This is a genomic window from Streptomyces yerevanensis (assembly GCF_000716805.1).
Taxonomy (GTDB): Bacteria; Actinomycetota; Actinomycetes; order Streptomycetales; family Streptomycetaceae; genus Streptomyces; species Streptomyces flaveus.
In genome coordinates this window covers 113,018-224,435 of record NZ_JNWJ01000011.1, presented here as the reverse complement: position 1 = coordinate 224,435, position 111,418 = coordinate 113,018, and the positions used below count along the sequence as shown (strand labels likewise).

Sequence of the window (111,418 nt, the reverse complement as noted above, 5' to 3'; positions counted from 1 at the left end):
CCCCGGAACTCCTCTACGGATCACCGGCCGACCCGTGGGTGGCCGGGTTCGTCGGCGAGGCGGTGTGGCTGCCCGGTGTGATGGACGGCGACCAGGCTCGCACCCCTCTGGGCACCGTAGGACTCACACGGCTCGAAGGCGGTGCGCCGACCGGCCCGACGCGCGTACTGCTGCGGCCCGAACAGATCACGCTCGCCTCGCCAGGGACGGCAGGCGCGGTCGCCGCGACCGTGGTACGGCGCGACTTCTACGGCCACGACGCGGTGCTCGCCCTGCGCCTGAGCGACGGCACGCTGGTGGCCGCGCGGGTCTTCGACCCGGCCGCCCGGCCGCCCGCCGTCGGGGACGAGGTCGCCCTGCGCGTCCGCGGCACCGCCCGTTCCTTCCCGGCCGGCGGACGACCGGGCGACCGCGCCCGGCCATCCAGCACGGACGGGTAGCTCGGATCCGTCTTCCGCGACCCGGCGGAAGGCCCTACGAGCCGGTCGAGCCAGTACACGAAGGGGCAGCGGCAGTTGAGGTGGCCGGGGGTGTGCCGGTCAGGTGCGGGGTGAGATGTCCAGGAACCGGTGGAGGGAGGCGGTCATGCCGGCGACGAAGGTGTCACGGGTCGGGTCGTCGACATGGTCCAGGGACAGGTAGGGGTTGAGGTCTTCCAGCTCGACCAGGAGGAGGTCGCCCTCCTGGGTGCGGCAGGCGTCCACGCGCTGGATACCGTGATCGAGGGTGTTCCAGTCGATGAAGCGGCGGGCGAAACCGAGATCGGCTTCCGTGGGCCGGTAGGGCTCGAGGACCCAACGACGGTCGGGGTCGGGGGCGTGGAGGGCGTACTGGAAGGCGTCGTCGACGTAGTAGAACGACACCTCGTAGCGGAAGTCGATGCGGGGCTGGACCAGAATGTCGCCATAGGTGAGGCCGTCCAGCTGCTCCCGGGAGACGAAGCTGAGGCCTATGGAGTCCGCCCCTGCCTTCGGCTTGACCACGTACTGGCCGGTCTCGGGCAGCGCGCCGAGGTTCTGGGGCCGGTCGATGGTGGGGATGACCGGGTATCCGGCTGCCGTCAGGTCCAGCAGGTACTGTTTGCCGGCCATGTCGGCCCGGCCGGACAGCGGGTTGTAGACCCGGGTGCCGCGCGCCGCGGCCTGGTTCCGGAAGGCGTCGTACTCCTTCTGGTAGTGCAGCACAGGGCCGCTGTTGCGGACCACGACCCCGTCGAAGGCGTCCATGAGAGCGGCGGCATCCAGCGGGTGGCACAAAGCGACGTCGAAGTCGTTCCGCAGCCGCGACGACAGGAAGATGTCCTCGTCGCAGTAGCGCCGCCCCCTGGCCTGGTAGGCGAGATCGGTCACGAACAAAACGCTGAGGCGGCCGGGCACGGGGCAACTCCTGGGTCGGTGGCCACCAACCTACCCACGCCGCCGAGCACCGCCCCGCGCCGGGCCCGCCTCCACCGGCGAGATCGCCTTGCCGTACTTCGTGACTTCGTGCCGGGCGGGCTCTGAGATGTGCTGATGATGCGTCACCTACGGAGTACGGTCCGCAATTCGTCATGGCCCAATCGAAATTAGATAGATATATTTGGCTAACTGTTTCGCGATAGTATCTGGCGTCGTCGAGCGGACCGTAGGCGGCCCGTCACTCAGAGCAGCGCTGGGGAACTTCCGTGGCAGTGCATGCACGTGCGTCGAAAAAGCAAGGCCCTCCGGAGAGAGGCTCTTCGGAGAGAGGAGCCAGGCGGCAGCCGTCACTTCGCACGGCCCTGCTCATCCTGGCGCTGGTGCCCAGCGTGACTCTGGTCGCCCTGTGGGCGACGACCTCCGTGCAGCTGTACACGGAGTGGCAGCAGCAGCGGCAGCGCAACGAGGCGTCCACCGAGGCCGCGCGGCCCATCATGGCCGCGTTCTTCAGCCTCCAGGAGGAACGGCGGCTCAGCGGTGCGGCGCTGGGCGACTCCCGGTCGTACAAGGCGGAGTTGCAGAAGCAGCGCGGCCGAACCGACGCGGCCGTCAAAACCGTCCAGGCGCTCCCCGGCAGTGAATGGGACGCCCCGGACGACATCCGCCGCAACGTCGTCCGGGTGGGCAGGGACCTGGACAAACTGGCCGACTACCGGAACGCCGTCGACCGGCGGACCGCCTCCCAGCAGCAGACGTTCGACGACTACACCGGACTCATCGCCACCGACCTCAAGCTGTTCACCGTACTGAGCAATGTCGGCATCGCGGACATCGACTACCTCGCCCGGCCGGCCATCGACTCGGTCTGGGGCATGGAGATGATCTCGCGCGAGAGCGCGATCATCACCCGCGGCACCGTCACCGGGCGCCTCTCCGCCGGCGAACGCGAGCAGTTGGCCGAGTGGATCGGCTCCGAACGCTTCATCTACGACAACAAGGTCGAGGCCCTTGTCCCCAGCGACCAGGCGACGCGGTACCGGAAGCTGATGGCCGGCAGTGCGTGGAAAGCGAAGACCGACGCCGAACACGACGTGGTGCGCCGCTCCTCGTCCGGGTCGAACGCCTTCTCCGCCGAACTGGGCAAGACCTGGAGCAGCAGCGTCGAACAGGTCATGGGCCCGCTCCAGGAGCTCAACGGCGCCTACTCGGCCACTCTCACGGCGGCCACGGACCGGGAGCTCGACTCCATGGTGACGAAGCTGGTCCTCACCAGCGCGATGGGCGCGGGGGCGGTGGTCGTGGTCATCGTGGTCAGCGCACTGCTCACCCGAATGCTGCGCCGCCGGATCTTCGCCCTCCGGCAGGCAGCCCTCGACCTGCAGACCCGGATGCCGGACGTGGTCGAGCGCATGCGGAGGGGGGAGGCCGTCGACGCGGACGCCGAACTCCCGCAGATCCAGCACGGTCACGACGAACTCGGCCAACTGGGCCAGGCGCTCAACCTCGCGCGGCACAGTGCGCTGGACACCACCATGGCGCAGGTGGGGCAGTTCCGCGGATTCGAGAAACTCCTCCAGCGCATCGCCCGCCGCACCCAGCTGCTCATCGGGCTCCAGATGAAGAAGCTCAGTGAGCTGGAGCGCCGGCACGAGGACCCGGAGGTCCTGGAGGGCCTCTTCGACCTGGACCATCTCACCGCCCGGCTGCGGCGGTACGAGGAGAACCTGGTGATCCTCGGCGGCGGCCAGCCGCAGCGGCGCTGGCGCAAACCCGTGCTGCTCCTTGATGTGCTCCGCTCCGCACAGAGCGAGGTCCAGGACTACCGCCGGATCCAGATCGAGGTCGAGGGCCGCGTCTGGCTCTCCGAACGAGCGGTCGGACTGGTGGTGCATGTGCTGGCCGAACTCATGGAGAACGCGGTGACGTTCTCGAGGCCGCCGACCCCCGTCGAGGTGTACGCCGCCCGGGTGGGGCGCGGCCTCGCGGTGGAGATCGAAGACCGCGGCGTGGGCATGGACCCCGAGCAGTACGACGAGGCGAACCGGCTGATGGCTGAACCTCCCCGGCTGGACGTCCTGTCGCGTGCCGACGACGTCAGGCTCGGCCTCTATGTCGTGTCCCGACTGGCCCAGTCGCTCGGCATCAAGGTGGAGCTGCGGCCCTCGTCGTTCGGCGGCACCCGGGTGGTCGCCCTGATCCCCGACCATTTCGTCGTCGAGGATCCTTCGGCTCCTTCGGGTCCCGAGGGATTCGAAGGATTCGAGGGTCCTGAGCCCGTGTCGACGACGGTCGCCACCCCGGAATGGCCCACCGCGGATCCGGTCACGACGGCCGGGCCGGGCCCGGCCCACGGCACGGCGCCGGTGGTCAACGTGTTCACCCCGCTTTCCCGCGCCGGGGCCGGGTCCGCGGTTCACCACGGTGACACGTCCACCGGGCAGCGGTCGCACACCGGCCTGCCGCCGGTGCACCACACCCCGACGGAGCAGCCGCTGCCCAAACGGGTGCGCATGGCCAGCCTCGTCGACGAGCTGCGGGACCCCCATGCGAATGTGCGGGCGCACCCGGCCGCCGCGCAGGCACCGGAGCGACCGGCCGCTCCGGCCCGTTCCGGGGCGACGATCGGCGCCTTCCAGCGCCAGTCCCGCAAGGCCCGGGACGACGCCCACCACACCGACGCCGTGTTCAGCAGCGCCGGAGCACACGGCGGCGCGGACCCGGGCGCCGTGGAGCGCGGCACCGGGGAACGCGACCGCACCGAAGCCCTCCCGTATCGCAGACGGACCCCGACGGAAGACTGACCATGACACAGCGAACGACCGCCACCCTTCAGGACCTCGACTGGTTGCTGGACGGCCTGGTCGAACAGGTGCCCGGCACCCAGCACGCCATCGTGCTGTCCGACGACGGGCTGGTGGTCAGCCAGTCCCGCACCATCGCCCGACGGGACGCGGAGCGCCTCGCCGCCGTGGCCACCGGCCAGCAGAGTCTGGCCCGAGGCGCCGGGAGCCTGTTCGGCGGTGGTCCGGTGCTCCAGGTGATCGTCGAGATGAGCGATCTCTGGCTGTTCATATCCGCCGCAGGCAGGGGTACCCACCTGGCTGTCGTCGCCTCCCAGGAGGTGGACGCCGAGCTCATGGCCGTGGCCATGCACACCCTGATGCAGCAGGTGGGCCAGCGTCTGGGCGCCGAGGCCCGCGTCGGTGCGCCACCCGTCGAGGGCGGTGTACGTGAGTGAGTCACTGGATGGACGACATGGAGGCCGAGGACGCCGACGACGCCGAATCACTGTTCGTCAGGCCATACACCATCACCCAGGGCCGGACGGCTCCGGCGCGCGACGACCTCACCCTCATCACCATCGTGACGACCGTCGAACCGGCGCCGGGCCGGGCCGGCACCCGTGGTCTGCAGCCCGAGCACCGCTCGATACTCCAGCAGTGCCTACGGCCTGCGGCGGTGGCGGAGGTCGCCGCCGAACTGAATCTGCCCGTGGCCGTGACGAAGATCCTGATCGACGATCTGGTCGGACTCGGCAGGGTGACAACCCGACCACCGATCGCCATGGCGGTAGGAAGCGAATCGAACATGACACTTCTGCGGGCGGTGAGGGATGGTCTTCGTAGAATCTGACCCGGTCGGCGGCGCGCGCGCAGTCACGTCGCCCGCGGCGGTCAAGATCCTCGTGGCAGGTGGCTTCGGCGTGGGCAAGACGACGCTCGTCGCGGCGGTGAGTGAGGTGACTCCGCTGCGTACGGAGGAGTACATGACCGTCGCGAGTGTGGGCGTCGACGACGTCGGAGGCATCGAGGACAAGACCACCACCACCGTGGCCATGGACTTCGGCCGCATCACGGTGAACAGCCAACTGGTGGTCTACCTCTTCGGCACGCCCGGCCAGGAGCGCTTCTGGTTCATGTGGAACGACCTGGTGCAGGGCGCGCTCGGCGCGGTCGTCCTGGCCGACACCCGGCGACTGGAGTCCAGCTTCGCGTCCATCGACTTCTTCGAGAGCCGCGGCATCCCGTTCGTGGTCGGCGTCAACTGCTTCCACGGCCGGATGGACCGGGACGAGCGAGAGGTTCGTGAAGCGCTGGACCTGGGTCCCGAAGTGCCCCTGGTGATGGGGGACATGAGGCAGAAGTCGGTCGGCCGCGATCTGCTGGTGTCCCTTGTCGAATACCTGATTGCGACCGGCCGATAGCCCAGTTGTCCATCCGGTGTCATGGTCCTCGCCGGTGTTCGAGCAGTGTTCGAGAGCCGTGTCCTGCGCTGCGGGTCGTCCTGCGCTTCCCCGTGTGACGCACGGTGGCGTCGACGAACTGCCGTCCACAGCCGATGTGTTGCTGTGTCACGGCTGTGTGACCACGCTGTTCTGAAGCGAGGACAGGCGTGACCTGTGGGACCTGGGGGTCCTCATAGTGATCACAGAGCGGGAAACGGCGAAAACGCCGCCGGCTCCCTGCTACCGCCGCCCTTGGAAGGAACCTCCCGTGAAGAACCGCCACCTGCGCAAGGCTGTCCTCGCCACCGCCGCGATCACCGCCGGACTGCTGATGACGGCGTGCCAGAACGGCACCGATGACAGCTCGTCCGGCGCGAGCCAGTCGGACACGGCAAGCCCGGTGGCGGCCGCGGAGAAGGCGTCGGACTCCAAGAACTCCAAGAACTCCAAGGGCGTCAGCGGCTCGTTCAAGAACGGCGAGGTCACCTACCTCGCCCCGGGCAAGTACATCGTGTCCGTACCGGGCAAGGACGACCAGCAGTTCTGGGTCGCCGACGACACCGAGGTCTACGGCTCCGGCACGATATGCGGCGAGGCGGGGTCCAAGGTGGACGCGCCGTGCACGCTGGATCAGCTCGAGGCGGCCACCAAGAAGGGCGCCGTGAGCGCCGACGTGGAGATGAAGGACGGTATCGCGGCCCTGGTGACCGAGCGGCGTGCCCCTCAGCAGGACACCGGCTCCGGCTCCGGCTCCGGCGGTGGTTCCGGCTCCGGCTCCGGCTCCGGCGAGACCGTCGTCGAGGGCATCAACGAGGGCAAGGGCGTCAACGGCACCTGGTTCGGCAACGTCTCCTACCTGGCGCCGGGCAAGTACACCGTCTCCGACATGAAGGGCGTCGAGCAGCAGTTCCTCCTCGCCGAGGACACCAAGATCATGGGCTACGACGACATCTGCGACGCCGTGAACACCGGGCCGGGCGGCGAGGGCGGCACCGAGTGCACCGAGGCCGAACTGGAGACGGCCGCCAAGAAAGGCTTCTCCGCCGAGGTCGTGATCAGCAACGGCATCGCGACCACCATCCGCGACGACCACTGAGCCGCACCCCAGGGCGAGCGCCGTCGTGTGTGACGGGGTCTCAGCCGGTCGTGCCGGGCGGCGTGGGCCGGGCCCGGGGCTCGGCCTCCGTGGGGACGTTCCCGGTGTTGCCGAGGTCGAGTCCGCAGGTGTCGGACCTCGATGCCCCGTCCTGGCCCGTCAGCTCCACCACGGCCTTGCCGTCGCCGCCCTGGCTGTAGGCGATCGTGCAGGTCAGCTGACGTAGAGCGGTGCTGTCCAGTCCCTCCAGGGCGAGAGGCAGGCGGGCCGTGACCCTGCCGCCCGAGGAGCGCTCGACCGCGACCGTGCCGCCGGCGCGGACGGCGGGCAGGGAGGTGCTCAGGCCGGCGGCCCGGTCCTTCTCCCGCGGACCGGCGAGCAGCGACCGGACGACCTTCTCCGTCGGCACCGGTCCCTCCGTGACGCCGGAGTCCTCCACATCGCCCGAGACGAGGTATTCGGTCCCGAAGACCGCGTCCGAGGGCCTGGTCGGGCGGACCACGGGACTCAGCCCTCCGTCGGAGGAACGGAAGAAGATCAGCATGTCGTAGTCAGGGTTCACGAAGGCCTGGATGCTGGCGGGACCGCCCGCCTCTATGACGTCGGTCCCCCGGATACCGCAGCCTCCGAGCAGCGGTACGGCGGCCGCGACGGCCACAGCGAAGGCGACGGCCGGCACACGTCGGCGGCTCCGCGCACGCCTCATCCGCCGGCCTCCTCCGTGTGAAGCGGTATCTCGACGGTGAAGACGGCACCGCCCTCGGGGCGGTTCCCCGCGCGGATCGTTCCGCCGTGCAGCTTCACGTTCTCCAGGGTGATCGCCAGTCCCAGGCCGCTGCCCGCCGAACGGGTGCGGGCCGCGTCGGCCTTGTAGAAGCGGTCGAAGATGTGCGGGAGCACAGCGGGCTGAATGCCGGGTCCGCTGTCCGCGACCTCGGTGATCAGCACGGCCGTGCCCGGGGAGTGTGCCTCGGCGCCCAGGTGTTCGGTGCGCAGGCTTACCGTGACCGGCGCGCCGCCGTGCCGCAGGGCGTTGCCGACGAGGTTGGCGATCACGACGTCGAAGCGGCGCGGGTCGAGCCGGGCCCGGATGCCGTCGGGGAGTTCGACGCGAACCCGGTCGTCGGTCCAGTGCCGGTTGTCCAGGGTTTTACGGATGGCCTCGGCGACGTCGACCTCGTCGGCGTTCAGCTCGGCCGCGCGGGCGTCGAAGCGGGATATCTCCATCAGGTCCTCGACGAGCACGGCGAGCTTTCCGGTCTCCGCGCTGACCAGCCGGACCGCCCGGGCGGTGTCGGCGTCCAGGCCGTCCGCGTCCTCGTCGAGGACCTCGGTGACGGCGAGCATTCCGGCGAGCGGGGTGCGCAGTTCGTGCGAGACGTCGGAGGCGAAGCGGCGGGCGCGTTCCTCGGCCTCGCGCAACTCCCGTACGGTGCGTTCGAGTTGACCCGCGGACTCGTTGAAGGTGCGCGCCAGGTCCGCCAGTTCGTCGCTGCCGCGCACCGGAATCCGGGTGTCGAGTCTGCCGCTGCCCATGCTCAGGGCCGCCTGGCGCAGTTTCCGCACCGGGCGCAGCACACTGCGCGCGGCGATCAGGCCGGGTATCAGCGCGACGGCGAGGCCGGGCAGGGCGCCGTCCCGGCCGGCCATGAGGAGGGCGTCGACGTTGACCTGCTCATCGGTCATCCGCATGACCGCGTACAGGACGAGTCCGCTGGGCAGCACGCTGTCCGGCCCTGCCTTGAAGACCGTGGGCATGGCGATGGTCAGGTAGGGAACGCCGTCCTTGACGACCCGCTCGAAGCTGCCGTGGGGGTTGGCCCGCGCGGCGCGGCGCAGTTCGGGGGTGATGACGGTGGAGACGGGGTTCTCGCCCGAGGAGGCGCGGATCGAACCGTACTCGGCGAACACCACCCAGGGGTGGGGCTTGCCCTTGCGGGCGATGTCTTGCAGGACCTCCTCCAGGCCTTCCCTCTCCAGGGGCAGGAAGAAGCCCGTCTGCTGAACGTGGTCACGGAACGATGTGACCGCCGTGTCCTGGGCGGTCTGCAGCAGCGCGCTGCGGGCCTCCCGGTAGGTCAGCGCGGCCGTCGTACCCGCGCTGACGGCGGCGACCACCAGAAACGCGAGCAACAGCCGCGTACGCAGCCCGAACACCCTGACCCGCGACCGCTGTTCGCCGCTGGTCACAGCGGCCCGAAGCGGTAGCCGAAGCCCCGCAGTGTCTGGACGTAGCGGGGGCTGCCGACCTCGTCCTCGATCTTGCCGCGCAGACGTGCGACGCATGCGTCGACCAGTCGGGCGTCGGCGGTGAAGCTGTGCTCCCAGACGTGCTCCAGCAGTTGCTGCCTGCTGAACACCTGCTCGGGGGCGGCGGCGAGGTGCAGCAGGAGCTTGAGCTCCGAGGGAGCGAGCGCGAGCGGCCGGCCGGCTTTGGTGACGGTCAGTCCGGCCCGGTCGATGGTGAGTTCGCCGTAGACCTCGATGGCCGGGCGGCCCGGGCCGCTGTCGTCCAGGCGGCGCAGTACGGCACGGATCCGGGCCTCGATCACCTCGGGGCGGGCGGGTTTGACGATGTAGTCGTCGGCACCGGCTTCCAGGCCGATGACCACGTCGAAGTCGTCGCCGCGCGCGGTGAGCATGATGATCGGCAGCTGGCTGTGCTCGCGGACCTGCCGGCAGACCTGTACGCCGTTCATTCCGGGCAGCATCAGGTCAAGGAGCAGCAGATCGGGGCGGAATTCGACCAGCGCGGCGAGGCCGGCCTCGCCGGTCGCGGCCGCCCGTACCTCGTGGCCGCGGCGGCGCAGACCGAGTTCGACCCCCTCGCGTACGGAAGGGTCGTCCTCGATGAGGAGCACGCGGGGCATGGGCAGTTCTCCCTCGGTGATGGTCAGTTCCGGGTCCGTCTGCGGCGTACGCCGGAGAGCAGCGCGTCGAGTTCGGCGAGCCGCAGGGGACGGGCGAGCAGGGCGAAGACGAGGACGACGACGATCGCCCCGGCAGTTGCGGCGACCAGGGCCCCCGCCCTTACCGCGCCCAGGACCGCGAGGTGGCCCAGCGCGGTGGCCGGGACGGCGGCGAGCACCAGCCGCGCGTGAGCGCCGACGGCGGACGAGCGCAGAGGGCGCACGACAGCGAGCCGACGGCTCAGCACCAGGCCGGTCATCGCCCAGCCCGCGCACAGCGCCAGTGAGTACCCCGCCGCCATGCCCGTCACGGCCCAGCGAGCCGGCAGCAGGTGTGCGGCGGCCAGGGACAGTCCCGCGTTGAGGGCGACGATCACGAGGTTGAGCAGGAACGGCGTACGGGTGTCGGAGAGCGCGTAGAAGGCGCGGGACAGGACGTACTGGCCCGACAGGGCGACGAGTCCCGGCGCGAAGGCCATCAGGATCCCGGCCATGGCGGCCGTGTCGGCGGCGCTGGTCCTGCCGTACCCGAAGACGAGGGCCATCACCGGCTGGGCGAGGGCGAACAGCGCGCAGGCGGCGGGTACGACGGCGGATGCGCTGACGCGCAGGGCGTGGGAGACGTCGCGCCGTACGGCGGCGGTGTCCCCGTCGGCGGCGGCCGCGCTCATCCGGGGCATCAGCGCGGTCACCACGGAGACCGTGATGATGCCGTGCGGTACGACCCACAGGGCATAGGCGTTGTTGTACGCGCCGTATCCGGGGCCGCCGTCGAGGCCCGCGGTCGTGGCAAGGCGGGTGGTGACCCAGTAGGCGGCCTGGTTGGCCAGGACCAGCAGCACCAGCCAGCCGGCCGAGCGCAGGGGGCGGGTCAGTCCGCTGCCGCGCCAGTCGAAACGGGGCCGCCAGCGGAAGCGGGCCGCGCGCAACGCGGGGACGAGGGCGAGTGCCTGGACGGCGATTCCGGCGGTCGTGCCCCAGCCGAGCACGGCGGTCTCGGTCGCGGTGAGCGTGTTCCCCGCGGTGCGTGTGTCCCCGCCGCCCAGGGACAGGGCCAGGTACAGGCCGAAGACGGTGATGACGACGACGTTGTTCAGGACCGGCGCCCACATCATCGCGCCGAACCGGCCCCGTGCGTTGAGTACCTGTCCGAGCAGCGTGAACAGTCCGAGGAAGAAGATCTGGGGCAGGCAGTAGCGGGCGAACGCGGTGGTCATGGCCGCCTGTTGACCGGTGTAGTCGGTGTACGCGTCGACGATCGCGGGCGCCGCCCACACCGCGGTCGCGGTGATCGCCAGCAGGGCGACGACGCAGACGGTGACGAGCCGGTCGGTGTACGCGACGCCCCCGTCGTCGTGCTGCTTGGCGGCCTTGACCAGCTCCGGCACGAAGACGGCGTTCAGCGCGCCGCCGAGGAGCAGCATGTAGACGATGGTGGGCAGGGCGTTGCCGACCGCGTAGCCGTCGGCGACCGGCCCGATGGTGCCCAGCGCCGCCGCGACCACGGCGGACCGGGCGAAGCCGGTGGCCCGGGCGACGATGGATCCGGCGGCCATGACGGCACTGCCGCGTGCGGCGGAGGCCGCCTTCGTCGCTTCCGCGCTGTCTATGCCGGATGGCGCCGTCTGCTTCGCCGGCGTCGTCTGCTTCATCGGCGGTTCAGGTACGCCTGGAAGGCGCGGTGAAGCGCGTGGTTGGCGCTGCCGCCCAATGCCCTCTCCCATTCCCCCAACGTCTCGACGACCTGTCCTCCGGTGCCGAGCTTCCACCGCAGCAGTCCGTACGTACGTTCCTCAGGATCGAGAGTGGAGGGTACCCCGCGCATGTCGTAGACGTCGGCGCCGAGGGCGTGGGCGTCCTGCAACATCCGCCACTGCAGGGCGTTGGAGGGCCGGACCTCACGGCGGTGATCGGCCGAGGCACCGGTCTGGTACCAGGCCCGGCGGCCCACCGTGATCATCGTGTGGGCGGCCAGGATCTCTCCTCGGTGACGGGCGAGGTACAGCTTCATCCGGCCCGGTTCCTCGGCGTTGAGCGCCGCGTACTGACGCTCGTAGTAGGCGAGCGAGCGGCCGAGGCGGAAACCGTCGCGTCGTTCGGTGATGCCCAGCAGCCGGTAGAACTCGGGGAGTTGTGCCGCACCGCCCACCACCACCTCCACACCCTCCTTCTGGGCTCGGCGCACATTGCGTCGCCACTCCTGGTTGAGCCCGGACCACAGGTCCTCGGTGGTGCGTCCGGCGAGCGGGACGTGGAAGACGTGCCGGGGCTGGGCGTCCCCGTCCCCGTTCTCTCCGGTCCCGTCACCACCGCAGCGGCGCCAGCCGCAGGCCCGCAGCCGCTCGGCGACGGCGGTGCCGAGCGGGTCGACCTCACTGGCGAGGACGTCGCCCAGGCGTCGGCCCGGGCCGGTGAGCGGCTTGAGCAGGGCGGCGTCCCAGCGCCGGTAGACGGGCGACGGGCCGATGCGTACGGCGAAGGCGCCCGCGCGGCGCAGGTGTTCAAGGAGCGGACCGAGCCAGCCGTCGACGTCGGGGTCGTTCCAGTCGGCGACGGGCCCTTCGGGAAGGTAGGCGAAGTACTTGCGGGTGCCGGGGAACTGACGCAGCAGCACTAGGGCCACGCCCGTCAGCGCGCCTGCCTCCGGATCCGGTCCCCAGCCGAGCAGTTGGGCGCGCCATCCCTCCTTGACGTCGGCCCAGGACGGGCACTGCAGGAAACCGGCGCCGAGGGCCACCCCGTCGGGGGACGCGAGGAAGGCGCGGTACGTCTCCGCGGTGATGGTGCGCAGGGCCACGCCCCGGTTCCGTGCTTGGGGCGTGCGGCTGGGCGGAACGAGCAGCGCTGACACAGCTGAGCCTCTCCTTCTCCCCGGACCTGTGACGGGGACACACAGGAGGTTCACAGCGGTCCATGACCGCTCCGCGCGGCGAATGTGACCGGACCATGACCGTTCCTCACCAGTCGCCGTCACATTGCTCCACAGCGGCTGACCTCGGGTTTTCCGGCTCTACAGTCACGACATCGCCGACTCACCCACCTCGTTGCCGCCTTTCCCGGAGGTCTCGTTGTCCCGCATCCGCGTACTCGCCCATGCCCGCGTCCGGGCCGCCGTCGTGGCCTCCGCCATGGTTGCCCTGCTGGCACCGCTCGCCGCCTGCTCGTCGAGCTCCTCCCCCGGCGCCTCCTCCGGCGCCCCGGACACCAAGGTGACGCCGGGCGCCGACGACCGCCCTGTCACGGTCACCGTCACGCCCACGGGAGAACGGGCCCGCGCGGGCGAGCCCGTGAAGGTCACCGCCGCGGGCGGCAGGCTCACCTCGGTGACCGTCACCGACGCCGAGGGCGACAGGCTCGCCGGCAAGGTCGCCGCCGACGGCCGGTCGTGGGTCTCCGACCGCAAGGCCGTACCCGGCGCGGCGTACGCGGTGACGGCGGCGACCCGGACCGAGGGCGGAACCGCCAAGAGCACCAAGGCCGCCTTCACGACGGCTCCGGCGGACAAGGTCAACAAGGTCGACTGGCGACCGGGCGCCGACGCCACCGGCGACACCACCGTCGGCATCGCCCAGCCGATCTCCCTGGTCTTCGACCATCCCGTCAGGAACCGGGCCGAGGTCGAGAAGCAGCTCAGGATCACCACCTCGAACGGCACCGAGGGCTCCTGGGGCTGGATACGCGACTGGTCGGGCAGGGACAGGGTGGACTGGCGGCCCAGGACGTACTTCAAGCCCGGAACCAAGGTCACGCTGAACGCCGAGCTGAACGGCACCGACTCGGGCGCGGACGGCGGCTGGTTCGTACGCGACTACACGACCACCTTCACCATCGGCGCCCAGCAGATCGTCAAGGTCGACCTCGACCGCCATCAACTCACCCTCGTACGCGACGGCGAGACGGTCCGGCGCATACCGGTCTCCGGCGGCACGCCCGGCGGTGACAAGCGCTCCTGGCGCGGAACCGCCGTACTCATGGCCAAGGAGGGCACGATCAACATGAACTCCGAGACGGTGGGCCTGGGCGACGCCTACGACAAGATGGTCGACTCCTCGATGCGGCTGACCTGGTCGGGCATGTACGCGCACGCCGCCCCGTGGAACGCCCGCTACTTCGGCAACACCAACCACAGTTCCGGATGCATAGGAATGAGCGACGCGAACGCGGCCTGGTTCTACGGGCAGGTGCGGCCGGGCGACCCGTTCGAGATCACCGGCAAGGACACCAAGGGCGTGGTCGCACCCGGCAACGGCTTCGGCGCGTGGAACCTCTCGTGGACCGAGTGGCAGCGGAAGAGCGCGCTGCGCTGAGAAGCGGTCCGGGCACCTCCATACCGCCGCCACCAGTCTCGGTGACACACCCATCCACGTACCTGCGTATATAATCGATGGCACCAATGATATCCCTGGAGGTGCAGTCGATGAGTCGAACCGTGATCGACCTCGACGATCAGCTGGTCGCCGACGTGGCCAAGGCGCTCGGCACCAGCACCAAGAAGGAAACCGTCAACACCGCCCTGCGCGAAGTGCTCGAGAACCGGCGCCGGGCACTGGCACTCACACGCCTGCGTGCGGCGGCGGAAGAGGGCGCCTTCGACCTGGACCTCTTCGAGGACAAGGGGAACTACCGCCGGTGAACGCCGCGCAGTTCCTGATCGACACCAGCGCGCTCGCCCGCCTCATGCGCGGAGACGCCGAGCAGTACGGATGGGACCAGGCGGCAGCAGCCGGGCTCATCGCCACCTGCCCCATCACCGAGCTGGAGTTCTTCTACAGCGCCCGCTCCGCCGCCGACCGCACCCAAGGCATCGAGGACATACGCCTGCTCTTCGGCTGGGTGCCGGTCGACGACCGCGCCTACGACCGCGCCTGGCAGGTCCAGGAGGTCCTCACCCAGCGCGGACAGCACCGCAGCGCCGGGCCGGTCGACCTCGTGGTGGCCGCCACAGCCGAGTTGCAGGGGCTCACCCTCCTGCACCGCGACCGGGACTTCGAGTGCATCGCCGCCGTCACCGGCCAGGCACTCCAGTGGTACGGACCGGAAGCCGGCAAATGAACCAGGGCCGAGCGTCGGCCGCTCCGGGAAAGCACGACAGCCGATCCCGCAGCCGCCGTGCACCGAGCCGGAGCGTCTGTGCACTCGCGAAGGCTCCGTAGCTGGACATCCGTACCAGCCGAGCCAAGCGCACCGAGGCAGCTACAGCCCTGTCTTGCTGAGGTAGTTCCGCCGTGCAGGGCCGAGGCGCTGTGCAGCTATGTCCACTCGGAACCCCCCCCGGAGGAGCCTGAGCCCGCTCCCCACCGCCCCGGAATGGTGGCTCGAGCCAGTGCGCGATGTCCGCATCCCGGTCGGCGGCCCCGGCCGGAAACCGCTACATGAACCTCACGGGCCCGCGCTACCGTGTGGAGCTGCTGCCAGGAGGAAACATTGCCCAGAGATCACATGATTGCCGCTGCGGATCGCCTCGACAGTGTGACCTCCGGTACGCAGAGCGAGACCGAGTACTGGCTCATCTCCGACGCGCATGCCATCACGCACCTCGTGTGCTGCCGTGACGTCCCCTGGCAGACAACGTTCTGCGGCATCAGCGGCCCGGACAGCCTCAACCCAGCGGCTGAGGTGCTCTGCACCATGTGTCTCGAAGAGATCGAGACGATGTCTCCCGGGTGCGTGTCAGCCCCGGAGAAAACGTGTCCTGTCGACAACCGCAGGTGCCCGGACGAGCACGAGGTTGCCCTACGCATGGCCAGAGAGACTGGCCCCACTTCCTGACCGGCCGGTAAACCGTGTCACGGGGCGGCCAAGTGCCCGTCCGACCACACCCTGAGGGAACGATGAACACCCGTACGACCGCAGCGACCGCGGTACTCACCGCCGCCCTGCTGCTCACTGCCTGCAGCGGCCCGCCCCACACCGCCGCAACGAGCGCGTCTCGGTCTCCCGGTTCGGGGTCTCCCAGTTCGGGGTCTCCCAGTGCGGGTTCGGCGGGCGGATCCAAGACCGGCGAGGAAGCCCGCAATGGCGGCACGGTCGTCAAGATCAACAAAGTGCATGAGGTCGACGGGATCTTCATGGAGGGAGGCACCAAGAGCGCCGGTGCCGAAGCGAAGTATGTGGCCCTGGAGGCCGTCGTCCTCAACGGAACGAAGTCCGGTATGGACCTCACGTGCTCGCCGCTCATCGTCAGCAGCCTGATCGACGACCAGGGCCGCCGTTACGACGCCATCGACGGCCTGGACAAGATCCCGGGGAACCCGGAGTGCGACGAGCGGCTTCAGCCCGGCTCCAAGGACCAGATGGTGTTCGCCTACCGGGTGCCGGAGAGCGCGAAAATCAAGGCTTGGGAGTTTTCCGAGTCCGACCGGGAACCGTCCACCATCGACCTCAGCGGAATCACCCCGACGTAAGGGTGCTCCGCGGGGTTCGGTGCCGGAGTCTCCAACGGCACAACGGCCTGATCGACCCGGGCGGCCAGGTCCGGGAACCGAATGGCGTTTTCGTGGCTGCGGAAGGGACGGCAAGCCAGGACTTACCGCGTAAGACGCAACGTCTTACGCTGGCTGCATGGCTGACACCATCACCATCCGCAGCGACCCGGAGACCGAGCACGCCCTGGATGTTCTGACCCGTGACGGCAGCTCGCGCTCGGCGGCCATCCGCCAAGCCGTACTCGAAGCCGCACTGCGCAAGGAGCGGGCCGCCGCGATGCGTCGCGCTGTTCTTCGGATGCCGCTCGGCGAACCGGACGGCATCGACATCGCCGCGGAGATCGCCCGCAGCCGCGAGGACGAGCGCTGATGATCTATCTCGACTCGGCCGCCATCGTGAAACTCGTCCACGCCGAGGCCGAGTCACAGGCGTTGCGCGACTGGCTCGACGAACGGGCGGAGACCGGATGGACGAGTTCGGTTCTGGCAGAGATCGAGTCATCCCGGGCCCTGGCACGCTACGCCCCAGAAGCTGTCGCCCGACTCCACCCAGTCCTCGACCTGATCGAGTTGGTGGAACTGGACGCCGGCATTCGCATTCTGGCCCAGACCGTGAAACCGGCGACTGTACGGAGCCTGGACGCCATTCACCTGGCAACGGCTCTCCGCATCCGCTCCCAGCTCACCTCATTCGTCACGTACGACAAACGACTGGCCGATGCCGCCCAGGCAGCCGGACTGACCGTCGACGTGCCCGCCTGAGACATCTCTCCGCCCCGGGATCTCCCGGCTCGCTTCTGCCGGACGTGCCCTGACGGATCGCGTGACACCACCGCGTTCTACGACGGCGACCACCACGGCTGCACCTGCTACTGCCCCTTGACGACTGAACCGGCTCGCAGACGTGCCACAGGGCGCGGCCCGGCCGAAACCGACCCGGACCGCGCCCCGTCGCTCAGAACCGGATCAGGACCGGATCCGATCAGGCCGCGCCACGCGGTTCACCGGTACGTCCCCGTGCCCAGCAGGTCGGGCAGCGGGTTGACGAGACCGCCGGTCGGCGACTGCCGCTGGGCGGAGGACCCGGTCGGCCAGACCGCGGGGCAGTGGGTGCCCTTGCGGGGGGTCTTCAGCGTGAGGAGGTACGTGTCGATGGCGTCACGCGCGCACGGGCTCAGCCAGTAGTCGCCGTGGCCGACTCCGTCGTACGTGAGGAACACGGCCTCGCGGCCGATCTGCCGGGCCGCGTTGGAGCCCCAGGAGTACGGGGTGGCCACGTCGTAGCGGCTGTTGGTCACCAGGATCGGCGGGGTGCCGTCGACACGGAGCCGGTGCGGCGGGTTGGTCACCTCGGCCGGCCAGTCCTGGCAGCCGGTCAGGTCGGTCCAGGCGAGGGAGCTGAGACGGGTGACGGGGGCCAGGCGGGCGAGGTTGCGCTCGTAGCGGGCCAGGACGGCGTACGAGGGTACGTCGAAGTCGTAGTCCTGGCACATCACCGGGAAGTAGGCGAACTCCGTCGGCTCGCCGCGCTGCCTGAGGGACCGGGGCGCCTCGGCCTCGGGGGCGTCCAGGTAGGCGAGCACCTCGGCGAACTCCAACCAGGTGGCCGGGTCGTACATGTAGCTGAAAGCGAGACTCTGCAGGTCCTGAGGGGTGTAGGTGTACGGCGGGTCGCCCGGCAGGACGATCTCACCCGCGTCGGCGCGCTTGTAGAGCGACTCGAACAGGGCGCGGGCGTCATGGTCGTGGAGCGCACAGGACGGAGTACGGGCGCACCAGTCGGCGAACTGGCCGTACGACTCCTCCATCGCGATGGTCTCGGTCTTCTGGTAGTTCCACTGGTCCAGGCTGTGGTCCATGTTCGAGTCGAGCGTCATCGCGCGGACGCGGTGCGGGTAGCGCTCGGCGTACTGCTGGCCGATCCCGGTGCCGTAGGAGACGCCGTAGTAGCTGATCCGCTGCTCGCCGAGGCCGGCGCGGATCGCGTCCATGTCGCGGACGACGCTCATGGTGTCCATGTTGTCGACGAGCGGTCCAGTGAGGTCGCGGCAGTTCCCGCCGAGCGCGCGGTTGGCCGCACGTAGGGCGGCGAAGGAGGAGGTGCTGTCGGGGTAGAGCAACGCGCCCTGGTCGGCCACCAGGTCCTCGTCGCACTTCACCGGGTTGCTGCGGCCGACGCCGCGCGGGTCGAAGCCCACGATGTCGAACCGCTCCAGCAGTTCGGGGGAGAAGCTGTCGGGGGCGCTGAACGCGAAGTCCACCCCTGAGCCGCCCGGGCCACCGGGGTTGACCAGCAGGGAGCCGATGCGCCGGGCGGGGTCGGTGGCCAGGTGGCGATTGATGGCCAGGTCGATGGTGGCGCCGTTCGGCCGCTTCCAGTTCACGGGCACCTTGATGGTGGCGCACTCGAAGGTGCCCTGGCCGGAGGGTGATTCACAGGGTTCCCAGGCTATTCGCCCGGGCGACGGGGTCTTGGCCGGCTCGGCCGCGGGGGCGGCGACGGCGGTCCCGGCGAGCAACTGGCCGAACAGCGCGGTGACCAGGGCTCCGACAGCGAGTCTCCCGCGCGTTTTCGCGCGCGGGAGCAGTGGGGGGTTGGACGGCACGGATGTTCCTCCATGAATCAGGAGTTCACAGACGGATCAAAGCCTGGATCCAACGCCCTTGTGAATCAAGCAAAATGACGATTAATCAGATACTGGCCGGGCTCAACGCTTCGGCGACGGACCCGGGATGTTCCAAGTCCGGCTACGCTGCCGCGCTGCCCTGGTCTCCGCTCGCCGGCATACGCGCTGTTGAGTCACCACGCCCTTCTACGCCGGCCCGTACTGCCTGCGCACCTCGGCCAGTTGATGCCCACGAGCTTCCGCCAGAAGGCGGCCCGGTCCGGCTTCCGCCGGCAGGCAGCGCGATCCGGCTTCCACCTCGGCAGGATCCACGCCCGCCGCGTACAGCTCCTGCTCCAGGGACTCCCAGTCCTGCGGGGCCTCTTGGGCAATCGCGAGCGGGAACGATCCTTGCGCGCGGGAGCTCGGCCAATGGGTATGTTGACATAGGTTTCTCGTCATAGGTAGCTTGGCGGCGTGTCCGGTATCAGCGAGGCTCGCCAGAGCCAGAGCATCGACCACGTGGCCGCGGGCCTCGTGGCGTGCCTGCCCGCGCTGAACCGGTACGTCGAACGGGGCGTCGCAGGCCAACTGCCCTACCCCAAGCCCCCCGAGCGACAGCTGGCGCTCCTTCGGTACGTCGCCGAACACGACGGCGCCACCGTCCACAAGGCGGCCCGCGCACTGCTGATGAAGCCGAACAACGTCAGCGCCCTGGTCACCCGCCTCACCGAAGCGGGCCTGCTCGAGCGGCACCAGGACGACACCGACAAGCGTGTCGCGCACCTGCGCGTCACCACCAAGGCCCGTCAGCGCATCGGCGAGGCCGAGGACGTCGCGGCGCGGCAGCTCGTGTCCGCGCTGCGTACCCTCACCGACGGCGACCTCGACGCCCTGGGCTCGGCGCTCGGCGCCCTCGAGGCTCTCACCCGGCGGCTGCGCGACCGCGCCGCCTGACCGGCCCCAACTCCCCGTACGCTCACCGCTCTTGCCGCTGCCGCGGCGGGGGCCGCGTGTGCTGCCCCGCCACTCCCCCACCCCCCACACACGTCCACGCGCTCCCATCTGCGCGCCGTACGTCCTGAGGACACCTCTTTTCCATGCCTGTCACCGCTGTCTCCACAGCGCCCACCCCTGTATCCGCCGATCCCCAACCTCGCGGTCTTCGCGCCAACCCGTGGCTGACGCTGATCGCCGTCGCGTTCGGCCTGTTCATGGTCGGCCTCGACGGCTCCGTCGTCTCGATCGCCAACGCCGAGATCGCCCGCGACCTGAACGCCACCACCGCGGAACTGCAGTGGGTCACCAACTCCTACCTGCTCGCCCTCGCCGCCGCCCTCATCCTCGGCGGCAAGCTCGGCGACCGCTTCGGGCGCCGCACCCTCTACCTCGTCGGCGTCGTCGGATTCACTATCGCTTCCGTCGCGATCGGCCTCGTCGGCTCGGTCGAGGGCGTCATCGCCTTCCGCGCCGTACAAGGTCTCTTCGGCGCGATGCTCATGCCCAACACCCTCGCACTGCTGCGCGCCGTGTTCCCTCCGAAGAAGTTCGGCATGGCGGTCGGCATCTGGGCGATGATCTCGTCCGTCTCCACCGCGCTCGGCCCGATCGTCGGCGGACTGCTCGTCGAGCACGTCAACTGGGAGTCCGTCTTCTACATCAACGCCCCCATCGGCGTCATCGCCCTCGTCTTCGGCCTCGTGGTGCTGCCGCAGTCCAGGAACGAGGCCGCCGCGAGCGAGAAGTTCGACGTGCCCGGCGTCGTGCTGCTCGCGGGCGGACTGCTCGCCGTCGTCTTCGGCGTCGTCAAGGGCGAGACGTGGGGCTGGACTTCGGCCGGCACGCTCGGCGCGATCCTCGGAGGGCTGGTCGTCCTGGTCCTCTTCGGCTGGTACGAGACCCGCGTCGCGCACCCTCTGCTGCCCATGCGCCTGTTCCGCAACCCGGCCCTGACCATCGGTACGGTCGTCACCGCGCTGAACTTCTTCATCCTGCTCGGCGTGATCTTCTTCGTGATGCTGTACCTGCAGAACGTACGCGGCTTCACGCCCGTCGAGGCCGGTGTGCGCACCCTGCCGCTCAGCCTCGTCTCCATGCTGGCCTCGCCGCTCGGCGCGAAGCTCACCGAGAAGTTCGGCCCGCGTCTGACCATGCCGCTGGGGATGGTGCTGCAGGCCGGCGCCGCGTTCGCGATGCTCGCGTGGAGCGCCGACTCCTCGTACGCCACCATGTGGCCGCCGTTCGCCGCGCTCGGCCTCGGCGTCGGCATGGTGATGGCCGCGTCGTCCGACGCGATCGTCGGCAACGCCCCCGTCGAGGACGGCGGCGTCGCGGGTGGCCTGCAGGCCACCTCGCTGCAGATCGGCGGCGCGCTCGGCACATCGGTGCTCGTCTCGATCATCAGCAGCCGCGTCGGCTCCACGCTCACCGACTCGCTGACCGACGCGGGCGTGCCCGGCTCGGTCGCCGCTCGTCTCGAGGAGGCGAAGGACGCGGTCGCGATGGGCGTCGCCCCGGTCACCGACACGATGCCCGCACAGCTCAGGGCGGCCGTGACGGAGGGCAGCCAGACCGCCTTCATGAACGGCGTCCACACGGCCGTCCTCGTCACCGGCATCCTCGCCCTCGTCGGCGCCGCCCTCGCGGCGCTCGGTCTTCGCCGCCGCAGTGACGACGAGAAGGTGCCGGACCCGGTCGCCTCCTCGGACACACGGGCCGCCGACACCCCGGACCAGCCGCTGCCCGCTGCCGTCCCGGCGGCGACCGCGAGCGTCCCGGCCGAGGTCCCGTCCGTCGGCGGCACACCGGTCGGCGGCCACGTCCGCGGCGCCGAGTCCGCGCCCGTGCCGCGGGCCGCCGTCACGCTGGTCTCGCTGGGCGGGCGGCAGTTGGGCCGTGCGGTGGCCGGGCCGGACGGCTCGTACCAGGTGGACGTGCCTGGCGTCGGCAGTTATGTGCTCATCGCGTCCGCCGACGGCTACCAGCCGCAGGCGTCCACGGTCGTGGTCGCCGGCGAGCCGGTCTCGTACGACATCCTGCTCTCCGGCACCAGCAGCCTGCTCGGCACGGTCAGGTCGGCCGACACCAAGGAGCCGGTCGTCGGCGCCCTGATGGTCGCGGCCGACGTGCGCGGCGAGGTGATCGCCACCGGACTCACCGGCGCGGACGGCGCCTTCACCTTCGCCGAGCTTGTGCCCGGCCAGGTGACCCTCGCGGTGACCGCGGTCGGGTACCGGCCCGTCGCGCTGCCCGTCGAGGTCGCCGCGCAGGGCGTCACCAGGAGCGAGGTCGAGCTGTCCTCCGGCTCGCGGGTGCAGGGCGTGGTCACGGCCGCGGGCCGGCCGCTGAACGACGCGCGGGTCACGCTCGTCGACGCGGCAGGCAACGTGGTGGCCACGGCGACCACCGGCGAGGACGGCGGCTACGCCTTCACCGACCTGGACGGCGGCGAGTACTCGGTCATGGCGACCGGCTACCCGCCGCGGGCCACCCACCTGACCGTGCACGGCTCCGGCGTGGACGGCCACGACATCGAGCTCTCCCACCAGGGCGAGTGACAGAAACCGGGCCGGGCGCGCCTGGAGCGGAGGTGCGCCCGGCCCGGTCGGGAAGACCCTGGACCTGGTAGGCGGAGACCGACCCAGGTCGGTGCCGGATGAAGCGGTCGGGGCGGGCCAGGGGGGATCGGCCCGCCCCGACCAGCGGGGCACAGGGGGTTGGACCGCAGTGCGGTCCGTGCCCCGCGTCCGTGGGGCTCGCACGGTCATACGGCGAGCGTCTCCTTCGGCGGGACTTCCATCCCCACCTGTGAGACAGTATGTATCGAAGAAGGGTTATGAGTCAACACGTCTCACAGATCGCCCCGAGAGAAAGATGTATCCCGATGCCCCGGACCAACGACGACCCTCGCGCCCTCCGCAGCCGCGCCGCCGCCCTGACCGCCGCCACCGAACTCCTCGTCGAAGGCGGCCCCGAAAACGTCACCCACGCCACCGTCGCCCGACGAGCCGGAATCGGACGCGCCACCGTCTACCGGCACTGGCCCGACCAGCAGACCCTCCTCATCGACGCACTCGCCAACGACGTCCGCCCCCTGCTCACCTTCGACGACAGCCCCGTCCGCGACCAACTGATGACCCAGATGGAACAGATGACCCATCGGTTCAACCAACCGGCCGCCGTGACGGTCCTCATCACGATCATTCAGCAGGCCGAGCGGGACAAGGACGCACGGCGCATCCGTGAGGAGATCTTCGGCCAGGCCGACGAACACTTCGCCCGCGCACTCGCCGCCGCCGTCGAACGCGGTGAACTCCGCCCCGGCGTTCAGGAGCACGCCACAGATCTCATCGCCCGCATCGTCGGCCCCCTGCTCTTCCAGCGCTTCCTGCTCGGCGAACGGCTCGACAAGGACACCGTCGCAGACGAGGTCGACACCGCACTCGCCCCCTGGCTGCCGAACACGTGACAGACCAACACGGAGCAGCGGACCGGACCCGCGCCGCTCGCAGCGGCACGGGTTTGCGCGGAGCGGCTGCACCGGTTGCTCCCGTGACTCCATAGGTGCCGGCCCTGTACTGGTACGCCGCCGGCGCCCGGGTCAGGCCGTCGACTTCAGCGAGAAGATCCAGCTGCCGTTGGACAGGTCGAAGGACGTGATGCCCGACTTCTCGAAGGCGAGGCCCTTTCCGAGGGCGTAGACCTCGTCCTCGGTGAAGAGCGGGACGTAGGGGACCTGGTCGGCGACCTGGGTGAGGATCGTCCGGGTGGCGGTCCAGCGGGTGGCGTCGGGGCCCGCGGTGGTGATGACCTGTTGGGCCTTCTCGACGTCGGGGGTGGTCCAGTTGGCGATGTTGATCTTCTGGGGGCCGATGTTGGCCTTGCCGACGAGTTTGCCGAGCAGGGGCGCCGGGTCGGGATAGCTCGCTCCGAAGCCGAAGGGGAGCGTGATGCCGGTCAGTTCGTGCTTGAAGAACTTGGCGTACCACTGGTTCGCGGTGACGGGCTTCGGGGTGATCTTCACGCCGAGTGGCTTCAGGTTCCGCTGGAGGTTCAGGACGGTGAGTTCCTGCCAGGGGTAGTCCTTGACGTACTCGATGGTCGTCGAGAAGCCCTGCGGGTGCGCCGACTTCGCGAGTTCGGCCTTGGCCTCGGCCTCGCTGAGCTCGTACGAGGGGAGGTCGCCCAGGAAGTCCTCCGCCGCCCGCTGCGAGCCGGCCACGCCGGCCAGTTCCCCGTGCGACATGACGTGGAGGTCCGGTCGCTCGTCTCCGACCGGGGGTGACGGGACGGCCGGCTGGGACGGGTGAGGGCGGGGCCGGGGCGTGGGCCCGCGAGAACCCCGGCTCGCCTGCGGACGAACCGCGCCCATCTCCGCCGCCGGGAACCGGAGTTCATGCTCATCCACTTCGAGCCGAAGAAGCCGGAAGCTTCTCAGAACCAGCCCTTCTCAGACCCAGCCGGCGACGGGCACGGAGCGGTTGGTCAGGTGCGTGATCCGGCCGTCGGCGTTGACGGTGGCGTGCTCGATGCCGCTCTGGCCGATCAGGCGGCCGTCGGCCGTGCGGGCGGCCTGGACCCAGGGGACCTCCAGCCTGCCGTCGTCGAGCTCCGTGACGGTCCAGACGTACTTGCTGTCGGCCACGCCCTCGGCGATGTGACCGTACATCTCCATGATCGCGGGCAGACCGGTCACCGGTTCCATGCCCTCGACGAGCTGGACGGTGGCGTCCGGCGCGAAGATCGACTCGAGCTCCTTCAGGGCCTCGGGCTCGTGCGACGCACGCTCGAAGGTCCTGATGTAGCGGTCCATGACGGTGTCGTTCGTGGGGGTTGTCGCGGTCGTCTCGTTCATGGCACTGCCTCCGTTGTTTCTCAAGCCGTTTCTCAACTCGAACCGGAGCGCTCCGGTTCCTGACTGTGTTTTGTTCCGGGGTAGGTGACGATCAGGGCGAGCACGGCGTCGCGTCGCTCGCGCAACAGCCGCAGACCTTCCTCGGCGGCTGCGCGGACCTCGGCGGGGCCGGCTTCTTCGGGGCCGAGCAGGGCCGTCACTGCGGCGGCCATGACCTTGTCGGGATCGTCGACCGTGACGCTGTTCGGGGTCTGTGGCCGGGTGACGGCGCCCAGGAAGCCGGTCATGAGCGCTTGGAGGGCGTAGGCCTGTTCATCGAGGGGCCAGTCGGTTCGTACGAGCCGGTGCTCGCGCCACACCGGCAGCACCGTGTACATCAGCGCGGCGGGGCCCAGTGTGCCGAGCAGTTCCACGCTGCGCGGATGCTGGGCGAGGGCGCCCAGCAGGTCGTCGTCACCGGTCTGCATCGCGCGTACGACCGGGTAGCTCAGGGCGTTGCGGGCGACCTGCGGGCAGAGCCGCCCAGGGCGGCAGGCGTCCGGGTCGGCGTCCAGCCTTTGGATCTCGCCCTCCAGGAACGTCAGGAAGTCCCTGGCGAACAGCCCGAACAGGAGGTCTTGCTTGGTGCCCCAGTACAGGTACGCCGTGCCCTTGCCGACGTGCGCCTTCTCCGCGATCTCGGCCACCGTCAGACCTTTGACGCCGCGTTTGAGAACCAGTTCCCTCGCCGCGGCGAGAATCCGGGCCGCCGTGGCGGAGTCCTGTTCAGCCAGTGCTGCCATCGTCGTTTCCTTAGCCTGTACCGAGCGGGCCCGCGGGCGCGGAGCCGGCCTCATGCTAGGGCGAGGTCACGGTCCTTGAGCCGGCCTGCCTTGTCGCTGGTCTGCATCTGCTTCAGCAGGTGCGAGGCCCCCGGGATCCGCATCCCCAGGTTCATGGCCTTGCGCACAGCGAGCTCCTTGCTGTTGGCGGGCACGAAGAACGTGCGCTGCTGGATGCCGTTCTGCTGGAACACGTCCACGTGCGGGCGCAGGGTCTGTTCCCATACGGCCAGGGCGCGGCGCACGTCGGTGGGGTTGCGGTCCAGCATGGTGCCGAGGAGGTCCGCCCCGGTGATCCCCATCGAGACACCCATGCCGGCGTAGAGGCTGACGCACCAGGCCGAGTCGCCGACGAGTACGACCCGGCCGCGATGCCAGGTGTCCATCCGTGTCTGCTCGACCGAGTCGAACAACAGGTCCTCGGCGGTGTCCACCGCGTCGAGCACCTCGCCCAGCACGCGGCCGGTGGGCTCGGGACCGAACGCCTTGCGTACGCGCTGGGCCGGCGGCTCCTTGAACTCGGCGTCCACGTCGTCGGTGTGGTAGTTGAGCAGCACCGTCTGCAGACCACCGCTGAAGGGGAAGATCCACAGCGACCGGTTGGCCTCCATCAGGGTGGCGCCGTCGTCCGGATGGAGTTCGCTGAGCGGGCCGGGAAGCTGGTAGGCGACTGCCATGTAGTTCAGCCGGTGCAGGTACTTCTCGTGCGGTCCGAACACCAGGGACCGCACGGTGGAGCGCAGCCCGTCCGCCCCGACCACCAGATCGAACCGCTCCGTGACCGAGGTGTCGTCCGCGGTGTTCGTCAGCGTGACGTCCACGCCGTCGGCGTCCTGCGCGATGTGGGTCGGCACGGTCGAGTAACGGATCTCGACATCGTCGGGGAGCGCCTCGAAGGCGGCCTCCTCTACGTTGCCGCGCACCGTCATCCAGGGACTGCCGGGCAGGTCGCCATAGGCGAGGGCACCGGGCCGCCGGTTCCCCGCGCGGTCGAACTCGTACTGGGCACTGCCGACCGGGGTGCGGTCGCTCAGGTTGTCGAGGATGCCCAGGCGCCTGGCCGGGGGCCGGCCGCCACCGAACAGTGCGATGAAGTACCCGCCCGTGCGGCGGTCCGGGGCCCGCTCGATGACGACTGGCGTCCATCCGATCTGCCGCAGCCTTAAGGCAGTTGAGAGTCCGCTGATGCCGAGCCCGACCACGAGGGCCCGGCGTTCCTTGCTGTTCCGTATCTCCATGTCTTCCAGATTAGAGGGACTGACCAGATTCGTCATTTGGTCAGTAGATGAAGTGGGTCACATGGGAAAGGAGGGGTGAGAGGGGCCGGGCAGGGCGAGACAGTGGTAGAGGTCCCGAGACCGTGAGGCCTTTCCAACCTGGTTGAGTTCAGGCCGAGTTGGCGGGAGGCCGCCTGTGGGAACAGGTGAAGCTCCTGCTGGCTGGGGTGCAGACGAGTACTGGTTGCGCCCGGCCAACACACATCGACAAGATCGCGACTTCTCCGCCGTACGAGGAGGCCGGCGCCGCACACGGCGGCGTACAGCACCGCGGCCAGGACGAGGTCGAGTCCGTTGCGGTCACTGAGCCCGTGCAGGCTGATGCCCTGCAGGAGCTGCCAGGCGGCGAGCGCCACCACGCACAACACGGCGGTGGTGGCGTCGCGCTCGGTCGCCACGGTGAACAGGGCCGGCGCGACACCCGCGGTGATGTCTCACGGGCTCGACCTGCTCGTCAAACCAGTTCGAGTTGCGGTTCCGGTTGCTGCGCTGGTGCTGCGGCCTTCAGTTCCCACAGTTTGGTGGTCCGCACATAGCCGTAGATCACTGAGGCCATCGCCAGAATGAGAAGTGGTCCAAACACCCACGGATGTTCGGCCATCTCCATCGGCAGATAGCGATATGACACCAAGAGCGCAGCGAAGACCGCTGCCCCGTAAGTGACCAGCTGGATTCCTGGCCGGTCCCAGCCGCGGTCGAGCGAGCGCAGCGCTGCCTCGATCGTGAACACGAACACCACGCCGGCAACGAGATCCACGCCGTAGTGGTAGCCGAATCCCAGCGTTGCGCCGAGCGTAGCAACCAGCCAAAACGTTCCTGCTAATCGCAGAATCCGTGGGCCCTTGCGGGAATGAATGAAGATCGCGGTAGCCCATGCCGTGTGCAGGCTGGGCACGCAGTTGCGGGGCGTGATCTCGTCGTACGGCATCGGGTGCGGGGTGTTGATCGGCGGTGGCGTGTCCGGCCACAGGCTGGCCACCGCCCAGTGCTCGCCGCCTGTGCCGAAGGCGCCGGAACCGTAGGCGAAGATCGGTCCGACCACCGGGAAGATCATGTATATGCCCGGCCCGAGGAGGCCGATGACCAGAAAGGTGCGCACCAGATGATGGCGCGGGAAGCGGCGCTCGACTGCCACGTTGCGCAGCTGGTACAGCGCGACGACGACCGCGGCCACCGCAAGCTGAATGTAGACGTAGTCGAGAACATGGGCGCCGATCGGGCCGGTGGCCCTGACAATCCGGCCCACCAGCCACGACGGGTTGCCCAGCGCGTGATCGGCGGTTGCCAGGTACTGGTCGAGCACCACCGGGCGGGTCTTCGACGTGATGAGTAACCAGGTATCGCCTGTCTTGCGGCCGGCCACCAGCAGCAGGCCCAGCCCGACACCCTTCAGCAGCAGGACACGTTCCCGGCCGGTGCGGCGCGTGATGGCGATGACCGCATGGCCCAAAATCACCCATAACGCGCCGTTGCCGAAGGGATGGCCGTCGGTCATCTTGGCGTCGACCGCCCACCGCACCAGCAAGAAGGCGACATCGATACCGATCGCGGCACCAGCCGCGATGAACCGTTGCCGCCAGGTGAGCACCACCATCATCAACGCCATACCGGCGTACAACAGCGGCCCCGATTTGGGGGCGAATATCACCTCTTGCGCCTGATTGGTGATCGGCCCCGGCATGCCGTAGCGACGCGCGGCAATCTCCAGCGCGACGAGGAATCCGAGGGCCGCCACACCCACCGTGGCCCACAGCATCGCCCGCGGCTGACGCCACGCAGCGAACATAATTCTGCACTTTATTCGCGAAAACACCCGCGACTTTACGGATAACAATTATTCAACCGGTTTATTGGATTCCAGGGCATTCGCCGCGAGTTCGATCACGTTGTTGGAGCGGGTGGGTTTCGCCGGCCTCAATTCGTCAGGAGGGTTCGATCGCTGGTCGGTCCGGCGGTTTGCTCGTAACGTCCTTGGCCGGTGCAGGACGGGCCGTGACGTGACGCCGCGGCTGCGCCGGGTTAGAGGGGCCCGGAGACTGCGAGGTTGCTTCCTTCCTGATTTTTGTCAGGGCCGCAGCGTCCTGTGCCTGCTTCTGTGCTTCCTGGCGTGTCCACGGCGATGGTGCCCGGCCACTCAACCGTGGAGCTGCCGGTCGACGACCGGTACGTGGCCCGCTGAACGCCAGGCCCGCGCGACTCGGTGCCCGGACGCAGTGCGGCCGGGCACCGAGGATGCACACGCATCCGGCGTATACGGATCCCGGCGTGGGCGCGACGACCACCCCGGGACGTGCCGTGGCGGAGACCGAGTCGGTCAGGCTTTGGTCGGCAGTTCAGCCGGGACGGGGGCCTGTTCGTGATCGGCGTCGCGGTCGCCACCGCCCGGCCGGCCTCTGAGCCCTCTTCTCAGGGTTGGCGTCAACTACCGAGCGAAGTACGGCAGTTGACGGGGCTGATGCCGTACCGTGCCTTGAACGCCCGGGAGAAGTGTGACGGGTCCTTGAAGCCGACGCGCAGGGCGATGTCGGCGATCGTCGGGGCGTCCTGGCCGGGCGGCCTCAGCAGCATGGTGCGGGCCCGGTCGAGTCGCCGGTCGTAGAGCCAGGTCCGGGGCGTGGTTCCCGCTTCCTGGAAGAGCTGGTGGAGATAGCGCAGGGAGAAACCGAGGGCGTGACCGGCGGCGAGCAGGGTGAGTCCGGGATCGTGCAGCCGTTCGTCGAGGTACTCCTTGGCACGTCTCAGGTCACGGCGGTGAACGGCCGAACCCGCTGCGCCGGCGCTGTCGGCGTGGGCGTCGTACACAGCGGCGAGCAGGTCCAGGACGTTCGCCGTGACCGAGCGGGCCAGCCCTTCGTCGAGAGCGCGGCCCTCTTCGGCGAGCGCGCGCAGGACGGGGCTGACGAACGCGCCCGGGCCGCTCGTGGCCCAGAACGGCACTGCTGTGATCCGTTCGGCCGCCGCACACCGGGAGGTGAGCATCCCGCGCGGTATCTGCAGGACCACCGAGCGGAAGCGCTCCTCGAACCGGAAGACGTACGGCCTGGCGCTGTCGACCAGCGTGAAGTCACCCGGCCCCATCGCGCCCGAACGGTCGTCCTGCCGCACGGTCCCCGACCCCTCGCAGATCAGCGTGAGGAAGAAGTCCTCCCCCTCCGCCCGGCGGACAAGTGCGGGGGTACGGGCGGCCTCGTGCGGGTCGGCGCTCACCGTGCTGAGTCGCAGCCCGCCCGTCTCCCGGGCCACCGCCCTCGCGTCGAAGCCGACCGTTCGCGCGGCGGTGGCCGGTGCGGGCACCCCCGCCGCGAGCATCGCGACGAACGCCGTACGGGTGACCTCGTTCCAGTAATCCCACTGGTCACCCCCGTCGAGACCGACCGTGGAGAAGCTCCGCTCGGCCGTGGCCGTGCGCTCCGGTACCGGAGACCGCGCGCTCCCAGTCATGTCGCTCATCATCAGGTTTCCTTAGCGTTACGCCACGGCTCAGAGCATGGCACGGCACTGAGCGGGACGAAACAGGCCGCATCGCAAAGGACTGCCCCATGCTGACCACCATCTACTCGCAGGAGCGAGGCGGACTCCGCTTCGATGTCTTCGCCGGCTCCGAGCCCGCCCTGTCGCCCAACTGCGTCCTCATCAGCGGCGAGCGGGACGCGATCCTGATCGACGTCCAGTTCGTCCGCGACGAGGCGCGCGAACTGGCCGAACGCGTCCGCGACACCGGCAGGAACCTCAAGGCCGCGTACATCACGCACGCCCACCCCGACCACTACGGCGGCATGGCCGAGATCCAGGCCGCCTTCCCCGACACCCCGATCTTTGCCAGGCAGGGAGTCATCGACGGGATCCTGGAGTGGCCGGCCAAGCGCCTGCACTGGCAGGAGGCCTACGGGGACCAGATCCCGGACGAGATGCCGGTTCCCCGACCGCTGACCGGAGAGCGCGGCTCCCTCGAAGGACACGAGGTGGTCTTCGTGGACCTGCCGGTCGCGGAGACGGTCCACGCCACCGCCTTCCACGTGCCCGGATCGGGGGCTCTGATCGCCGGGGACCTGCTCAACCACCACTCGCACTGCTACATGGCGGACACCAACAACCCCGGCTCCTGGCTGACCGCCCTGGACCTGGTGCAGGCACTGGGCGAACTCACGATCGTCGTCCCTGGCCACGGCCCGGTGGGCGGAACGGAGGTCATCGACGACACCAGGACCTGGCTGCAGGACTACCAGGAGGTCGCGAAGCCCCGGGTGCCCGTCGCCGACATCGCCCGGGAGATGGGCCGTCGGCACCCGGACCGGGCTCTGCCCATGCTGCTCTGGCTCACCCGTGGGCCCTCGTTCGGCCTGGTCGGCCCGAAGGAACTGGGCGTGCCACCGGAGGTCTTCGGGGGCTGAGCCGGAGGCCCTGCCGGGCAGAAACGGGGGCGAGCCTCCGACCTGAATGCTCGGGGCCCCGGCGGCCAACAGATCTCCTCGGACTCCGCCGCACGGCCCGTTGGCAGAAACGCTGGGGTCCGGGCGAGCCAATATCTGTTGCCACGAAATGAGAAATAGACGCCACGCTCGATGAAGGTTCCTTGCTCGGCAGGTGGAGCAGAGTTATCCAGCGCATACGGTCGATCGCACCGTGCTACTGTCGACTCCAGTTGCAGTTGTGGTTCCCGAACACTTGGGAGCGTCCTCACCGGTTTCATATACCGGTAGAGCTCCTTACATAACCGGTTGTTTTCCGGCGGGGTGATCATCACGGCGACGCGGAGTCCACACAGTGTGGACTCCGAGCACCGTCCCAAAGGAGATTCAACATGGCTGCCGGCACCGTGAAGTGGTTCAACGCGGAAAAGGGCTTCGGCTTCATCGAGCAGGACGGCGGCGGCGCCGACGTCTTCGCCCACTACTCGAACATCGCCGCTCAGGGCTTCCGTGAGCTGACGGAGGGCCAGAAGGTGACCTTCGACATCGCGCAGGGCCAGAAGGGCCCGACGGCCGAGAACATCGTTCCCGCCTGACGCTGACACGTACTTCGCAGCTGGGGCCCGCACCTTGGGGTGCGGGCCCCAGCTGATCGGTTTTCAGGGCGCGGGCTCTCCGTCAGGCCGCTCCTCGCAGTTTCAGCCGCAGGCTGATCCAGGGGCAGGTTCCCCTTGATCCCCGGCTGCCGGGATCTCACCATTTTCGTGAGAGACAAATCCCACACGCATTCCCTGCACATTCCCTTCGGGATCAAATTCGATCCCGCATTTTCTTCGGCTCGTTCTCGCGATTCTCTGCGCTGCTCATTTGCTGCGGGAATTCCTTGATACGTGCCACATCAAGGAAGGTCCCGCATGAACCGCACGCGTACAAACGATCGCTTCGTCCGTACTCGCACCGGAAGTTCTCCCTCCAAAAGGGGCGGCAGCCGTTACGGAGCCGGAACTGGAGCCGCGGTCTCCGGCCGTTCCGGTGCTCCGCGCCGTCCCGAAGGTCACGGACGCCGACAGGCCGCGCCTCAGGGCGAGTTCGCACTGCCGAAGACGATCACCCCCGCGCTCGATGCCGTCGAGACGTTCGCCGATCTCGCCATGCCGGCGCAGTTGCTGGCCGCACTCGGCCACGAAGGCGTGACCGCACCGTTCCCGATCCAGGCGGCGACCCTGCCGAACTCCCTCGCGGGTCGCGACGTACTCGGCCGTGGCCGCACCGGTTCGGGCAAGACCCTCGCCTTCGGCCTCGCGCTTCTCGCCCGTACGGCCGGTCAGCGCGCCGAGCCCCGGCAGCCGCTGGCCCTCGTCCTCGTACCCACCCGCGAGCTCGCCCAACAGGTCACCGACGCGCTCACTCCGTACGCCCGCGCTGTGCGGCTGCGGCTGACCACCGTGGTCGGCGGGATGTCGATCGGCAGGCAGGCCGGGGCACTGCGCGGCGGTGCGGAGGTCGTCGTCGCCACGCCGGGCCGGCTCAAGGACCTCATCGACCGCGGCGACTGCCGACTCGACCGCGTCGCCATCACCGTCCTGGACGAGGCCGACCAGATGACCGACATGGGCTTCATGCCCCAGGTCACCGCGCTGCTCGACCAGGTGCGTCCCGAGGGCCAGCGGATGCTCTTCTCGGCCACCCTGGACCGTAACGTCGATCTGCTGGTCCGCCGCTATCTGCACGACCCGGTGGTCCACTCCGTCGACCCGTCCGCGGGGGCGGTCGCCACCATGGAGCACCACGTACTCCACGTACACGGCGCGGACAAGCACCGGACAACCACCGAGATCGCGGCACGCGAGGGCCGGGTGCTCATGTTCCTGGACACCAAGCACGCGGTGGACCGGCTGACCGAGCATCTGCTGAACAGCGGCGTCCGTGCCGGTGCCCTGCACGGTGGCAAGTCCCAGCCGCAGCGCACACGGACCCTGGCCCAGTTCAAGACCGGGCATGTGACGGTACTGGTGGCGACCAACGTCGCGGCGCGCGGAATCCACGTCGACAACCTCGATCTGGTCGTGAACGTCGATCCGCCCAGCGACCACAAGGACTATCTGCACCGTGGCGGCCGCACGGCACGCGCGGGCGAGTCCGGCAGCGTCGTCACTCTGGTGACCCCCAACCAGCGCCGCGACATGAGCCGGCTGATGGCCGCCGCCCGCATCACCCCCCAAACCACCCAAGTGCGCTCGGGCGAAGCGGAGTTGAGCCGCATCACAGGCGCTCAGGCCCCCTCGGGCGTCCCGGTCGTCATCACCGCGCCGGCCGCGGAACGCCCTCGGCGCGGCGCCTCTTCCTCGTCCCGGGGCCGCCGCGGCCGCAGCGGCCAGGGCCGGTCCGCCGGCCAGGCGGCACGCCGCACGGCACAGCGGCCGTCCGCCTCCAACCCGGCGGCCTGAAACCCTCGCGGGCACAAAGCCCACCCGACTTCCTTCCCTGTGAGGCATCATGCGCTGTGTCATCGCCCGGTTCCCGTTCGACCTCTTCAAGCACGAAGTACTGGCCTCCATGAAGGGCGTCAAGCCCGAGCCCATCACGGGTGAGTCCGTGCTCATCGGCCGCCGCCACTACCCCGTCAAGCAAGTGGGCGAAGTCATCACACGGCAGGACCGCCGTGACTTCACCAGCGGTGAGGTCACCCGTGCCATGAGCCGCCTCGGTTTCACCTGCCGCGGCGGCGAGGAGAGCGCAGCACCCACCGCGCCCGTCCTCACCCCGCTGCAGACCGCGTCAGCCCTGCTCGGCAGGCCCACGGACTGAAACCATGAGAACCGGCGGAAGCCGGCACCACAGCATCGATGAGGGCCCTGCCGACACACGTCGGCAGGGCCCTCATCGCGTGGCGCCCTACGGTTCGGAGTAACTGAAGTCGCCCACGGTCCAGGCACTGACGTCGCTGATCGCGACTCGGTACATTCCACCCGTCTCGGGGATCCCGACACTGCCCTGCAGGATCCGGGCGAGATGGAAGTGCAGATGCGTGGGCGGCTCGCCGCGCTCGGGTCGGTCCTCTGTCCGGTCGGCTGTGAAGACACCGGAGAACCGGCCGAGACGGTCCGAGTCCTTCAGCACCTCCGACACTCGCTCCCTCCACACGGCTTCGGGAGCCAGTCGGCCGGTGATGACAGCTCCGCCGACCACCACAGTCAGCGACATCTGATTGCTTTGCGCGGACTCCACCATGGTGGCGATGTCCACGAGCAGGTCGTCAGGTTTCGACATGAGAGCCGATTTTATGCAGCGGTCGGTCCGCTGTGCTCGTTTCCTGTACGTGACTGCCGGCGCCGACATGAGGCCGGTGAACCGGCGCGGTGAGAGACCGGCGCGCCGGAGCCCATGGTCCACCGTGTCCGCGCTGTCGGCTGCCGCAAAATACCTGCGCCTCAAGGGCGCCGAAATCTACTCTCGCCAGAGTAGACATTTGCCGGTGATCTAGCTAAGGTTCCTTTCGTAGACACGGTCAAGGAAGCCCGGCAGACACGAACTGCCGGGCAGTAGTACACGAAGTTCGCAGGTCAGAGTGACTGTGGAGTTCCGGAGCCAGGTTGTTCGCAGGACGGTGACGGGGCTGACAGTCGCACTGGGTGGCTCGCAGGTCGAGGGGCCGCCGACAGCAACACCAGTAGTGCATCAGCAGTTCAGAGGAAGCACGAAGGGAGCAGACGCCATCAGGATCGCCCGGCCCAAGAACATTCGGCCGGGTACCGCAAGACCCCGGATTGGAAGGTGGTCCCCGGTCACGTATCCACGGTCCCCGCACTCCCGCCCCTCTTCCGGGCCGGATAGCGGAAACAGCAGGTCGGCACAGCAGTAGAGCCGACAGATGGTGTACAAACCCTTCGGGGCCCTGGTGCCATATGGCACCAGGGCCCCTCGACGCGTCGTACAACGAGGTGTAAATGACAGCAGATACTCCGCTCAGCGGTCGTCTGGACGACGACGACTACCCCGCATACACGATGGGCCGGGCCGCCGAAATGCTCGGCACCACCCCCGGCTTCCTCCGGGCCCTCGGTGAGGCCCGTCTGATCACTCCGCTCCGCTCGGAGGGCGGGCACCGACGGTACTCCCGCTACCAACTGCGGATCGCCGCTCGCGCCCGCGAACTCGTCGACAAGGGGACCCCGATCGAGGCGGCCTGCCGCATCGTCATCCTTGAGGACCAGCTCGAAGAAGCGCAGCGCATCAACGCCGAGTACCGCCGCGCCGCGAAGGAAGAGTCCGACGGTTCCAACTGAGTGCGCCTGCGCGGGCCTGTGGGCGCGAATCGAGTCGTCGACGTACATGCCCTGCCGTGAGCGGTCGAGGGCGTTCGGCGAGCGTGCAGACGGTCGCGTCGTCAGAGAGCCTTGAGCTGGTCGATGCGGACGGTGCCGCCGGTGGTGACGGACTCGATGGCGGCGAGGGCGATGGACAGGGCGGCTCGGGCGTCCTCGCCGGTGGCCGTGGGGGTGCGGCCGGTGCGGACACTGTCGGTGAAGTCGGCGAGTTCGGCCACGTAGGCGTCGTGGAAGAGGTGCTGGTCGTAGGTGACGCACTCGGCGTTGGCGCCGTCGGGGCCGTATGCGGTCAGGTGGGTGCGGCGGAGGTCGCCCATCGTGAGCATGCCGGCCGAGCCGAGGACTTCGGCGCGTACGTCGTAGCCGTAGACGGCCTGGAAGCTGGCTTCGGCGGTGGCGAGGGCGCCGTTGTCGAAACGGACGGTGACGACGGCGGTGTCGAGCAGGCCGTGGTCCTTGAAGTCGGGGCGGATCAAGGCGTCCGCCAACGCGGAGACCTCGACGGGTTCGGCGCCGGGGTTGAGGTGGCGCAGGATGTCGAAGTCGTGGATGAGGGTCTCCAGGAAGATCGTCCACGGGGGTATACGGGCCGGGTCGGCCAGTTTCGGGTCGCGGGTGAGCGAGCGCAGCAGCTGGGGTGTGCCGATGGTGCCGGCGGTGATCTTCTCGTGGGCGGCCCTGAAGCCCGGGTCGTAGCGACGGTTGAAGCCCACCTGGAATGGCACGCCGGCATCGGCGGCGGCCTTGATAGCGCGGTCGGCCTCGGCGAGGGTGACCGCCATGGGTTTCTCGCAGTAGACCGCCTTGCCCGCCCTGGCCGCCGCCTCGACGAGGTCGGCGTGGGTGCGGGCCGGGGTGGCGATCACCACCGCGTCGATGTGCGGGTCGGCGAGGAGGTCGCCGATGTCCGTGTGGGCGGCGGTGCAGCCGAGGCGGTCGCCAAGGCTCTGCGCGGTGCCCGGGGCGGGGTCGGCGATGGCGGCGAGCCGGACGCCCGGGAGGCGGTGGGCGAGGGTCTCGGCGTGGAAGGCGCCCATGCGTCCGGCGCCGATGAGGCCGACGGCGAGAGGCTGTTGGGTGGGCATGGGGATGGTCATGGGGTGCTCCGTACGTCATGGTCGGAGGGCCGCCGGGATCGCCGGATCCTGACGGTCAGAAGCCGCGGGATCGTTGGATCCCGGCGAGCAGGCAGAGGGCAGAGGGCTTCAGAGGGTGAAGGCGGAGCGGAAGTGCTCCAGGGCGAGTTCGCTGTCGCCGGAGGCCCACGCCTCCATCGCGACCGTGCCCTCGTAGCCGAGTTCTTTGAGGGTGCGGGCGACGGCGGGGTAGTTGATCTCGCCGGTTCCAGGTTCGCAGCGGCCGGGGACGTCGGCGACCTGGATCTCGCCGATCAGGCCCAGGACGTGGGCCTTGCGGACCAGCTCGATCAGGTTCCCCTCGCCGATCTGGGCGTGGTAGAGGTCCAGGTTCATCCGGAGCCCGGGCCGGTTCACCGCCTGGACCAGGGCCAGGGTGTCGGCGGCCGTTGCGAACGGCACGCCGGGGTGGTCGACGGCCGTGTTGAGGTTCTCCAGGGTGAAGGTGACTCCGGCACTCTCGCCCAGCTCGGCGAGGCGGGTGAGTGTGCGGCGGGCGGCGATCCACATCTCGCCGGTGGCCGCACCGGTCACCGGCGCCACCGGCAGGCCCTTGTCATCCAGGCCGGTGCCGTGCAGGTTCAGCCGGGGACAGCCCAGTTGCTCGGCCGCCCGGAGTGACTCCTCAGCGGTGCGCAGGAGTTCGGCCGCACCCTCCTCGTCGGTCAGACTGCCCCGGATGTACCCGGTCATGGACGAGAACTCGGCCGGAGTCCGCGCCAGGGCGTCGAGATCGTGCCGGGTCCAGTCCCAGATCTCGACCTGGAAACCGGCGTCATGGATGCGCCGTGCCCGTTCGTCGACCGGCAGATCCAGGAAGACCATCTCGGCACAGACCGCCAGTGTGTACATCGCCACCCGCCCTTTCTCCGCGTACGGTTTGGATCTAGAACGTTCTAGTAACTAGAACGTTCTAGATCTGCCTGTGAGCAGAAGTACGCCAGTCGCCACGCAGACCTGTCAAGACTTCGGTAGCCGACGAATGCTAGAACGTTCTATAGTCGGCTTCCGAGGAAGCGACTCCGACCAGGGAGGACAGGTGCCAGGAACCCCGGCGGTCCCCGCCGGAAAGCGACCGACGCTCGCGGACGTGGCGGCGCGGGCGGGCGTGTCCACGGCCCTGGTCTCCATCGTGATGCGCGACGCGAAGGGCGCGAGCGCGGCCACCCGCGAGCGCGTCCTTCAGGCCGCACGGGAGATCGGTTACCGTCCGGACGCCCGGGCGCGGCTGCTGCGCAGCCAGCGTTCCCGGCTGCTCGGGGTGCAGTTCGGCCTCCAGCATCCGTTCCACACCGACCTGGTGGAGGGCCTCTACGCGGCGGCCGAACCGGCCGGCTACCAGATCGCGCTGAGCGCCGTGGCCGCCGGGCGCGGCGAGCAGCGCGCCGTCGAGTCGCTGCTCGCCGACCGCTGCGAGGCGCTGATCCTGCTCGGCCCGCAGGCCCCGGCCGCGCGGCTGGCGGAGCTGGCCGGGCAACTGCCGGTCGTCTCCGTGGCCCGCCGGCTGCGGCCGTCCGTCCCCGGCCTGGAGGTCGTACGGACCGCCGACGACGAGGGTGCCCGGCAGGCGGTGGACCACCTCGTCGCTCTGGGCCACCGCGACATCGTCCACATCGACGGCGGCCGGGCACCGGGCGCGGCCGACCGGCGCCGCGGCTACCGCACCGCCATGAACCGCCACAGCCTGACCGAACACATCCGCATCCTCCCCGGCGGGCTCACCGAGGAGGACGGCGCCGACGCCGCCCGCGTCCTGTCGGCCGACCGCCCGCACCCCACCGCCGTGATGGCCTTCAACGACCGCTGCGCGACCGGCGTACTCGACGTCTTCCTCCGAGCCGGCATCGCGGTCCCCGACGACATCTCCGTCGTCGGCTTCGACGACAGCCACCTGGCCCGACTGGCCCACATCGACCTCACCACCGTCGGACAGGACATCCCCCGCCTCGCCCACCTCGCCGTCAGCCGGGCCGTCGCACGCCTGGAGGGCGACAAGAGCCCCGCCGGGGAAGACGTCATCACCCCCCGCCTCGTCGTCCGGAGCACGACCGCCCCACCCCCGCTCTGAGCTTCTTCTTGTCCACGGTGTACATGAGGAGGTACATCCGCTGCGGCAGGGTCATGTGCATGGGTTTCTCTCCCCTTGCGATGGCCAAACGAGTCCCGCCGAGCCGACGCGGTCCGGCCGGGGCAAGGCACTTCGTGTCATCGTTCCCCGGCCGACTGCTGGATGGCCTTCAGCGTCTGGCCCGCTCCGTCCTCGGTCGCCATGTGGTGCGCGGCGGTCGCGGCGGCTCGTGTGTATGTCTGCTGCTTCACGACGCGGTCGAGTGCGTCGGCAAGCCGTTCGGCGGTGAGAGACCGGAAAGGGATCGGGTCGGTGGCGGCGCCGATCGAGGCGAGCCGCCCTGCCCAGAACGGCTGGTCCGCGGTCACCGGCACGGTCACCGTGGGAACTCCGGCGCGCAGCGCGGCCGCCGAGCTGCCCGCCCCGGCGTGGTGGACCACCGCAGCCAGCCGCGGGAACAGCAGGGCATGCGGTACGTCCCCGATGGTGAGGACGTCGTCGCCGTCGGCCGCGAGCCCGGCGCTGCCCGCCTGGAGGATGCCACGCAGCCCGGCGCGCCGCAGGGCTCGTACGGCGATCTCGCTCAGCCGTTCCCCGTCTCCGACCGCCATGCTTCCGAAGCCCACGAGGACGGGACGGGGCCCGGCCGCGAGGAAGTCCTCCAGGTCCGGGGGCAGCCGATCGGCGGCATCGACGTGAGGCCACCAGGTTCCGACGACCTCCAGCCCGGGGCGCCAGTCGGTGGGGCGTGGCACCAGGGCCGTACTGAAGCCGTACAGGACGGGCCAGTTCGCCCGTTCCTGCCGGCCGCGCATCGCGGACGCGGAGAGCGGAGGTAGCTGGAGGCGATGGCGCAGCTCCCGGGCCGCCTGCTCGTAGACGCGGTCGGCCATGCGGAGCGCGAAGCGGCCGACCGCACGGTTGCCGGGGCCGCTCAGCGAACGTGAGCCCGTGACGACGGGCGGGAAGTCGCGGGTCGGTGCGGAGGGCTGGAGGTACACGCCGAGGCTCGGTATGCCCGTGGCCTCGGTGAGATGCCAGCCGAGCGGTGCCGTGGTGGTCGACAGCAGGAGCAGATCCGTACCGTCCGCCACCGCGTCGGCGAACCCCTGGCCCAGTTCGTTGATGAACGCGGCAGCGGTGCGCATCAGGTCACGTCTGCCCCTGACGCCCCCGGGAGCTCGCGTGTCGGCAGGGAGAGTGCGGAATTCCAGCCCGGCCTCGCGCACGAGGGGCGCGAAGGCGTCCGTGGTGGCCAGGGCGACGTCGTAGCCGGCGCGGCGCAGTTCGGCGCCCAGGCCCGTGTAGGGCGCGACGTCGCCGCGCGATCCGGCCGTGGCGATCAGGATTCTCATCGGTCTTCTCGGTCTTCCTGGGGGTCGGTACCGGAACCAGCGCGACGGAAAGCGTTGGCGTGGACCGCCTCGCGCAGGTAGGCGGCGAGGCCCGGACGTTGCTGCGACGGCGGTACGACGAGGGCGAAGGCGCGCGGATCGGTGACGAAGTCGTCCGCGATACGTCGGTGCATGTCCGGCGGACAAGGGGTGAACCAGCGGGTGAGGTGCCGCCGGTGTTCCTCGGCGATGTCCATGGCCCGCTCGCCATCGCTCGGTTTCCCGTCGTCGAAGGCCACGAGCAGCGCCGCGCGCCAAGTGGCCGCCTCGCCCATGAGGCGCCGCCAGTCTTCCTTTGTGTGGGCGGCCGCGCGCCCGATCGCCTCCTGATGCGCGTCCGAATGCCCCCACTTCAACCGGGCCTCAGTGGCGTAGCTGAGGTCGAAGGCGATCTCACCGAATACGTCGAAGCGTTCGGCGGGAGTCAGCGACACCCCCGTCCGCTGGACCTCGATGGCCCGTTCCGCCACCTCGGCCAGCCGCTGCAGCCTGGCGATCTCCTCCCTCAACTGCCGCTGCCGGGCTCGTAGATGCTCCAGAGCATTCGCCTGGGGATCCTTGAGGATGGCGGCGATCTCGTCGAGAGAGAAACCCAGTTCCCGGTAGAAGAGGATCTGCTGGAGCCGGGCCAGGTCGGCGTCGCTGTAGAGGCGGTAGCCGACGTGGCTGCGTGCGCTGGGTGAGAGCAGCCCCGCCTTGTCGTAGTGATGAAGCGTACGCACGGTCACCCCGGCGAGCGACGAGACCTGACCCACGGAGTAGCCCATGCACCTGCCCTTTCGTCATGCCCCAGCCTCAAGCCTGACGTAAGGAGAGGGTCAACTGGCTCGCGGGCATTGCCACAGTCAGGTGGCGTCCACAGATGTGGTGTTGTGGAGGCGGGCGCAGCGGTGGACCCCAGGAGGTGCTGGTCCCACGGCGCGAGCACTTCGACCCGCCGTGTTCACACATCGCTCGCTTGAGCGCCTGAAGGACATACTCCCCCTCACTGTTCACGCTTTTTGCGGGATAGGTGTCGTGGGCCTGTGATGCGTGTACGTCCTGAGGTCGCCCATGCTTCCCGGCCTGCCGGTTTTGTTGTGGTTAGCGGTGTAGGCAGAGTGCGGGCCGCGGGGCAGCATGGACCACCGGCAGCCAAGGGGGCACGCCGGGCGCCGACGGAAGTGAGCGCGAGCGATGGGATTAGGCCGAGAGCTCGGCAAGGACGCGGACAGTTCCGCGACCATCGACAGTTTGTTGTTCAACGCGCCTTCCGTACCGCTGAGTGTCGCGGGCGGCATGCACGGCCAGGGAGCGGAGCAGACAGAGACGACACGGCTGTTGAGTGCGGCGGCCTACCTGCGACCTGACTCCACAGCGGAGTTCCGCACGTGACAGAAGAAAGAACGGACCAAGTTCAAGAAGAAACTGACGCCCGAGTTCGTGCGGAAGTGGCTGGACAAGAAACAGAAAGCGCAGAAGGACGCCGACGCGGACGAGGTGCCCGAGAAACCACAGCCGAAAGTGATCATCGGACACGGCTATGTTCGCTGAGTACACAACCGCGTCGCCTCCGGCCGCCCTGTGCCGTCGTTCGGTTTCGAACTCACGCCGGTCATCGAGCGCTGCGCCGCCGCCGAGGATCTGCTGTATCTCCGGCGGGCCGTGACAACCCTGGCCGTACTGGCCGGACTCGCAAGTCTGCTCACCACAGCCACCGAGCTGGCCCCGGTCGTAGCGGTCGCGGGCTTATGGGCCGCCTTCTATCTTGATCGGCTCCTCGCCCACCGCCGCCTCGTGCGGATGACCGGAGATTCCATCGACACGGGCACCCGGGTACGCGGCATCACCCGGAAGAGCCGTCGCGCTCTGGAAGCCGTCAGGCAGCTCAAGTTCGGGACGGTGATTCCGTACATCACCGAGATCCGCGCGGGCAGCCCCAGATACCACTTCGTCGGAGCAGGGAAAGTCTGGTACGAGGCCCCGATCGGCATCGACGTCCTGCCTGCCCGGCCAGAGCCCGAGAACGACGACAGACCTGACTCTGCCATCCCGGGCCCCCGCGCCGATGCTCTCTTCCCCCCGACCGGGCCGGAGCCGGTCGGCGTCAAGCGGTTCACCCCGGACGAGCTGCTCGCGCATGTCGTGCGCGACCTCAAGCGCGGTACCGCGCCCAGCCCCGACTTCCACCCGGACAGCCGGCTCGAGGCGTACGGAGTCGCCGCGATCTCCGCGGAGCGCTGGAAGGGCATCACTCCTGAGCAGTGGACGTCAGGGACAACCTGTCGGGCGGCGGAAGTGCCTCAGGCGATGTCGTGGACGTTGTGCTCGGTCAGGTCGGATGCGTGCCGGGCGACAGCGCGGTAGTCGGCATCGTCGTGGAGGACCGCCAGGCCGTGGTGGGCCGCGGTGGCGGCGATGACGAGGTCCACCGCCGAGGCACTGCGATGCTGCCCAGCGTGGGCCATACGGTGTTGCACCGCGCTGATCCAGCGTGCGGAGTTCTTCGGCACCGACACGTCGGGGTAGAGATCGGTGAACATCTCCGCGATCTCGTCGTACTCGCGTCCGTTCCGGGCGCTGTGGAGAAACTCGGTGCGTTGCACGTAGCAGGATGCGATGGCCCCGACGTCGATCGCGTCGTACCAGGCCGATTGCAGTTACGGCTCGCGGAGCAGGCGGACCAGGCCGGATGTGTCGAGCAGGTAGATCACCGGCTGTGCTTCTCCGCCCGGTGCAGGCGCTCGGCGTCCTCGACGGCACCCCACCCACGCGCACGCTCGAAGTGACGGCTGATGCGCGCCGCACGCTCCTGCTGCTCGGCGTAGAAGTGCAGAGCGAGATTGACCGCCTCCTTCTTGGTCCTGACCTTGGACAGAGCCATGACGCGTTCCAGAGCATCGTCGTCGATGTCGATCTGGGTCACAGACACACCGCACCTCCTGCACAACGTTGGTGATGTACGTAGAAGAAACGTCACCCACATCCGCGGGGCCACGCCTGAGTGTCAGCTCCGGTATGTGCCGTCGCGACGGACACTCCCGAGCAGCTCACGACCGCCTCAGAGGGAAGGTACCTGCGCCATCAAAGCCACGGAGCCCGCCCAAGCGCCGTCGCTCCCCAGGCCGAGAGCGCGAATTCCGTTCTCGTCACCCACTCCACGGTCAAGGCCCAGGTCATCGACCTGGGCCTTGGCCGGTGCGTCACCACTTCAGGGCGTCGGCCATGGTCGACTGCCAGTACGAGACTCGGATCGAGTCGTCGACGTACACGCCCTTCGCGGGGAGTGACGGGCGGGCGGCGCTCTCGCTCTGGTCGAGGTAGACCGCGAGGGACTTGGCCGTGTAGCCGCTCGAGCCGCTGCCGTCCGCGGACGTGAGAAGGACGCTCGCATAGCCCGACTCGCCAGGGGCCAGCGTGACCACCGCCTGCGGCTTGGAGTCCTCGAAGGGCGGCGGGACGGACTGGGCCTCGTCGAATCGGACGGCCGGGTAGCCGGTGAGGTCGTGGCCGGTGAGGTCACAGTTCTTCGAGCCGGTGTTGGTGACGGTGAGGAGGAGGTGGTTCAGGGGGCGGGAGACTTCCGTGGCGGTCATCCGCGTGGTGGCGCTGGAGCAGGGGGTGGAGGTGGACACCGAGTCGTCCTTCGAGCCCGTGGAGCCCGAGGCGCCCGTGGAACCCGAGGCGCCCGTGGAACCCGACGAGCTCTTGGAACCCGTCGTGCCGCTTGAGCCGGCCGCGCCCCCTGCCGAGCCTTCGGAGGCCGAGCCCTCCTGGTCGGTCTCGCCCGCCCCGGTGGAGGTTCCCCCGCCCGTCTTGGCCGAAGGCGTGGTGGAGGCCGTGGACGCGGATCCTGTCGACGCCCCCTCGTCCTGGGTGCCCTCTCCGTTGTTGCAGGCCGTCAGTGTCAGCGTGGCGGCCGTGAGCGCGGCGGCGACGAGCATGCGGGTGCGGCTGGCGCGTATGGACATGTGAATCCCCCTTGTGTGGAACGGGCGTTGGCAGGGGCCGCTCGACCGGGTGCCGGGAGCGGCGTGTTTGGATGGCTGAAGCTTGTGCGGTGATCCGTCCCGGGCGCCACGACTGCCGGGCCATCCGGGACGCTGGAACGCTCGCGATAGCTCCGACCTGGGGGAACGACCTCCCCCTGGAATGGCGGTCCGGGACATGAGGAGAGGGAGGAACGGTGGCGGGGGACGAGTTATCCGAGTTCTCGGAGCTGTTGGGCCGGTTGAAGGAGCGGTCCGGGCTCAGTTACGGGGTGCTCGGGAAGCGGCTGCACACGAGTGCGTCCACGCTTCACCGGTACGTCAACGGGGATGCCGTACCGACGGATTACGCGCCTGTGGAACGGTTCGCGCGGGTGTGCAAGGCGACGCCCGAGGAACTGGTGGAGCTGCATCGGCGATGGGTTCTCGCGGACGCCCGTCGGCGGCAGAAGGCGAGCGGGGCCCCCGCGGAGGAGGAACCGCAGGCCCGGACAGCGACGGAGGCCGGGACCGGGGCGGAGGCCGGGACCGAGGCGGACGTCAAGACCGGGGCGGCTGAGGCCGAAGCCACGGCCGAGGCCACCCCCGAGGTCGAGCGGTGGCCCCTGACGGAGGCTCCCGTGGCGCGGCGGCGGCGTACCGTCGCCCTCGCCGGGGCCGCCGCCTTCGTAGCGACCGCGCTCGTGGTGAATCTTGTGCCCGACAAGGGCGATGACGGCCAGGGCAGGACGGGGGCCGTGGATGCCGCCTCCCCGTCCGCCGACCGAAGTCCCGGCGCCTCCAAGCCGTCCGACGCGAAGGGCAGGTCGCCCTCGCCGTCCGCCTCGCGCAGCGGCAGTCCTACGGTTTCCCCGTCCGCCTCCGCCTCCCGGAGCGGTGGCGCCGGGGCCGAGGACGGGGCTGGGGCCGGGGCGGGCCAGGGCGGCGGTGCCGAGGACGGGGCCACCGCGCCCTCCGTCGTCGTCGACCCGTACGAGTGGGAAGGGCCGTGCAGCCAGCACTACCTGGTCGACAAGGAGCCCGAGCAGGTGGTTCCGCCGCCGAGTGAGTCGGAGGCCCGCGGGTGGGTCAACGCGCTCGGCGCCGTCGCCGGCGGGCAGCAGATGCTCGAGCTGACCGTGCAGGGCACCGGGAGCGCCACCGTCGTGCTGGACGAACTGCATGTGCGGGTGGTGGAGAAGAGCGCGCCGCTCGACTGGAACGACTTCGCGATGGGCGTCGGGTGCGGTGGCAACGTGGACACGAAGGCGTTCAAGGTGGACCTCGATGCCGGGCGGCCCGCGGTCTCCCCCAAGGCCGGTCAGCGCGACTTCCCGTACAAGGTGAGCCAGTCCGATCCCGAAGTCTTCTACGTCTTCGCGGACGCACGGGCGCACAACGTGAGCTGGTACCTGGAGCTGGACTGGTCCAGCGGCGACAAGCAGGGCACCGTACGCCTCGACGACAACGGCAACCCTTTCCGTACGAGCGGGAACGTGGGACGGCCCGCGTACAACTACCAGCTCAGCAGCTCCGAGTGGGCGCGGGACGAGTGGGACCCCAACATTCCCGGCTGAGCGGGCAGCGGGCAGCGGGCAGCGGGCAGCGGGCAGCGGGCAGCGGGCAGCGGGCAGCGGATGATGGCCGGTATGCGCATCCGTATCGACGCCGTCGACCTGCCCGGCCGCACCGCCCGCCCTGCCCCCGCCGACGACGGCACCGTCCCCACGTACGCCAACCTCCATGTCGCCGTGCAACGCCGTGACCGTCCGGCCGAACTCCTCGACCCACAGCCCGGCGACGCCGCGTCCGCGACGTGGACCCTGGAGTGCACCGCGACCGTCTCGCCGACCGGCGTCGACGTGACAGGCCCGTACGTGCAGGACCGTCTGGGCCGCCGGTTCATCTACCTGTCGTGGGGCACGGTCGACGACTCGGGCCGGTTCACCATGTTCCGCCGGGCCAAGCTCATGCTCGACGTCATCCCCGCGGACATACTCGCCGCCGCCGCACATGACGGCCTGCTGGTCGGACGCCTCGGCCTGACCGACCACGGCGGCAACCCCCTGTACGCACGAGTCGAGCCCCCGCACATCACCTGGACCGCCGAACCCGTCAGCTGAGTTCCGGGTGTCCTGCCGGGTGTCCTGAAGAGGGCGGCCTCCCGCCTCCTGGCGGGCGTGAGCACGCCGACGACCGCAATCGCCCCTGGTCAACGCAGGTTGATCACCCTGTAAAAAAGTTGCTTGACTTAAGTAACGTGAATATGGTTACCTAACTCAAGCAATCGAACTGCCGCTTCTCCCGAATCCTCCCGAAAAGGAAACTCCCATGAAGGCTCTGCTCTCCTCCCGCCCCGCCCTGTGGTTCTTGTTCCTCTTCAACCTCAGCGTCGCCGCAGTCGCACCCTTCGCCGTCGACGGCACACAGGGCCTCCTGACCGGCGTCGGCATGGGCGTCGTCTCCCTCGGCGCGGGCGTCGGCCTCCTGCGGAGTCGTACGCAGCGAGCCTGAACGCCTCTCCTTTCACTCCGCGCTCTGGTCGGGCGGGGCCTGACCAACCGGCAGATCGCGAGGGAACTCCAGGTGAGCGAGCAGACCGTCGAGAACAACCTCACCCAGGTGTTCGCGAAGACGGGCTGCCGCTCACGGCTGGACCTGGCTCTGGCCGTGATGGAGGGCCGCCCGGCCGTGGTCCTCCCCTCATCAACTTCTGTACCTCTACGGGGAGTTCACCGCACAGGTCACCGCGGAGCTCTGCCCTGCTCCGGTGACGTGCGGCTCTCCGCACAACCAGTTGTCCCTCTCTCACACCTCGGGGCTCCTCGCCCCCAGAAAGGAAGACCATGAAGGACCGGGCCAAGGCTGAGGACCTGCTCGTCGCGTCGGATCTGCAGGTGCAGAGCTCCGAGACCGCGTGGAAGCACGTCAGGGCCGAGTACGTCGACGTCATCGACGACATCCTGGCGACGCTGGCGCCGAGCGGCCCCTACGCGTACACCGTCAGCCCCTCGGTCGAGGAGGGCAAGGAACTCCCGACCCAGCGCATCGTCACCACCTTCGACGAGATCGCCGCGTCCTACCGCGGCATGCACCGGTTCGCCGCCGTGGTGGCGATCCGCCCCGTCGCGGAGATCAACGGCTCCTGGTACACCTTCGTCAGTGGCCTCGGGCGCGGGCGCCTCAAGACGACCGGTGAGGAGAGCGAGCGGCCGGTCGTCGTGATCTTCCCGACGATGGGCTCCGAGGGCATCACCGGTGAGCTGTTCTGGGGCAGGACCCAGCAGGGCAGCATGCCGGGAGACCCGGCCGACGGGGTGCTGGCCAGCCGGTACGCCGTGGCGGGACTGCACGAGACCCTGCTCGACGCGTACCGCAAGGGCGACATCGACGCGATCGTCAAGAGGGCTCATCCCGAGATCCAGGGCGGCGTGCGTGACTACGTGTCGCATTCCGGGACCCTGCCCGCGATGCACACCAAGGACGACCTGCGAGCCAACCTCGAGGCCTTCTACGCCGCGTACTCCGTCCGCTCGATCGAGGTCGTCCACCAGCACTTCGACGACTGGTTCTTCTTCCACGAGCTGCGGTGGACGGTCGAGGCCCGGCAGGGCGCGAACGCCGGACACAGCTTCCGCTACCACACCGCCGAGTACGCCGAGGTGTCGGCCGCCGGACTCGTCGTCGCCCACATCGGCCACGGCACGGACCAGATCAAGCTCGGCTGAATCAGCGTCCGGGTCAGCATCCGGACCGTAGTGACGTAGTGACCACCCCTGCGTAACCACCCCTGAGACCCGGGGGCGCCTTGAGCGGAGGCGCCCCCGCCGCGCCGAAACCCGTGGGGACGGGGAACGGCGCTCCCTTCGGGCCCGGCGGCCGGGACAACTCCCCCTGCACGCTCGGGCGTTCCCGTCGCCGGGCCCGATGTCGGAACTTCAGAACTTCAGAACTTCGGAAAGAGAGTCTCCTCATGGCCACGATGAAGTCCGTCCAGACCGGTGGCGTCGGCAAGATCGACGTGATGGACGTCGAGCGTCCCGTGCCGGGACCGAAGGACGTTCTGGTGAAGGTCCGCGCCTGCGGGATCTGCGGCACCGACATCACCTTCCTGCACATGGGCGGCATGCCGGCCCGCGCACATGCGGGCGGCGAGCTGATCCCCGTGGCCCTGGGACACGAGCCGGCCGGCGAGATCGTCGAAGTGGGCGCCGAGGTCGCCGACTTGACGGTGGGCGACCGCGTGGTCGTCAACCCGCAGGACGCGCCGACCGGGATCATCGGCTGCGGCGGGAAGTTCGGCGGCATGAGTGAGTACCTGCTCATCGAGAACGCCGTCGTGGGCAAGAGCGTCGCGGTGTTCCCCGACACCGTGCCCTTCGACGTCGCCGCGCTGAACGAGCCGATGGCGGTCGCCCGGCACTGCGTCAACCGTTCCGAGGCGGGGCCGGCCGACAAGGTCGTGGTGTTCGGTGCCGGGCCCATCGGCCTGGGCGCCACCATCTGGCTGAAGCTGCGCGGCGTCGAGCACGTCGTCGTCGCCGACGTGATCCCGTCGCGTCTGGAGAAGGCACTGGCGGTCGGCGCCGACGCGGTCATCGACTCGGCGAAGGAGAACGTGACGGAGCGTCTGACCGAACTGCACGGTCAGGCCGCCAACGCGCTCGGTCAGCCCCGCGCCGGCACCGACATCTACATCGACGCCGCCGGTGCGCCCGCCGTGTTCCAGGCCGCCGTCGACTCCGCGAAGTGGAAGGCCAAGCTGGTCATGGTCGCCGTACAGAAGAAGGGGTCGGACATCGACCTCGGCGACATGCTCCGCAGCGAACTGACCCTCGTCGCCTCGCAGGGCTACCCCACGGAGATCTTCGAGGTGACCCCGGAGATCGTGGAGCACCACGAGCGCTTCGCCAAGCTGATCAGCCACCGCGTCCCGTTCGCCGAGGCGGGCCACGCCTTCGAGCTCACGCTGACGCCGGGTGCCGCGGAGAAGGTCGTCGTCACCTTCGACGAGTAGCCGCGGAGGGTGGGGAGTTCTGGGTTCGTGTCGTCGGCTGCGGGGCCCGGCGACGCGAACCCTGGTCGGTCGGGTCACCGACTTCAGCCGGCGTACTTGTTCAACCAGATTATTTGCTTAACTCAACCAATAATATTATGTTTGAGTAAGTCAAGCAACCCACTTGCTCTCTTCGACGGAGGCCGTCTCATGCCCGACACCCCTGCCCGATTCTCCGACGCCGGGCATTCCTCCCCCACTGCCCGAAAGGCGTGGGAAGTACCCCCATCGCAGAGGTCGAACGCCGTGGTGGCGGTTCTGGCCTTCGCCGGCATCGTCGTCGCGCTGATGCAGACCCTCATCATCCCGATCGTCCCCGAGCTGCCCCGGCTCCTGGACGCCTCGGCGTCGAACACCGCCTGGGCGGTCACCGCCACCCTGCTGGCCGCCGCCGTCGCCACCCCCGTGGTCGGCCGGCTCGGTGACATGTACGGCAAGCGCCGCATGCTGCTGGTCAGCATCGTCCTCCTGATCGCCGGCTCGGTCGTGGCCGCGCTGAGCGACTCCGTGATCCCGATGATCGCCGGACGCGCCCTGCAGGGCCTGGCGGCCGGTGTCATCCCGCTCGGCATCAGCATCATGCGCGACGTACTGCCCGCCGAACGGCTCGCCGGCTCGACCGCGCTGATGAGCGCCTCGCTGGGAGTGGGCGGTGCCCTCGGCCTGCCCTCCGCCGCCTTCATCGCCGACAACTTCGACTGGCACATCCTGTTCTGGACCTCGGCCGCCCTCGGCGCCGTCGCCCTCGCGCTCGTCCTGGTCCTCGTACCCGAGTCGAAGGTCCGTACCGGTGGACGCTTCGACTTCATCGGCTCCTTCGGCATGGCGACCGGCCTGGTCTCCCTGCTGCTGGCCATCTCCAAGGGCGGCGACTGGGGCTGGACCAGCGCCACCACCCTGGGTCTGCTCGCCTTCGCGGTCGTCGTCCTGCTGGTGTGGGGCTGGTACGAGCTGCGCACCGCGCAGCCGCTGGTGGACCTGCGCACCACCGCCCGCCGTCAGGTGCTGTTCACGAACCTCGCCTCGGTGGCGTTCGGCTTCTCGATGTTCGCGATGTCACTGGTCCTGCCGCAGGTGCTCCAACTGCCCGAGGCCACCGGCTACGGCCTCGGCAAGTCGATGCTCATGGTCGGCCTGGTCCTGGCACCGCAGGGCCTGGTGATGATGGTCATGTCCGCCGTGTCGGCGAGCGTCACCAAGGCCAAGGGCCCGAAAACGACCCTGATGCTCGGCGCCGTCATCGTCGCCGCCGGCTACAGCCTGAGCCTCGTGATGATGTCCGAGATCTGGCAGATCGTCCTGATCGCCTGCGTCATCGGCGCCGGTGTCGGCTTCGCCTACGGCGCCATGCCCGCCCTCATCATGGGCGCCGTCCCGCCCTCCGAGACCGCCGCCGCCAACAGCCTCAACACCCTGATGCGCTCCATCGGAACCTCGGTCGCCAGCGCCATCGCCGGCGTCATCCTCGCCCAGATGACCACCGACTTCGGCGGCTTCCCCCTCCCCTCCGAGAACGGCTTCAAGGTGGTCATGGCCATCGGCGCGGGCGCGGCCGTACTCGCCTTCTTCGTCGCCTCCTTCATCCCGCGCCAGGGCACCACCGCCCAGGAGGCACCGGCCACCGAGGGCCCGACGAACGCCGCGGAGGTCGCCGAGGTGAAGGTCTGAGCCACCGCGGACACCGACTCCAGGCGGTCGCCCCTCGCACTCGCGGGGGCGACCGCCTGGCTGTTCCCCACGTTCCGCACCGTTCCCGGGGATCAGTTGTGCGCCGCCCGAGAGCTGGGCGGCTCGTGCGGTTCGCGGCGCTGGGAAACCGTCACGGACACCGCGGCCAGTGCGGCGACCGCCACGCCGGTGGCAGGCACCGGGACATCGGTGAAGGTGAGGGCGAGGACCACTACCGCGGTGCCCGGGATCAACAGCGCGTGCACGGCCAGGGCGTGGTGCGGGCGGATGTGCAGCAGGTAGAGGACGAGCAGGAAGACCGCTACCGGCACCGTGACCGCCGCACCGGCGGCGGCGTCCGAGATCTCCGAGTGGTGCGTGACATGGTCGACGTTCACCGCCAGGCCCGCGCCGACCGCGGCCGCCGAGCCGAAGACCAGGTAGTGACCGTAACCCCAGGGGAACGCGGCCCGGTCGGAGGTCAGGAAGAGGGCGGCGGGCTTGGCGAAGTACAGCCACCACATCGACAGGACGATGAGCAGGCCGCCCGCCGCCACGGCGTAGAGGCCGGCGGGCGCCTCCCGCGCGTCCAGGGCCTGCTGCACGGCCGTGGTCGCCGCCAGTACCGACTCGCCCAGGACGATCAGCGTGAACAGCCCGAACCGCTCGGCGATGTGATGCGGATGCCAGGGCGTCCGCCCTGCCGCCTCGGCCCAGACCGGGACGGCGAGGTCGAAGAGTGCCAGAACGGCGAAGAGCGGCATGCGCGAGTCGTCCGGCAGGAAGAGCCAGCCGATCCAGGCGCACTGGACCACGACGAGACCGGCGGCGTAGCGCACAGCGGTCGCCCGGGCTTCCGGGTGGGCCCGGGCCGCCCGCAGCCACAGCGCGACCAGGCCCAGGCGCATGACCGTGTACCCGACGACCGGAATGGTGAAGTCGTGGTCCGCGAAGGCCCGCGGCACGCCGGAAGCAAGGACGAGAACCCCGGCGATCTGAACGAAGACCGCCAGCCGGTACGGCACGTCATCGATGTCGTACGCCGATGCGAACCAGGTGAAGCCCATCCAGGCCCACCAGATGGCGAAGAAGACGGCGAAATAGCTGGGGACCCCCGTCGAAGCGTGGTCCTCGCTCACCGCATGGTGGAGCTGCGCGGCGACCTGCGCGACGGCGACGACGAAGCACAGGTCGAACAGCAGCTCAAGGGGGGTGGCCGCGCGGTGTGACTCGGCGGGGTCGCGCGCCCTCATCGTGCGGAACCACGGTCTGAGAAACGGGGCTTGTTCGCTCACGCCTCATTCTGCGATACGAGGGGGGCCGCCGCCCTGTGGTTTCCGGCCTGCGCGGCAGGGTTGTCGGCCTCCGCCCTCACCCGGAAACCGCACGGGGGACACGGCCACTCACGTGCGAGCACGTTGACCAGGGGGAACGCCCCGAGGGGGCTGATGCCGCGACCGGTGTTCAGTTCGTCCCTCGTTGCCGCCGCCACGCCTCGTAATGGTCCAGGACGGTCTGCCCGATCGGGCGGTAGGTGATGCCCAGTTCGTGCACGCTCCTGCTGTTGTCCACCCGGAACCGGATACCGAGGTGCTTGCGGATGTAATCCTGGGTCAGGCCGAAGGCCGGGCCCAGGATGCGTACCGGCCAGTGCGGGAGCGCGATGCGAGGGAGGCGGAGATCGCGGGGATATCGGGTCCGGATGATGCGTGACATCTCGTGGAAGGACGTCATCGTCTCCGCCGCGACGATGTAACGGCCTTTCGCATCAGGGTTTTCCGCCGCCGCGATGTGCGCGTCGGCCACCTCTCGCACATCCGCTGTCGTGAAGCTGAAGTCCGGTGCCCCGTAGAAGAAATAGCCCTTGAACAACTCCTCCAGCAGGAACAGGCTGCCGGATTCGGATGCGGGGGTGAGCGAAGGTCCCAGTATCAGGCCGGGGTTGACGGACACCATGCGCCAACGGTCCTGAGCCGCCTCCGCGTCCCATGCCGCACGTTCCGCGAGCGTCTTCGCGTAGTGGTAGGGATTGCTCTCCACCGTGCTGGTGGTGTTGAAGTACTTCTCCGACAGCACATGGTCGTCCATGCTGCGGACGTCGATGTAGTCGCCGAAGATCGCACCGACGGTGGATGTGAAGACCAGTCTTTGGACCGTCGACGTCCTCTCGATGCTTGCCACTACGTTGCGTGTGCCGAGCAGGGCCGGATCGACCATGTCCCTGCGGCCGTCTTTGATCTTCTCCGGCATGAAGAACGGCGACGCGGCGTGGAACACCACGGTGCAGCCACTCATCGCCTCGTCGAAGGAGCCTTCCCTGAGCAAGTCCGCCTCGAACAGGGACAGTCGGCCGGGATACGCCTCCTGCATTGCCCGAAGTGGCCGCACCTTCGCCGTGTTCGCCGTGCTGCGCACGGTGGTGTGGACCCGGTAGCCCCGCTCCAACAGCCGCCTGACCAGATGGCTGCCGACGAAGCCACTGCCGCCGGTCACCACAACGGTTGTCTCCGCGCTTCCGTCCACGCTCTCGCTCCTCGGTCCCGGCCAGTGTGCCCTTTCCAACCTTGCGTGTCGGCTGGGCAGTTGGCCTTGGCGGACGGATGAAACCCTATCCTCCGCTTCCTTGCCCACCTCCGCAGCGGCCGGCGTTATGCCCAACTCGTGGCCGTGAGCTCGTGGTCGTGTCGACACCCGGAGAACCTTGCCGACGGTGGCTTCCCGTCGAAAGAGAGGTCGGCCATTACTTGCGTTACTCAACCAAATAAGCTTATGCTTGAGTAAGTCAAGCAAGCTTCATGGTCGAGCAAGTCGGCCCCCGAGGCGCGCCCACCTCTACCCCGGAGGGGCCCTGATGAAGTCGCTGCTCCCGTTGAAGCCCGAGTCGGTAGCCCCGGCGGCCCCCGCCGCTTCCGGTCCGCTCGCCTCCTTCGCGCGGTTCGTAGTGTTCGGCGGCGGCATCGGCGTCCTCTCCAGCGCGACCGTGCAGCTGCTGGCCGCGGTGATGCCCTGGGCGGCGGCCAACGCGGTGATCACCATCGCCTCCACCCTCCGGTGCACCGAGCTCCACGCGCGCTTCACCTTCGCCAAAGGGCGCAGCGCCGGATGGCGCCAGCACTGGCAGTCCGCCGGCTCGGCCACCGCCGCCTACGTGGTGACCTGCGCCGCGATGTTCATCCTCCACGCGGTGCGGCCGTCACCCGGGATGCTGACCGAACAGGTCGTCTACCTCGGCGCCTCCGGCCTCGCCGGCATCGGCCGCTTCGTGGTTCTGCGCCTGTTCGTCTTCGCCACCGGGCGCAACCGCACCCAGATGCTGGTACGGACGAAGAGCCCGGCACGCGTGCCCGCCCTCGTTGCGGCGTAGTGGAAGACCGAGCGGGACGCTCAAAACATCCAGATTGGTTGAGGAGCGGGAACTGCTCACGATATCGGGAACTGCTCACGATATGAGGTGGGCCGCACATCAGTGGATTGCCTCATCCATGAGCACGTACAGCAGGCCGACGAGCGAGCCGCTGCTGACGATCTCGCGACGGTCGATCATGCCGCGTACGTCGGCGAGGGGGATCCATTCGATGCGGTCGGACTCGTTCTTCTCGGTCGGCGGCCCCATGTAGGTCGCACCGTCGGCCCGGAAGACGTGGTGCTGCGAGTCGGTGATGCCGTTCGCGGGCTCGGCGTAGACGAGCGGCTTGATCGGTCCCGGACGCCAGCCGGTCTCCTCCAGGACCTCACGGGCAGCCGCCTGCTCGGGTGTCTCCCCGTCTTAGATCAGGCCCATGGGCAGTTCCCACGCCCAAGCGTCGGTGATGAACCGGTGCCGCCACATCATCAGCACCTCGCGGCGGTCGTTGATCACGGCGGCCACGGCGAGGTGCCGCAGGCACACCACTCGGGACGCGTTGCGGCGACCGACACCCAGAGCTTCAGCGCGGTGTGGGCGACAGCTACGCCAGTACAGGAGAAAGGGTGACCGTGGCACGGACCGAGTACTACGACGATCCGAACGCGCCCGAGCCGAACAGCATGGTCGTCGCGGCTTCCGCTGTCGTCACCGACGAGCAGGGGCGCATCCTGCTCCAGCGCCGACGGGACAACGACCTGTGGGCATTGCCCGGCGGCGGCATGGAACTGACGGACTCCTTGCCGGGTACGGCAGTTCGCGAAGTCAAGGAAGAGACCGGCTTGGATGTGGAGATCACGGGCCTGGTCGGCACGTACACCGACCCGAAGCACGTCATCGCCTACACGGACGGCGAGGTTCGGCGTCAGTTCAACGTCTGCTTCACCGCCCGCGTCGTTGGTGGTGAACTCGCGATCTCCGACGAGTCCACGGAACTGCGATTCGTACAGCCAGACGAACTGGGCGAACTGCCGATGCACCACACGCAGCGGCTCAGACTCCGTCACTTCCTGGAGCACCGAGAACAGCCACATCTCGGCTGATCAGACAGGACACAGCCGGAAGTGTCCAGTCCCAGGTGATGCTGAGTAACAACTTTCTCTACGGGTTCGAGCAGACGCGGCCCATGGCGTCCAGGTCGTTCGTACAGTGGCGCGCTCCACCTGGACGCCATGAACCACGCCCGCTCCACCGTGTGTGGGTCGACGGCGGACGGGATGGGAGCTGGGGAGAGTGGTGGGAAAGGAGCGTAGCCGTCTCACCGACCACCCAATCGACCGTCAGCCCTCAGTGCTAGAACACCTGCATGACATACAGGTTCACGGCGCTGATTGCGTGCGGACTCGATGATCCAGAAATAGACGATTGCATGATGGCAGGAGTAGCCGAGTCGGACGACGAGTATGGATTCTCGTTGTTGTTCATGTGCGACTTCGACGAGCCCGACGCGCAGGAAGTGTCCCTCGGCATGGACACGCACTGCCTTGTCACACCTGACCAGGGCACTGCCTACGGCTGCGTACGCGAAGTACGGCTGGACAACGACGTGCTGCGGGTGACCTTGGATCCTGAGTCGCTGGACGACCTCGGACTGACTGACCCTGTCGTCGAGGCGCTGCTTCGTGCCCCAGCAGAGGACTTGGCGCGCATGCGTGAAGTCCTACCGCGCATCCTTCAATACGGACGTTCAGAGGCCCGTCCCAGATTGATCAGTGCGTAACGAGAGCTTCGTGCCCCATCCGTGCCCGATCGAGCGGGGAACACCGGGGAACGGCAGTCACCCACGGACAGCGCACAGCACGACGGCCCCTGACCGATTCACCTGGTCAGGGGCCGTTCTCGTCTTCCTCAAAGCGGAGGCGGTGGGATTTGAACCCACGGTGACATCGCTGCGACGACGGTTTTCAAGATCGCTCAAGCGGGTTGCGTCGCTCATTGAGACTCCACCGGCCTCAGTTCGTCGTCTGCCGCTGGGCCCGGCCGAGCCCGAGGGCTACTCGGCAGGAAGGGTCTCTCGCATCGCCTTTGCGGTGGCAGTCGGGTCGTAGCCCTCCGGGACGCCTTCGACCAGGATGATGTCGCCCTCGATGTGCCGCGAGCGCAGCGGTGCGATCTCCTGGTATGCGGGTGAGTCCCACCAAGCCCGCGCCTCGGCGATCCCGGGGAAGCCAATCATCACGACATGCCCGGGCCAGCTGCCCTCCTTCACCTCGTGCTGCGTGGCGTGCACGAGGAAGCGTCCGCCGTACGGTTCGAAGGTGGCGGGGATGCGCTCGATGTACTCGACGATCTCCGGGTGCGGAGCGGCCTCTTGCAGGTGAGCTATGGCGTAGGCGGGCATGGCGTCCTTCCGGTCGGTCGAGCTCCGTACGCCGGGAGCATGGCATGCCGACGTATTGGGGTCGATGACCTGACAGGTAAGCGGACCCCGCCCGCACCCCGGACTGGCGGCGCACATGCCCCCTGCGTGCCCGATCGGACGGCGAATGACGGGGACCGTCGGCGAGCGTTCTGGGAACGCACAGGTCAGCGTCTTCCCAGGTCAGGCCCAGCCTGGTTACGCGATCTTCCAAACTGGTGCTCCGATACCCCGTTGCGCCGGGCCTGACTCGGTCATCGAGCCCCACTGTCCGCGGGTCCCTGACTCACTCACTCGTCCCTTGGGGCACAAGCACGCTCAACCGGTAGGTAGTCGGGTGCTTCAGCCGCCCGCACAGTGTGTCGATTCGCACTCGGGAGGGATCGGTGCCAGGTCGTTCCTCTTGGAGGCTGCGCAGCCGCGCCCGGAGCTGGTTGGAGTCCTCCGTTTCGCAGATGACTTCCCAGCGCCATCCGGCCGCCAGGGCCGCGGAGGCTCGCTGGCGTTCCTCGCGTGCTTGCCGATTCCTCTTCCTCTGTCCAGGCATAGGCATCATCATGATGGCTGCCAATTCCCCGGACAACAGCGACGACGCGTTGCAACAGCCCCTGAGTGTCCAACTGCGTGACAACGCCTGCGTACAGCGATGGACATGGGCGCACACCAGCGGATCATGGCAGCAGGTGCGGGGCACCCTGGCCCATGGTCGAGGGCCCTGAGGAGTTGCTTCGGGACGAAGAGGTCACGTGTCACAGTCCGGGTTGCGATGGTCGGCGACGACTCTCCGTTGCCCTACAGCCCTGGACGCCGCATCCTCGGCGTATGCCGGTCTCTCCTGACACCCGCGGCCTCTGCCAGTCCGTCTTTGAGCCGGGCCAGGTAGAGCTGGCCGTCATGGCTCTGGAGACCTACGCCGGGCCAGATGAGGTGTGGGTTCACCAGGCCGCGATCAGGCTCAGCGATGGGCAACTTCACCGTTTTGCCCACTGGTTGAACTCCGCCGAACGAGAACTGGGCACCTTCCGCTGGTACGCCGACGAACCCGCAGACGTATCACCCGAATCGCACCGGTTCGCAGTCGAGTTCATCAACGGACTGATCGACAAGGATGCCCCCAGGCCACCAGAGCCACGCTAAGCCGCGTGCCATACGCGTGCCAGGTCATGCGGGGAACCACGGGGAACAGCGGGAACTGGCCACGCGTGCGCCCGAGCTTCGACACCGCTCAGCCGCAGGTCAATACAGAAACTGCCGCCAAAGAACCCGAGCTTCCCAAGCTCATGCGCCTCAAGAACCTCCGAGCGGTCGCTACCCGTCCAAGGCCTAGGCAATCACGACGGGTGCCCCCACACTCGCCTCATGGATGCGGGGGCCGTGGCCATCGTCGGTGCGGTGGCTGCCTTGCTGGGTGCAGTAGTTGGTGCCGGCGGAGCAATTGCCGCAGCAGCGGTGACGGGACGTACGCAAGTCCGCGGGCAGCATGCACAGTGGCAGCGTGAGTTGCGTCGGGATGTCTACGTGGAGTTTGCGCGTGTTTGTCGAGCCTTGGCAGGCGCGACTATCGAGTTCGCCTCATACGCTCAGGCTGCTCGTGATCACGGATTCGATGACCAGGAAGACCGTCGCTCTAAGATCGCCGAACTCTTCGACCTCTACGACGAATGTTTTCGCGCACAAAGCCTCCTGGAGCTTGAGTGCAGCTCGCGCGAGGTGAGGTCAGTGGCCACCGCGACGGTCGAAACCCTGACGGGCATGGCACGGCGCCAAGTCCACTACTGGGACCCGGACTACATGGACCAAATGGAGGCCATTTTGCCTACTTTGCGCGATTTGCGTCGACGGACTGACAGTCTGAGGCCCATGGATATCGAGGGGCAGTTGAACCTCGCCTTCGAGAAGATCGACGCCTTCATAGACGTGGCTCGACGAGATCTGGCTACAGGCTCCACATAGACGGCAGACGGGGATCATTCGTCAACTCCTCGCCGGTGAAGCTCCCCGTCTCAGTTTCCGTCTCATTCAGCGACGTTCACGGCCGTTCAGCGACGGTTACGAAGCCACCTGTGTCTGGCGATCAACCGCCCATGAACGCAGGTGAACGTACCCGCACACACGCCACGACTCCACCACCACAGTTGGAAAGCGTGCGCCTGCCCGCGGCCCGCGCGAGAAGTTGTGCGCGGCCGGCGCTGGCAGGTCGTTCCCTGGCCATCGACGAAGCCCGGCCGTCGGTTAGGTCCCGGACGTGTCTCCGGGCCGCCCCCAGACAGGCCGGGGATGCAACCATTCCCTTCAGAGCTGGAACCCCCGGAAGCCGACCGCGCGCTTGAGAACATAGCCGCAGGCACTGACAATGACTCGCCAGTGATTGACCGTTACCTGCAGCCAGTCAGCCCCACCCACCCGACCGCCGACCGCCCGACCGGCGGCAACGGGCACAGCTCCCGATCAGCTGACGGCAGCGCCGAACCACTTCGGCAGGTGGCTGAGCAGTTCCTGCTGGTCCTCGCCGACCCACGCCACGTGGCCGTCCGGGCGCAGCAGCACCGCGGGCACGTCCTCTGTGTCGAGTGTGTCGAGTTCCTCGCTGACGTCGATGACGTGGTCGATCCGGTCGGCCCATCCGGTGACCGAGAGCCGGCCGGTCTGGTCGAGCAGCAGGCCGCGGCCATCGTGCATCCGCTCGTAGAGGCGGCCCTTCTTCAGCTTGATGTCTCGCAGGCGTCGGCCGAGCAGTTCGTGGCCCGCGCCGAAGTCGTAGCGGACCGAGATCGCGGTGATCTTCTCGGTCAGGTACCGGTTCACGTCCTCGAAGTTCATCAGTTCCGACAGCAGTCGGCGTACTGACTGGGAGCCCGGATCGGTGGACACCAGCACCGTCTGTGCGCGGGTGTTGTCCAGTACGTCGGCGGCCACCGGGTGCCGTTCGGTGTGGTAGCTGTCCAGGAGTCCCTCCGGGGCCCAGCCGCTCACCTCGGCGGCCAGTTTCCAGCCGAGGTTGAACGCGTCCTGGATGCCGAGGTTGAGGCCCTGGCCGCCCAGCGGCGGGTGGATGTGCGCCGCGTCGCCGGCCAGCAACACGCGGCCGGTCCGGTAGCGCTCGGCCAGCCGGGTGCCGTCGCCGAAACGGGACAGCCAGCGCGGTGAGTGCACGCCGAAGTCGGTGCCGGCGTACACCCGTAGCTGTTGCTTGAACTCCTCGAGGGTCGGCGGGACCGTACGGTCCTCGGCCACCCCCTCGGCGGGTACGACGACTCGGTACGCCCCGTTCCCGAGGGGCCCGAGGCCGAACCGCTTCTCGGTCTCTCGGACTTCCGCGACGATGGCGGCGATCGTCTCCGGGTCCTCGGTCACCTCCATCTCGCCCAGCAGCGTCTCGGCCCTGGCGGGCTCGCCGGGGAAGCCGACGCCGAGCAGCTTGCGTACCGTGCTGCGGCCGCCGTCGCAACCGACGAGGTAACGCGAGCGCAGTTGCGTGCGGTCGGCCAGTTCGGCGGTCACGCCGTCGTCGTCCTGGCTCAGCCCGACCAGTTCGCAGCCGCGCCGGATCTCGGCGCCGAGTTCGGTGGCACGCTCGGCCAGCAGGCGTTCGGTGACGGGCTGCGGGATGCCGAGGACGTAGGGATGCGTGGTGTCCAGCCGGTCCGGTGACGGCTTGGGGATGCCGGCGAAGAAACCACCGACCGGGTACTGCTTGCCGAGCGCGAGGAAGTGCTCCAGCAGACCGCGCTGGTCCATCACCTCGATGCTCCGCACGTGCAGGCCGAGTGCCCGGACCACCGGGGTCGGCTCCGGCTCCTTCTCCAGCACGACCACGTGCACGCCGTGCAGCCGCAACTCGGCGGCGAGCATCAAGCCGGTCGGCCCGCCGCCGGCAACGATCACGTCGATCATCACTGTCCCCCATTTCCGCAGGTCCTGGCCTTGGCCGGGTAATTCTGCGGTACGACGGGGGCCTTGCCGCAAGCCCCCCACTGCGCTATACGTTGAGAGTGGCAAGGAGTGGGTGACCCTCCTTGCCTTTCCTTTTGGCCCGCCGTCTCGCGGTGCCGCCGTTGCCATGGAACTTCGGTGGGTTGGGGGGAGTTGGCGATAAGGACGTGCGGAACGCACGCGGACGACCGTAGTGACAAACGACATGGGCTTAGGCCGAGGTGGCACGGATGGCGATGTGGGACAAGATCAAGGACCAGGCCAAGGGTCTGCAGCAGGCGCAGGGGTCGAGGGGCTCCGGTGGACACGGGCATAGTGGCTCTCGGTCCTCCGGGGGATCGAAGGCCCAGATGGTGAGCATGCTCAAGTCCCAGCTCACCTCCCTCAAGACGGAGTTGAAGAGCGGCTCGTACCGGGACGCCAGCATGGCCATGTGTGCCCTGGTCGCCGCAGCCGACGGAAGCGTCGACCCGGCCGAGCGGCAGCATGTGGAAGGGCTGATCGTCCAGAACGACGTCCTCCAGAACTTCCCGCCCGAGCAGTTGCGCCAGCGCTTCAACAAGCATGTCGACCAACTCTCGTTCAACTTCCAGCAGGGCAAGACCGAAGTCCTGCAGGAGATCGCCAAGGCCGCGAAGAAGCCGACGGAGGCCAGGGCGGTCGTACAGACCGGCTTCGTCGTGGCGGGTGCGGACGGGTACATCTCGCCCCCCGAGGAGCAGGTCCTGCGTGAGGCGTGCTCGGTACTCGGGCTGTCCTCCCAGGAGTTCGGCCTCTGACGAGACGTACAGCCGTCGGTGACCGGACCGCTCCCGCGCGTTTACGAGCGGACGGTCACAGCCAGGGCGGAAGGGTCACCGGCTCAGGGCGTGGCGCCCGGCCGGTGGTCCAGGCCGGCAGGTTCGCGGGCCGGGGCCTCGACGACGGCCACGGTCACGGCCGGAGCCTCAGCCGTCGTCGGCCCGAACCGTCAAGTGTGGTCCTGGCCGGACAGGTTGAGGCAGGCCCGGCGGGCAGCCGGGCGGGTGGACGGTAGGGCCTATGCGGCAAGTGCGGCGGGCTCGCCCAGATGGGAAGCGGCCCTCCGCCATGCGGTGGTCACCGCGGTACGGGCCCTTGCCGTCCCTGCGATGCGGTCGCCGGTCAGCTCCAGCGGCGCACCCACGTGCACGTGCAGGTCCGGCCGGCGCAGAGGCGCTGTGACGAAGCCGGCGAGCTGTTTGACGGCGCTGCCCGAGGTGACCCGGCGGGCACCGGCCTGGCCCACGGGTACGACGGGGGCGCCGGTGCGCTCGGCGAGCCGGGCCAGGCCGCTGTGGAAGGTGCCGGGTGCCGCTTCCGCAGCGTCCTTGCGACGGGGCAGGCCCCCCTCGGCGTAGATGAGGACCAGCCGTCCCTGCTCCAGGGCTCCTGCCGCGAGGTCCAGCGCGTCCGCGGCGCGCTGGTCTCCGCGGAAGACGGGAATGTGCCCTTCGCGGGCGAGAGCGCGCCCCAGCAGCGGGACGCGCCACAGTCCTGCGGCCGCCATGATGACCGGCTCGGCGCCGAGGCTGCGCAGGGCGGCGACCACGATGGCGGGGTCGGCGAGGGAAGTGTGGTTGGCGGCGATGATGCTGCCCGGCGCGAGTTCGGCACCGGGATCGGTGGTCACCGACAGGCGGCCGACGGTGGGCACCAGGATGTCGGCGATGCGGCTGAGCATGAGCGTGCTCCCGGTCTCGACAATGTTGATCTTCATCGTCGCGGACAGGCGCCGACCGGGCCTGAGTCGTCGTACTCATCTTCTCGGCCGGTCTACCCATGGTGGTCAGCCGACTTCCCGCGGACCGCTGACGCGCGGTACGTGGGCTGACACGCAGTACGAGGGCTGACGCGCAGTACGAGGGCTGACGCGCAGTACGAGGCGAGCGCCGAAGTTTCGGCGCTCGCCTGCCAGGCTCGCTGGAGGAGTTGCCGCGCCACCTCGGCCGGGACCTGCTCGTCCAGATGTGGCCGGTGCTGCGCACCCTCGTCGGGCGCACCGTGCGCACTGTGCGGGAAGACGCCTCGAAGACGCCTTCCCGCAGCTCGCCTCCCGCCGGGCGGCTTGCTAGGGGCGGGTGTAGGGCCGGGTCATGATCTCCATGTTGTGGCCGTCCGGGTCGGCGAAGTACGCGCCGCGACCGCCGAACAGACGGTTGATCTGGCCGGGTTCGGTGTGGCTGGGATCGGCGTAGTAAGTGACGCCGACTGCCTCCAGGCGGGCGATCATGACGTCGAACTGGGCGTCGGGCACGAGGAAGGCGTAGTGCTGCGACTGGATCGGCTCGTCACGCTTCTCGTAGTAGTCGAGCGTCACGCCGTTGCCGAGGTCGACGGGCAGGAACGGCCCGAACGGGGCGCCGACCTTCAGGCCCAGGATCGCGGCGATGAATTCGGCGGACAGCTGCCGGTCGCTGGCGTAGACGACGGTGTGGTTGAGCTGGACGGTGGCCGTCGAGGGCTCGGGTTCGTGCGGGGACTGCTGGTCGTAGGACATAGGTGATGTGTCTCCGGGGCTTGGGATCCGCTGGGATGGGGCGCCGCAGCGGGCGCCGGGGGCAAAGACGCGGAGATGGGGGGCGGGCCTCTCGCCCTCACCCACTCTCGGTGTTGCTCGAGCGGGGAGACCCCCACCGCGCTCACGCCAAGGCCGGGACCCTCACTCGTGCATGGCCCATGGCCGACCCGGCAGTCACCTGACCGACCCTAGTGACCACCACAGGGCTGAGGCAACGCCGTTTTGTCGCGCGGGCTCGCCGACTGCTTCCGGTGCGGAGGTGGTGTACCGACCGGCGGGGCGATGGTCGGGACAGTGCCACGTGGACGCGCCAACTCCCAGGATGTAGACGCATCGCGGAGTACAGCCTGCTGTACCCATGCTTGGGGCGTGCACGGCAATGATCTCCGGAGCCGTGGTTGATGTGCTGAACACGTCACATCAGCCGTCTCCGAAGGGACACCACGGTGAGTTCCCGAGCACGCGTCATACCCGTCACCATCGACACCCGACCGGCCCCCACCGGCCCGGAGGAGGGCCGCGGCAGTCTGCGGGACAGCATCCGTCGCCGTCCGTTGACCTGGTTCTTCTCGCTGGCGTTCCTGTTGAGTTGGGCGGCTTGGACACCGTACGTACTGTCCGAGAACGGCCTGGGCGTCTGGCACTTCGCCTTCCCCGGGGCCGGCGGCAGCTCCCAACTCCTCGGCGTTCTGCCCGGCGCCTACCTCGGCCCGATCACCTCGGCCCTGCTGGTGATCGGGATCACCGAGGGACGCCCGGGGCTGCGGGCCTGGCGCCGCCGGATGACCAAGTTCAAGGTCAGCTGGCGCTGGTACGCCGTGGTGCTCGTCTCGGTGCCCGCGGCACTGACCCTCAGCTCGGTCGCACTGGCCGACCGCGGTCCCGAACTGCCGTCCGCCACCGTGCTGGCCGTGTTCCTGCCAGGCCTGCTCCTGCAGATGATCACGACCGGGCTCGCCGAGGAGCCCGGCTGGCGCGAGTTCGCCATGCCCCGTATGCAGCGCCGCTACGGCCCTGTGATCGCCACCCTCGTCGTCGGTGTCCTCTGGGGTGTCTGGCACCTGCCGCTGTTCCTGAGCGACTGGGGCGGCTGGCCGGACGTGGACGCCACCGAGCCGCTGGAGTTCGTGGGCTCGGCGATCGCCCTCAGCTTCGTCATGACCTGGGTGTTCAACCGCTCCGGCGGGAGCATGCCACTGGTCATGCTGCTGCACTGCGGCGTCAACAACTACATCTCCATCGCCTGGTCGGACATGTTCCCCACGCTGTCCTCCGACGACACGACACACGCCTTCCTGCTCAGCTCCACCGCCGCGGCCCTCGTCCTGCTGGTCGCCACCCGCGGCCGGCTTGGTTACGTGCCTGACGCCACGAAGGCCGCGAACGCCACGCAGCGTCTGTAACGCTTTCCGCGCCGCGGACCAAGAACAGGTGAAGTGCCGGAAAGCCTTCCCTCCACCGGCGCGCGGAGGCGCCGGTCAGCGCCACTCGGGCGGGATGTTGGCGATCTGCTTCAGCAGGTCCCAGTCCTTGGGTTTGAGGGGCGGAGAATTCCATTGCGCGCCATGCCCGACCCAGCACCCGCGATAGTCACGAATCCCCATGACGCTCAGGTCCTTGATATCGGACTCATTACCGCAGCACGGACAGATGGCGTTCGTCGGCCAGCCGCCCTCCCAGAAGAGCTCCTCGTCGTATCCGCAGACACGACAGACGCTCTCCTCCTCGGGGCTGGGCGGCGGCTCGAATCCCTGTTCCGTCGACATCGTCATCTCTCACTTCGTACGGGTCCCGGTTCCTGCGTCTAGCGTTCACGCTGTCCCGGGGCTCGCAGACAGTTCTGCGGAGTTGGCCAGATGTCCGTTCTGAAGCTGCGCGGATTGCTCGGGCTCCTCGGCGCAGGCCGGTTCATGGTCTTCGGAACCCCGTCGGCATCGTACGAGACGAGGGTGTTGGTGCTCATCTCATATACGACGTAGCCCGCCGAGTCGCCGTTGTTGTGCACGCGGTCCCAGACCCGGTAGCCCGCTGGAGGTGTCGGCGAGTCGGCCACCGAGCGGTACCTGTGGGCGAGCTCGACGTACTGCTTCGCCGAGGTCAGCTCCGGGAACTCCGCCTTGTGGTCGGACCAGTAGCGCGCCGCGTTCTGCGCGTTCGGGTACCTCCTGTTCGCCGCCCAAATGTGCGGCACCTTGCCCTGAGCCCACTGGGCCTTGGCGAACGCCTCGATCGCGCCGAGCCCGCTCTTGCCCCACTTGCCCGCCATCGCCCCCAGCCGATGAACGGAACCGCCACGGCGCAGGACAGGACGCATACTTGCCCTTCTCGTCAGCAGGAATACGCGGTGCCCCGACTGGTGGTCGGCATACCGGGCGAGGCCATCGGCACGGTGAAGGACGCCGGCGCCGTGCACGCCCTGCCCTGGGTGAGCCCGATCGGTACGACCGGAGCGGTGACGACGTACCAGCCCGGCCAGAACGGTCTGCCCGCCGCAGGGCAGGCCTTCGGTACGGCCATCCGATAGCTGCGCCTGCCTCTGCCGCCGCCTCCCCGGTCACGTCCACGAACGTGACCGGGGAGGTTCGGCCTCTGCCGGACTCACGGCGGCCGAACACGTCGTGCCAGTCTCCGGCCCCATGCCTGGCCCGGCGCTTCGATGTAACGGTGGGTCAGTGCGCACAGCGGCAACAGCACGGCGAAGAACGTCACTTCGAGTACGAGACTGTCCCGCCGCCACCGGCCGATCGTGCCGTCGCTCACCGCCAGCAGCACCGGATGCACCAGGTAGACGGAGTAGCTGATGGTTCCCAGCCATGTCAGCCGGCGCGGGATCCGCCGGCGGCGCAACGCCAGTCCGATGCCGAAGGTGAGCACAGCCAGCAGGAACGCGACGATCCAGCCGCGCCGGGTGAAGAGGGCGCCGTCGCCGTACCGGTACGCACTCCCCACGGCGCAGGCCACCACCACGGCGGCAGTGCCGACCGCGTACCGCCAGGTGCTCTGACCGTGCTCGGCCCGGTAGATGGCAGTGCCGAGGAACATGACGGCGAGGATGAGCAGGCCCTCCCACAGGGGAACCGTGCCGTTGAGAGGGATCAGGACGAGGGCCAGTATGCCGCCCAACACCCCTCCAAATACGCGAAGTTGGGGTGAGCTGGCGCTCGCACAGCAGATGGCGACCACCATGGCGATGGAGGCGAGCGCGATCAGCGGGCCGGTGCCGATCGTGCCGGAGAGGGCGGCGGCCGGGAGTGTTGCCCCTGCTGTCACGCTCACGGCGGCGAGCACCGCCAGGGTGACGGCGACCACCGCCGAGCGCTGGTGCCGGCGGACTGTGAAGAGGGCGACGACCAGCAGGTAGAAGGCCATCTCGTACGAGAGCGTCCACAGGACGAGGAAGAGATTGGGCGTCCCCAGCAGTTCCTGAAGCAGGGTGAGGTGGGCGGCCACCATGGCGGCGCTCTGTCCGCCGAAGTCGGTGCGGATCTCCGCGATGCCGATCAGGTTGAGGGCGAGGACCGAGATGACCACGGCCGCACACAGCGGGTAGATGCGGAAGACCCGTCCGATCCAGAACGTTCGGACGCAGCCCCGGCGTTCGAGCGAGGCGGGGATGATGTAGCCGCTCACCAGGAAGAACACCATGATGCCGTACCGGCTGGTGTTGAACTCCGGCATCAGCTCGCGCCGGAACTCTGGCATGTAGGAGTAGGCGGAGTGGTCGAAGACCACGACGAGGGCGGCGAGGCCGCGTAGGGCGTCCAGCCAGGCCGAGCGGGGCGGGCTGGTCGATGCATTGGCTGTGAGTAGTCGCGTAGGCACGGAAAGTGATTGATCTGGCCACGGAGGAGCCAGAGGTAGGGAGTCCACGTAGATGCGCCTCGGCTAATGCGTCGAGGAGTTGCCGGGCGGGGTGGGCTTCACGGCAACGCAGGGCTCGACCTCGTGGCGCGTGATCTCGTCCTGGGTCAACGGCCTGGCGGTGTTCTCGAGGACCAGCTCTTGGCCCCGATGCAGGGTGACTGGGACTGACCAGCTGTGGAGGGGTACAGCGACGCCCTGCTTGGTGATCGCCTTAAGATCGAGGACTGCGTGGGTGCCCCACGACTTGGACTCACAGGTGGGAGCAACCACCTTCACCTGAATGCCCAACGGGCGCATCTGCTCTGCGAGTGCGTACTGTGCCTTGATGCCGATGGTCCGGTCCTTGATGGTGAGCGTGACGCGGCCGTCGTCGTGGCGTTCCACCGCGTACGCCTTCGACTCGGCCGCCGAACCGGGCACGAACACGACGGCGAGCCCGGCCAGCGCACAGGCCGCCGCAACCACGGCGATCCGGCGCGGCGTGAACGAACGGCGTGCGGAAGGATTCGGCTCGGCCTCGCGCAGCTCGATCTCCCGCTTCAGCTCGCCGAGCAGCCGGTCCTCGAAAGTCGGCCTCGTACTCATGCCTCTCCCCTGATGACGTACAGCAGCGATGCGTCCGGCATCTCCACGGCCCTGGACTCCGCCTCGACCTTGGAATCCACCGCCGCCTTGGAATTCGCCGCGACCTCGAAGTCCCCCTCGGGCCTGGCCTTGGCGTCCGCCTCCCCCCGCAACGCCTTCCGCGCCCGATGCAGTCGCACCCGAGCCGTGACCTGGCGGATCCCCAGCGCGGCAGCGGCCTCCGTGACCGTGAGCTGGTCCACCGCGATCAGCTCCATGACGGCCCGCTCGCCCTCGGGGAGCCTTGCGAGGGCGGCCAGTACGCGCCGCCCCGGGCTCTCCGCGTCGAGCTTGTCCTCGAGGCGGGCGATGTCGTCGGCCTCCAGCAGGCGTCTGCCGGATAAGCGGAGATCGCGTTCGGCCTCGCGGGCCACGCGGCGGCGCTCCGAGGAGACGACGTTGCGGGCGATACCGTACAGCCAGGCCGTCTCGCTGCCGAGGCGCGGGCGGTAGGTGTGGGCCGAGTCGAGAACGGCGAGGAAGATCTCGGCCGTCAGGTCCGCCGCGGTGTGCGGGTCGTCGACGCGCCGGGCCACGAAACGCAGCACCGCGTCCACATGGCGCCGGTAGAACGCTTCGAAGAGCTCCGGGTCACGTGCCGCCGCGGCGGGCCCACCCCGTATCCGTTCCCGTTCCGCGCCATCCACTCGGCGGCTCCTTCTCCTCGGACGTTCGGACGTACTCCGGGCTTGCTTCCTACGGCACTTCACCTGTTCTTGGTCGGAGGCGCGAAAAGCGTTACAGACACTGCGTGGCGTTCACGGCCTTCGTGGCGTCGGGCGCGTAACGGAGCCGGCCGCGAGTGGCGACCAGCAGGACGAGGGCGCCAACGACTACCGCATCAAGGCCGCGCAAGGCGACGGCGGAGCACCAGCCGATGGAGGACGCCTTCGGCGACGCGGCAGCCGAGGACGAGGCCGACGGCGTCGAATATGAGAAGAACACCAACACCCTCGTCTCGTACGATGCCGACGGTGTTCCGAAGACCATGAACCGGCCTGCGCCGAGGAGCCCGAGTAATCCGCGCGGATTCAGAACGGACATCTGGCCAACTCCGCAGAACTGTCTGCGAGCCCAGAGGAGAGGACGGCGACGTCATGACGAACGCACAGGACACCGACGACGCCGAGGACTTCTGTCGCGTTTGCGGATACGACGAAGAGCGCTTCTGGGAGCACGGCGTCCCCACCAGCGCCATCTGCCCGTGCTGCGGAATCGAGTCGGGCATCGAGGACATGGGGGACCCCGGTACCTGGGAGGGCCTGCGCGGGATCCGCAACTTCCGCGGATACTGGGTCGGCAACGGTGCCCTGTGGTGTTCCCCGACACTCCGGCCGAAGGACTGGGACCTGTTGAAGCAGGTGGCCAATATCCCGCCGGAGTGGCGTTGACCGGTCCCTCCGTGCGCCGGTGGGGTGTGGCGGATCCCCGCGGCGGCGATCTTCGTAATGCGGCTGGGGTCGAGACTGACCCTGCGCAGGGCCTTGGAGATGGTCTTGAGCAGGGAGTTCATCGCCGACCCCTCGTCCGACTGGTTCAACCTGGTGACCCGGGATCTTGCCGTGGCCGCGCTGCGGCCGGGGGGACAGGAAATCGCGGTCCTCGCGGCCACGGACACCGACTGAGTACGGAGCCGGTGGCACGGTCGCGGGATGACGTGCGGAGGCTCGCCAATGACACGATCGACACGATGGGCGGACGGAATGGATCTCGAGCGTCTGGACGCGTATGCATCGGAGATTTCCTCAGGCGGTCATTCCGATGTCTCCGGTGTCCTTCGAGAGTTGCGGACTGCTGGATTCTCTCCGGTTGAGGCGGCCTATGTGACGGCACGGGTCTGCGGACTGACTCTGGCCGAGGTGAAGGCCGCCCTCTTCGAGAGCGATGCCTGGAAGGATCAGCACTCCACCTGGAATGTTCTCCACGAGCGTCTCGAAGACCAATGAGTGCCCAACGGGATGTTCAGATCCCCAACCACTTCTCCCACGCGGACATCTCGAAGATCGAAGTTGCTGCTGCGATATCTCCGGAGGGATCTCTCTGCTCATAACCTCGTTGAGAAGGTAGGCCACATGCCCAGAATCGCCGCACGTCGAGGCGACGGCGCCCGGCTCATCGCCTACGGGCATGCCGGCATCATCCTTGACGCAGAGGAAACCGCCGCCAGCCCCATCGCCAGCGTCCAATCTGGCTGGTCGCTCCTACGCTTCGGGGACTGGCATCCGATCAACGAGCCTGTGCCCGACGGCATGCTTCCAGCGAGTGTGATCGTATCGATGGCCAACTTCGAACGCGATTGGCTTCTGGGTTTCCCTCCAGAGGAACGGGCCCAGTGGTTGGAGGACCGGCCAGACACGGGCGACCCCCCACCCCAGCTCTGATCTTTCAAGAGATACGTGACTCACTGATGTGGTTCTCCCCTGACGACGTGGTCTTCCGCATCTGCTTCAACCTGGAAGAGGTGACCACCGCCGAGGCCGCGCTGCACGCCTGGCTGCCCCTGGTCGCTGAACTTCGCCCTCGTGCGATGGAGTTCGAGGAAGCAAGCCCGGACGGTCTGCGCCATGGCTTCCTGGCCGAGCTGGTCTTCGTCTCCCCTCTCACCGGAGCGGGCGACCTGCCGGACCGGCTGCGCGCCTCGGTCAAGCCGCTCATCGAGCGGCTGGGGATGGACGCGGCGAAGTTCGAGCTCAACGACGAAGGCATCGGGGGTTTCGTGGACTCGAAGGACGCCGAAGGCACGGCTTACGGCGCGTACCTCATCTTCGCCCTGATCGGCGCGGACCCCTTCAACCCCGAGGGCGAGGAGATGGACTACGAGGACACGGGCGAAGACCTGCTGCCCGAGTGGCCACGCTGACCGGCGCCTCCTTGTCCGGGGCGACTCGGGGACAACGGCTACTCCTCGTCAGCCACCAGGTCGGCACGACGCGTTCGGTCGCCGTGACCGGAAAACGACCCCACGTCAGGTGCGTGGCTCTCAGCGACCGCGCGCGCCCCCGGCCCCGGCGGGCGGGCCCGGGCGATTGGGCACATGGTTGGGGGCCCGGTTGTACCCACCAGGATCGACGCTGCCGGACGACGACCCCTCCGGATCCCGCAGCCAGGAGATGTCGATGACCTCCAACTGCTGCAACACGCCCAGCACCGTGAGCGCGAACAACGCCGCGCAGAGCAGGGCGAAAAAGGCCCAACCAAGTAATGGCCATGTGAGCTTCATCAGCGCTTCTCCCCCGTGCGCCAAGAACCGAAAAGTCCCGTATAGATACGGACTGCGCCCCCGCCAGGCCGGTTCCCGAATCAGCGCAAAACGCTACGAGCGCCACCAGTCCTGATGCTGCGGCGGCCCCTGGGAAGGACCGTAGTCCGGTGCGTCGTAACCCGGCTCCCCGTACGCCCCCGCGCCATAGCCACCCGCCGACCCGTAACCGCCCGCCGGACCGTAACCCTCCGCCGTGCCGTACCCGCCCGCTGTGCCGTACCCGCCCGCCGGGCCATAACCCCCCGCCGCGCCGTACCCACCCGTCGCGCCGTAACCCCCCGCCGTGTCGTAAGCCGCCGCCGTCTCCCGCTGCCCCGCCCGCGGCATAGGCGTCGCGTGCTCCATCGTGCCCTTCCATGTGCGCGCCGGAGGACGGCCGACGTACGTTCCGAAGACCAGCGCCGCAGCCGTGGCGGCCAGCACCCCGGGCACCATCTCGTAGATGCCCGTCTCCAGCGGGCCGAGGAGCGGGTCGATGTCGTCCCACAGGAAGACCGTCAGCGCGCCGGTCACCATGCCGGCCTTCGCTCCGGCCGCCGTCATGCCCGGCCAGTACAGCGACAGGAGGACCACCGGGCCGAAGGCCGCGCCGAAGCCGGCCCAGGCGTACGCGACGATGTCGAGCACGGCGCCGCCGCTCAGGGCGATCACGTACGCGACGACCGCCACGGCCACCACGCTCAGCCGGCCGACGAGCAGCAGCGAGGTGTCGGAGGCCCGGCGGTTGACGAACGCCCGGTAGAAGTCCTCGGTGAGGGACGTGGCCGAGACCAGCAGTTGGCTGTCCACCGTGGACTTGATCGCGGCGAGCACCGCCACCAGCAGGATTCCGGCGATCCAGGGGTTGACCAGCAGGGTGGCCAGTTCGATGAAGACGGTCTCGGGGTTGTCGAGCGGGTCGGGGAGTACGGCGATCCCGGCGAGGCCGATGAACGAGGCGCCCGTCAGTACGACGGCCGCCCAGCTCACGCCCAGTCGGCGGGCCCGCGGTATGTCACGGGTGCTGCGGATGCTCATGAAGCGGCTCAGGATGTGGGGCTGGCCGAAGTAGCCGAGGCCCCAGGCGAGCAGAGAGATCATCGCTACGGTGCCGAGCGGGCCGCCGGTCGTCCATACGTTGTCCGCGAACGATGCCTCGGTGGTCGGGTCGAGCAGGGCCGGGCTCGCGTCGGTGACCGCGTCGTGCAGCGCGCCGGGGCCGCCGACCTTCCAGAGGGCGATCAGGGGGAGGGCGATCGCCGCGAGGAACATCAGCGTGCCCTGGATGGAGTGCGTGATGCTCAGGGCCGTGAAGCCGCCGAGGATGGTGTAGACGACGATCACCACGGCGAAGATGGTGAGCCCGGTCTCGAAGTCGGCGCCGAAGATCTCGTTGAAGAGGAGACCGCCGGCGATCAGCCCGCTGGCGACGTAGACGGTGAAGAACACGACCGTGACGACGGCCGAGAGCGAGCGGAGCACGTGGCTGCGGTCCTCGAAACGTTCCTCCAGGTACGAGGACAGGGTCACGGAGTTACCGGCCTGCTCGGTGTAGGTGCGCAGGCGGGGCGCGACGAGCCGCCAGTTCAGATACGTACCGATGATCAGGCCCACGGCGATCCAGGTCGCCCCGATCCCGGTCATGTACACGGCGCCGGGGAGGCCCAGGAACAGCCAGCCGGACATGTCGCTGGCTCCGGCGGACAGGGCAGCCACCGGGGCGGTGAGCCGGCGTCCGCCTACGGTGAAGTCCTCGAATGTACTGGTCTCCCCGTGGGTCACCACCCCGATCATGACCATCGCGATCAGAAACACTCCAAAGGTGATCATGGCTGGGATGGTCAGGGTGATCATGGGGGTTCTCCCTGCGAAACGACGAGCCAGGGCATATGCCAAACGTGCGCACAGGCCACTTTTTCGGGCCGGAACGGCGCAGTTTAGGGGCGACGGTCCGTATCGGCGAGGGCACAGACGAGACAAGCGGCTCCATCAGTTCCGGATTGCGGCGGTTACGGATGGATACGCGAATGCGAAGGTTTCTTGAAGATTATGGAGGTGAGGTGGGCTCAGGTCCGGAGGCGATCCTGATGCGCCGCCGGGCCTGATGCGCCTCCGCTGAGCCGCGAGAAACGGAACCGTCAGGCCATGTGCACCTCGAGCGCCGCCCGTACGCCCGACTCCAACGCATCCGCCCTGACCGGCTGGCGCAAGTCCAGCTACAGCGGAGGCGGTAACGGCGACTGCCTCGAAGTGACCGACGGACACACCACCGTCCCCGTCCGCGACTCCAAGAACCCCCACGGCCCCGCCCTCCTCATCCCGGCGTGCGGCTGGTCCTCGTTCGTCGACGCCGTCAAGGGCGGGCAGTTCCCCGTCTGAGCTCCACGCGTCCCCCGACCAAGTGGCCCCTGTCGTGCCTGACAGGGGCCTGCCAGGCAGGGGCAATGCGGCGAGGTCGGCTCAGAGCGCGAGGAGGCCCGCGGTCGTCGGCTTGAACCCGCAGGCGTCGAAGTAGAACGACCGCAGGTCGTCTTCGAAGTCGACGTGCAGCCATGCGCACTTGGCCGTACGGGCCTGTCGGGCGGCCTCGGCGACAAGTCCGGCTCCGATCCCGGAGCGGCGGTGGTTCGCTGCGACCACGGTGTCCAGGATGAACGCGTGGACGCCGCCGTCCCACGCGACGTTCACGAAGCCGACGAGATCACCGTCCTTGCGTGCACAGACCCAGCCGAGACTGTGACCCCGCACCCGGGTCAGCCAGTCGACATCCGAGGTCCGATGGTCGAATCCCGCTGCATGCAGCGCATTGACGGCTGCGTTGTCGAAGTCGCCCCGCCACTCGTACGTGATCGTCATGACGGGAGCGTAGACCGCTGGTTCTGACCGCTGGTTCTGACCGCTGGTTCAGATGAACTGCCCCTGCTGACCGCGGGATTGATCGTCCGTGCGGGGGACGTACCAGTGGTGTCCCCGGAAGTGGCGGTCGGTCAGTGGGCGCGGTGGTGGGTCCATGGGTGCTGCTCCACGGCGTGAGCATTTCTCCCCGCGGTGTTCAGGCATCGCTCATTTGAGCACCTGAAGGGCATACTCCACGTCACTGTTCACGCTTTCTGCGGGCCTGCCTCCGCACCCGCCGGTACTCCCCGCCGCCGGGTTCACGTTCCGGGCGAACCACCCACCGACCGAGCGTGCGGGCGGACTCTCGCATCGTCCAGAGGTTCCGCCCGGCACCTGACACCTTTTGCCGACGCCGTCGACGAAGGCGCGTCAGGCATTGCTGAGGCCGGCGCGCTGCGCGGGCCTCCCCCGGAACCAACGGTACGCGGCGCCGAGCGCGAACGCCTGGGTCACGGCTCCGACTGCGACCCCGATGAAGGGCAGCCCGCCGGGAAGCGCCAAGAACAGGAACGAGGTCGGGGCGGTGACGACGAAGAGCCAGACTGCCGCGAGACTGGCGTCCGCGTGCTCGACGAAGAGTGCGTCCACCCCGACCCAGACGCCGACGGCGGCCACGACAGCCAGATAGCCGAGGGCGGCGGGGTTCACCAGGTTGTGGCGGAGGTTCTGGATCAGGGAACGCGAAGAGGCAGCCATTTCCGGACTCCTTTGAGACGACATGGTGTTGCTCGGTTTGTTGAGGTCAACCATGTCGTCGGGGAGCGGCTGCCGCCTGAGTACCCGTACCTATGTTCATGTCCGCGATCGGACCCGACTGGGGCCCGGGTCGACGACCCGGGCCCCACGCCGTCCGCGAACCGTCAGTCCGCGGTCTGCGCCGGATTCGCCGTGACCCTGCGCAGCAGTGGCCTGCTACCGCTGATCGCCATGAACATCGCCAGCGCGCCGAGGAGTACGCAGGCGGTGAGCTGGATGGCACCGGAGGTGTTGATGGTGGAGTCGGCCAGCTTGTTGAGCTGGTAGGCGCCGTAGACGCCCATCCCCGTGGTGCCGCCGGCCAGGACGACCAGGGGGAGTACCGTTTCGCGGATCCTGGCGCGGTCCAGGGTCTTCAGCGGGGTGCCGGACAGCCGCAGCAGGCCGTAGACGCGGCGGCGGTCCAGGACGTTCGCCGCGGCGGTGAGGCCGGCGGAGGCGGTGGCGATGAGGAAGCTCAGGGCCAGGGTGGCGGTGCTGGCCGCGGCGACGCGGTCGGTGATCGTGTCGTCGCTCGCGTTCACGTAGTCCTGGGTGAGGGGGAGGCGGCCCGCTGCGACGGGGGTCAGGGCGGTGACGGCGGCGTCGATCTGCTCGGGGCCGCCGGTGACGTGGGCGATCACGCCCTCATAGCCGCGCAGCACGGTGTCGAAGTTGTCGTCGCCCGGGGTCGCGACCTTCGCCTGGATGCCCGCCTCGCGCAGCAGCGTACGGGCCTCGGTGGCGGTGTGGCGGGCTGCGGCGGCGTCCGAGGTGGTCACCCCGACCTGGCCCGGAGTGTCGGCGAAGCCGATGTCCAGCTGGCTGACGGAGAAGAAGCCGGCCACGAACCCGGCCAGCACCAGACCGCTGACGGTGCGCCAGGCGCCGCGCGGGTCGTCGCTGAGCCTGCGTGCGGCCAGCAGGGTCGCAGGGCGGCGGGCGAAGCGGGCCACGATCCGGCCCAGCCGGTCCACGACCCACGGGCCGAACAGCCAGAACGCGGCGTAGAACAGGATCAGGAGCGTGATCAGCTGCCGGGGGTTCAACTGGCCGCCGCCCGAGCTCATATAGATGTAGATGAGGGCCCCGACGAACAGCACGAGACGGATCGCGCGGGTGCGGCGCGGGTTCGACTCCTGGGCGACACCCAGCGGTGAGGTCGCCACCTGGCGCAGCATCGACACCGCGCTCACCGTGATGAGGACGGTGACCGCCGCCACCACCGCCGCCAGCCACGGCAGCCCCACCCACAACTGACCGGTGTACCAGCCGCCGACGCCGTACGGGATCTCGGCGAGGACGGGCAGCAGCGCCCCGTACGCGACCGCGCCCGCCAGGGCACCGGCCGCGCCGACGCCCGCCGCCTCGACGGCGGTCATCGCGAGGATCTGCCGCGGGGTCGCCCCGGCCAACCGCAGCGCGGCGAGCCGCTGTTCACGCCGGGCCGCGCCCAGCCGCCCGGCCGCGGAGGCCAGTACGACCACAGGCATCACCAGCAGCACCACGCCCAGCAACGCCGCTCCCTGGTCGCTCCCAGTGAACAGGCTCGCCTTGGGCTTGGCCGCGGAGAAGTCGGAGATCATGGCGCGTTCGGTCTGTCCCGCGTCGTACCAGCCGTCGCCGTCGGCCGCCTTGGAGAGCGCCGGGTCGGTCGGGGCACGTCCTACGACGGCGACGAGTTCGTCGGGCGAGGCCAGTCCGGCCGCGCCGATCGTGCCGTACGACTTCACCTTCGGGAAACGGTCGGCCAGTTGGCCGGCGGGCAGCTTCCCCATCAGCTCGGCCAGGGCGGGCGAGACGTACATCTCGCCCTGCTTCGGGAACGAGCTCAGTCCGGGCGGTGCATCGGTCGCCCCGCGGCCGGGCAGCTGGGCCAGCGAGACGACGGAGACGGGCTCGTCGCGTACGTACGTCGTGGCCAGGGCCTGGACCGCGGTCGCCTCCTTCGCGGGTACGGCGGCCGGGGTACGCCAGGTCGTGTGGTCGGCGCGGGCGCCGGAGCCGAGCGCGGCGGCGACCATCACCAGCATCACGAACGCGCCGACGGCGGCGGCCCCGGCCGCGAGCAGCTGGCTCTGCAGGCCGCGGCGGCCGGAGGACCTGGCGAGGTGCCAGGTCAGGGGCAGGACAGGGGAACGCATGAGGTCTCCGGGAGGGGAGGGGCGGGGAGGGTGGGGAGGGTGGTGACGGGGGGTCGGTCGGGCGACCGTGCACTGGCTGGGATCCGGGCTGTGTCCGGGAGGGCCGGGTCAGGCGACCGTGTACTGGCTTGGTACGGACTGGATCCGGGCTGGGATCCGGGAAGGGGCCGGGTCGTCAGGCGACCGTGTACTGGCTGTGGCCGCTGATCAGGCCGTCCCGTACCTGGAGGATCCGGTGGCAGTGGGCGGCGACGTCGGCGTCGTGCGTGACCATCACGAGGGCGGCGCCCTGGGAGCGGGTGACGGAGGTGAGGAGCTGGACCACTTCGGTGCTGGTGTTCTGGTCCAGGGCGCCGGTCGGCTCGTCGGCGAAGACCACGTCCGGTTCGACGACGAGCGCGCGGGCGATGGCGACGCGCTGGGCCTGGCCGCCGGACAGCTGGCCGGGGCGACGGCCCTCCAGGCCTTCGAGGCCGAGCGGCGCGAACCAGCGGCGGGCCCGCTCGACGGCTGCCTTACGGGGTACGCCCTCCAGCATCAGCGGCAGGGCGACGTTCTCCTCGGCGGGCAGCTCCGGCAGCAGCTGCCCGAACTGGAAGACGAAGCCGAAGCGCTTGCGGCGCAGGGCGCTGAGCCGGTTCTCGCCGAGGTTGTCTATGCGCTCGTCACGCAGCAGCACCTGGCCGCCGTCCGGGCGGATGATCCCGGCCAGGACATGGAGGAGGGTCGACTTGCCGGAGCCGGACGGGCCCATGATCGCCAGGGAGTCGCGTTCGCGGACCTCCACGTCCACGCCCGAGAGAGCCATGGTGGAGCCGTACTTCTTGATGAGGCCGTGACCGGCCAGGACGGTGCTCATGATGTGTCTGTCCTCTCTCAGCCGGCTTCTCAGCGCTCGAACTTCCAGGTGACGGAGGAGTCCGTCGCCTTCATCACGGACACGGGGATGGAGACGCTCTTGCCGGCGTCGTCCTTGGCGGTGCAGGTCACCTTGGTCCCGGTCACGGCCTTCAGTCCGGTCGGGCAGGTCACGCCGGTGACCTTCTCCCCGACCCAGGGCAGCGGGTTGTACTTGCTCTGGGTGCGGCCCGCGACGATGTCCGGCGACAGAGCCTTGTGACCGTCCACCGTCACCACGGTGTATTCGTCGAGAGAGGTGGTGGACTCGGTCCCGGAGAGCAGATAGGTGCCGACACCGCCCAGGGCGACCACGGCCGTCGCACCGCCGATGACGCCGGTGAGGAACTTGCGCTGCATCACGTACTCCTGAAGTCGTAGGAATGGAGCCCCAGTTGGCCTCAGGAGCGGAACCTCTGTCGGCCGGCGGGAGGAAGTGGCTCCACTCTCGCCCGCGGGCCCGGGCGCGCGCCTCAGCCGAACGGTCAGGGTTCGGGCGGTCCGCGCGGCGGCTCCTCGGCCGTTCGGCCGAGGACGGCGGCGGCGGCCTCACCTACCGTTTTCGGCATGAGATCCCCTTCCGCCCGTGGCTGCCTCCGGGGCTTCGCCGTGGGTGTCCTGCTCGCGGCTTCGGGCCTCGACCTGCTGTACGCGGCCACCTCCGGCCCCAGCCTCTTGCCGGAGGCGGTACTTCTGGCCGTCGGGCTCGCCGCCGTGCTGTGGCCGGCCGAGCGTCGGCCGGAGTGGCTCACTCCGCAGGTGCGCACCGCCGTTCCCGCCCTCCTGTCGCTGCTCTGCACGGCACTCGCGCTGCTCGCCCCCTGGGAGACCTTGTTCGGTCCGGGCGAGGCGATGATCCTGCTGTGTCTGCTGTTCATCGCCGTACGGCACTGCCCGCCGCGCCGGGTGCTGGCCTGCGCCGTACTGGACGGCGGCGCCCTCCTCGCCATGCCGATGCGCTACTTCGACCCGGGGCGGGAAGAGGTTCTGGCGTTCGCGGTGGTGGGGCTGGTCCTGATCGGCCTGGTCGCCGGACTCGCGGGCTACCTGCGCACGCTGGACTACCGCAGGACGGTGGCGGTCACCGAGACCCGCCGGGGCGAGCGTTTCGCCATCGCCGCCGATCTGCACGACTTCGTCGCCCACCATGTCACCGGCATCCTGGTGCAGACCCAGATGGCCCGCATGATGGCGGCCACCCGGCCCGACGAGCTCGACCCCGTCCTCGCGGGCATCGAACGCGCGGCCACGGAGGCCCTGGCCTCGATGCGCCGCACCGTCGGCGTACTCCGTGACACCGGGCCCGAGGCGGCCGACCACCGCCCGGTGGGCGACCTGGCAGGCCTCACCGAACTGACCGAACGCTTCGCCGCCCCCGGCCAGCAGGTCACCCTGCACCGCGATCCCGCACTCCCCGACGATCTCCCGCACGAGGTGCAGGCCGCGGCCTTCCGGGTCGTCCAGGAGGCCCTGACCAACGTACGACGGCACGCGTCCGACGCCACCGAGATCACCGTGAGCGTGCGCCTCGACCACGACCACGACCGGCTGGAGGTCAGGGTGACGGACGACGGACGGGGCGGCACCCAGCTCCCGGCCGCCGCACACGGCGGCGGCTTCGGCCTGGTCGGACTGACCGAACGGGTGACCGCGCTGGGGGGCGAGCTGCACGCGGGGCCGCGGGGCGGCGGGTACGGGTGGGAGGTGCGGGGGGTGTTTCCGGCGGCTGCTGTGCACAAGTCCTGGCGGCTGCAGAAGTCGTGAGGGGTGCGCAAGTCGTGAGGGGTGCGCAAGTCCTCAGGGGTACGGAGGCCTGACGGTCGCGGAAGCCCTGCGGTTGTGTGCTGTTGTGTGCTGTTGGCCACGTACGCGCGGCCCTCTCCTCGTCATGCACGACAGCTATCGTGTCGAAGCAAATCGAACGTGATGTACGTGAGCAAAGTTGGCGGAGGCTGGCGGTGTCGGACGAGGGACGGCTCGTTGCCGGGCGATACCGGTTGGTCGAACGGATCGGCCGGGGCGGCATGGGCACGGTGTGGCGCGCCGAGGACGAGGTCCTGGGCCGCCAGATCGCGCTCAAGCAACTGCACTCGCACCACCACCTGTCCGGCGAGGAACTCGCCACGCTGTACGAGCGCATGCGGCGCGAGGCGCGCAGCGCGGCCCGTATCGCCCATCCCAACGTGGTCGTCGTGCACGACGTCGTCGACGACGAGGGACTGCCCTGCGTCGCCATGGAGTACGTACCCTCGGTCACACTCGGCGACCTGCTCAAGAACGAGCAGACCCTCCCGCCCGCGGAGGCGGCCCGGATCGGCCTCGGCATGATCGCCGCCCTGCGCGCCGCCCACGCCGCCGGAGTGCTCCACCGCGACGTGAAGCCCGGCAACGTACTGCTCGCCTCCGACGGCCGCGTGGTCCTCACCGACTTCGGCATCGCCATGACTGACGGCACCTCGACGCTGACGAAGACCGGCGAGTTGGTCGGTTCGATCGACTACATGGCGCCCGAGCGGATGCGGGGCCTCACCCCCGGACCGGCCTCGGATCTGTGGGCGCTGGGCGCCACGCTCCACCAGGCGGTGGAGGGACGGCCACCGTTCCGCAAGGACACGGCGATGGAGACGGCGTACGCCATCGCCACCGACCCCTTGGGCCCGATGGAGCAGGCCGGTGCGCTGGAGCCGCTCATCGAGGCGTTGCTGGTGAAGGACCCGGACGAGCGGCCTTCGGCGGAGCAGACGGAGCGGGCGCTGCGGACGGTACGGGCGGGGGAGCCGACGGAGGTGCTTCGGTCGGCGGCGTTCGCGGGAACGGGTTCGGGGACGCGGACGGGTTCGGGCACGGGCACGGGCTCAGGCTCGGTGACTGGTTCGGGGACGGGCTCGGCAGCCGGTCGGGGCCGGAGGCCGGACGTGCCGGACGCGTCAGAGGTGCCGGGCACGCCGGACGCTCCGGGCGTACCCACCAGGACGGACACCGGCGGGAACGGTCGAGGCCGGGAACGCAGCCGGGCCGGTGGCCGGGGCCGCAAGCGCCGCCGCGCCCTGCTCTGGAGCACTGTGGCCGCGACGGTGGCGGGCGCGGCCGTCGCAGGCGTGCTCTACACGACGGCGTACGACGGCGGGGCGACGGACGACGGCGCCGCGCGAAACCCCGGTACGACCGCCGCACCGCCGTACAAGCCGCCGCCCGTGCCCGAGGGATACCACCTGGTCCGCGACAAACGCCTCGGCGTCTCCTTCCCCGTACCGGACGGCTGGAAGGCCGCCAAGAAGACCCCCGACGAGGTCAGCTACACCGACCCGACCAAGCTGGCCGAGATCACGGTCGGCGTCGTGGACCCCGCCGGCTCGCACCCCGTCGAGCACTTCAAGACCATCGAGGCCAACACCAAGGTCAACTACCCGAACTCGTACCGCAAACTGCGCATGCAGAAGACCACGTTCCGTGGACAGCCCGCGGCGGTATGGGAGTTCACGTTCCAGGGCCGCGCCCGGGCGTTCCGCGCCATCGACCTCGGCTACGGCCGGGAGGGCGCCAAGGAGTACGACATCTACCTCTCGGCCCCGGACGCCCAGTGGGCCACCTTCCGCCCCGTCTTCGACAAGGTCAGGAACGGCTTCACCACGACGAGCTGAGGCGAACACGTACAGCCGCAGCACCAGAAACCGCCCGATTCCGGCGAGCCCGGCAGCGCTGAGGTACACGGCCTGCTCGGTCAGCGTCCCGGGCGACGACTGCACCGTGTGGAGGCCGAACATCGCGGCACAGGTCACCAGATAGGCGGCCGTGGCCGATCCCGCGGACTGCCAGTGCTGACGCCATCCGGCCCGCCGCCCGGCCCCGAAGGTGAAGCGGGCGTGCAGCTCCGTGCACAGGAGGGTGGAGCCGACGGTGACCAGGGCGTTCGCCACCACCCAGGGCATCAGCTCGGCCAGCAGGCCCACGACGCCACTGGAGAGGACCCCGACCCCGCCACCGCACAGGACGAACCGGGCGAAGGAAGCGAGGGGACCGGGAGGAGAGGGAGGAACGGGAGAACCGGAGGCGACCGAAGTCCGGCGTATGTCGGCCGCGTTCATGAGGGTTTCCTTCCGGCGGGTGGGAGCGGTGAACCCCTGAGATCCACCGGCTCCAACCCTGCCGCCACCAGCCCACAAGCACGATGACGCCCACTCCCGAACCGAAGGTAGGGCTGGCCCCACCATGGGGGCGGGGGCTGCTCCTCAGCGGCGCGTCAGCGACCCGTCGCCTCCTTGCGCTCGGCGAGCGCGGCCAGGTCGCCGAGGAGCGAGTCGGCGACCATCTCCTCCAGTACGGACGTGCCGTGTTCCGTCATCGCGGGCGTCAGCGCCGGGTCCCACGGGGCCTCGGTCAGCCGTCCCGGAGGCGGTCCGTGCGGGGCGCGGGCGAGGGCTGTGCGGTAGTCCTCGGTGGTCATGCGCCAGGGGGTGGCGGGGGTTTTGTCCAGGATGTACGCGGCGATGCGTACGCCCTCGCCGTCGAGGTCACCGTGGTAGCGCAGGGCGGCTCCGTGGTCGGCGAGCAGCCGGAGGAGATGGATCACCGCGCTGTTGGGCCAGCCCGAGGTGCAGACCAGGGGCGGGCAGCACGGGCCGAAGCGGCGCAGGGAGAGGGCGAGGACGCTCGGGTTCTCCGTGATGTGCACGGGTACGGTGGCCGGGAATCCGAAGTCCCCTGCGGCGGAACGGAGTTGGGCCAGGGTGAGGGACGCCGCGTGTCCGGTGTCCGCGCAGAGGCCCGCGATACGGCTGAGCAGGCCGTCCCCGGAGGGGCGGAGCCCGGCGGCGAGGACGGTGGCGGAGAGTTCGTCGTCGGCGATGCCTGCTCGGGCCCAGAGCGTACGTCTCTGTTGGGCGCTGTCCGGTGCGTCGATGCCGTAGATCGTCGACAGGGCCCGTAGGACGAGGGTGGAAAGGCGGGTGCCGTCGTCCAGGGCGTGGGAGTCGCCGTGCAGCAGGCGTGCCGCGAAAACCGGCAGCGGTTCTCCTTCGGCGGGCAGGGCGGCCAGTACCGCCAGTGCCGAAGCGAGCAGGTCACGGGTGCGGGTGACCGAGCCGTCGACGAGGCCGCCGCTGCGGCAGTACGCGGCCCAGTCGGCGAGCTGCGGCTGCGAGCGCACCGTTTCGTGGGCCGACAGCCAGGCCCACAGCGCGGCCCGTTCGTCCTGCGCGCGCTGTCGTTCGGCGGCGCGGTCGTCGAGCGGGCCGACGAGGTCGGCGACGACCTCGCGTACCGTACGGCCGTCGATCTCGGCGACGGCCTCTTCGAGGCGGGTGAGCGTCACGAAGGGCCGGGCGTCCGGCAGCCGGTCGAGGCCCAGCAGGTCGGCCAGCGCCGCCCGCTGGCCGTCGTCCAGTGGGCCGATGCGCACCCGGCTGACGGGCCGCCCGGAGGACAGCCGGTCATGGACGGCCAGCCAAAGGGGACGCAGCTCGGGGCGCCGCAGCGCACTGTTCCTCGTCCCGCTCACCCGGAGGCTCCCTCCTCGGCCGGCTCCACACCCACCCCGTTCCACACGAACCGCGCGCTGGTCACCGCGTCGTCCCCGTCCGCCCCCGTGATCAGCTGGTGGATCGCGATGCCGGGCAGCTCCCGGTAGGTGCCCCACTCGTGGTCGGACGTCAGCATGAGGTCGAGGTCGAGCGCGCTGAGCAGGGCGAAGACCTGGCCGCGGTTGACGGTGTCGACGCCGACGAAGACCTCGTCCAGGAGGATCGGCCGGGGCGCGTCGGGCACGGCCTCGTAGTGGGCGGCGACGGCGGCGAACAGCGGCAGATGCAGGGCGATCGCCTTCTCCCCGCCGGACAGCGCTCCGTGCAGCTTCTTGGTCAGCGGCTGCCAGCCCGCGCCGTTCGCACGGTCGAGTCTGACCACGAACTGGTGCCAGGCGGTGTAGTCGAGCACCTCGGCGAGCTGCTCCTCCCAAGTGGCCGCCGTGTTCCGGGCCTTGGCCTCCTCGATACGGCCGCGGAAGAAGGCGTGCAGCGCTTCCCGGTCGGCTTCCGTGACCCGACCGGGGTCCTTGAGCAGCAGCTCGCGGGCGGTACGGGTGCCGGGCGGGAGGTCCGGGTGGATCTGCCACACCAGCTGGACGGCGACGTTCGACGCGGTGCGGACCCGCTCCAGGTGACCGTTCATCCGGTCGACCAGCTCGCCCGCCTGACGGATCCGGGCGGCGAGATGGCGCCGGGTGTCTCCGGTGAGCGTCTGGTCGAACAGGCGCCGTTCGGCGGCGGTGATGTCGTCGCGGCTGCTGTCGCGCTCGGCCGTGAGGGTGTGGAGCAGTTCCGTCGCCCCGATGCGTACGCCGTCCATCGTGGCCGTGAAGACCTGTACGTCGTCGTCGACCTCCAGGTCCAGGTCGGCGCGGCGGCCGAGGAACTGCCGGGCCTCGTGCACCGCTTCGGACAACCGGTTGACGGCGTCGCCGAGGTTACGGGGCTCGTGCGGGATGTTCGCCCACTTCGCCGCCACCGCACGGGCCGCCTCCAGGGTGGCGCGTGTGCCGTCCTCCCCGCTGAGTTCGAGATCGATCCCCGCGTCCTCTGGCAGGCCGAGCAGGCACAGGCGCCTGAATCTCCGCCCCGCCGCATCCCTGGCGGCGATGGCCTGGTCGCGCTTCTCCGCGTCCTGCGCCATCGTCGCGGTCAGCGTGCCGATACGCCGCTCCAGCTCCAGCAGTTCACGGGCCTTGACCTTGAACTCCTCGCGGCTGAGGCGCAGTTGGCCCTTCATCTCGCTGATCCGGGCGGCCACCTGACGGAAGTCCTCGCCGACGGTGCTCTCCACCGCCTCCAAGGTCGCCCTGAGCCCTGCCGCCTCCGACGCGGCGGTCTCGGCTTCGTGTGAATGCTCGCGCGCGGCCTCGGCCGAGCGGTCGGCCCGGTCGCGGGCGGACGCGGCCCGCCCGACGGCGGACGCCCAGTGCAGCTGGGCGTCCGCCCAGACGTCGGCCAGATCGCGGAACGCGTCCACGGCGGACGACAGATTCCCCAGCAGCCCGCTGTCCGTGGGCAGCCCGTTCTCCGAGGACAGCCGGTGGAGGGCACGCAGGGCTTGCTGCGCTGCCGCCTCCCGTTCCTCGAGGAGCCTGGCAGCAGTGCGTACGGCGTCGTCGCGGACGCCTATCCCTTCCTCCGCCCGGTCCCAGTCCCGGCGCCGCTCGTCGAGGTTGCGGTAGCGGGGGCGGGACGTGAGGTCGGCGTCCAACCGCCTGCGGCGCTCGCGGAGTTCGCGCACCGACGCGTCCAGCGTGGCGATCGTGCCGTTCACCTCGCCGAGCCGCTCGGTGAGTTCGGCGATCCGCCGCCGCCTCGCCCGCTCCCGCGCGAGGGAGCCGATGTGCGCGGGTTCCTTCTTGCTCCACGTCCCCGTCGCGGAGGCCAGCCGCCAGCCGCCGTCGGCGCCGACCGCGGCCATGTGCCGCTCGGGCAGCCGCGGTCCGTACGCGATACCGCCGAGCAGCCGGGCGATCGCGTCGACGGGCACCGGGACCCCGGCTTCGGGACGCAGTACGTCCAGCAGGGAAGGGCCCGGAGCGGGCACCGCCCAGGCGGCCTCGGCCAGCGTGTCGTGCCCGGGCAGCTCGATCCCGTCGTACGGGCTCACCCAGGCGTCCAGCAGCCCGGACGCCTCCAACGCCGCCTCCACGCCTGCCTGGACGGCGGGCGGCACGTCCTCGTGGAAGGCCACCAGGCGCCAGAGCGGGGCGCCGATCATGGTCGAACGGTCCGTGGTGCGGGTGGGCGGCACGGCCGGGGGCAGGTCGGCCTCGCGGCGGAGCGTGTCGAGGGTGTCGGTGAGCGCGGTCCGCTCGGCCAGCGCGGCCTCGCGGGCGGCCTCCGTACGCGTCTCCCGTTCGGCGATGTCCCGCTCCACACCGCGTACGGCGGACTCGACGAGGGACATGACGTCGCTCTCGACCGCCGTCCGCGAGACCAGCTCCTCGACGTCGTCGATCCGCAACTCCACACAGCCCGTGGCCCACTCGCGCAGCCCCTCCGCCTGCCGGGTCAGGGCTTCCTCGTACGCACCGGCCGCCTCGTCGCGCCGTACGACCGCCGCCGCGAGCGCGCGACGGGCGTCGTCCAGCGTCGTCTCGGCGGCCGTGCGGTCGCTCACGGCCCGTTCGTGACGGTCTATGGCGGCCGAGACCTCCGTGATCTGGTCTCGCCGGGCCCTGACCGCGCCACGCAGCAGACGGCGGGGCCGCCGGATCCGGTCCTCGCCCGCGGAGCTCGCGGAATCGGAGGCGGCGGTCGGTGCGCCGAACATCGTCGCGGCTTCCAGGTGCACGGATTCCAGACCGGCCGTACGGGCCGCCTGCCGGGCGTCCTCGGACGCGTCTTGTACGTGGTCCTCGGCGGCCTCGGCTCGCTGCTCGGCCTCGGCGGCGAGTTCCCGGTCGTCGTCCGCCTGGCGCTGCTTGGTCTCGGCGGTGGTGCGCAACCGTCGGGCCTTCTCCTCGGCGTCCTCGGTACCGCGGCGGAGCCGGCTCAGCTCTTCGCCCTGCTGGTAGGCCTCGCTGTTCACCAGGCCCTCGATGCCCGCCTCCAGCTCCTGCCCGCGCCGCTCGCACTCGTCCTGCGCCCGCGTCGTCGACTCCTGGTCGCGCAGGGCCTGTTGGTGCTGCTCCGTGCTCTCCTTCGCGACCCGGGTGAGCTTGTCCATCTCGGTCGTGGCCGAGATCAGGGTCGCGGCACCTGCGCGCAGGACCCGCTGGGCATAGCCGCGCTGGCGGTGCGCGATGGTGCCCGCCGCCGTGACCTCCTCGTCCAGTTGCTTCAGCTGTTCACGCTGCCGGTCAAGGCGCTCGAAGCCCTCGGCCAGCTCGCTGATCTCGCCCTCCCCGAGCGGGGGCAGGGCACGGGAGAGCAGGGAGGAGAGCAGGGACGGGTCGAGGCGTTCGGAGAGCTTGGGCTGGCGCAGTTGCAGCAGGGCGGTGATCAGGGCCTCGTACCGCTGCTCGCCCATGCCCGCGAAGAGCGCCCGGCGGACCGTGGTGCGGTAACTGTCGGCCGAGGCGTGGATCTCCCCGTGCCCTTGCAGGGCGTCCGCGAGGGCGGCCCTCGTCAACGGCTGACCGGAATCGTTGGCCAGGAGCAGTCCGCCGGGCCGGGCGATGCGCCGGGTGGTCGTGAAGTAGTCGGCCTGCGCACCGCTGGTGTGGACGCTGGCCTGGAGGCGGGCTCCACAGGTGAACCAGTCAGTGCTGCCGTCGCCGCCCTCCTCGGCAGGGCGGCCGAACTCCATCCACACGTACCCCACCCGCGTCTTGCCGGACGCCCCTTCACCCATGAGGTTCCAGTGCATGGTGCGTTCCGAACCACCGAAGGTGGACAGGCGGTTGGGCCTCAGGTTCGCGTCGAAGAGGAAGGGCAGCAGCAGTTCCAGGGCCTTGGACTTGCCCGTGCCGTTCTGGCCGCGCAGCAGCAGACGTCCTTGGTAAAAGGTGAACGTCTCGTCGTAGTAGCGCCAGACGTTGAGGATGCCCGCGCGATACGGCTGCCAGCGGGACCGGGACCGGGGAGCGCGCTCCCCGACTTCCCCGGCCTCTTGGGCCGAGGCGCCCGCCGCACCGCGCACCGGAAGATCAGTGACGCTCAACTCGAGCCTCCCTCGGCCTCGACATCGACATCGACATCGACAGAACTGTCCTCCGCCGTCGTCGTGGCCCCCACGACCCGGTACCGCGAAGCCGCCGGACGCACGACCGTACGCTCGCCGACGCGCTGCGCCAGACCGAAGTCGCACAGGACCCGCACCGCGTCGTCGGCCAGCCGCCCGGCTCCGTCCGTCGACTGGTACGCCTTCGCCCACCGCGGAAACCGGCGCAGCAACTCCGAGCCGATCGCGACGAGTTGCTCGGGCGTCGCCCCGCCAGGCACGTCATGGATCCGCTCCAGCAACAGCAACGCGGCGACCCTGGCGGTGGACGAGTCGTCGGGGAACCTGGCGTCGGTGGCGACGGCGTCCGGGTCGATGAGCAGGAACCCCTCCACCCGCTCCTCCAGCACGAAACCCGCCTGCTCGACCGAGCGGCGCAGGATCTGCCGGCCCGTCGGGGAGGCCACGTAGGCCAGCTCGTCCTCGGTGAGGTCCTCGCGGTAGAGGACGGGGTCGTCGAAGAGGCGGCGCAGTACGGAGTGCCGCAGCCACAGGTTCCGCTGCGTCTCGGAGGCGACGGCCTGCTCGCCCCCGGACGCCGCCCCGCCGTAACGCCGCTCCCGCGTCAGCCCCGTCATCAACTCCTCGAAGCGCAGCGGCACTTCGTCCGGTGGCACGGACAGCCGCGAGGCCCCTATGGGCGCCGCGGGCAGCCGCATCAGCAGCGTGGCGTCCACGCGGTACAGCACCTTCGCGTCGGCCGAGTCGACGAAGGTGTCCGTCACCCCGTCCACGGCCACCAGCGCTCCGTACGACTCCAGCAGTTTCAGTACGTCGACGAAGGCCATCCGCTCCTGCTTGCCGGACGTGTCGAAGGACGGGAGTGCCGGATCGGCGGCGGTGGCCTGGACGACGCGATCGGCGAGCAGCCCTATGGTCGTCACCGGCACGGACAGCAACTCGGCCGCCACGACGCACAGCAGCACATAGCGCCGCCGGTCGAACGGCGCCCGCCCCGAGCGCAGCCGCCGGGCCGGACGCGAGGCGTCGGCGGTGGAGCGGACCTTGACGAGTCGCGCATAACCTCGCCGTGGCTCGACCACCAGGCTCCAGCCGCAGGTGTAGTCGAACCACTTGGTCAACGGCTCCTTGCGGCGCCGGACAATGCCGAAGGCGGCCGGGTCGGCGCGCTCGGTGATCAACGGCCGCGCCAGCAGGAGACGAATCCCCCGGGCGACCTCCTCCCGCTCCGCGACGACCAGCTGATTGGCGAGAGTACTCATCCGGCGGCCTCCTGGCGTCCCGCAGACTCGTGGCGGCCCGCAACGTCGTGGTGGCCTGCGGCCTCATGGCGGCCCGCAGCCGTCTGGCGTCCCGCGACCTCCTGGGGACTGTGCCGCAGGATCGGCGTCGAAGCCGGGCCTCCCCCGACCACCGCGTCACCCCAGACCACCGCGTCGCCCCCGGCCACCGTGTCGATGTGCACCAGGAAGTCCGGCCCTCTCAACGCCCCCTTCGCCGTCCGCAACACAGCGATCCGTCCGTCAGCAGGCGGCGTCAAGGTGATCTCCACCCGCCCGTCCGAAGTCCCGGCCCGCCGCGCCCCCGAACGGTCCGGACGCGTCGACAACGCCCTGCCGAGCAGATCGAGCAGCCGCTCGAAGGACGCCTCGTCCAGCATCCCGAAGTCGGACAGCCGCAGCGGACCGCCATCGGTGCGCAAGGTCCGCCACGCTTCCTGGAGCTCGGCCCGCTCCTGCCGGGCCCGCCCCGCCCGCGCGGCCTTGAGGGCGGCGACGTCCCGCACCCTGCCCGTACGGGTGAAACGCTCCGTACGACCGCTCGTACGCAACAGTGCCGACACCTCGACCGGCGGAGCCTCCTCCCACGTCCGGGACGAGGGGACCAACTCCGGGTCGGGGTGCGCGAGATGCGCGTGGCGAGCCGGGCCGAGCCCGAAGGCCACCGTCCACAGCCTGTGGAGATCGTCCTCCCCGGGGGCCGCCGCGAACCAGCGCGCCAGCTCCCGGAAGTCCTGTACGGCGCTGGAGGACCGGCGGCGCGACTCCGTGATCCGGTCGAGCACCTGAAGCAGCGAGACGATGGCCCGCCGGGCGACGTCGTGCAACTGGTCCACCCGCGGTCGGCCCCCGTCCACCGGCAGGAACCACGCCCGCAGCCCCGCCCAGCGCGCCCGCCGCCGCTCCAGCCAGGCCGCCCCCGGATCCTCCCCGGACACCGGCGGCAACTCCGCCCCGCGCAGCGCCCGTTCGTGCAGAGCGGCGACCCCGCGCTCCTCCACCCGGGCCACGGCCTCGGCGACACCATGCCCGCGCTGATCGAGATTGACCAGGAACTCCTGGAGGTACGCCACGGTGGCCGCCTTCACCTCCCGGAACACACCCAGATCGGCGCCCTCGGCACGCAGCAGCCGCTGAAGCTCGCCGTTGAACGCCTTGGTGTTGTCCAACAGGGCCTCGAGATGCCCCTCCAGCTCCTGGAGTGTGCTGAAGATCCGCCGATCCACCGACGCCGGCTCACCGGCCAGGCCGTACAACTCGTCGAGCCGGTCGGTGATCGCTTCCAGTACGGCCGTCTGCAGGGCGCCCGTCGAGGCCAGCACCGTCAGCGCGTGCTGGACACCCGCGAAGGCGGCCTCGCCGCGCCGGGTCAGGGAGTACTGGAGGTTGCGCCGCTCGTACTCCTCGGCCGTGCGGTAGTTCTCCGCGTGGTTCTGGACGACGTCCAGCAGCTCCCACTGGCGCAGTTGCTTCAGCGCCTCGTGCAGATCCTCGTCGGCGATCGCGTCGAGCCAGCCCACCGTGCGCAGTCGCGTCCGTACGTCATCCAGCCCGAGCGCCGTCTCCAGGCGCTCGTTGGCCGCGCCGAACGCCCGCAGGATCGCCCCGTACAACTCCGCCCGGTCGCCCGTAGTGAACCGGAACATGTCCGGCGGCACCCTGCGCACCCGTCTCCCCCTCCTCAGCCCACGATCGGCTCCTCGGCCCACACACAACCGTAGGGCTGCCCACAACCGTAGAGCCGAGCGCTGACATCGGAGTCGGGAATGACGGACTCGGCCCTGTTCACGGCAGGACTACTCACGACTGTTCACGGCCGGACTATTCACGGCCGGCGAGTGCTTCGGCGGGAGCCGTACGCAGGGCCCGCCGGGTGGGCACCTCGATGGTGACGAACGCGAGGCTGATGATCGTGAGCGCCGTGGCGGGCAGCAGCCAGACCGGGCCCGCGGGCCAGGGGCGGTCCAGGAAGCCGATGCCCAGAAGGGTGAGCGGGATCGCGGCCAGGACCAGGCCCGTGGTGAGGGCGGCGGCGCCGATCATCGCGGCCTCGCGGCGCATCATCGTGCGGATCTGACGCGGGGTGGTGCCGTTCAGGCGGAGGGTGGCGATCTCGCCGCGACGTTGGGCGGTGGTGGCGACGAGCTTGTTGGCGATGCTGAGGAGGAGGTAGCCGAGGAGTACGACGATGGTCGCCAGGTTGACCCACACCTCGGGCGGAGCCTCGGTCAGGCTGCCGCCGGTTCCCGTGTCCGTGGGTTCCACCGTCAGGCCCGGCCGGGACTCGGCGAGCGCCGCGAGCTCACGCTGCGCCGTCGCCGTACCGTCCGTGCGCACGAGGATGCTCTCGTCGAGACCCGTCGTGGTGTGGCCCGTCGTGAGGTCCCGGGAGAGCGCGACCGGGCCGAAGCCGAGTCCGCGGTCGTAGACGGCGACGACCTTGGCGTTCACGCGGGTGCCGTCGCCGAGGATCAGGCCGATCCGCTCGCCCAGTCCGGCGCCACGGGAGCGGGCGACGTCGCTGCTGACCGCGACGGTGTCGCCGCTGAGCCCGGCCAGGCTGCCGAACCGTACGTCCAGGTCCAGGACGCTCCACGCGTCCGGAGTGAGGATCATCGCGGAGGAGGATTCGACCTCGTCCTCGCCGAGAAGCTTGTAGGGCCAGACCACGGTCGTGCTGCCGACGGGGGCTGCCGCCCGCACGCCGGAGGTCTCCCGTACCGCGTCGAGGGTGCCCTCGGGCAGTCCGCCGAGCGCAGGTGCGCTCAGGCGTTCCTGGGCGAGAGTGCCGGTGCGGACGTCGTCCGAGGTGGCGGTCATCACCGTCGTCTGGGCGAAGGTGTACGTCAGGACGAACACGACCGCCATGGCGAGGGTGCTGACGACTCCGGCGATGCGCAGGGCGTATCCGCGGACGTTGGACACGGCCAGCCACGTCGGTGCCGAGACACCGGGTCGCAGGCGCCGGGCCAGTGTCTCGCCGGCGTGCCGGACCAGGGCGGGGCCCGCCATCGCGAGGCCGATCGCGCCGATGACACCGGCCATGGAGGTCGCGGCCGCGCCGAGTACGGTCCTGGCCAGCAGCGGTACGACGGAGAGGGTCGTCGCGGCGAGGATGAGCAGCAGTCCGGCACGGGTCCGGATGCGGGACGGGTTACGGGGTTCGGTGCGCGACTCGGCGACCGCCTCCGTGGCCGGCATCCGCGACGTACGCCACGCGGCGCCCCTCGCCGACACCTGAACGGCGAGAGCCAGCAGGAGGGCGGTGGCGAGCGCGGGCAGCGGGCTGAACGTCAGAGGCAGGGTTTCGGGGAGCACACCGCGTTCAACGAGCTGTTGCCGGAACTGTCCGGCCAGCAGATAGCCGAGGGCCGCCCCGGGCACGAGCGCAACGGCCGCGATCACCATGGCCTGGGCGGTGGCGAGCCGGCGGATCTGCTTCGGGGTGGCGCCGACGGCCCGCATCAGGGCCAGTTCGCGGCGCTGCCCGGCGATCGACACACCCAGCGCACCGGCCATGACGAACCCGGTGATCAGCACGACGATCCCGGAGAGCGAGCCCGCGAGCAGGATGAGGAGTGAGCGCGAGGCCACAGCGTCGGGCGCCGCCAGGTCACCCCGGTCTTCGCCGGTGGCCACCACCAGGTCCGTGCCGCGCAGTTGATCGCGGACGGCCGCGGCGACGGAGTCGGTGGCGCCGGTTTCGGTACGCAGCCCGATCAGGTCGACGGTCCCGGCGCGGGGTCCGCTGTCGCGTCCGGCCAGCTGCTCGGCCGTCGGATCGGCGAAGAAGACTCCGGCTCCGGGCGCGTCGACGACCCCGGAGACGCGGTACTCGGCGGCGTCCCGGCCGGCCGCGACGACCTCGACCCGGTCGCCCGCCTGGACACCCGCGGCGGCGGCCATGTCACGGTCCACGGCGACCTCACGCGAATCGCCCGGCTTCCTGCCGTCTACCGGGGCGTCCTGAAGCAGCCCGGTGGAGGACCAGCCATGCCCCGCCGTCGTGGGATCCTCGCCCGGTACGACCCGGCCGTCCGCGTCGACGAGGGCCGCGGGGAAGCTGACGTCACCGACCACGCCGGTGACCCCGTCCAACTCGCCCAGCCAGTCGGCCAATTGGGCCGGAACCGCCCCCCGCTCCGGCAACGCGATCGGCAGATCCCCGCCGGGCCGGAAGGTCTGGTCCGCCGACACCACGACGTCCACCCCGCCGAGCCGCCCGGCCGGCAGCTGCGACCGCAACCCGGACTCGGCCAGCACTCCGGTACCGGTGACCAGCACCGCACCCCCCAGCACCGCACACGCCACCGCCACCAACGCGGCGACCCGGCGCCGAGCCATACGCACCGCGAGATACAGCATGACCTTCACCCCTCTCCGAGTGCGACGAGACGGGCGGCCAGATCGGCGGCAGTGGGCGTGTGCAGCGTGTCCACGACCCGCCCGTCGGCCATCACCAGAGCCTGGTGCGCCTGGGCGGCGGCGGCCGGATCGTGGGTGACCATGACCACCGTCTGCCGCAGCTCGTCGACGAGGTCACGCAGCAGGTTCAGGACCTCGTGGGCGCTGCGCAGATCCAGTGCGCCGGTCGGCTCGTCGGCGAACACGACAGCGGGCCGGGCCGCCAACGCCCTTACGATCGCGGCCCGTTGCTGCTGTCCGCCAGAGAGTTCGGCGGGCCGGTGCGTCAGCCGGTCGGCAAGACCGACGCGCTCGATCAGCGTCCGCAGCCACTCCTGGTCCGGGGCCCGGCCCGCGAGGCGCAGCGGCAGCGTGATGTTGTCGGCGACGCTGAGCGAGGGCACCAGGTTGTACGACTGGAACACGAAGCCGATGCGCTCGCGGCGCAGTTCGGTGCGGCGGGTCTCGTTCAGGCCCGCGATTTCGTACCCGTCGATACGGACGCTGCCCACGGTCGGTGCGTCCAGACCCGCCGCACAGTGCATCAGCGTGCTCTTGCCGGACCCCGAAGGACCCATCACGGCGAGGAAGGTGCCGCGTTCGACGGTCAGGGACACGTCGTCGAGGGCGCGTACGCCTCCGGGATACGTCTTGCCGAGGTGCGCCAGCGCGATGGCGGGGGTGTGGTCCGGGGAGGCCGAGGAGGCCTCAACTCCCTTGAGGAGCTTGCTCATCGACGACCCCGCAGGCCCTGAACGACCAGTCCGGTCAGGCAGAGGGCGGTGACGGCGCCGCTGGCGAGGTGCAGAGGCGTGCTGGCGGTGTACGAGGCCACCATGTTGCCGACGACGCTGATCACCAGCACCATCCAGAGGAGGGTGCGCGCGACTCGGGACCTGGTGACGACGGGAAGCGGCTCACCGACAGGAAGCGGCTTGCCGATGGTCTCGGCGTTGGGGTCGACGGACGGGTTGGCGTACGTCCCGGAGGCGGTGGTGAGGCGGTAGGGGTCGGTCATTTTCGGGCTCCTGTTCCTGGTTGCCGCGGAGGCTTGCGGCCTGTTCCGCTGTCGTCTCCGACGCTATGAATCACGACCCCTCGCGGCCGAGCCCGCCTGCCGCCCGGTTCGAGGTACAGCAGGCTGTACCTCTGCGGACTTCCTGGGGCCTTGAGCTGACGGCCAACTGATCCGCGTCTTAGGGTCGTTGCCCTAGGAGGAACCCATGTCGAGCCAGCAGTACGCGTCTGACGGCGCCCCAAAGACCCGTATCCGGGACATCGTCGTCCGGTCGGCCGGCGCCGCCCTCGTCGCGCTCGAAAAGCTCGCCGGCGGATTCGGTACGGCCGTGCTCGCACTGGCCGTCCTGCTCCTGGTGGCCGTCACCGCCGTGACCTCCCTGGTGGGAGTGGGGCTGCTGATGGCGCCCGCCGCCCTGCGCGCCCTGCACGCCGTCGCCGACCGCGAACGCGACCGGCTCACCCGATGGGGCCCGGAGCTGATCGGCCCGGGACCCGCACCGACTCAGCTGCGCCCGGCCCTTGCCGACCCCACCACCCGGCGGGAGCTGGGCTGGCTGGCCACGCACGGGACGCTGGGGCTGCTCCTTGGCCTGCTCGGCGTGTTCCTGCCGCTCGTCGCGGTCCGCGACACCGCGTTCCCGCTGCTGTATCCGTTCGCACCCGAGGACGCGAACAGCACGTCCATCGGGATCGGGGTCGCGCACACCTGGCTGGACGCCCTCGCCGTGGTCCCGCTGGGCCTGGCCTGGATCGCCATCATCGTGGGGCTCGGGCCGGGCATGGCGCGGCTGCAGGCGCGGCCGGGACGCCGGCTCCTGTCGGCAGGACCCGACGCGGACCTGTCCCTACGAGTCGCGGAGCTGACCGCCACCCGGGCCGCCGCCCTCGACGCCCACGCGACCGAACTGCGCCGTATCGAGCGCTCGTTGCACGACGGCACCCAGAACCGGATCGTCAACGTCACCGTCCTGCTCGGCGCCGCCCGCCGCATGGTGGCCCGCGACCCGGCGGGCGCCGACGAACTCCTCGAACGCGCCCAGAGCGCCGCCGAGGGGGCGCTGGCCGAACTGCGCTCGGTCTCCCGGAGCATCCTGCCGCCGGTACTGGACGACCGCGGACTCGAAGGCGCACTGGCCGGGCTGGCCGCGGACTGCCCGGTGCCCTGCCGCGTCGACGTCGAGGCAACCGCGAGGTGCGCGGCCTCCGTCGAGGCGACCGCCTACTTCATCGTGGCCGAAGCCCTGACCAACATCGCCAAGCACAGCCAGGCCCGGCACGCCACCGTCACCGTCCGCAGCCACGACGGCCGACTGCACCTGCAGATCAAGGACGACGGCCGGGGCGGCGCGGACGAAGCCGGCGGCTCCGGCCTGACCGGCATGCGCCGCCGCATCGCGGCCCACGACGGCAACCTCACCCTCACCAGCCCGCCCGGCGGGCCCACAACCCTCGAGGTGGACCTCCCATGCGGATCGTGATCGCCGAAGACGACCCACTGCTGCGCGAAGGGCTCGCCCTGCTGCTGCGGGCGGAATCGCTCGACGTGGTGGGCACCGCCGGTACGGCCGACGGGATCCTCGACGCCATCGACGTACACAAGCCCGATGTCGCCATCCTCGACGTACGGATGCCCCCGACCCACACGGACGAGGGCATCGTCGCGGCGGTCGAGGCCAGACGCCGGCGGCCGGACCTGGCGGTGCTGGTGCTGTCCGCGTACGTCGAGCAGAGCTTCGCCACGGAGCTGCTCACCGGCGGCGTCACCGGCCTCGGCTATCTGCTCAAGGAGCGGGTCGGGCGGGTCGAGGAGTTCCTGGACGCCCTGCGGCGAGTGGCGGCCGGAGGCACCGCCATCGACCCCGAGGTCGTCGCGCAGCTCTTCACCCGCAGCCGCCACGACAGCCGCCTGGAACGCCTCAGCCCCCGCGAACGCGACGTACTCGCCCTGATGGCCGAGGGTTTGGGCAACTCCGCCATCGCCGAACGCCTCGTCGTCACGGACGGCGCCGTCCACAAGCACATCCGCAGCATCTTCGCCAAGCTCGACCTTTCCCCCACCGACCAGGTGGACAGGCGCGTCGCCGCGGTCCTCCGCTACCTCGAGGACGTACGCCGCCGCGCCTGACCACCCTGCGGTTGAACTAGGCAGGCACAGCAACGCCGTTGAACGTCGTCTCCGGCGTCTGCGGGCTGGTGAACCGCGCGTTGACGAGATACAGCCGGTCGCCCCAACGCGCGGCGGTCGTCGGCACGTCGAACCGCGGATCGGTGATCGTCCGCTTCAGCGTGGCCGTGGTGACCTTCGCGTCGAGGTCCCAGACGCTGATCAGGTTCAGCCGGTTCTGCACGACGTACAAGGTGCGGCCTATACGGAGCAGACCGTCACCGTTGGCGACATCGGCCTGTCCGTTCAGCGCGATCTTCTTCGCCTCACCGGTCTTGATGTTCACGTGGTAGAGCTCGCCCGGCGTGCTCTTGACGACGATCAGGCCACGGCCGTCGGGGGTTTCGACGATGCCGTTGGCGTTGTTCACGTTGGGCGTCTGCGTCCAGTCACCGCCGAGCGGCAGGCTGCGCACCTCGCCGCCCCGGCCGCGGGGTACGCCGTACAGCGTGGCGCCGCGCGAGTCGGTGAACCAGGCGCGGTCGCCGAGGAGTATGACGTCGTTGATGAACGTGGCGGCGGGGTCGGTGAGTTGGTACGTGGCCTTGAGCTTGCCGCTGCGGGAGTCGACGATGCGCGCGGTGCCGCCGGCGCCTCCGGCGAGGTAGAGCAGACCGTCGTGGTCCAGCTTCAGCCCGATGGATGCCGTGCCGGTGGCTCCCTCGAAGAGGACGCCGCCCTTGCCGGTGCGCAGGTCGGTGCGGTAGACGGCGCCGTTCGCGCGGGAGCCCATGTAGGCGTACGGCTTTCTGCCGATGGTGATGCCCTCGGGCAGCCAGCCGTCCGGGAGCGGGAACTCGGTCGGCCAGGCACTCTTTACGGTTCCGGCGGCGGCACTGGCCGTGCCGGCACCGGCAGCCAGCGTGAGCGCGGCGGCGGCCCCGCCGAGAACGGTGCGCCGGGACGGCCGGGCTTGGTTCTGGGACATGTTCCGGGCCTCCATGAAGGTGGGGGTGAAACTCTGCGAACTCGGCAACTCAGCGAACGAGTAGTGCACTTGGGGACATCGAGAACCAAGCCGAGCTCAGCTCCCGAACTCTGTCCGCTCGAACGCCCCACCCCACACAAGAGTTCCCCTATGAACCCCCTGTGGCCCCGCTGTGCCAGGGGGCAGCCGGGGCGCTCCCCGACCCGCGGACCACACCCGCACGACCTTAACTTGCTTAACTAAATCAACGTACTTACATTTAATCCTGTCGCGCATACCCGACCGCCCACCCGGAGGCCCGACCATGTCCCACGCACAACCCCGCACCGCCACCACCGGGGCGGCAGCCCCACCGCGGCCGAACGTCGTGGTCGCGGTGCTGGCCTTCGGCGGGATCGTGGTCTCGCTGATGCAGACTCTGGTCATCCCGATCGTTCCGGAGCTGCCCACCCTCCTGAACGCCCCGGCGTCCGACACCGCCTGGGCCGTCACCGCCACCCTGCTCGCCGCCGCCGTCGCGACCCCGATGATGGGGCGGCTCGGAGACATGTACGGCAAGCGCCGGATGCTGCTGGTCAGCATGGTCATGCTGGTGGCCGGATCCGTCACGGCCGCGCTCAGCGAGTCCCTCGTCCCGATGATCGTCGGGCGCGCACTCCAGGGTCTGTCGGCCGGCGTCATCCCGCTCGGCATCAGCATCATGCGCGACGAGCTGCCCGCCGAACGGCTCGGCTCCGCCACCGCGCTGATGAGTGCCTCGCTCGGCGTCGGCGGCGCCCTCGGCCTGCCCGCCGCCGCGCTCATCGCCGACAACTTCGACTGGCACGTACTGTTCTGGGCCTCGGCCGGCATGGGTGTCGTCGCCCTGCTGCTCGTACTGGCCCTCGTGCCGGAGTCCCGGGTGCGCACCGGAGGACGGTTCGACCTGATCGGCGCGGTCGGGATGGCGGCGGGGCTCGTGTGCCTGTTGCTGGCGATCTCCAAGGGCGGGGACTGGGGCTGGGGCAGCGGCACCATCCTCGGCCTGTTCGGCGCGGCCGTCGTGATCCTGCTGGTGTGGGGTTTCTTCGAACTGCGTGTCAGCCAGCCGCTGGTGGACCTGCGGACCACCGCGCGCCGTCAGGTGCTGTTCACCAACCTCGCCTCGATAGCCATCGGCTTCGCCATGTTCGCGATGTCCCTCGTCATTCCGCAGCTCCTGCAGTTGCCTGAGGCTACCGGATACGGTCTGGGTCAGTCGCTGCTCGCCGCCGGTCTCGTCATGGCGCCGTCCGGACTGGTGATGATGGCCCTGGCCCCGGTCTCCGCGGCCGTCTCCAAGGCCAAGGGCCCCAAGGTCACGCTGATGATCGGCTCCCTGATCGTGGCCGGCGGCTACGCGCTGAACATCGTGCTGATGGACGAGGTCTGGCACTTCATCCTCGTGTCCTGCGTCATCGGCGCCGGCATCGGCTTCACGTACGGCTCGATGCCCGCGCTGATCATGAGCGCCGTGCCCGCGTCCGAGACGGGCGCCGCGAACAGCCTCAACACCTTGATGCGGTCCATCGGTACGTCGGTCGCCAGCGCGGTCGCCGGCGTCATCCTGGCGCAGATGACCACCACCTTCGGCTCCACCGCCCTCCCCTCCGAGGACGGCTTCAAGGCGGTCCTGGCCATCGGTGTCGGCGCGGCCCTGCTCGCCTTCTTCGTCGCCTCGTTCATCCCGCGCCGACAGCCGCTCGCGGACGGGACGTCCAAGACGCCGGCCGGGGACGGAGCCGAGGCCACGGACGACGCAGGTGCGGCGAGCGCGTCGGTCACCCTTCCGCACCCCCGTCAGGCCCTGGCCCTGGAGGCGGCGGCCCCGGACGACGACGCTGCGAGCGGAACCCTCGTCCGCGGACACGTCCGCGGTGCGGAGAGCGCGCCCGTGTCCGGCGCCGCGGTGACGCTGATCTCGCTCGAGGGGCGGCAGCTCGGCCGGGCGGTCGCGCAGGGCGACGGCTCGTACGGTGTGCGCGCGCCGGGCGCCGGTTCGTACGTCCTGATCGCCTCCGCCGACGGCTACCAGCCGCAGGCCTCGACCGTCGTCGTGGCGGACGCGCCGGTGACGTACGACGTTCTGCTGAGCGGCACCAGCGGGCTTGCCGGTGTGGTGCGGTCGGCGGACAGCGGGGTGCGGGTCGCCGGGGCCGTGGTCATCGTGACCGATGTCCGCGGGGATGTGCTGGCCACCGGGGAGACGGACGCCATGGGCGAGTTCACCGTCTCGGACCTGGTGCCGGGGACGGTGACCCTCGCGGTCAACTCGGTCAAGCACCGGCCGCTGGCCCTGCCCGTCGAGATCGGCGTCACCGGGGCCACGCGGGTCGAGGTCGAGTTGCACCCCGGGGCGCACGTACGGGGCACGGTGCTCGGAGCGGGTGTTCCGCTGAGCGAGGCGCGGGTCACGCTGATGGACGCCGCGGGCAACGTGGTCGCCACGACGACGACCGGCATCGACGGGGCGTACGCCTTCTCCGACCTGGACAGCGGGGAGTACACGGTCATGGCGACCGGCTACCCGCCGAAGGCCACCGGGGTGACCGTCTCCGGCGGCGGCGTGGACGGCCACGACATCGAACTCGCCCACCCCGGCGAATAGTTCACCCCAACAGGACCCGACACGACCCGGCACGCTCCGACGAGAACGCACGCACGGACGAGAACGGAAGAGGCGAGAGACGCTATGGCACTCAGCGCATCGGTACGCACCCGGGACGGCTGGGCCGTGCCACACGCGGTGGTCACGGTGACCGACATGAGGGGTACGCAGATCCTGCGCGCCGAGGCGGACGCCGAGGGCGCCGTCCGGGACGACGTGCACCTCGAGCCCGGCTCGTACACGGCGATCGTCACCGCGGTGGGGTACGCGCCCGCCGCCTCGACCGCGCTCGTCACGGCGAGCGGCCGTGCGGAGCTCGGCCAGGTCGTCCTCGGCCGGCAGGCGGGTGTCGAGCTGCCGCCGCCGGGTCCGTGGACGATCGACCCGGCGCACTCCTCGGTGGAGGCGGTGGCCCAGCATCTGGGCCTCTCCAGCGTGCACGGCCGCTTCACCGACTTCGGCGGGCGTATCGAGATCGCGCAGGACGCCGCCAAGTCCCGGGTCGAGGCGTCCATCCGCGCCGCCTCGATCGGCACCGGCAACGGCACGCGCGACGACCACCTCAGGTCCCCGGACTTCCTGGACGCCGAACGGTGCCCGGAGATCACGTACCACTCGACCGGCCTGAGCCCCACAGGCCCGGACCGCTGGACCGTCCACGGCGAACTCACCCTGCACGGCGTCGCACGCCCCGTCGACCTGGACCTCGCCTACCTGGGCACGGGCCCCGACGCCTGGGGCGGAGTGCGGGCGGCGTTCCGCGCCACGACTCAGCTGCGCCGCGAGGACTTCGAGATGAACTACAACCAAGTCGTACGGGCGGGCATCTCGGCGGTCGGCGCGACGCTGAAGGTGTCACTGGACGTGCAGGCGGTGCAGGGGGAGCGGCTGCCGCAGATGTGACCGATGCACCGGCTCACCGTGCGGCCGGCGCCGTGGTCGCGGCGATGCGCAGGGCCTCCACCAGTTCGCGGTACAGGGTGTCCGTCGTCAGCAGGTCCTCGTGGCTGCCACGGGTGCGGATACGGCCCGCCTCCATCACCACGATGGTGTCCGCGTCGATCACGGTCGACAGCCGGTGGGCGATCGTGACCACGGCACCGGTGCCGGCGCGCGAGCGGATGCAGTCGTGGACGGCGGCTTCGGTCAGGCCGTCGAGCTGGGCGGTCGCCTCGTCCAGGAGCAGTACGTCGGGGGTACGCAGCAGGGCGCGGGCCAGTGCGATGCGCTGGCGTTCGCCGCCCGAGACGGTCGTGGACGACAGGGGCGTGTCGAGACCCTCGTCGAGGGTGTCGATCTTCTCGGCCAGCCGGACGTCGTGCAGCACCCGGCGCAGTTCCTCGTCCGTCGCGTCCGGGCGGGAGAGCAGCAGGTTGTCGCGGATGGTCCCGGGCACGATCGGGGTGTCCTGCTCCACGTACGCCAGTCGCGCCCGGATGTCGTCGTGGGTGTGGTCGCGGTACGGGCGGCCGTCCAGGAGCAGTTCGCCGTCCGTCGGCTCCAGGAAGCGCAGGACGAGGGAGAAGAGGGTCGTCTTGCCCGCCCCCGAGGGGCCGACGATCGCAGTGTGCCCGTACCGGGGGACGGTCAGGTCGATACCTCGTACGGCAGGCTCGGCGTCGGGGCCGTAGGCAGCGGTGACCTGCCTCAGTTCCAGTACGGGGGTGTCGTCACGGAGGTCTGCACCCGGTGCGGGAGGGGTCGGGGGCGCCGGGCGGGCGGTGGTCTCGGTCTGCAGGTCGTCGGTCTCGCGGATGCGTTCCGCGGCGGCGATGCCGGCCTGGAGCGCGGTGAGGTTCTGGCTGAGCTCGGTGATGGGTTCCATCAGGCCGAACGCGTACAGCAGGAAGGCGATCAGGCTCGACACCTCCAGGTGCCCCTCACCGACCCGCCAGGCGCCCACGCCCAGGATCGCGATGATCGCCAACTGGATGCCGGACCACGCGATCATCCAGGCCAGCGCCTCGCGGCGGACCGCGCGTACGCCGTACTCGGCCGAGGCGCGCGCGTCGGCCACGATCCGCTCGGCCGTACGGTCCTCGGCGCGGCTCACCTTCACCGTCCGGATGGCCCGCAGCGTGCCCTCAAGTACGCCGCCGAGCCGCCCTATGTGCTCCTGGGCCCGCTGCTGCGCCGTGGCGATCCCCGGCATGAGGACCGCGAACAGTACGGCGATCACCACTACCGCCACCAAGGTGGTGCCGAGCAGCACGAGATCGAGCACACCCATCAGGACCAGGGTCCCCACCAGCATGATCGTGCCGTTGATCAGGCCGATCAGCGCGCCGGTGGCGGCCTCGCGCAGGAGCACCGTGTCGGAGGTGACGCGGGTGACCAGCTCACCGGTCGGGCGCCGGGTGACGGCGGGCACGGTGGCCCGCAGGAAACGCCGCACCATCGACTCGCGGGCCTCAAGGACCACGCGCTCTCCCAGCGCGCCGAGCATGGACCACTGCCAGTACCCGACGGCTCCGCCGACCACGAGCAGCACCAGCAGGGCGACAACGGGGCCGGTCAGCGAGGCCGACTCGCCCAGCGCGTCGAGCACCCACTTGGTGACCATCGGCGTGGCAAGGCCCAGCGCCGAACCCACCAAGGCCAGCAGGAGTCCCCGTACGAGTGCGGCTCGGTGTGGCCGGGCGAACGACCACAGGACACGCAGCCGTGGCGCGACCGCGTCCCGTTCAGTAGTTTCAGGAACAGTCATGGCACGTAGTGGAACACCATTGTTCCAATACGGGCAAGCGAGTTTCGGTCCGGAATGGCGCGCTACCGTATGGGCATGAGTGACGACCGCATTGCGGTGACCGAGAGCGGGACGCGCGCGCGAACCCGGCGTGCCATCCTCGACGCCGCCGTCTCGCTCCTGTCCACCGACCAGAGCGCGTCGCTCGCCGATGTCGCGGCGGCCGCCGGTGTGGGGCGCACCACCGTTCACCGCTACTTCCCCGAGCGGTCCGCCCTGCTGACGGCCATCGGCGCGGACGTCCTCGACAGTGTCGCGGTGGCGACCGAGCGGGCCCGGCTCGAAGACGGCCCGGCTCTCAAGGCCCTGGAGCGGCTCTGCCAGGAGTTCTTCGAACTCGGCGACCGCCTCATGCTGATCTTCGACATGCCGCAGTTCAGGAACTGGTCCGGCTGGGAGGAGGAGACCCCCGCCGACAAGGCACTCCTGCGCCTGATCCGCCGCGGCCAGGCGGAGGGCACGCTCGACCCCGAACCCGACGCCTACTGGATCCAGAACGTCCTGTGGGCCCTGCTCTACACGGCCTGGGAACAGGCCCGCGACTACGAAACCCCCAGGCACACGGCCCTGACGCTGTGCCTGCACACGCTCCGCAAGGCCGTAGCCCCGTAAGGGGCCAGGAACAGCACGCCCGTCGCAGCGACTGCGACGGGCGTGGGTCCGGCCATCGGCACGGTGATCCAGGTGATCTATTGGGGCGTCGCTCTCACCGGCTCAGCGGCTCACCTGCCGCTGACGACAACGCATCTCAGCTCTCAGTAGCCGTACCTGCTCTTCAGATGGCGCCAGAAGTCGCGGAGCATCCATTTGTCGAACTCCGTGATCTGACTGGCACTGCCTGCCTTCATCAGGAAGCAGCACTGGCCGGTCGGGGTCCAGTCGTAGAAGTCGTCGAGGCCGAAGGTGTGGCCGACCTCGTGGAGGTAGACGTGGATGTTCTCCTGGTCCAGGGCACCGGTGAAGTACTCCTGCCCGACCCGCTGCCCCCAGTCACCGCCGGCACCGCCCTGGAACTCCTTGGTCAGCCACAGTGACTGGTCGTAGTGGCGGGCAGGGCCGCCGGGGCACTGCGAGTAGTCGCCGTCCTGGTGGAAGAAGCGGCCGCAGTCGGGCGCACACTGCGGGGCTCCGCCCTCGTCCAGCATTCCGGTGTAGATGTCGACGGAGTTGTCGGTCCACTGGAGGGTGGAGCGGTCCTTGACGGCCCAGCCGACGATGTTGACGGGAACCTCGGTGTACGGCCACGCATTGTGCCCCGTACCGCCGTCGACCATGGCGGCCATCCACGTCCCGAACTGCTTCTTCAGCGCGGCGTGGATCCGGTCGCGTAACGCGGCGCTGACGGGGGCGTCGGACTCCCAGCGGACGCAGTAGTTGACGCTCCCCTTGTTGGCCATGACCTGGTCCCACCCGTAGTTACGGAAGCCGTACAGGTCGGGATAGGTCGACTCGACGTGGTTCCACACCTCGCCCAGCGGCTGCACCAGCTCCGCGGGCGGATCCCACTCCTCGGCAGCCTCGGTACGTGGAGCGAACGCACCGGCCGCAGCGACGAGCACGGCTAAGACGACGATCAGACGCGCAAGGTACTTGCCCATGGTGACTCCTCCCGGTGGGGGACGGGGGTTCACACACAGGTCGCCGCCGGGGCGGGCAGAGGTTGCCTGCCCCGGGCTCGGCCTTGCTGTCCGTCAGGCCGACGCGCGGGCGAAGCGGAGGCTGGTCGTGATGGTGGTCAGGCCGCGCATCATGCCCATCTGGTTCCAGGAGATGCCGAACTCGGTGCGGTCGACGGTCAGTTCCGCGGCCAGGGTGACCGCGTCGGCTGACGAGTCGGTGGCGCGGGCGGTGAAGGACACGGGACGGCTGACGCCGCGGACGGTCAGCTGCCCGGAGACCTCGACGGTGTCGTCCGTACGCGGGACACAGCTGCGTACGGTGAAGGTGATGGTGGGGTGCCGGTCCACGTCGAAGAAGTCGGCGGAGCGCAGGTGCTTGTCGCGCTTTTCGTGCTTGGTGTCCAGAGAGGCGGCGTCGAGAGTCACCGTGCCGCTGGCGGAACCGTCGGGGCGGACCTCTCCGTCGCCCGTGATCCCCGCGAACGTGCCGTTCACGGTGACCATGCCCCACATCGTCTTCTGCCGGACGGCGACGGTGGAGAGGGCGGGGTCGAGCTGCCAGAGGCCGGTTTCGACTGCGACGGACATGAGGTTTCTCCTGACGGGGGGGCGTGCATGACTGGGTCATTGAATGCAGTTATCCAAAATTGGACAGTCACACGCTAGCGCGTCATCCAAAATTGGACAACCGGTAGAATGGAGCATCATGGCCGACTCCACCGCCCCCACCGACCTGCCCGAGCGCGATCCCTCGGAGGACCGCGCCCCCTCGGACGAGAGCGGGCTGCTGCCGGCGGAGCTGCGCGCCTGGATGCATCTGCTGGCCGCGGCCGGCGCGGTCGAGCAGCAGTTGCGATCCCGAGTCAAGGACGCCCTCGGGATCTCGCACGACGAGTTCCTCATCGTGTGCCTGCTGGCCGACCAGCCCGGAGGCGGACTGCGGATGACCCGCATCGCCGAGCTACTGGGCCGCCCCAAGACCCGGCTGACGTATCAGGTCGCCTGCCTCCAGCACGCCGGACTGGTCACCAAGGGCTCGGTCTGCGGCGACAGGCGCGGCATCGAAGTGACCCTCACCGAGAAGGCACGCCGGCTCCTGAAAGACACCTCGCCCCCTCTCGCGCACGCCATCACCGACGCCGTCACCCGTGCCCTCGGCCCCGAGCGACGCGCTGCCCTGTGCGGCGGCCTGCTGCCGGGCACCGCGGACGCTGACCGCCAGCCGGACGAGTCGCCGGACAGGAGCGCCCCGTGACCGGGCACCCCGCCCCACTCCCGCTCACCGGCGTAACCGTCGTGAGCGTCGAGCAGGCCGTGGCCGCGCCCTTCGCCACGCGCCAACTGGCCGATCTCGGGGCGCGGGTCATCAAGGTGGAGCGGCCGGGAGAAGGGGACTTCGCCCGGCGGTACGACACCACGGTCGACGGAGAGTCCAGCTATTTCGTATGGCTCAACCGGTCCAAGGAATCCCTGACCCTCGACCTGAAGTCGGCACAGGGCCGGGAGATCCTTGAGCAACTGCTGGGCGGCGCCGATGTGTTCGTCCAGAATCTCGCCCCCGGCGCGGCAGCCAGACTCGGCCTCGGCGCGGCGGACCTGGCCGCACGGCACCCCTCCCTCATCCCCTGCTCCATCTCCGGTTACGGAAGCAGCGGACCGTGGGCGAACCGCAAGGCGTACGACCTGCTCGTGCAGTGCCAGACCGGCCTGGTCTCCCTGACCGGGAACGAGCACGGAGCGGCCCGCGCGGGGGTGTCGGTCGCCGATATCGCCGCGGGGATGTACGCGTACTCGGGAATCCTCACCGCCCTCTACACCCGCGCGACCACCGGCGTCGCCCGGGCCGTGGAGGTCTCCCTCTTCGAAGCGCTGGCCGAGTGGATGAGCCAGCCCGCCTACTACACCCGCCACGGCGGAACCCAGCCGCCCCGCATCGGCACCCAGCACGCCACCATCGCCCCGTACGGCGCCTTCACCGCGGCCGACGGCAAGGACGTGCTGTTCTCGATCCAGAACGAGCGCGAATGGGTCGCGCTGTGCGAGCGCTTCCTGGAACGTCCGGAGCTCATCGACGATCCGCGGTTCGCCACCGGCTCGGACCGGGTGGCGCACCGCGACGAGCTCAACGCGATCGTGGCCGAGCGGTTCAGCCGGTCCGGCAGCCGCGAGGTGGAGAAGCTGCTGGACGAGGCCGGTATCGCGAACGCCGGGGTCAACGACGTGGAGGAGTTCCTCGCCCATCCCGTACTCAGCGCGCGGGAGCGATGGCAGGACGTACGACTTCCCGGCGGCGGTGCGGTGCCGGCGCTCCTGCCACCGGTGGACCTGGCCGGCACCCCCGCCCGCATGGACCCCGTCCCCGCAGTCGGCGAGCACACGGAGCGGATCCTGGCCGAACTGGGGCACAGCGCGGAGGCCATCGACGGCCTCCGCGCCGCCAAGGTCATCTGACGCGGCCTCGGACGTCAGTCGCAGTAGACGTCCCGCCCCGGCCGCTCCCCCGTGGCCAGGAAACGGGACACGGTCCGGTCGCCGCACTCGTTGCCGTTGGCGAGGTAGGCGCCGTGGCCGGTGGAGTTCACGGTCACCATGGTGGCGCGCTTGCCGAGGGCACTGCGGAGCTTCAGGGCGCCGCTCAGCGGAGTGGCGACGTCACGCTCGTTCTGGACGAGCAGGATGTTGGAGGGGCCGCGGTCGGTGATGCGTACCGGGGGCTCCTTCGGCTCGTACGGCCAGGCTGCGCAGACCATCGCGTTCCTCGGCATCCCGGCGGTCAGCGGGTACTTGGCGCGGCTCTTGTCGACTCCCTTCTGGTATACGGCGGTTGACCTGGGCCATGCGGCGTCGTTGCAGATGGTCGCGGCCCCGACCGCGGTGACGTTCTGCTGGACCGACTCGGGCGGCACCGGGGGCGCGGGCGGTACCGTCCCCTTCCGCGCGGCCAGGATCAGCTTGGCCAGGGCGGGGTAGTTGTCGGGGTCGGCAAGGGTGTCCAGCATGGTCTGGCGCAGGACGTTGCCGTTCAGCTCCTCCGGGTTGGCGCCGGGCCAGGGGATCGGCTCGCGGTCGAGGCGTGCGGCGAGGCGCAGGAAGAGGGGCCGCACCTCGGCCGTCGTCCTGGCCACCCGGTCCGGATTGCCGGGCGCCGACGCCCACTTGGCGAACTCCGGGAAGTTGTCCTCCACGCCGACCTCGTACGAGGCGAGCCAGGCACGCTGCACCCGGACGGGATCGGGATTGTCGTTGCTGTCCAGCACGATGCGGTCGGTGCGGTGCGGAAACAACTGGCTGTAGACGGCGCCGACATACGTCCCGTACGAGACACCCCACGCGGAGAGCTTCCGCTCGCCGAGCGCGGCACGGATACGGTCGAGGTCGCGGGCTTCGTTGGCGGTGCTGATGTGGCGCATCATCTCGCCGCCGTTGCTCGCGCAGGCGTCCGAGAGTCGCTGGGCGTTCGCCATGTTCTCCGTGACGGAGCCGTCGGGGGCGGGCCAGGGGCGCAGCTTCGAGAGGGCGAGGTCCTCGTGTTCCAGTTCGCAGCTGACCGGGGCGGAACGGCCGACCCCTCGGGGGTCGAACCCGATCAGGTCGTACGTGTCCCGCACGTCCTGCGGCAGCTTCTGCCCCTTGCCGGAAGGGTTGTTGAGGCTGCTGCCGCCGGGCCCGCCGGGGATGAGCAGCAGCGCGCCGCGGCGAGCCTGAGGCTTCTCGCTGGGGATACGGGAGATCGCGATGCCGATCTTCTTGCCGTCGGGGTGGGCGTAGTCCATCGGCACCTTGACGGTCGCGCACTCCTGCCGGGGGTCAAGGCCGGTGCCCTCGCACTTCGTCCAGTCGAGGGAACCTTCAACTGCTCTGGGAGGGGCGGAGGTCGAGGCCGACGCCACGGTCAGCGGTGCGGTGATCCCCAGGACGATGGCGGAGGCGGCGATCAGGGCTGCGTTTCGCTTGGTCTTCGTCATGACCACGAGCCTCGCGGCTCGCCTCCGAACGCCCCATCCTGCCAACTGGCCTATGTTGAGGGGGGTTTACCCGAGTGGGCGACTGCGGGTCCGTCGTGGCTGGTCGCTCCCCCACTCTCGGCTGCGCTCGAGCGGGGGGACCCCCATCGCGGCGGAGCCGCACATCGACACAGCCCCGCGCCCCGACGAACCCCGCAGCTTCCCTCCGGCGGGAGGGGTCGTGGGCCGGTGCGTCCTATGCCCGTCGCGTAGCTTCGGTCTCGGAGGACCAGGGCCTTGTACCAGGCCAGGGCCGTATGCCCGCCCTGCGACGGGCTGACGCACCGGATCGCGGCCCCACACCCACCACCCACCTAAGGGGCGCGGGGAACTGCGCGACCAGCCACAACGAACCCGCAGCTTACGAACCGCGCCCCCAGCGGAGCGCCACGGCTCGAAGTTGCTGTGTCAGTCCCTCCCTCTACGGTTTGCCCATGACCCCTGAGATGTGGGACCGGTTAAGTCCCTTTCGTGACAAGGCGATCGCGCAGGACATACCCGTCGACGACGTGGAGCGATGGCTGGCCACCGCCCGCCCCTGCACGACGCTGACGCGGGACGGGGACGGGCCGGTCGTGGGCCGATTCGGCGGTCCGCTCCTGCTTCCGGCCGATACCCCGGACCCCGCCCACCCCTTCGTCGCCTCCATCGACCTCGCGGCCCTGCCCGCCGACGCGACGGACCTGCCCCTGCCACCCGACGGCCACCTGCTGCTGTTCGCCTTCCCCGAGACCGCCGACGATGACGAAACCATGGGCAGTGTGGTGTACGTCCCCGCCGGCTCGGCCGTGGCGGAACGGGACAGGCACGCCTGGAACTCCTCCGACTGGGATGACTACGAGGCGATGTTCAAGGAGTTCCCGCAGGGTCCGCTGCGGGCGACGGCCAATGTGTCGCTGCCCTGCCATGAGGCGGTCGAACTCCTCGGCAAGCCGGGGAGCGGGCCGCTTCCCGGGCATCCCCGCTCCGGGGAACTCGTCGCGGTCTGGGAGAGCACCCGTGACGCCATCGCCCCCGAGGGGCCGCTGCAGATCGGGGGATACGCCGATGAGGAGGCCGTCTATACCGACCCGGTCGCCGTTGCCGTGTCCAGGGCCGTGAGAGCGGCGGAAGCGGGCCGGTGGGACGGGCCGGTTTCGGGTGACGTGTCGGACTGGGTGCTCCTGGCCGACTGGCAGGCCGGCATGGACGTGCAGGGCTGGGAGAGCGCCACCGTCCACTGGGTGATCCAGCGCGGGGACCTGGCCGCGCGGCGCTTCGACCGCGCGTTCACCTCGGTCTTCTGGAACCCCTGACCCGGGCCTGGGCAGTTTCGTCGCTGGATCGGACACAGGCACTGGAGGGCGCGAGGGCTTCTCGTGAGAATGTGACAGTCTCCCGCTCGACTGTCACATTCTCGCGCCACACCCACCGGTCCGGACGCTCGCGCGCACCGCACCGCTCCGCGGCCCCAACCGCTCAACCGTCGGAGGCAACCGCAGCCGCGCGAACCATCACGCAGTCGAACTCCACAACCCGCCCCGTAGCCGGTTCCCGAGTCACCGGGTACATGCCCGTGATCTCGAAGCCCGCCTCCTCGTAGATCGCCACAGCCTCGTGCATCTGCGGGCTGCCCTCGTAGAGCCGCAGGAGGGCGACCTCGGACTGCATGCCGACGAAGTCGTCGATGCGCTTGCCGGCGCCCGCGAAGACCTCCAGGTCGTAGCCCTGGGTGTCCATCTTCAGGTAGGGCCGCGGGTCGGCGATGCCGTCCAGTGCCTCGTCCATCACCGCGTCGAGGCGACGGATCTCGATCTGCTCCATGGTCGACTTGGCGAACCGCTTATAGCGGCCCTTGCCGTATTCGGTGGGCGGGAGAAGGGAGTTCATGGAGTTCCAGTTGGAGTGGATCTCCATGGTGGCTTCTTCACGGCCGAGGCCGCAGTTGTAGACGTGCCAGTCCGGGTCGTTCTCCGCCTTCTTCTGCAGCTTGGCGAAGTGCTCGGCGGTCGGCTCGAAGGAGACGATGCGGCCGGTGTAGCCGTGGCGGCGCAGGCGGCTGCCGTACTGGCCGGCGTTGGCGCCCACGTCGAAGACGACGTTCACCTGGTACTTGTCCAGCAGGCCGTTCACATGGTGGGCGCACAGGTAATCGGCGGCGGCCAGCTGGAAGACGCGTTCGTCGCCCTTCGCCGCCTCCGGATCGAACAGCAGGTGCGCCCCGGTCTGCCCGAGCGCGGCGTTCTTCCACTTCGCCGTCTTCGGCTTGGCCTTGGGCCCTCCGCCACGACTGCGGCTCACCAGCCACGCGTCCGGCCCCACGGGCGTCACCGCGTAACCGCTGCTTCGGCGGGCCAGCAGATCCGCCCCCGCCTCCAGAGAGATCCGGGCACGGCCGCGTCGCCGGGAGACCAGGGCCTCTCCCGGACCGATATCGAGCACCTGCACCCCGAGCTTGGGGGCCAGCTTGAGTAGTCGCCTGTAAAGGGTCTGCATTCAGACACCTTTACATGCGAGAGGCCATTAGTTGAACCGATCTCATAACTTCCTGTTCATGCGGGCGCCGGAAGCAGCCCCGCGGGCGTTCACACAGATCCCGGAACGCTATTGCCCCATGCTCTCAGGGCCGAGGCCCCCGCCCCGCCGGCTCCGGCGCACCCTCCGCCTCCGCCTCCGGAGGCGGCGTCGCCGCCCGACGGCGGACAACGGCCGTCAGGCGCGTGGCCACCGGCTCCGTGAAGCGAGCCGTGAGGGGGCCGACGATGACCAGGATCAGCACATACGCCGTGGCCAGCGGCCCGAGGGACGGTTCGATGCCCGCCGTGACCGCAAGCCCGGCGATCACGATCGAGAACTCGCCGCGCGCCACCAGCGTGCCACCCGCCCGCCAGCGACCCTTCGTCGAGATCCCAGCCCGCCCGGCGGCCCAGTAACCCGTGGCGATCTTCGTGACGGCGGTGACCAGGGCCAGAGCGAGCGCGGGCAGCAGTACCGGCGGAATGCTGGCCGGGTCGGTGTGCAGGCCGAAGAAGACGAAGAACACGGCGGCGAACAGGTCCCGGAGCGGGGAGAGCAGATTGTGCGCGCCCTCCGCCACCTCCCCGGACAGCGCGATGCCGACCAGGAACGCGCCCACCGCCGCCGAGACCTGGAGCTGCTGGGCGAGCCCGGCGACCAGCAGGGTCAGGCCGAGTACGACCAGGAGCAGCTTCTCGGGGTCGTCGCTGGAGACGAAACGGGAGATGAGGCGGCCGTACCGCACCGCAACCATCAGGACGAGCGCCGCCGCACTCAGCGCGATGGCCAGCGTGACGCTGCCCGAGGCGAGGCCCGCGCCGGCCAGCAGCGCGGTGATGATCGGCAGATAGACGGCCATCGACAGGTCTTCGAGCACCAGGATGCTGAGGATCACGGGAGTCTCACGGTTGCCGAGCCGCCCCAGGTCGCCGAGGACCTTGGCGATGACTCCGGAGGAGGAGATCCAGGTGACTCCGGCCAGGACCACGGCGGCCACCGGACCCCAGCCGAGCAGCAGCGCCATGACCGCGCCCGGCACGGCGTTCAGGGCGGCGTCCACCAGGCCCGCCGGGTACTGGGTCTTGAGGTTGGAGACGAGATCGCTCGCCGTGTACTCGAGGCCCAGCATGAGCAGCAGCAGTACGACGCCGATCTCGGCGCCGATCGCCACGAAGTCCTCGCTGGTGCCCAGCGGCAGCAAGCCGCCCTCCCCGAAGGCGAGTC

At 69.6% G+C, this 111,418-nt stretch carries 108 protein-coding genes and 3 pseudogenes (2 of these 111 cut by a window edge); 54 read left to right on the top strand and 57 right to left on the bottom strand.

Translation table 11 applies throughout. From position 1 onward, the window contains the following. Nucleotides 1-440, top strand: partial view of an ABC transporter ATP-binding protein gene (locus OP79_RS14365; RefSeq protein ID WP_051744644.1) — the 3' end only. It extends 649 nt beyond the left edge of the window; 440 of the gene's 1,089 nt are visible here — the last part of the coding sequence; its start codon lies off the left edge, out of view; the stop codon is at nt 438-440. Nucleotides 441-539: 99 nt separating this feature from the next. Here OP79_RS14365 and OP79_RS14360 read toward each other — a convergent pair whose 3' ends face one another. Continuing rightward, nucleotides 540-1,355, bottom strand: coding sequence for an ATP-grasp domain-containing protein (locus OP79_RS14360; RefSeq protein WP_425428569.1), 816 nt, complete (start codon nt 1,353-1,355; stop codon nt 540-542). A gap of 422 nt (nt 1,356-1,777) precedes the next feature. On the opposite strand from OP79_RS14360, the gene OP79_RS14355 reads away from it, so the two are divergent. The 5 genes from OP79_RS14355 (at nt 1,778) to OP79_RS14335 (ending at nt 6,718) form a co-directional block, all read left to right on the top strand. Continuing rightward, nucleotides 1,778-4,198: a sensor histidine kinase gene (locus OP79_RS14355; RefSeq protein WP_157857312.1), complete on the top strand. Its 2,421-nt coding sequence runs from the start codon at nt 1,778-1,780 to the stop codon at nt 4,196-4,198. Between the two features lie 2 nt (nt 4,199-4,200). After that, a complete protein-coding gene (locus OP79_RS14350; RefSeq protein WP_033320527.1) occupies nt 4,201-4,635 on the top strand; it encodes a roadblock/LC7 domain-containing protein in 435 nt (144 codons plus the stop codon). Between the two features lie 8 nt (nt 4,636-4,643). Continuing rightward, nucleotides 4,644-5,030 carry a DUF742 domain-containing protein gene (locus OP79_RS14345; RefSeq protein WP_051744642.1) on the top strand — a complete coding sequence of 129 codons (387 nt, stop codon included), beginning with the start codon at nt 4,644-4,646 and terminating at the stop codon, nt 5,028-5,030. Next, nucleotides 5,011-5,601, top strand: coding sequence for a GTP-binding protein (locus tag OP79_RS14340; RefSeq protein ID WP_033320526.1), 591 nt, complete (start codon nt 5,011-5,013; stop codon nt 5,599-5,601). Before OP79_RS14345 ends, OP79_RS14340 begins: the two co-directional genes overlap by 20 nt. Nucleotides 5,602-5,890: 289 nt before the next feature. Beyond that, the gene (locus tag OP79_RS14335) at nt 5,891-6,718 is read left to right on the top strand and encodes a hypothetical protein (protein WP_033320525.1); all 828 of its coding nucleotides are present in this window, start codon (nt 5,891-5,893) and stop codon (nt 6,716-6,718) included. 40 nt (nt 6,719-6,758) lie between these two features. Here the strand turns inward: OP79_RS14335 and OP79_RS14330 are convergent, their stop codons facing one another. Genes OP79_RS14330 through OP79_RS14310 form a run of 5 tightly spaced genes read right to left on the bottom strand, consistent with a single transcriptional unit; the run spans nt 6,759 to nt 12,478 of the window. Next, a complete protein-coding gene (locus tag OP79_RS14330) occupies nt 6,759-7,424 on the bottom strand; it encodes a hypothetical protein (protein WP_051744641.1) in 666 nt (221 codons plus the stop codon). After that, complete coding sequence (locus OP79_RS14325) at nt 7,421-9,004, bottom strand: sensor histidine kinase (RefSeq protein ID WP_033320524.1); 1,584 nt, start codon at nt 9,002-9,004, stop codon at nt 7,421-7,423. The genes OP79_RS14330 and OP79_RS14325 overlap by 4 nt, the downstream gene beginning before the upstream one ends. Further along, complete coding sequence (locus OP79_RS14320; protein ID WP_033320523.1) at nt 8,905-9,588, bottom strand: response regulator transcription factor; 684 nt, start codon at nt 9,586-9,588, stop codon at nt 8,905-8,907. The genes OP79_RS14325 and OP79_RS14320 overlap by 100 nt, the downstream gene beginning before the upstream one ends. A 23-nt stretch (nt 9,589-9,611) precedes the next feature. After that, a complete protein-coding gene (murJ, locus tag OP79_RS14315) occupies nt 9,612-11,279 on the bottom strand; it encodes a murein biosynthesis integral membrane protein MurJ (protein WP_033320522.1) in 1,668 nt (555 codons plus the stop codon). Further along, on the bottom strand, nt 11,276-12,478 hold the full coding sequence (locus tag OP79_RS14310; RefSeq protein ID WP_033320521.1) for a lipid II:glycine glycyltransferase FemX: 1,203 nt from the start codon (nt 12,476-12,478) through the stop codon (nt 11,276-11,278). The genes murJ and OP79_RS14310 overlap by 4 nt, the downstream gene beginning before the upstream one ends. Nucleotides 12,479-12,695: 217 nt before the next feature. Here OP79_RS14310 and OP79_RS14305 point away from each other — a divergent pair, with 217 nt between their 5' ends. From OP79_RS14305 to OP79_RS14275, 6 genes are all read left to right on the top strand, one after another. Then, the gene (locus tag OP79_RS14305; protein ID WP_033320520.1) at nt 12,696-13,934 is read left to right on the top strand and encodes a L,D-transpeptidase; all 1,239 of its coding nucleotides are present in this window, start codon (nt 12,696-12,698) and stop codon (nt 13,932-13,934) included. A 110-nt stretch (nt 13,935-14,044) separates the two neighbouring features. After that, entirely contained in the window at nt 14,045-14,260 is a 216-nt protein-coding gene (locus OP79_RS14300; protein WP_033320602.1) for a type II toxin-antitoxin system VapB family antitoxin, read from the top strand. Continuing rightward, entirely contained in the window at nt 14,257-14,679 is a 423-nt protein-coding gene (locus OP79_RS14295) for a PIN domain nuclease (RefSeq protein WP_033320519.1), read from the top strand. Before OP79_RS14300 ends, OP79_RS14295 begins: the two co-directional genes overlap by 4 nt. Nucleotides 14,680-15,458: 779 nt before the next feature. Further along, nucleotides 15,459-16,031 carry a hypothetical protein gene (locus OP79_RS14285; RefSeq protein ID WP_033320517.1) on the top strand — a complete coding sequence of 191 codons (573 nt, stop codon included), beginning with the start codon at nt 15,459-15,461 and terminating at the stop codon, nt 16,029-16,031. 157 nt (nt 16,032-16,188) lie between these two features. Next, nucleotides 16,189-16,422, top strand: coding sequence for a ribbon-helix-helix protein, CopG family (locus OP79_RS14280; RefSeq protein WP_033320516.1), 234 nt, complete (start codon nt 16,189-16,191; stop codon nt 16,420-16,422). After that, nucleotides 16,422-16,814 (top strand): type II toxin-antitoxin system VapC family toxin, encoded by a 393-nt coding sequence (locus OP79_RS14275; RefSeq protein WP_033320515.1) that lies wholly within the window; start codon nt 16,422-16,424, stop codon nt 16,812-16,814. The genes OP79_RS14280 and OP79_RS14275 overlap by 1 nt, the downstream gene beginning before the upstream one ends. Nucleotides 16,815-17,053: 239 nt before the next feature. On the opposite strand, the gene OP79_RS14270 is transcribed toward OP79_RS14275, so the two are convergent. Beyond that, nucleotides 17,054-18,658, bottom strand: a complete 1,605-nt coding sequence (locus tag OP79_RS14270; protein WP_245685321.1) for an alpha/beta hydrolase — start codon at nt 18,656-18,658, stop codon at nt 17,054-17,056. Nucleotides 18,659-19,135: 477 nt separating this feature from the next. On the opposite strand from OP79_RS14270, the gene OP79_RS14265 reads away from it, so the two are divergent. The 3 genes from OP79_RS14265 (at nt 19,136) to OP79_RS14255 (ending at nt 23,126) form a co-directional block, all read left to right on the top strand. Then, nucleotides 19,136-19,615 carry a MarR family winged helix-turn-helix transcriptional regulator gene (locus OP79_RS14265; RefSeq protein ID WP_425428568.1) on the top strand — a complete coding sequence of 160 codons (480 nt, stop codon included), beginning with the start codon at nt 19,136-19,138 and terminating at the stop codon, nt 19,613-19,615. A gap of 143 nt (nt 19,616-19,758) precedes the next feature. Further along, entirely contained in the window at nt 19,759-22,215 is a 2,457-nt protein-coding gene (locus OP79_RS58520; RefSeq protein ID WP_078491786.1) for an MFS transporter, read from the top strand. A 326-nt stretch (nt 22,216-22,541) separates the two neighbouring features. Further along, nucleotides 22,542-23,126, top strand: coding sequence for a TetR/AcrR family transcriptional regulator (locus OP79_RS14255; protein WP_033320514.1), 585 nt, complete (start codon nt 22,542-22,544; stop codon nt 23,124-23,126). Nucleotides 23,127-23,258: 132 nt separating this feature from the next. Here OP79_RS14255 and OP79_RS14250 read toward each other — a convergent pair whose 3' ends face one another. The 6 genes from OP79_RS14250 to OP79_RS14225 form a co-directional block, all read right to left on the bottom strand. Then, nucleotides 23,259-23,903 (bottom strand): periplasmic substrate-binding domain-containing protein, encoded by a 645-nt coding sequence (locus OP79_RS14250; protein ID WP_033320513.1) that lies wholly within the window; start codon nt 23,901-23,903, stop codon nt 23,259-23,261. Nucleotides 23,904-24,107: 204 nt separating this feature from the next. Further along, nucleotides 24,108-24,512: a nuclear transport factor 2 family protein gene (locus OP79_RS14245; RefSeq protein ID WP_033320512.1), complete on the bottom strand. Its 405-nt coding sequence runs from the start codon at nt 24,510-24,512 to the stop codon at nt 24,108-24,110. A 32-nt stretch (nt 24,513-24,544) separates the two neighbouring features. After that, entirely contained in the window at nt 24,545-25,294 is a 750-nt protein-coding gene (locus OP79_RS14240) for a TetR/AcrR family transcriptional regulator (protein ID WP_051744640.1), read from the bottom strand. A gap of 50 nt (nt 25,295-25,344) precedes the next feature. Further along, nucleotides 25,345-26,571, bottom strand: a complete 1,227-nt coding sequence (locus OP79_RS14235) for an FAD-dependent monooxygenase (RefSeq protein ID WP_033320511.1) — start codon at nt 26,569-26,571, stop codon at nt 25,345-25,347. A gap of 493 nt (nt 26,572-27,064) precedes the next feature. After that, nucleotides 27,065-28,396: a phosphatase PAP2 family protein gene (locus tag OP79_RS14230; RefSeq protein WP_169786192.1), complete on the bottom strand. Its 1,332-nt coding sequence runs from the start codon at nt 28,394-28,396 to the stop codon at nt 27,065-27,067. 632 nt (nt 28,397-29,028) lie between these two features. Continuing rightward, nucleotides 29,029-30,051, bottom strand: coding sequence for an AraC-like ligand-binding domain-containing protein (locus OP79_RS14225; RefSeq protein WP_169786191.1), 1,023 nt, complete (start codon nt 30,049-30,051; stop codon nt 29,029-29,031). A 98-nt stretch (nt 30,052-30,149) separates the two neighbouring features. On the opposite strand from OP79_RS14225, the gene OP79_RS14220 reads away from it, so the two are divergent. The 4 genes from OP79_RS14220 to OP79_RS14205 all read left to right on the top strand — a co-directional run bounded on the left by OP79_RS14220 (nt 30,150) and on the right by OP79_RS14205 (nt 33,827). After that, the gene (locus OP79_RS14220) at nt 30,150-31,001 is read left to right on the top strand and encodes an MBL fold metallo-hydrolase (RefSeq protein ID WP_033320509.1); all 852 of its coding nucleotides are present in this window, start codon (nt 30,150-30,152) and stop codon (nt 30,999-31,001) included. Nucleotides 31,002-31,411: 410 nt separating this feature from the next. Then, entirely contained in the window at nt 31,412-31,615 is a 204-nt protein-coding gene (locus tag OP79_RS14215) for a cold-shock protein (RefSeq protein ID WP_033320508.1), read from the top strand. Nucleotides 31,616-31,933: 318 nt separating this feature from the next. Beyond that, complete coding sequence (locus tag OP79_RS14210; protein ID WP_033320507.1) at nt 31,934-33,466, top strand: DEAD/DEAH box helicase; 1,533 nt, start codon at nt 31,934-31,936, stop codon at nt 33,464-33,466. Nucleotides 33,467-33,515: 49 nt separating this feature from the next. Further along, nucleotides 33,516-33,827, top strand: a complete 312-nt coding sequence (locus OP79_RS14205; RefSeq protein ID WP_033320506.1) for an SCO5918 family protein — start codon at nt 33,516-33,518, stop codon at nt 33,825-33,827. A gap of 87 nt (nt 33,828-33,914) precedes the next feature. On the opposite strand, the gene OP79_RS14200 is transcribed toward OP79_RS14205, so the two are convergent. Next, on the bottom strand, nt 33,915-34,289 hold the full coding sequence (locus tag OP79_RS14200) for a hypothetical protein (protein ID WP_033320505.1): 375 nt from the start codon (nt 34,287-34,289) through the stop codon (nt 33,915-33,917). Between the two features lie 677 nt (nt 34,290-34,966). Here OP79_RS14200 and OP79_RS14195 point away from each other — a divergent pair. Next, nucleotides 34,967-35,305 (top strand): helix-turn-helix domain-containing protein, encoded by a 339-nt coding sequence (locus OP79_RS14195; RefSeq protein ID WP_033320504.1) that lies wholly within the window; start codon nt 34,967-34,969, stop codon nt 35,303-35,305. Nucleotides 35,306-35,406: 101 nt separating this feature from the next. Here OP79_RS14195 and OP79_RS14190 read toward each other — a convergent pair whose 3' ends face one another. Both OP79_RS14190 and OP79_RS14185 read right to left on the bottom strand, forming a co-directional pair. Continuing rightward, the gene (locus OP79_RS14190) at nt 35,407-36,444 is read right to left on the bottom strand and encodes a Gfo/Idh/MocA family oxidoreductase (RefSeq protein WP_033320503.1); all 1,038 of its coding nucleotides are present in this window, start codon (nt 36,442-36,444) and stop codon (nt 35,407-35,409) included. 108 nt (nt 36,445-36,552) lie between these two features. Further along, nucleotides 36,553-37,335 (bottom strand): TIM barrel protein, encoded by a 783-nt coding sequence (locus tag OP79_RS14185; protein ID WP_211270792.1) that lies wholly within the window; start codon nt 37,333-37,335, stop codon nt 36,553-36,555. A 187-nt stretch (nt 37,336-37,522) separates the two neighbouring features. On the opposite strand from OP79_RS14185, the gene OP79_RS14180 reads away from it, so the two are divergent. Further along, nucleotides 37,523-38,551: a LacI family DNA-binding transcriptional regulator gene (locus tag OP79_RS14180; RefSeq protein ID WP_033320501.1), complete on the top strand. Its 1,029-nt coding sequence runs from the start codon at nt 37,523-37,525 to the stop codon at nt 38,549-38,551. Between the two features lie 137 nt (nt 38,552-38,688). Here the strand turns inward: OP79_RS14180 and OP79_RS14175 are convergent, their stop codons facing one another. Together OP79_RS14175 and OP79_RS14170 are read right to left on the bottom strand one after the other, a co-directional pair. Further along, nucleotides 38,689-39,906: a glycosyltransferase gene (locus tag OP79_RS14175; protein ID WP_033320500.1), complete on the bottom strand. Its 1,218-nt coding sequence runs from the start codon at nt 39,904-39,906 to the stop codon at nt 38,689-38,691. Continuing rightward, nucleotides 39,903-40,712, bottom strand: a complete 810-nt coding sequence (locus OP79_RS14170) for a MerR family transcriptional regulator (RefSeq protein ID WP_033320499.1) — start codon at nt 40,710-40,712, stop codon at nt 39,903-39,905. Before OP79_RS14170 ends, OP79_RS14175 begins: the two co-directional genes overlap by 4 nt. Nucleotides 40,713-41,121: 409 nt before the next feature. Here OP79_RS14170 and OP79_RS14165 point away from each other — a divergent pair, with 409 nt between their 5' ends. Continuing rightward, entirely contained in the window at nt 41,122-41,319 is a 198-nt protein-coding gene (locus OP79_RS14165; protein ID WP_033320498.1) for a hypothetical protein, read from the top strand. Nucleotides 41,320-41,508: 189 nt separating this feature from the next. Beyond that, entirely contained in the window at nt 41,509-42,291 is a 783-nt protein-coding gene (locus OP79_RS14160; protein WP_033320497.1) for a hypothetical protein, read from the top strand. Here OP79_RS14160 and OP79_RS49710 read toward each other — a convergent pair. The 3 genes from OP79_RS49710 to OP79_RS14145 all read right to left on the bottom strand — a co-directional run bounded on the left by OP79_RS49710 (nt 42,228) and on the right by OP79_RS14145 (nt 43,895). Further along, nucleotides 42,228-42,584 (bottom strand): PIN domain-containing protein, encoded by a 357-nt coding sequence (locus OP79_RS49710; protein ID WP_245685327.1) that lies wholly within the window; start codon nt 42,582-42,584, stop codon nt 42,228-42,230. The genes OP79_RS14160 and OP79_RS49710 overlap by 64 nt on opposite strands. A 50-nt stretch (nt 42,585-42,634) precedes the next feature. Further along, on the bottom strand, nt 42,635-42,856 hold the full coding sequence (locus OP79_RS14150; protein ID WP_033320496.1) for a type II toxin-antitoxin system VapB family antitoxin: 222 nt from the start codon (nt 42,854-42,856) through the stop codon (nt 42,635-42,637). Between the two features lie 271 nt (nt 42,857-43,127). Then, entirely contained in the window at nt 43,128-43,895 is a 768-nt protein-coding gene (locus OP79_RS14145) for a DUF4232 domain-containing protein (RefSeq protein WP_033320495.1), read from the bottom strand. A 215-nt stretch (nt 43,896-44,110) separates the two neighbouring features. Between OP79_RS14145 and OP79_RS14140 the strand changes: the two genes are divergently transcribed. The 7 genes from OP79_RS14140 to OP79_RS14115 all read left to right on the top strand — a co-directional run bounded on the left by OP79_RS14140 (nt 44,111) and on the right by OP79_RS14115 (nt 50,616). Continuing rightward, nucleotides 44,111-45,469: a helix-turn-helix domain-containing protein gene (locus tag OP79_RS14140; RefSeq protein WP_033320494.1), complete on the top strand. Its 1,359-nt coding sequence runs from the start codon at nt 44,111-44,113 to the stop codon at nt 45,467-45,469. 72 nt (nt 45,470-45,541) lie between these two features. Continuing rightward, the gene (locus tag OP79_RS14135) at nt 45,542-46,015 is read left to right on the top strand and encodes a DUF5990 family protein (RefSeq protein WP_245685320.1); all 474 of its coding nucleotides are present in this window, start codon (nt 45,542-45,544) and stop codon (nt 46,013-46,015) included. Between the two features lie 208 nt (nt 46,016-46,223). Then, nucleotides 46,224-46,406 (top strand): hypothetical protein, encoded by a 183-nt coding sequence (locus tag OP79_RS14130; protein ID WP_033320492.1) that lies wholly within the window; start codon nt 46,224-46,226, stop codon nt 46,404-46,406. A 24-nt stretch (nt 46,407-46,430) separates the two neighbouring features. Then, on the top strand, nt 46,431-46,742 hold the full coding sequence (locus OP79_RS58515) for a response regulator transcription factor (RefSeq protein ID WP_078491784.1): 312 nt from the start codon (nt 46,431-46,433) through the stop codon (nt 46,740-46,742). Further along, nucleotides 46,739-47,620, top strand: a complete 882-nt coding sequence (locus OP79_RS14125; RefSeq protein ID WP_033320491.1) for a hypothetical protein — start codon at nt 46,739-46,741, stop codon at nt 47,618-47,620. The genes OP79_RS58515 and OP79_RS14125 overlap by 4 nt, the downstream gene beginning before the upstream one ends. A gap of 245 nt (nt 47,621-47,865) precedes the next feature. Continuing rightward, nucleotides 47,866-48,909 carry a zinc-dependent alcohol dehydrogenase gene (locus OP79_RS14120; RefSeq protein ID WP_033320490.1) on the top strand — a complete coding sequence of 348 codons (1,044 nt, stop codon included), beginning with the start codon at nt 47,866-47,868 and terminating at the stop codon, nt 48,907-48,909. A gap of 189 nt (nt 48,910-49,098) precedes the next feature. Further along, the gene (locus OP79_RS14115) at nt 49,099-50,616 is read left to right on the top strand and encodes an MFS transporter (protein WP_033320489.1); all 1,518 of its coding nucleotides are present in this window, start codon (nt 49,099-49,101) and stop codon (nt 50,614-50,616) included. Between the two features lie 92 nt (nt 50,617-50,708). On the opposite strand, the gene OP79_RS14110 is transcribed toward OP79_RS14115, so the two are convergent. Together OP79_RS14110 and OP79_RS14105 are read right to left on the bottom strand one after the other, a co-directional pair. Further along, nucleotides 50,709-51,869, bottom strand: a complete 1,161-nt coding sequence (locus OP79_RS14110; protein ID WP_051744657.1) for a low temperature requirement protein A — start codon at nt 51,867-51,869, stop codon at nt 50,709-50,711. Between the two features lie 211 nt (nt 51,870-52,080). Beyond that, a complete protein-coding gene (locus OP79_RS14105; protein WP_033320487.1) occupies nt 52,081-53,139 on the bottom strand; it encodes an NAD-dependent epimerase/dehydratase family protein in 1,059 nt (352 codons plus the stop codon). Between the two features lie 328 nt (nt 53,140-53,467). Between OP79_RS14105 and OP79_RS14100 the strand changes: the two genes are divergently transcribed. Continuing rightward, nucleotides 53,468-53,980, top strand: coding sequence for a GtrA family protein (locus OP79_RS14100; protein WP_051744638.1), 513 nt, complete (start codon nt 53,468-53,470; stop codon nt 53,978-53,980). 99 nt (nt 53,981-54,079) lie between these two features. On the opposite strand, the pseudogene OP79_RS49705 reads toward OP79_RS14100, so the two are convergent. Next, a pseudogene (locus OP79_RS49705) lies at nt 54,080-54,508 on the bottom strand (NUDIX hydrolase); the annotation flags it as partial. Between the two features lie 83 nt (nt 54,509-54,591). Here OP79_RS49705 and OP79_RS14090 point away from each other — a divergent pair. Together OP79_RS14090 and OP79_RS14085 are read left to right on the top strand one after the other, a co-directional pair. Then, nucleotides 54,592-55,062 (top strand): NUDIX domain-containing protein, encoded by a 471-nt coding sequence (locus OP79_RS14090; RefSeq protein WP_033320595.1) that lies wholly within the window; start codon nt 54,592-54,594, stop codon nt 55,060-55,062. A gap of 263 nt (nt 55,063-55,325) precedes the next feature. Next, nucleotides 55,326-55,739 carry an Imm10 family immunity protein gene (locus tag OP79_RS14085; protein WP_033320486.1) on the top strand — a complete coding sequence of 138 codons (414 nt, stop codon included), beginning with the start codon at nt 55,326-55,328 and terminating at the stop codon, nt 55,737-55,739. A gap of 273 nt (nt 55,740-56,012) precedes the next feature. Here the strand turns inward: OP79_RS14085 and OP79_RS14080 are convergent, their stop codons facing one another. After that, nucleotides 56,013-56,360 carry a DUF1330 domain-containing protein gene (locus OP79_RS14080; protein ID WP_033320485.1) on the bottom strand — a complete coding sequence of 116 codons (348 nt, stop codon included), beginning with the start codon at nt 56,358-56,360 and terminating at the stop codon, nt 56,013-56,015. Nucleotides 56,361-57,200: 840 nt separating this feature from the next. Here OP79_RS14080 and OP79_RS51625 point away from each other — a divergent pair. Further along, nucleotides 57,201-57,515 carry a hypothetical protein gene (locus OP79_RS51625; RefSeq protein WP_033320484.1) on the top strand — a complete coding sequence of 105 codons (315 nt, stop codon included), beginning with the start codon at nt 57,201-57,203 and terminating at the stop codon, nt 57,513-57,515. Between the two features lie 237 nt (nt 57,516-57,752). Then, nucleotides 57,753-58,331, top strand: a complete 579-nt coding sequence (locus OP79_RS14070) for a hypothetical protein (RefSeq protein ID WP_157857311.1) — start codon at nt 57,753-57,755, stop codon at nt 58,329-58,331. Nucleotides 58,332-58,826: 495 nt separating this feature from the next. Here OP79_RS14070 and rox read toward each other — a convergent pair whose 3' ends face one another. Beyond that, nucleotides 58,827-60,272, bottom strand: coding sequence for a rifampin monooxygenase (gene rox / locus OP79_RS14065; RefSeq protein WP_033320482.1), 1,446 nt, complete (start codon nt 60,270-60,272; stop codon nt 58,827-58,829). A 269-nt stretch (nt 60,273-60,541) separates the two neighbouring features. Here rox and OP79_RS14060 point away from each other — a divergent pair, with 269 nt between their 5' ends. Further along, on the top strand, nt 60,542-61,090 hold the full coding sequence (locus OP79_RS14060; protein WP_211270786.1) for a tellurite resistance TerB family protein: 549 nt from the start codon (nt 60,542-60,544) through the stop codon (nt 61,088-61,090). Between the two features lie 260 nt (nt 61,091-61,350). Here OP79_RS14060 and OP79_RS49700 read toward each other — a convergent pair whose 3' ends face one another. Both OP79_RS49700 and OP79_RS14050 read right to left on the bottom strand, forming a co-directional pair. After that, nucleotides 61,351-62,013 carry a lysophospholipid acyltransferase family protein gene (locus OP79_RS49700; RefSeq protein ID WP_078491794.1) on the bottom strand — a complete coding sequence of 221 codons (663 nt, stop codon included), beginning with the start codon at nt 62,011-62,013 and terminating at the stop codon, nt 61,351-61,353. 387 nt (nt 62,014-62,400) lie between these two features. Continuing rightward, nucleotides 62,401-62,829 (bottom strand): VOC family protein, encoded by a 429-nt coding sequence (locus OP79_RS14050; protein ID WP_033320481.1) that lies wholly within the window; start codon nt 62,827-62,829, stop codon nt 62,401-62,403. A 467-nt stretch (nt 62,830-63,296) separates the two neighbouring features. Here OP79_RS14050 and OP79_RS14045 point away from each other — a divergent pair, with 467 nt between their 5' ends. Then, complete coding sequence (locus OP79_RS14045; RefSeq protein ID WP_033320480.1) at nt 63,297-64,253, top strand: CPBP family intramembrane glutamic endopeptidase; 957 nt, start codon at nt 63,297-63,299, stop codon at nt 64,251-64,253. Nucleotides 64,254-64,328: 75 nt separating this feature from the next. Here the strand turns inward: OP79_RS14045 and OP79_RS14040 are convergent, their stop codons facing one another. Both OP79_RS14040 and OP79_RS14035 read right to left on the bottom strand, forming a co-directional pair. After that, complete coding sequence (locus OP79_RS14040) at nt 64,329-64,616, bottom strand: hypothetical protein (RefSeq protein WP_033320593.1); 288 nt, start codon at nt 64,614-64,616, stop codon at nt 64,329-64,331. A 38-nt stretch (nt 64,617-64,654) separates the two neighbouring features. Then, nucleotides 64,655-65,164 (bottom strand): hypothetical protein, encoded by a 510-nt coding sequence (locus OP79_RS14035; RefSeq protein ID WP_033320479.1) that lies wholly within the window; start codon nt 65,162-65,164, stop codon nt 64,655-64,657. A gap of 30 nt (nt 65,165-65,194) precedes the next feature. Here OP79_RS14035 and OP79_RS14030 point away from each other — a divergent pair, with 30 nt between their 5' ends. Next, nucleotides 65,195-65,374, top strand: a complete 180-nt coding sequence (locus OP79_RS14030) for a hypothetical protein (RefSeq protein ID WP_033320478.1) — start codon at nt 65,195-65,197, stop codon at nt 65,372-65,374. 74 nt (nt 65,375-65,448) lie between these two features. Here the strand turns inward: OP79_RS14030 and OP79_RS14025 are convergent, their stop codons facing one another. From OP79_RS14025 to OP79_RS14010, 4 genes are all read right to left on the bottom strand, one after another. Continuing rightward, nucleotides 65,449-66,672, bottom strand: coding sequence for an acyltransferase family protein (locus OP79_RS14025; RefSeq protein WP_051744637.1), 1,224 nt, complete (start codon nt 66,670-66,672; stop codon nt 65,449-65,451). A 63-nt stretch (nt 66,673-66,735) separates the two neighbouring features. Next, nucleotides 66,736-67,299, bottom strand: coding sequence for a hypothetical protein (locus tag OP79_RS14020; RefSeq protein ID WP_033320477.1), 564 nt, complete (start codon nt 67,297-67,299; stop codon nt 66,736-66,738). Beyond that, complete coding sequence (locus OP79_RS14015) at nt 67,296-67,985, bottom strand: RNA polymerase sigma factor (protein ID WP_033320476.1); 690 nt, start codon at nt 67,983-67,985, stop codon at nt 67,296-67,298. Before OP79_RS14015 ends, OP79_RS14020 begins: the two co-directional genes overlap by 4 nt. 91 nt (nt 67,986-68,076) lie before the next feature. Continuing rightward, on the bottom strand, nt 68,077-68,382 hold the full coding sequence (locus OP79_RS14010) for a hypothetical protein (RefSeq protein WP_033320475.1): 306 nt from the start codon (nt 68,380-68,382) through the stop codon (nt 68,077-68,079). 53 nt (nt 68,383-68,435) lie between these two features. Between OP79_RS14010 and OP79_RS14005 the strand changes: the two genes are divergently transcribed. Further along, on the top strand, nt 68,436-68,729 hold the full coding sequence (locus OP79_RS14005) for a hypothetical protein (RefSeq protein ID WP_033320474.1): 294 nt from the start codon (nt 68,436-68,438) through the stop codon (nt 68,727-68,729). A gap of 32 nt (nt 68,730-68,761) precedes the next feature. On the opposite strand, the pseudogene OP79_RS53855 reads toward OP79_RS14005, so the two are convergent. After that, a pseudogene (locus OP79_RS53855) lies at nt 68,762-68,848 on the bottom strand (IS5/IS1182 family transposase); the annotation flags it as partial. Here OP79_RS53855 and OP79_RS56950 point away from each other — a divergent pair. From OP79_RS56950 to OP79_RS13990, 4 genes are all read left to right on the top strand, one after another. After that, the gene (locus OP79_RS56950) at nt 68,829-68,963 is read left to right on the top strand and encodes a DUF6183 family protein (protein ID WP_245685319.1); all 135 of its coding nucleotides are present in this window, start codon (nt 68,829-68,831) and stop codon (nt 68,961-68,963) included. The pseudogene OP79_RS53855 and the gene OP79_RS56950 overlap by 20 nt on opposite strands. Before the next feature lie 78 nt (nt 68,964-69,041). Next, nucleotides 69,042-69,284, top strand: coding sequence for a hypothetical protein (locus OP79_RS55245; RefSeq protein WP_157857310.1), 243 nt, complete (start codon nt 69,042-69,044; stop codon nt 69,282-69,284). A gap of 126 nt (nt 69,285-69,410) precedes the next feature. Further along, the gene (locus OP79_RS13995; protein ID WP_033320472.1) at nt 69,411-69,719 is read left to right on the top strand and encodes a hypothetical protein; all 309 of its coding nucleotides are present in this window, start codon (nt 69,411-69,413) and stop codon (nt 69,717-69,719) included. Between the two features lie 26 nt (nt 69,720-69,745). Then, nucleotides 69,746-70,198, top strand: a complete 453-nt coding sequence (locus OP79_RS13990; protein WP_033320471.1) for a hypothetical protein — start codon at nt 69,746-69,748, stop codon at nt 70,196-70,198. Between the two features lie 120 nt (nt 70,199-70,318). Here the strand turns inward: OP79_RS13990 and OP79_RS13985 are convergent, their stop codons facing one another. Next, nucleotides 70,319-70,558 carry a hypothetical protein gene (locus OP79_RS13985; protein ID WP_033320470.1) on the bottom strand — a complete coding sequence of 80 codons (240 nt, stop codon included), beginning with the start codon at nt 70,556-70,558 and terminating at the stop codon, nt 70,319-70,321. Between the two features lie 93 nt (nt 70,559-70,651). Then, the gene (gene putP / locus OP79_RS13980; protein ID WP_245685318.1) at nt 70,652-72,433 is read right to left on the bottom strand and encodes a sodium/proline symporter PutP; all 1,782 of its coding nucleotides are present in this window, start codon (nt 72,431-72,433) and stop codon (nt 70,652-70,654) included. 291 nt (nt 72,434-72,724) lie between these two features. Between putP and OP79_RS13975 the strand changes: the two genes are divergently transcribed. Continuing rightward, a complete protein-coding gene (locus OP79_RS13975; protein ID WP_033320469.1) occupies nt 72,725-72,958 on the top strand; it encodes a DUF397 domain-containing protein in 234 nt (77 codons plus the stop codon). 81 nt (nt 72,959-73,039) lie between these two features. Here the strand turns inward: OP79_RS13975 and OP79_RS13970 are convergent, their stop codons facing one another. The 5 genes from OP79_RS13970 to OP79_RS13950 form a co-directional block, all read right to left on the bottom strand. Further along, on the bottom strand, nt 73,040-73,435 hold the full coding sequence (locus tag OP79_RS13970) for a GNAT family N-acetyltransferase (protein ID WP_033320468.1): 396 nt from the start codon (nt 73,433-73,435) through the stop codon (nt 73,040-73,042). Nucleotides 73,436-73,846: 411 nt separating this feature from the next. Further along, nucleotides 73,847-74,173 (bottom strand): SCO4225 family membrane protein, encoded by a 327-nt coding sequence (locus tag OP79_RS13965; protein ID WP_033320467.1) that lies wholly within the window; start codon nt 74,171-74,173, stop codon nt 73,847-73,849. A 164-nt stretch (nt 74,174-74,337) separates the two neighbouring features. Continuing rightward, a complete protein-coding gene (locus tag OP79_RS13960) occupies nt 74,338-76,356 on the bottom strand; it encodes an FtsX-like permease family protein (protein ID WP_033320466.1) in 2,019 nt (672 codons plus the stop codon). Between the two features lie 175 nt (nt 76,357-76,531). After that, the gene (locus OP79_RS13955) at nt 76,532-77,215 is read right to left on the bottom strand and encodes an ABC transporter ATP-binding protein (protein ID WP_033320465.1); all 684 of its coding nucleotides are present in this window, start codon (nt 77,213-77,215) and stop codon (nt 76,532-76,534) included. Between the two features lie 29 nt (nt 77,216-77,244). Continuing rightward, nucleotides 77,245-77,613 (bottom strand): DUF4333 domain-containing protein, encoded by a 369-nt coding sequence (locus OP79_RS13950; RefSeq protein WP_033320464.1) that lies wholly within the window; start codon nt 77,611-77,613, stop codon nt 77,245-77,247. 207 nt (nt 77,614-77,820) lie between these two features. Here OP79_RS13950 and OP79_RS13945 point away from each other — a divergent pair, with 207 nt between their 5' ends. Both OP79_RS13945 and OP79_RS13940 read left to right on the top strand, forming a co-directional pair. Further along, the gene (locus tag OP79_RS13945; protein WP_051744636.1) at nt 77,821-79,017 is read left to right on the top strand and encodes a sensor histidine kinase; all 1,197 of its coding nucleotides are present in this window, start codon (nt 77,821-77,823) and stop codon (nt 79,015-79,017) included. A gap of 194 nt (nt 79,018-79,211) precedes the next feature. Beyond that, entirely contained in the window at nt 79,212-80,894 is a 1,683-nt protein-coding gene (locus OP79_RS13940) for a serine/threonine-protein kinase (protein ID WP_033320463.1), read from the top strand. Here OP79_RS13940 and OP79_RS56945 read toward each other — a convergent pair. The 8 genes and pseudogenes from OP79_RS56945 to OP79_RS13905 all read right to left on the bottom strand — a co-directional run. Continuing rightward, nucleotides 80,886-81,338: pseudogene (locus tag OP79_RS56945) on the bottom strand (GtrA family protein); the annotation flags it as partial. The gene OP79_RS13940 and the pseudogene OP79_RS56945 sit on opposite strands and share 9 nt — an antisense overlap. A gap of 155 nt (nt 81,339-81,493) precedes the next feature. Next, the gene (locus OP79_RS13935) at nt 81,494-82,750 is read right to left on the bottom strand and encodes a TIGR02679 family protein (protein ID WP_033320462.1); all 1,257 of its coding nucleotides are present in this window, start codon (nt 82,748-82,750) and stop codon (nt 81,494-81,496) included. After that, nucleotides 82,747-86,886, bottom strand: coding sequence for a TIGR02680 family protein (locus tag OP79_RS13930; protein ID WP_033320461.1), 4,140 nt, complete (start codon nt 86,884-86,886; stop codon nt 82,747-82,749). Before OP79_RS13930 ends, OP79_RS13935 begins: the two co-directional genes overlap by 4 nt. Next, a complete protein-coding gene (locus tag OP79_RS13925) occupies nt 86,883-88,169 on the bottom strand; it encodes a TIGR02678 family protein (RefSeq protein ID WP_051744635.1) in 1,287 nt (428 codons plus the stop codon). The genes OP79_RS13930 and OP79_RS13925 overlap by 4 nt, the downstream gene beginning before the upstream one ends. After that, entirely contained in the window at nt 88,166-89,833 is a 1,668-nt protein-coding gene (locus OP79_RS13920; RefSeq protein ID WP_245685317.1) for a TIGR02677 family protein, read from the bottom strand. The genes OP79_RS13925 and OP79_RS13920 overlap by 4 nt, the downstream gene beginning before the upstream one ends. A 175-nt stretch (nt 89,834-90,008) precedes the next feature. Continuing rightward, nucleotides 90,009-92,552, bottom strand: coding sequence for an ABC transporter permease (locus OP79_RS13915; protein WP_033320587.1), 2,544 nt, complete (start codon nt 92,550-92,552; stop codon nt 90,009-90,011). A gap of 5 nt (nt 92,553-92,557) precedes the next feature. Further along, the gene (locus tag OP79_RS13910) at nt 92,558-93,325 is read right to left on the bottom strand and encodes an ABC transporter ATP-binding protein (protein WP_033320460.1); all 768 of its coding nucleotides are present in this window, start codon (nt 93,323-93,325) and stop codon (nt 92,558-92,560) included. Continuing rightward, on the bottom strand, nt 93,322-93,609 hold the full coding sequence (locus OP79_RS13905; RefSeq protein WP_078491780.1) for a hypothetical protein: 288 nt from the start codon (nt 93,607-93,609) through the stop codon (nt 93,322-93,324). The genes OP79_RS13910 and OP79_RS13905 overlap by 4 nt, the downstream gene beginning before the upstream one ends. Before the next feature lie 205 nt (nt 93,610-93,814). Here OP79_RS13905 and OP79_RS13900 point away from each other — a divergent pair, with 205 nt between their 5' ends. Both OP79_RS13900 and OP79_RS13895 read left to right on the top strand, forming a co-directional pair. After that, nucleotides 93,815-95,089 carry a sensor histidine kinase gene (locus tag OP79_RS13900; protein WP_051744634.1) on the top strand — a complete coding sequence of 425 codons (1,275 nt, stop codon included), beginning with the start codon at nt 93,815-93,817 and terminating at the stop codon, nt 95,087-95,089. Beyond that, nucleotides 95,077-95,736 carry a response regulator gene (locus OP79_RS13895; protein ID WP_033320459.1) on the top strand — a complete coding sequence of 220 codons (660 nt, stop codon included), beginning with the start codon at nt 95,077-95,079 and terminating at the stop codon, nt 95,734-95,736. Before OP79_RS13900 ends, OP79_RS13895 begins: the two co-directional genes overlap by 13 nt. Nucleotides 95,737-95,752: 16 nt before the next feature. On the opposite strand, the gene OP79_RS13890 is transcribed toward OP79_RS13895, so the two are convergent. Next, nucleotides 95,753-96,703 (bottom strand): SMP-30/gluconolactonase/LRE family protein, encoded by a 951-nt coding sequence (locus OP79_RS13890; RefSeq protein WP_033320584.1) that lies wholly within the window; start codon nt 96,701-96,703, stop codon nt 95,753-95,755. Between the two features lie 304 nt (nt 96,704-97,007). Here OP79_RS13890 and OP79_RS13885 point away from each other — a divergent pair, with 304 nt between their 5' ends. Beyond that, nucleotides 97,008-99,329: an MFS transporter gene (locus OP79_RS13885; protein ID WP_033320458.1), complete on the top strand. Its 2,322-nt coding sequence runs from the start codon at nt 97,008-97,010 to the stop codon at nt 99,327-99,329. Between the two features lie 84 nt (nt 99,330-99,413). Then, on the top strand, nt 99,414-100,232 hold the full coding sequence (locus OP79_RS13880; RefSeq protein ID WP_033320457.1) for a YceI family protein: 819 nt from the start codon (nt 99,414-99,416) through the stop codon (nt 100,230-100,232). 13 nt (nt 100,233-100,245) lie between these two features. Here the strand turns inward: OP79_RS13880 and OP79_RS13875 are convergent, their stop codons facing one another. After that, a complete protein-coding gene (locus OP79_RS13875) occupies nt 100,246-102,036 on the bottom strand; it encodes an ABC transporter ATP-binding protein (protein WP_245685316.1) in 1,791 nt (596 codons plus the stop codon). A gap of 75 nt (nt 102,037-102,111) precedes the next feature. Here OP79_RS13875 and OP79_RS13870 point away from each other — a divergent pair, with 75 nt between their 5' ends. Continuing rightward, entirely contained in the window at nt 102,112-102,687 is a 576-nt protein-coding gene (locus tag OP79_RS13870; protein WP_033320582.1) for a TetR family transcriptional regulator, read from the top strand. A gap of 143 nt (nt 102,688-102,830) precedes the next feature. On the opposite strand, the gene OP79_RS13865 is transcribed toward OP79_RS13870, so the two are convergent. Together OP79_RS13865 and OP79_RS13860 are read right to left on the bottom strand one after the other, a co-directional pair. Next, nucleotides 102,831-103,673: a hypothetical protein gene (locus OP79_RS13865; protein ID WP_033320456.1), complete on the bottom strand. Its 843-nt coding sequence runs from the start codon at nt 103,671-103,673 to the stop codon at nt 102,831-102,833. Between the two features lie 93 nt (nt 103,674-103,766). Next, a complete protein-coding gene (locus tag OP79_RS13860) occupies nt 103,767-104,282 on the bottom strand; it encodes a YceI family protein (protein WP_033320455.1) in 516 nt (171 codons plus the stop codon). A 118-nt stretch (nt 104,283-104,400) separates the two neighbouring features. Here OP79_RS13860 and OP79_RS13855 point away from each other — a divergent pair, with 118 nt between their 5' ends. Continuing rightward, complete coding sequence (locus tag OP79_RS13855; protein ID WP_033320454.1) at nt 104,401-104,949, top strand: MarR family winged helix-turn-helix transcriptional regulator; 549 nt, start codon at nt 104,401-104,403, stop codon at nt 104,947-104,949. Then, nucleotides 104,946-106,145, top strand: a complete 1,200-nt coding sequence (locus OP79_RS13850; protein ID WP_033320453.1) for a CaiB/BaiF CoA transferase family protein — start codon at nt 104,946-104,948, stop codon at nt 106,143-106,145. The genes OP79_RS13855 and OP79_RS13850 overlap by 4 nt, the downstream gene beginning before the upstream one ends. Before the next feature lie 14 nt (nt 106,146-106,159). Here OP79_RS13850 and OP79_RS13845 read toward each other — a convergent pair whose 3' ends face one another. After that, entirely contained in the window at nt 106,160-107,659 is a 1,500-nt protein-coding gene (locus OP79_RS13845; protein WP_033320581.1) for an alpha/beta hydrolase, read from the bottom strand. Nucleotides 107,660-108,132: 473 nt separating this feature from the next. Between OP79_RS13845 and OP79_RS13840 the strand changes: the two genes are divergently transcribed. Continuing rightward, on the top strand, nt 108,133-108,993 hold the full coding sequence (locus tag OP79_RS13840; RefSeq protein WP_051744632.1) for a DUF1963 domain-containing protein: 861 nt from the start codon (nt 108,133-108,135) through the stop codon (nt 108,991-108,993). A gap of 163 nt (nt 108,994-109,156) precedes the next feature. Here OP79_RS13840 and OP79_RS13835 read toward each other — a convergent pair whose 3' ends face one another. Further along, nucleotides 109,157-110,173, bottom strand: a complete 1,017-nt coding sequence (locus OP79_RS13835; protein ID WP_033320451.1) for an FkbM family methyltransferase — start codon at nt 110,171-110,173, stop codon at nt 109,157-109,159. A gap of 124 nt (nt 110,174-110,297) precedes the next feature. Next, on the bottom strand, nt 110,298-111,418 hold the 3' portion of the coding sequence (locus tag OP79_RS13830; RefSeq protein ID WP_033320450.1) for a cation:proton antiporter. The gene runs 118 nt beyond the window's last position; 1,121 of the gene's 1,239 nt are visible here — the last part of the coding sequence; its start codon lies beyond the right edge, outside the window; its stop codon occupies nt 110,298-110,300.

What these genes read in the sequence shown, in the direction of transcription:
- OP79_RS14350 (WP_033320527.1), top strand. Translation starts at nt 4,201, where the DNA reads ATGACACAGCGAACGACCGCCACCCTTCAGGACCTCGACTGGTTGCTG.
- OP79_RS14345 (WP_051744642.1), top strand. Translation starts at nt 4,644, where the DNA reads ATGGACGACATGGAGGCCGAGGACGCCGACGACGCCGAATCACTGTTC.
- OP79_RS14340 (WP_033320526.1), top strand. Translation starts at nt 5,011, where the DNA reads ATGGTCTTCGTAGAATCTGACCCGGTCGGCGGCGCGCGCGCAGTCACG.
- OP79_RS14330 (WP_051744641.1), bottom strand. Translation starts at nt 7,424, where the DNA reads ATGAGGCGTGCGCGGAGCCGCCGACGTGTGCCGGCCGTCGCCTTCGCT.
- OP79_RS14325 (WP_033320524.1), bottom strand. Translation starts at nt 9,004, where the DNA reads ATGCGTCGCACGTCTGCGCGGCAAGATCGAGGACGAGGTCGGCAGCCC.
- OP79_RS14320 (WP_033320523.1), bottom strand. Translation starts at nt 9,588, where the DNA reads ATGCCCCGCGTGCTCCTCATCGAGGACGACCCTTCCGTACGCGAGGGG.
- murJ (WP_033320522.1), bottom strand. Translation starts at nt 11,279, where the DNA reads ATGAAGCAGACGACGCCGGCGAAGCAGACGGCGCCATCCGGCATAGAC.
- OP79_RS14300 (WP_033320602.1), top strand. Translation starts at nt 14,045, where the DNA reads ATGAGTCGAACCGTGATCGACCTCGACGATCAGCTGGTCGCCGACGTG.
- OP79_RS14285 (WP_033320517.1), top strand. Translation starts at nt 15,459, where the DNA reads ATGAACACCCGTACGACCGCAGCGACCGCGGTACTCACCGCCGCCCTG.
- OP79_RS14280 (WP_033320516.1), top strand. Translation starts at nt 16,189, where the DNA reads ATGGCTGACACCATCACCATCCGCAGCGACCCGGAGACCGAGCACGCC.
- OP79_RS14275 (WP_033320515.1), top strand. Translation starts at nt 16,422, where the DNA reads ATGATCTATCTCGACTCGGCCGCCATCGTGAAACTCGTCCACGCCGAG.
- OP79_RS58520 (WP_078491786.1), top strand. Translation starts at nt 19,759, where the DNA reads ATGCCTGTCACCGCTGTCTCCACAGCGCCCACCCCTGTATCCGCCGAT.
- OP79_RS14255 (WP_033320514.1), top strand. Translation starts at nt 22,542, where the DNA reads ATGCCCCGGACCAACGACGACCCTCGCGCCCTCCGCAGCCGCGCCGCC.
- OP79_RS14250 (WP_033320513.1), bottom strand. Translation starts at nt 23,903, where the DNA reads ATGTCGCACGGGGAACTGGCCGGCGTGGCCGGCTCGCAGCGGGCGGCG.
- OP79_RS14245 (WP_033320512.1), bottom strand. Translation starts at nt 24,512, where the DNA reads ATGAACGAGACGACCGCGACAACCCCCACGAACGACACCGTCATGGAC.
- OP79_RS14240 (WP_051744640.1), bottom strand. Translation starts at nt 25,294, where the DNA reads ATGGCAGCACTGGCTGAACAGGACTCCGCCACGGCGGCCCGGATTCTC.
- OP79_RS14235 (WP_033320511.1), bottom strand. Translation starts at nt 26,571, where the DNA reads ATGGAGATACGGAACAGCAAGGAACGCCGGGCCCTCGTGGTCGGGCTC.
- OP79_RS14230 (WP_169786192.1), bottom strand. Translation starts at nt 28,396, where the DNA reads ATGTTCGCTGCGTGGCGTCAGCCGCGGGCGATGCTGTGGGCCACGGTG.
- OP79_RS14225 (WP_169786191.1), bottom strand. Translation starts at nt 30,051, where the DNA reads ATGACTGGGAGCGCGCGGTCTCCGGTACCGGAGCGCACGGCCACGGCC.
- OP79_RS14220 (WP_033320509.1), top strand. Translation starts at nt 30,150, where the DNA reads ATGCTGACCACCATCTACTCGCAGGAGCGAGGCGGACTCCGCTTCGAT.
- OP79_RS14215 (WP_033320508.1), top strand. Translation starts at nt 31,412, where the DNA reads ATGGCTGCCGGCACCGTGAAGTGGTTCAACGCGGAAAAGGGCTTCGGC.
- OP79_RS14210 (WP_033320507.1), top strand. Translation starts at nt 31,934, where the DNA reads ATGAACCGCACGCGTACAAACGATCGCTTCGTCCGTACTCGCACCGGA.
- OP79_RS14205 (WP_033320506.1), top strand. Translation starts at nt 33,516, where the DNA reads ATGCGCTGTGTCATCGCCCGGTTCCCGTTCGACCTCTTCAAGCACGAA.
- OP79_RS14200 (WP_033320505.1), bottom strand. Translation starts at nt 34,289, where the DNA reads ATGTCGAAACCTGACGACCTGCTCGTGGACATCGCCACCATGGTGGAG.
- OP79_RS14195 (WP_033320504.1), top strand. Translation starts at nt 34,967, where the DNA reads ATGACAGCAGATACTCCGCTCAGCGGTCGTCTGGACGACGACGACTAC.
- OP79_RS14190 (WP_033320503.1), bottom strand. Translation starts at nt 36,444, where the DNA reads ATGACCATCCCCATGCCCACCCAACAGCCTCTCGCCGTCGGCCTCATC.
- OP79_RS14185 (WP_211270792.1), bottom strand. Translation starts at nt 37,335, where the DNA reads ATGTACACACTGGCGGTCTGTGCCGAGATGGTCTTCCTGGATCTGCCG.
- OP79_RS14175 (WP_033320500.1), bottom strand. Translation starts at nt 39,906, where the DNA reads ATGAGAATCCTGATCGCCACGGCCGGATCGCGCGGCGACGTCGCGCCC.
- OP79_RS14170 (WP_033320499.1), bottom strand. Translation starts at nt 40,712, where the DNA reads ATGGGCTACTCCGTGGGTCAGGTCTCGTCGCTCGCCGGGGTGACCGTG.
- OP79_RS14165 (WP_033320498.1), top strand. Translation starts at nt 41,122, where the DNA reads ATGGGATTAGGCCGAGAGCTCGGCAAGGACGCGGACAGTTCCGCGACC.
- OP79_RS14145 (WP_033320495.1), bottom strand. Translation starts at nt 43,895, where the DNA reads ATGTCCATACGCGCCAGCCGCACCCGCATGCTCGTCGCCGCCGCGCTC.
- OP79_RS14135 (WP_245685320.1), top strand. Translation starts at nt 45,542, where the DNA reads ATGCGCATCCGTATCGACGCCGTCGACCTGCCCGGCCGCACCGCCCGC.
- OP79_RS14130 (WP_033320492.1), top strand. Translation starts at nt 46,224, where the DNA reads ATGAAGGCTCTGCTCTCCTCCCGCCCCGCCCTGTGGTTCTTGTTCCTC.
- OP79_RS14125 (WP_033320491.1), top strand. Translation starts at nt 46,739, where the DNA reads ATGAAGGACCGGGCCAAGGCTGAGGACCTGCTCGTCGCGTCGGATCTG.
- OP79_RS14120 (WP_033320490.1), top strand. Translation starts at nt 47,866, where the DNA reads ATGGCCACGATGAAGTCCGTCCAGACCGGTGGCGTCGGCAAGATCGAC.
- OP79_RS14115 (WP_033320489.1), top strand. Translation starts at nt 49,099, where the DNA reads ATGCCCGACACCCCTGCCCGATTCTCCGACGCCGGGCATTCCTCCCCC.
- OP79_RS14110 (WP_051744657.1), bottom strand. Translation starts at nt 51,869, where the DNA reads ATGAGGGCGCGCGACCCCGCCGAGTCACACCGCGCGGCCACCCCCCTT.
- OP79_RS14100 (WP_051744638.1), top strand. Translation starts at nt 53,468, where the DNA reads ATGAAGTCGCTGCTCCCGTTGAAGCCCGAGTCGGTAGCCCCGGCGGCC.
- OP79_RS14085 (WP_033320486.1), top strand. Translation starts at nt 55,326, where the DNA reads ATGACATACAGGTTCACGGCGCTGATTGCGTGCGGACTCGATGATCCA.
- OP79_RS14080 (WP_033320485.1), bottom strand. Translation starts at nt 56,360, where the DNA reads ATGCCCGCCTACGCCATAGCTCACCTGCAAGAGGCCGCTCCGCACCCG.
- OP79_RS51625 (WP_033320484.1), top strand. Translation starts at nt 57,201, where the DNA reads ATGCCGGTCTCTCCTGACACCCGCGGCCTCTGCCAGTCCGTCTTTGAG.
- rox (WP_033320482.1), bottom strand. Translation starts at nt 60,272, where the DNA reads ATGATCGACGTGATCGTTGCCGGCGGCGGGCCGACCGGCTTGATGCTC.
- OP79_RS14060 (WP_211270786.1), top strand. Translation starts at nt 60,542, where the DNA reads ATGGCGATGTGGGACAAGATCAAGGACCAGGCCAAGGGTCTGCAGCAG.
- OP79_RS49700 (WP_078491794.1), bottom strand. Translation starts at nt 62,013, where the DNA reads ATGCTCAGCCGCATCGCCGACATCCTGGTGCCCACCGTCGGCCGCCTG.
- OP79_RS14050 (WP_033320481.1), bottom strand. Translation starts at nt 62,829, where the DNA reads ATGTCCTACGACCAGCAGTCCCCGCACGAACCCGAGCCCTCGACGGCC.
- OP79_RS14040 (WP_033320593.1), bottom strand. Translation starts at nt 64,616, where the DNA reads ATGTCGACGGAACAGGGATTCGAGCCGCCGCCCAGCCCCGAGGAGGAG.
- OP79_RS14035 (WP_033320479.1), bottom strand. Translation starts at nt 65,164, where the DNA reads ATGCGTCCTGTCCTGCGCCGTGGCGGTTCCGTTCATCGGCTGGGGGCG.
- OP79_RS14020 (WP_033320477.1), bottom strand. Translation starts at nt 67,299, where the DNA reads ATGAGTACGAGGCCGACTTTCGAGGACCGGCTGCTCGGCGAGCTGAAG.
- OP79_RS14010 (WP_033320475.1), bottom strand. Translation starts at nt 68,382, where the DNA reads ATGTCCGTTCTGAATCCGCGCGGATTACTCGGGCTCCTCGGCGCAGGC.
- OP79_RS14005 (WP_033320474.1), top strand. Translation starts at nt 68,436, where the DNA reads ATGACGAACGCACAGGACACCGACGACGCCGAGGACTTCTGTCGCGTT.
- OP79_RS56950 (WP_245685319.1), top strand. Translation starts at nt 68,829, where the DNA reads ATGGTCTTGAGCAGGGAGTTCATCGCCGACCCCTCGTCCGACTGGTTC.
- OP79_RS55245 (WP_157857310.1), top strand. Translation starts at nt 69,042, where the DNA reads ATGGATCTCGAGCGTCTGGACGCGTATGCATCGGAGATTTCCTCAGGC.
- OP79_RS13995 (WP_033320472.1), top strand. Translation starts at nt 69,411, where the DNA reads ATGCCCAGAATCGCCGCACGTCGAGGCGACGGCGCCCGGCTCATCGCC.
- OP79_RS13990 (WP_033320471.1), top strand. Translation starts at nt 69,746, where the DNA reads ATGTGGTTCTCCCCTGACGACGTGGTCTTCCGCATCTGCTTCAACCTG.
- OP79_RS13985 (WP_033320470.1), bottom strand. Translation starts at nt 70,558, where the DNA reads ATGAAGCTCACATGGCCATTACTTGGTTGGGCCTTTTTCGCCCTGCTC.
- putP (WP_245685318.1), bottom strand. Translation starts at nt 72,433, where the DNA reads ATGATCACCCTGACCATCCCAGCCATGATCACCTTTGGAGTGTTTCTG.
- OP79_RS13975 (WP_033320469.1), top strand. Translation starts at nt 72,725, where the DNA reads ATGTGCACCTCGAGCGCCGCCCGTACGCCCGACTCCAACGCATCCGCC.
- OP79_RS13970 (WP_033320468.1), bottom strand. Translation starts at nt 73,435, where the DNA reads ATGACGATCACGTACGAGTGGCGGGGCGACTTCGACAACGCAGCCGTC.
- OP79_RS13965 (WP_033320467.1), bottom strand. Translation starts at nt 74,173, where the DNA reads ATGGCTGCCTCTTCGCGTTCCCTGATCCAGAACCTCCGCCACAACCTG.
- OP79_RS13960 (WP_033320466.1), bottom strand. Translation starts at nt 76,356, where the DNA reads ATGCGTTCCCCTGTCCTGCCCCTGACCTGGCACCTCGCCAGGTCCTCC.
- OP79_RS13955 (WP_033320465.1), bottom strand. Translation starts at nt 77,215, where the DNA reads ATGAGCACCGTCCTGGCCGGTCACGGCCTCATCAAGAAGTACGGCTCC.
- OP79_RS13950 (WP_033320464.1), bottom strand. Translation starts at nt 77,613, where the DNA reads ATGCAGCGCAAGTTCCTCACCGGCGTCATCGGCGGTGCGACGGCCGTG.
- OP79_RS13945 (WP_051744636.1), top strand. Translation starts at nt 77,821, where the DNA reads ATGAGATCCCCTTCCGCCCGTGGCTGCCTCCGGGGCTTCGCCGTGGGT.
- OP79_RS13925 (WP_051744635.1), bottom strand. Translation starts at nt 88,169, where the DNA reads ATGAGTACTCTCGCCAATCAGCTGGTCGTCGCGGAGCGGGAGGAGGTC.
- OP79_RS13920 (WP_245685317.1), bottom strand. Translation starts at nt 89,833, where the DNA reads ATGTTCCGGTTCACTACGGGCGACCGGGCGGAGTTGTACGGGGCGATC.
- OP79_RS13915 (WP_033320587.1), bottom strand. Translation starts at nt 92,552, where the DNA reads ATGCTGTATCTCGCGGTGCGTATGGCTCGGCGCCGGGTCGCCGCGTTG.
- OP79_RS13910 (WP_033320460.1), bottom strand. Translation starts at nt 93,325, where the DNA reads ATGAGCAAGCTCCTCAAGGGAGTTGAGGCCTCCTCGGCCTCCCCGGAC.
- OP79_RS13905 (WP_078491780.1), bottom strand. Translation starts at nt 93,609, where the DNA reads ATGACCGACCCCTACCGCCTCACCACCGCCTCCGGGACGTACGCCAAC.
- OP79_RS13900 (WP_051744634.1), top strand. Translation starts at nt 93,815, where the DNA reads ATGTCGAGCCAGCAGTACGCGTCTGACGGCGCCCCAAAGACCCGTATC.
- OP79_RS13895 (WP_033320459.1), top strand. Translation starts at nt 95,077, where the DNA reads ATGCGGATCGTGATCGCCGAAGACGACCCACTGCTGCGCGAAGGGCTC.
- OP79_RS13890 (WP_033320584.1), bottom strand. Translation starts at nt 96,703, where the DNA reads ATGTCCCAGAACCAAGCCCGGCCGTCCCGGCGCACCGTTCTCGGCGGG.
- OP79_RS13885 (WP_033320458.1), top strand. Translation starts at nt 97,008, where the DNA reads ATGTCCCACGCACAACCCCGCACCGCCACCACCGGGGCGGCAGCCCCA.
- OP79_RS13880 (WP_033320457.1), top strand. Translation starts at nt 99,414, where the DNA reads ATGGCACTCAGCGCATCGGTACGCACCCGGGACGGCTGGGCCGTGCCA.
- OP79_RS13875 (WP_245685316.1), bottom strand. Translation starts at nt 102,036, where the DNA reads ATGACTGTTCCTGAAACTACTGAACGGGACGCGGTCGCGCCACGGCTG.
- OP79_RS13870 (WP_033320582.1), top strand. Translation starts at nt 102,112, where the DNA reads ATGAGTGACGACCGCATTGCGGTGACCGAGAGCGGGACGCGCGCGCGA.
- OP79_RS13865 (WP_033320456.1), bottom strand. Translation starts at nt 103,673, where the DNA reads ATGGGCAAGTACCTTGCGCGTCTGATCGTCGTCTTAGCCGTGCTCGTC.
- OP79_RS13860 (WP_033320455.1), bottom strand. Translation starts at nt 104,282, where the DNA reads ATGTCCGTCGCAGTCGAAACCGGCCTCTGGCAGCTCGACCCCGCCCTC.
- OP79_RS13855 (WP_033320454.1), top strand. Translation starts at nt 104,401, where the DNA reads ATGGCCGACTCCACCGCCCCCACCGACCTGCCCGAGCGCGATCCCTCG.
- OP79_RS13845 (WP_033320581.1), bottom strand. Translation starts at nt 107,659, where the DNA reads ATGACGAAGACCAAGCGAAACGCAGCCCTGATCGCCGCCTCCGCCATC.
- OP79_RS13840 (WP_051744632.1), top strand. Translation starts at nt 108,133, where the DNA reads ATGACCCCTGAGATGTGGGACCGGTTAAGTCCCTTTCGTGACAAGGCG.
- OP79_RS13835 (WP_033320451.1), bottom strand. Translation starts at nt 110,173, where the DNA reads ATGCAGACCCTTTACAGGCGACTACTCAAGCTGGCCCCCAAGCTCGGG.